The following is a 97,196-nucleotide window of genomic DNA, read 5'->3' on the forward strand; positions in this document are numbered from 1 at the left end:
AACCTTCTTCGCTTTAACGTGTCTCTTCCACTATGAAACGACCTGTTGCACTGTCAAGAAACCCTTGATCGCCTACTTGTCCACCTTGCTGAGCATAAAAAACCGTACGATCAAGGATAACGGCCCCCTTTTCTTCGGATGAAAGTTGGTCAATTGGCCTCCCATCCTCCGCTTTTAGCTCTTTAAGGAAACAGGGGAGCTCAAGGGATTGATATCCCAGAAAGGGTGTTTTCTTTTCCAAGTAGGAAGAGTGAGCCCTGTGGCCTTGATCTGTGTCTTCTCGGGATCTAATTCGTGCCTTTGTCTCTTCCTCCTTGAATTCTTCTAGGTTGAGCGTCAAATCGTGTTCTTTTGCAAATAAGAGTATTTCTTCTAAAGGCACACCATAGGTATCCTTAAGTTTGAAGGCGATGTGCCCAGGTATGGGTTCTTTCGTCTTGTCTCCTGCAGTCAAAAGCTCTTGCATAAGCCCCGTCCCGCGCTTTAGCATTCCAAAAAAGGAGAGAGATTCTTTTTCTAGAATTTCAAGGATACGTAGACGATTCTGAGTCAGCTCTGGGTAGCTTTTTCCCATTTTCTGCTCTAAAACAGGAAAGATCTCGCCTAAAAAGGGTGTATTGAGACCCAGCTTTTTTCCATATTGTAGGGCTCTGCGTATCAGCTTCCTGATAATGTAGCCTCTTTGGTTATTGCTAGGGTTGATCCCATCAGCAATAGCAAAGGAAACAGAACGGATGTGATCAGCAATAACCCGGAAGGGGGCATTATGCTGACCGTTTTCTGCGTCGTATTCTTGTCCAGATATCTTGACGATGTGCTGAATGAGATCAGCTATGAGGTCTGTTTCGAAGACAGAAGGCACGTTTTGTAGAAGGGTGCATAAACGTTCTAAGCCTAGACCTGTATCAATACAAGGCGTTTGGAGAGGAGAGAGCTGTCCAGCAGTGTCACGCTTATTTTGCATGAAGACGATATTCCAAAACTCGACGTAACGCTCTCCTGATTGGTCTGTTGCTCCTTCAAACTCTGGACCTCTATCGTAGTACAGTTCAGAACAAGGGCCACAAGGCCCTTGTTCTCCCATGGCCCAAAAATTATCCTCTGGGCCAAGAAACCAGATCTGTTGCTGGGGAATCCACTTAGACCATAGTTCTGCTGTTTCTTGATCTCCTTCCAAGACGGATACGAAGATCCTCTTCGGATCCATTTGAAATACATCTAAAGAGGCTTTCCAAGCTAATTCAATAGCTTGCTCCTTGTAGTACCCTCCAAAGGAAAAGTTTCCCAACATTTCGAAAAAGGTGAGGTGGCGACTAGTGTGACCCACATTATCAATGTCGTTGTGTTTCCCACCACATCGTAAACATTTTTGACACGAAACAGCTGTAGAACAGCAGGGAGATCTCTTTTGTAAAAAAATTTCCTTAAACTGGTTCATTCCGGCATTTACGAAAAGAAGGGTAGGATCTGTCTGTGGTAGAAGGGGAGAAGAGGGAAAGAGATGGTGGGCACGTTCTTGGAAGAACTGTAGAAAAGCCTCTCTAATTTCATTTCCGAGCATAGCGTTATTTTTTCCTGGGTGTCTGTTTCTTTCCTCCTGAACCATCAAGGAGCACTCAGAGGAAAACTCTTAAGTGAAACCTCAAGGCATTCTAGCGAAAGGGGGGACCTTTGTTCAAACTTCAAATGCTTTGAAAATACATTTGTTTTGACAGAAGTAAAAAAGCACTACTTTACATAAAGGGATACGTGTTTATGTCTTTTCATGCGCAATCTGGCGTTCTTTCGGCCTCTACCCTATCTGATTTAGCTCGAATAGCAACAACAATTCGCTGTCTTTCTGCCGACATAGTTGAAAAAGCTGGATCAGGGCATCCTGGACTTCCCATGGGGTGCGCAGAAATTGGAGCGTATTTATTTGGGTTGTTCCTAAGGTTTAACCCGGAAGATCCTCATTGGGAAGGACGTGACCGTTTTATACTCTCTGCTGGGCATGGCTCTGCTTGGTTGTACTCTTGCTTACACTTATCAGGATTTGATCTTTCCATAGACTCTCTTAAAGAGTTTAGGCAGCTTCACTCTATAACACCTGGCCATCCTGAGAGAGGGATAACACCAGGAGTGGAGAGCACGACTGGGCCTCTTGGGCAGGGGATCGCTCATGCGGTTGGTCAAGCCTTAGGCCTTCAGGTATTTTACGAGTCCACTCAGAATGGGTCGCCTTCCCTCCCCAAGGTTATTGCTCTCTGTGGAGATGGGTGTCTTATGGAGGGGGTCTCTTATGAGGCCGCTTCTTTTGCAGGGCACCTAGGGTTGAATAATTTGATCCTTGTCTTTGACTCCAATGGGGTTTGCCTGGATGGATTTACCAAAGATTGCTGGACAGATGATGTTGCCCTACGTTTCGAAAGTTGTGGATGGAAAGTCTTTCAAATCGATGGGCACTCTTTTGAAGAATTACATCAAGTCTTCTCTTCTCTGAGAAAAGAACAAAGCGTCCCGACCATCATTTTAGCCAGAACAACGATAGGGAGAGGAGCTCCTTCAAAAAGTGGAACCAATCGTGTACACGGTTCCCCTCTCGGAAAGGAAGAAGTCACTCAGCTTAAAAAAGCCAGTCACTTCCCTCCTACTCCTTTTCACGTTCCCGTCGAGGTATATGATTTTTTTGCTATAAGAAAGAAAGAGCTTCAGTCTCTTGCGGGAACTTGGACAAAAGAGTTTGAAAAATGGTTGAATGCCAATAAACGGAGTAAGCAGCTCTATCTTTCACAACGTTCTTTGCCTCGAAAAGATATTGAGGAGGCTATTTGGGGTTTAGAGCTTGATGCAGATCAAGCAGGGAGAAGTCTGTCACAACAGGTGGTTGTTTTTTTGGCAGATCGGTTACTTTTTCTTTTGGGAGGCTCTGCTGACCTGTCTAGCTCAGATAAAACTTTTTTAGAAAAGTACGGTTTTATTGGGAAAGCCAATTTCTCAGGCAGAAACATTAAGTATGGTGTGAGAGAATTTGCCATGTCAGCCATCGCTTCAGGTCTTGCCCAGACAGGTCATCTCGTTCCGTTTGTTGGGACATTTCTTACGTTTTCTGATTATATGCGAAATGGGATTCGTCTTGCTGCGTTGATGCAACTGCAGGTCATCTTTGTTTTTACTCATGATTCTATTCTTCTTGGAGAGGATGGTCCAACACACCAGCCGATTGAGCATGTGATGAGTTTAAGACTTATTCCTGGCTTGCAAGTCATTCGTCCTGGTAGTTCGGAAGAAGTGAAATTGGCCTGGATTTTAGCGTTACGTTACCAAGGACCAACTGCCATTATCCTGCCAAGGAAAAAGTTCGGATGTCTTCCAGTTACCAAAGCAGATCATTTTGATATGTGTCGTGGTGGATACTTGTATCTAGGGGATAAAGGTGTTCCTTGTGATTGTCTTCTTTTAGCAACAGGAACGGAATTAGCACTTGCTTGTGATGTAGCTGAACAACTTAAGAAAAACTATCGAAAAAATGTTCGAGTTGTCTCTTTGCCTTGTTGGTCTGTTTTTGAACAACAGTCTGAAGCTTATCGATTAAACCTTTTAGATCGATCTGCTCAGTTAGTCGTTTCCCTTGAAGCGGGTATTTCTCTGGGATGGGAACGCCATACTGGTTCCCAGGGCCTGCACATTGCCGTAGAGACTTGGGGGGCTTCTGCTCCTTCAGAAGTTTTGCGTGAACATTACGGCTTTACGGCGGAGCAGGTTACAAATAAAATTTTGGACAGGCTTAACCTACATTGAGCACCTCGCTGAACCTAATTAAAGGGTTAGGTTATGGCATGGTTCATGCAAGTAATCTCGATACGTTTTGATTGTAAACTCGTCATTTCCGACTATAATGTGGCGTTACTCGTGAGAGGGTCAACCGAGTTGAGTGTTAGAGGACAGATCTGTTGTGAGATCTCATGGATGTCGCTGGGACTTTATTACAGGATTGCAAGATTATTTGACTTGAGCTTGCTTGATGCTGAAAGGTTGTATATAGAGAGTTTTGAGGATGTTTGATAAATTCACAAATCGCGCAAAGCAAGTGATCAAGCTCGCCAAAAAAGAGGCTCAACGGCTCAATCACAATTATCTTGGGACAGAGCATTTGCTTCTTGGACTGCTCAAGTTAGGACAGGGCGTTGCCGTTAATGTTTTGCGTGAGATGGGTCTCGATTTCGAGTCAACTTGTAGCGAAGTAGAAAGACTTGTTGGATTTGGTCCAGAAATTCAGATTTACGGTGAGCCCGCTTTGACAGGCAAGGTGAAGAAGGTCTTTGAACTTGCTGCAGAAGAAGCTTCGAATCTCAACCACAACTATATTGGCACAGAACATTTACTTCTAGGTCTTGTTAAACAAAGCAACGGTGTTGCTGTCCAGGTTTTGGAAGCACTTGGTGTGCGTGTCAAAGATCTTATTCGAGAGCTCCTGAAGGAGCTTGAAAATTTCAATTTGCAACTTCCTTCGTTGGGCATTTTAAGTTCAACTTCAGGTTCTTCTTTGCCTGGAGCTGGCGTATTGGGGTCTTCTGGAAAGGCAATGACAGGAGCCAATCCTCGATCGGGTCATGTAGGGGAAAAAATACCTGCATTGAAAGCATATGGTTATGATCTGATTGAGGCATACCACGCGGGTAAGATGGATCCCGTCATTGGACGGCAGAAAGAGGTCGAGAGATTGATCCTAATCCTTTCCCGCAGAAGGAAGAATAATCCCGTTCTTGTCGGAGAAGCTGGTGTGGGCAAGACGGCGATTGTTGAAGGCTTAGCTCAGGCTATTGCACGTAACGAGGTCCCAGAAACTTTGGCCAAGAAAAGACTTATCGCTCTTGATCTTGCTCTCATGTTGGCTGGGACGAAGTATCGTGGGCAGTTTGAAGAACGTATTAAAGCGGTTATGGAAGAAATTCGGCGTTGTAAGAACGTTCTCCTGTTTGTTGATGAAATTCATATTATCGTAGGGGCAGGCGCTGCTGAAGGAGCTATTGACGCCTCTAATATTTTGAAGCCCGCTCTGTCTCGTGGTGAGATTCAATGTATTGGTGCCACAACAACGGATGAGTATCGAAAACATATCGAAAAAGATGCGGCTCTGGAAAGGCGTTTTCAGAAAATGATCGTTTTGCCTCCTGGAGTGGAAGAAACTGTCGAGATTATCTCTGGATTAAAGGGCAAATACGAACAGTATCATCAGTGCGAGTACACTTCTGATGCCGTTCGTGCTGCAGTTGAACTATCTGAAAGGTATATCTCTGGTAGATATCTTCCTGATAAGGCCATTGATCTTTTGGATGAGGCAGGTGCTATGCAACGCATTGCAGCAGCAAACGAGCGTCCAGCTTTTTCAGATTACGAATATGAGAAAGAACTCAAAGTCATTCAAACACAAAAAGAATTGGCTATTCAAAACCAAGAATATGAAAAAGCAGCGGCTTTGAGGGATTCTGAAAAACAGCTGAAAGAGCAAGTCAAAAAGGCGCAAGGTGGATGGCCTACAGAAGAAAAGAAAGCAGGCGTTTCTGTTGATGCGGATTCCATCGCTTGTGCTGTTTCCAAATCGACTGGTGTACCACTCTATCGATTACGTGAAGAAGCGTGGATGACTATTTCGAGGATGAAGGAGTCTATTACGGCCGAACTTGTTGGACAGGACGAAATCGTAGAGTCTGTGTGTCGTGCTGTAAAAAGAAGTTATGCAGATATAAAAGATCCTAAAAGGCCTATTGGGTCCTTTCTTTTTCTTGGTCCTACAGGTTTAGGGAAGACCCTTCTTGCTAAGAAGGTGGCAACAAACTTCTTCGGAGGAGAAGACTCTTTAATTCAGGTAGACATGTCTGAGTATATGGAGAAGTTCGCTGTTAGTCGCATGACAGGTTCTCCACCTGGTTATGTAGGTCATGAAGAGGGTGGTCAGTTAACAGAAAGAGTACGTCAGAAACCTTATTCCGTTGTCTTATTTGACGAAATTGAAAAAGCTCATGGGGACGTGATGGATTTGCTTTTGCAAATCTTGGAGGAGGGTCGTTTAACTGATTCATTTGGTCGACAGGTCGATTTCCGAAATACAATCATTGTGATGACTTCAAACGTGGGTGCGGATTTGATCAAGAAATCTGGTTCTGTTGGTTTTGTTTCTAGTGAGAATGATCTAGACTATGACATCATGCAGGATAAAATTAAGACGGCCCTCCGTAAAAAGTTCAAAACTGAATTTCTCAATCGTATTGATGAAACTCTTATATTCCGGCCTTTTTCACATGAAAGCTTATTGAAGATCGTAGATCTTGAAATGGGCAAGTTGTGTCAAAGAGTGGGTGTTCGTGGAGTAAAACTTACTCTCACCGACGAAGCGCGTGAATTCCTTGCTAGAAGAGGCTTTGAACCTGAATTAGGTGCGAGGCCATTACGAAGAACAATACAAGTGCACATTCAGGACCCTCTTTCAGAATTCATTTTGTCACGTGTAGAAGCTCCTGGTTGTCGACACCTCGAAGTTTTTTATTCTCAAGGCGAAGACGATATCCGTTTGCGAGAAATAGAGGCCCAAGTTTCTATTGGAAATGACACGATAGAATCAAAAGAGAACCTAGAAGAGAAGGCTTTGGTGCCTCATGTGGCAGCAACTCAATTGGAAAAGGAAGAAATTTTAGGTGTTTAAGCTCCAGTACTTCCGAAGCCACCCAACCCTCTTTTCGTTAGGCTTAGTTTGTCCGTCGCCGAGCAGTTTAAAATTTGTGTTTCCAAACAGACTGCTTGTGCAATGCGCATTCCTGGTGTAACGAGAAAAGGTTCCTTGCCCAAGTTATAGAGTGGGATTTTCAGTGTTTGTTGTTTCCCAATCAGAATAAGGGGAGAGCCAAGAACAACGATTCCGGATTTAAGTGCTAGTCCACTCCTCGAGCGTACTTGCATATGGAACCCTTCGGAAAGGGAGACTTGAAGGCCTGTGTCAATGATCTTCATATCTCCTGGTCGGATCGTAATATTTTCCTCTGTTGCGGCGTGTAGGTCAAAGCCGGCTGCACCATCTGTCTGATAGGAAGGACGGTGAGCGGAACGACTGAGTTTGAACTGGATGATATTCTCTTCTATTTCCACGGGTGAGTGCATTTGGTGAACCTCCTCTCGAAGCCCTAGGGCAAAGACCTCTCCAGCAAGAAGCTGTATCTTCTTGCCAGATAGGTTAGTCATAATCCCACAAAGTTCCCCTCGGTAATCAGAATCAATTGTACCTGGGGCGTTTGCAATAACAAGTCCTTTTTGCAGAACAACTTCTGGATATGAGAATACAAGGATACTGCACGTCTCAGGTAAGTCAAAAAAAAATCCCGTATGTACCAATTGTGTTTCTCCAGGGTCTAGCCAAATATTTTTGGAAGATTGAACCATCCAGATATGATCTTGAATCAGTGGTGAACGGTTTGTTTCACTTATGTAACCCACTCTCATGAAACGCCTTTCTGTGTTAAAAATCTCTTCTCAATCTCTTCCCAATTGATGACGTTCCAAATCGCCTCGAAGTATTTCATTTTCATATTTTTGTACTGCAAATAGTAGGCATGTTCCCAAAGATCGATCCCTAACAGAGGGATGCCTTGATGCAGAGAAAGGGCTGTTTGATTCGGTGTTGTCGTTATAAAAAAACCATTTTCATTTTGGCCAAGCCAACACCAACCAGATCCTTGCAAGTTGGCCGCTTGCACTTTCATCTTATCTATGAGCTGTTCTAAAGAACCAAATGTGTCAAAGATGGCTTCTTGCAAAGGCCCCCTTCGGAGGAGACCTCCTCCTCGATGAGAAGGAAGAAGGGAGGCCCAAAACAGGGTATGATTGAGATGCCCCCCTCCGTTGAAAGCCAGTGCAGGACTACTGTGGACCCACTCTATAAGGTTTTCTGGAGACTCTTTCAGCTTTTTGACTTCCCGAAGAAGGTTATCCAAGTAGGTTGTATGGTGCTTCTTATGGTGTAGTTCCATGATCTCTTCAGAGATCCACGGCTCTAGTTCATTGTAATCATATTCCAACTTTGGCAGAGCAAAGGGCAGTTTCATTTTATACTCCTTCTTGCAAGGAACCGTGTTTCGCCCATTGAAAGGCGGAACTGATATCTTTGACGACAAGGATTTCTGTTGCAATTCCGTCCTTTGACTTTATTTCTTGGATCTTTTGGTCTGGTATCAAGAATCGTTTGAAACCCATCAATATCCCCTCTTTTATCCTTTGCGTCAGATGAGGAACGGGACGAATTTCCCCACCTAAGCCGACCTCTCCGATCATAAGCGTCTTTTCTGGCAAGGATTTATTGTTCATGGAAGAGAAAAGGCTCATAAGGATGCTCAAATCAGAGGCAGGCTCCTGAAGCTTGATTCCTCCTGTGACCGAAAAGAAAATATCAAATTGATAGAGGCGAATATTTAAACGCCTTTCAGCTACTGCTAGAAGAACAGCAATACGATTAGGATCTAATCCAGAGGACCTTCGAACAGGGTTAGCTCCATAACTTTTGCAAATAAGGGCTTGAACTTCAACCAGAAACGGTCTAACTCCATCCAGAAAACAAGTTATAGAGCTTCCTGCCATACCTTTCAAATTCGAAAGGAAGAGAAGCGAAGGTTGATTCATCTCGACAAGACCAATTTTCTCCATCATGAAGACACCGACTTCGTCCGTTGAGCCAAAGCGATTTTTTGTCGTACGAAGAAAGCGAAAGCGAAGGTCTCGATCTCCTTCGAAAGAGAGAACTGTGTCAACCATGTGTTCTAAGAGCCGTGGACCGGCAAGCCCTCCTTCTTTGGTCACGTGCCCAATAAGGCAAATGATAAGGTGAGATATCTTGGCTAAAGTAAGAAATTGAGAGCAGATTTCCTTCAATTGCTGAGGTGATCCTGGGGCAGAGGGAAGTGATGGCTCATAAGTTGTCTGGATGGAATCGATGACTAGAAAAGAAGGCCGTAATCTCTGAACTGTTTCCAGGATAGAGGAGACATGGCAATGGCTAAGACAAAAAACTTGCTGAGAAAGAAGCCCTAGACGATTGGCCCGCAAAGAAAGTTGTTGAATGGACTCTTCTCCAGAAACATACAAAACGGGTTCATTTTTCTTTTTAGTGAGTCCGGAACAAATTTGGAGAAGCAGAGTCGATTTGCCGATTCCAGGGTCCCCTCCCAACAAAATAAGACTTCCCGGTACTAATCCCCCCCCGAGGACACGGTCGACTTCTTGGATCTCTGTGGACAAGCGCTTTGGTTCCTCTGTTTGCGCCTCAGATAATCTGACGAGTTGTGTTGGCAAATTGCCCCTTTTTTGAGGGATTTCCCTTTCTTGGAGCGTGTTCCAAGATCCACAGGATGGACAGGAACCACTCCAGCGAATGGCATTGTGATGACATGCGCTACACGTCCAGTTCGTTTTCTGTTTGGTCACATCTCTGTTCCTCTGTTAGGAGAAACATGATCGCTTCTCTTGCTGCTTTTTGTTGAGCTTGCTTTTTAGATTTTCCTTCTCCTTTTCCAGTTAGATGACCTTCGATCAAAACGCCACATATGTAGTTTCTATCGTGATCAGGACCTGACGTGGCAAGAATTTCGTAAGAAGGTTTTTTTCTTTTGATCTTTTGGCAAAATTCTTGCAATTGAGCTTTCCAATTATCGCAAGGCCTTTCAAGGGCTTGTTCAATAGCTGGCTGAAGGAATCGAAGCAGGAAGCGCTGGGCTTCTTCAAGACCGCCATCCAGGTAAATAGCACCAACCAAAGCCTCGAATAGGTCAGCTAAGATATTCGCATGTCCCCTCTGCGTCTCGAGCTGTTCTCCTTTCCCCAAGAACATATGACGTCCTATGTCGAGGTGTTGCGTGTAGTGGTAACACGATTTAGAGTCGACGACTCTAGATCGGATCTTTGTGAGAGCCCCTTCTTCCAAGTCAGGATAGTATGTAAACAAGTACTGTGCGGTGACGAGGCTAAGAACAGCATCTCCTAGGAACTCTAGACGCTCGTTCGTTGGGCAATCAGACAATATTTCGTTTGCATAAGAGCAGTGTGTGAAAGCACTTTTTAAAACGATTGAGTTGTGGAACTTATATCCAATTTGCAGCTGAATCTCCTCTGCCTTCTGCTCCCAAGAATGGACCTGCTCCTCTAACATGTTTGACTCACTCTTCTATCAGTCAGCTTGTTTAAGCCGTTGCATTCTGGCATGATACCTGACTTGGGGGTACGGAAGTGCGCATTACTTTGGATCCTAATCAACTCGGGTTCTTTTTTCGGAACGGATATTTAGACGTGGAGCTCCCTGTTAAGGGGGAAGATTGCCGCTCCATCTCTCGTTCTCTCTGTGAGCTTGTCCGACTTCGACTCTCTCATTCTACGCCGAACCTTTCTTCTTTGCAGCTCCTATTTGGTGGCCGTGATCTTTGGAGGGAATCTCAGACTCTTCACCACGTTATTCGCAAAGGGCCTCTTGCACAACTGGTGGCTAGTCTTTGGTGGTCTCACGGTGGAGTGCGTTTGCTGTACGACCAGCTCATTCCCTTCACTTCCCTGACCGACGAAACTTCAGGGAACTCTTTTTTTCGTTCTTTACATGAAGGTTCATTTACCCTATCAGGTTACAGTGCTTTTTCGGACATTCTCGGAGGACTTGCTCTTTGTTTAGAATCTAATGGGCCAGAGGAAATTCCTGTAGAAGTTCCTAAAGCGTCATCACATTTTTTTCCTGTACGAGTTGGCACCGTTCTCTGTTTTTCTGAGACGTGTCGGATTCGGTTTCCTTATGGAGAAAAGGGTGATAGTGCGTTGTGGTACTTAGTCGTTTTTGGTAAGGAGAGAAGTCGTTACGTTTTGAATGAAAAAGATCCACATGGGCATCGCCCCAAAGGACTGGGATACTTTTTGAATGATTTTCTTACTTCAGATAGAAATCCGTTCATTCAACTTCCTTCTCTTTTTTGACTTCGGGTGCGCATTGAGGGAAAGCTAGGCCCTTTGTTACCATCGCCTCGCTGATTGTTTAGGTTGTAAGTATGCAAACGTTCCGCTTCGGTAAAAGCTTAGAGAAGATTGTTCTAGGTTTTGTATTAGTCGTTTTGGTTTTGGGCTTCTTTTTTTCTGGATCTTCCTCTGTCTTTTCCAGCCATGGGGAAACGAGTGAAGTGCAGGTTGGACAGAAGACCTATTTCCCAGGTTTTTTTAAAGCATTCAAGAGGGTGATTTCGCTTGAGGGAACTTTTGGATACGCTTTGAATGATCGCGTCATTGCAAAAGATTTTTTTCGCTCTGGCCTTGCGGATGTTCTTTTTGAGTCAGATCGTTCTATTATTTACGATCAAATGGTCAGCAATATTGAAAAAGAGAAGAAATGGAGGCCGTACCGGAGTCCAGTTCTAGATGAAATTTCGCTGGAGGGAATCTGGAGGCATTCTGCCCCTAATTTAAGTGAGCGTTGGGAAGAGTTCAGGAATATCTGTCTAGTTAGTGAAAGCGAGCAGGTTTCCCCAGATCAGTTTTTCAAGCGCAAAGCAGACCTTTATGTTGCTCAATCCTTCTTTACGGATGAAGACTTTCGCTGTTTCCTAAGTGAAAAGATGAAATACGAAACAGATGCTGAAGTTCTTCAGAAGCATCTCGACGAGAATAATTTACATTTTTTTGGTTATGTCACTTCGGGAGAGTGGTTCGGGGACCATTTTGTCGATCTTGTTGCCCGATGCATTTTGAGAGGGGCAGAGGCCGCTCGTCGAGAGGGCATTGTGGTGACTCTGGAAGAATCGAAGGCAGACCTTTGGGCTCGAGCCACTTTAATGGCGAACCGATTTACAAATGAGGAACAAAAAGTAGAAGCCAAAAGTATCTTTCAGTCTTTCTCAACTTTTTCTGGATTATCGCATGCTCGCCTCATAGAGTTATGGAGTGAGGTGATGTTGTTTAGAAAACTGATTGCCCGACACACATCACCTATTGTTTTGGACAGCACGCTGTTTCAACAAGTGGGACAGTTTGCCACTGAAGGACACCGAGTTGTGCGATACGCAATAGAGCCCGGCATTTTCTTGAGAGTTCCAGAACAACAATTTTTGTTCCATTTGTATTGCAGTAAGATTGATCCGGATTGGTTTGAACATGATTCTTTGCCTAAACGCTTTTTGAGCGTGGAGGAGGTCAAAAAAGATTATCCCGAACTTATTGGATTCCATTGTAAGGCACGTTACAGGATTCTTCGCCAGGATGCTTTGACGCAGGTCTCTCCGTTAAAGGAACTTTGGACATGGCAAATTTCGGATGAGCATTGGGATTTTGTCTTAGAGCAAGCTCCGCAACTACACAAGATGTATGGTCCTCGGTTGGACCGGTTGTTCTCTTTGGATGATCGCGAGCGTGTCGGTTTGGATCTCGCTTGTTTGGCTGAAATGATCAAAGAAGATCCATCTATGGTAGAGCGCTTCTTAGAAGAATGTTCAGAAGATTCTTTGCACAATCTCGAATTAGGTCTTTGTCATCCAGAGTCTCCCTTTAATTTTCTTGGTGAGAAGAAGGAAGAATTTTTTGCTCTTGTAGAGCAGGCTTTAGCGGGTGACCAAGAAGCTCGACAGAAGTTGAAGTCTTTTTCACCGGATGGGAAAAATTTTGTTCGGATTGATCCAGAGGAAAGAGGAGAAGACTACATTTTAACCTTTTCTCAGGCCCGTACCGGAGGAGCCCTCGAAACGATCAAGAAACGTGAGTTGACTGCTTACATGAAGAAGCGTCGTATCAAGTCGATGGAAAAAGCAGAAGCCAGTTATTGGAAAAGGGTTTTTAAAGATGTCCCCTCGGAGGATATCTATAAGAAACATCGTCGCCATTTCAATTACTTGCGCGAAGTGAGAGCTCTGCTGCAGTCCGGTGATCGCCATTTAGTTTTTAACCGAGAGGACAAGGACAAGATCTCTGATTTTGATAAACAGTGGCTCTTGATCACTTTGGAGAAGGACATCTTACGGTCTCAAGAAAAAGTTTATTACGAGCTTCCTACCTTTTTCGAAGAGGGGTCCAAGTGGAGTGAACCGGTAGCCTCGATTGCTGGTTGGCTATTGTTTGATGAACTAGTTGAAGTGCTTCCTGGAGGATTATTAGAGTCAGAAAAGATTCAAAACTCTGTTGTAGATCTCCGAGCAATTATTGTTTCTCACCTCTCCTCGTCTCTATTAAGGGATTGGTTTGAACAAGAGTTAGCTGAAAGAGGGCCTTTAATAGAGGCTAAGAAAGAGGAAACTTCGTAAAGGGCATGAAAGATTCTTCTCGCGGGCTTCTTTTGCATCGTCTCTTCTCTCTTTCAGCTAAGGTTTTTCGTTGTCGTGACCTATCGGAAAGACTGCAAGATCCGGTTTTTCTTTCCCGTGCGTATACTTTACCCAAGATGCATAGTTTCCTTGGATTAGGGGATGAAGATTTTCGCTTGGGTTGGAACGAGTCCGGTTTAGCATTTGAATTGATCAGTGAAAATGATTTCTCCCTCTTTGGTGGTCTCTCTCTTTTTCTTGACTTTCAAGACGATAAAGAGTCGCATGAGTTATCATCCTCCTGCTTTATCTTTTCTTTCGAACCTCAAGACGCTGTGCTCCGAGTTTTGAATGCAAGGCAGGTTTATCCCAAGGAATCCAGTAGTGTTCCTTCTCGTTTTGGTGCTATTCGCTTTTCATTCTCAGAAGAGGGGAAAAAACGGTATGCCGTGAGGGGATGGTTGCATGCGGAGCTCTTCCTTTGTTACGATCCTCATGCACGTCCTGGGTTTGGCTTTTCTTTTTCTTACTCCTGGGATGAAGAGGGGAAGCTTGTCTCTTTTTCTGGAGGAGTTGAATCGTGCGAATGGGATCCTGCTTGTTGGCAATCTCTTCAGGTCGGTTACCTTTTGTAATCGAGAGATAAGACAGTCCAAGATGGGGTATGGTACTAAGCGGGTATGGCGGAATTGGCAGACGCGCTAGATTCAGGTTTTAGTCAGTTTTAACTGGTAAGTGTTCGAGTCACTTTACCCGCAGTCGTTATACGATGAGGTGAGACGTGTCTGGTTATACAGAAGTAACCGATAGTAATTTTGAGGAACATCTCAAAAAAGCCACGCTTGTGGTTGCTTATTTTTCTGCATCTTGGTGCGGTCCTTGCAAGGCCTTTGGGCCCGTTTTTGAGGAAGTTGCAACGGAGCTTGCAGGAAGCTCTCTTCTTTTTTTGAAGATCGATACAGATAATGCGCCCAATGCAGCAGAAAAACACAGAATTTCATCGATTCCAACAATCCTGTTCTTTTCCGAAGGTAAACAGGTGCGTTCTGTTTCCGGTGTTCAGAAGAAAGAGGATTTAATCCAAGCCATTAAGCAATTGCAAGGCTAGGGGATTAATATTCAAATAGCGAATTCCTTCTGACGAAGGACTTCGTACAGAGCGATGGAGACTGCATTGGACAAGTTAAGGGAGTGACATTCGTTTTTCACAGGGATGCGAACAGACCTCTCGGGATGGCGTTCGAGCCACTGTTTAGGAAGGCCTGAACTTTCGCGACCAAAAAGCAGGATTGGGTCTTCTTCATAGCGTACCTGATCGTAACGAAGTTGGCCCTTTGTTGAAAACATCCAGCACGAAGCTCCCATCTGTTCGAGCCAGGCCTCTTCTCCCTTGTCCCAGATCTGAATGTCTTTTGTCGGCATGTATTGAACCGAAGAACGCCGAACTGTTTTTGCATCGAGAAAAAAGCCCAGTGGGGGAATCAAGAGAAGGCTACAACCCGTTGCAGCACAAGTGCGGGCGATGTTGCCTGTGTTTTGAGGAATTTCTGGACGATAAAGAACAACTTTCATTGAAGAGAATCAAAGATAGCTTCTACATCAATTGGGACAGTTTGAGAGAATCGATTTTTGGCATTTTTTAGCTGTAGGACGCCTTTTTCCTGCTCTTGTTTACCGTAAATTAAGATCCACGAAGCTCCTACAACATCACACTCTTTAAGAGCGTGGCCTAAACTTTTCTCTGAAAACCTTGTCTTGAGTCGGATCCCTCTTTTCCTCAATTGTGAGGCCAGCTGAAAGCAAATAGGTTCTGTCTCTTCCAATAAAGAGATGAAGAGAACATCACAAGACGTCGTCGGAGTTCCGAATCCCTTCTTCAAAGCCGCTTGCATGACTCGTTCTAATCCAAAGGCGAATCCGACGCCTGGTAAGTCTGGATATCCCATTGAACTGACTAAATGATTATAACGTCCTCCACCTCCAAGGCTAGGCTGTTCTTCTTCTTCGCAAACGACGTACTCAAAGGCAATGTTGTTGTAATAATCCAATCCTCGAACCAATTTGGGCTCTACTCGAAAAGGAATATCCATAGAACGGAGAGCTGCTTGTACTTTCTCAAAGCGATCTAAACTGCTTTTTCCTAAGGACTCCGTGATAAAGGGCGCCCCTTCAATCAGTTCCTGATCCTTCTTATCCTTAGAATCCAAAATGCGGAGAGGGTTAGAGGCAAGTCGACGACGACTATCCTCAGACAAAGACTCTTCAAATGGCATCAAGTAGTGAATAAGAGCTTTCCGATAGGCACAAATTTCTTCTGGTGTTCCCAGAGAATTGATGACCACACAATATGAGATCTTTAGTTCTTCTAGAAAAGCAGCTCCCATAGCAACTAATTCGGAATCGACTTGCGACTGATCTGGACCAATTGTCTCAACGCCAAACTGAGTGAACTGACGGTAGCGTCCAGATTGAGGTCTCTCATATCGAAACATGGGGCCAAGGTAATAGACATCGTGTCGCTTTCGAAAAGCACTTCCGTGGGAGAAACATGACCCTTCTCCAAGTGCTCTGAGGACAGGAGGTGTTCCTTCGGGTCTTAGCACGATCTCCCGTCCACCTTTGTCAGCAAAAGAGTACATCTGTTTCATACAAACATCAGAAGATTCACCCGATGTCTTTTGAAAAAGCTCTATAGCTTCTAAAATCGGAGTGCGCACCTCCTCGTATCCCCAATGACAGGCAAGGGAATGGATGAGATCTTCGAGGTGCCTCCAATATGAAGCGGCAAACCCTTTATCAGTGGAGAGAGACTCGGGAAGAAGATCAAAAGTTCCTTTTACTCGTCGAACAACCATAAGTAGGGCTACGCTATCCTAAACTGAGAAGCTTGTTTGGAGGTGGAGAGAATCGAACTCTCGTCCTGATCTAGTTCCGGGGAATTGACTACATGCTTATTCCATTTTGAAACCACAACAGCCAGTAAAATGGACAAAGACATAGCTGCCGGGAACGCTTTCAGTAAGTTCTCGAAGGTATTCCCCGAGTCGCGTCATAAGGGAAAACCTTCACACCAAGTAGAAGACGGAAGTGAGCTCCTTCCCTGGTTCAAAGGAGACCTCCGGGTCCTCAAGAGGGGTTAGCTCTCAAGAACATCATCTCTTCAAGCAGCCTTAAGCAGCCATAAGGAACAACCCTTCCTCACTGGAGGAAGAATCATCTCTCTGACGTCGACGACGTGAAGAGCTGCGCAACGATAGTCTGTTGGCATTTATTCTTTTTACCAGATGATTAAAGAGGCCAACTGGCGTCCTCTGCATGCCAATCCACTTTTCCTATTCAGTCGAAACCTTTACACCCCCTTGGATAAGACATTAGGGTATTTCATTCTGAGTAAGGTTGCAATAAGTACGAGCGCTCCTGTAAGGTTTGCTCCCTTATTGGCATACCTTGTCCCATTTAGACCATGACTCCAGACTATTTGTCACCTAGTGATCTAGGACCGCATCGCACCGTCAAAGAAATCGAAATGACTCTTTCCTCTTGGTGGCAACGGCATGATATTTCCAATCGTTTGTTTTCTAAGAAAGAGGGACGTCCTGTCTTTCGTTTTTATGATGGACCACCTTTTGCTACGGGCACACCACACTACGGTCATCTTTTGGCTGGTACAATCAAAGATGCTGTTCTTCGCTATTACGCCATGAATGGCTATTCCGTTCTTCAACCGTTTGGCTGGGATGCTCACGGGTTGCCCGTAGAATATGAGGTTGAAAGACAGTTAGGGCTTTCCTCTCGAGATCTGTCTTCCACTGAATTTATTCGTGCATGTCGAAAGGTTGTCGTGAGTTGTGATGCGCCTTGGAAGAAGATCATGCATCTTCTGGCCAGATGGGTGAACTGGGAGTCCAGTTGGCTAACTATGGATCGTCCTTTCATGGAGTCTGTCTGGTGGGTTTTCAAACGACTCTATGAAAAGGGTCTGATCTACGAAGGCTACAAAGTGCTTCCTTTTAGCTGGAAGCTGGGTACGGCTCTTTCTAATTTTGAGGCAGGTGAAAACTACAAGGAGATTACATCGCATACCTTGGTTGTACAGTTTCCTTGTCTTGCCCGTGAGAACACGTTTTTTTTGGCTTGGACAACAACCCCATGGACTCTTCCTTCAAATCTTGCCCTTCTAGTTCACCCTGAACGGACCTACGTCATTCTCTGGGACGAGCAAAGTAGGAAACATTTTTGTTTGTGTGACACGCGAGTCTCTGATTTTTTCTCTGCCTTTCGAATAGTAGAGACCTTTAAGGGTTCAGAGTTAGAGGGATGGAGCTATTTACCTCCTTTTGATTGTTTCAAAAAGAAAAGGCCAGAAGCTTTCAAAGTCATTCTTGCTTCTTGTGTCTCTGATGAAGAGGGAACGGGTATCGTTCATGCTGCTCCTGGTTTTGGTGAAGATGACTTTTTGGCATGTCAAAGGAATGGGATTAAACCTGTTTGTCCTGTGTCAGAGACAGGTTGTTTCACGGATGAAGTTCCTTTTCTTTCTGGTCAACATGTGCTTGATGTGACATCTGAGATTCGAACATATTTGCAACAAAATGACCTCCTCTTAAAAGAATTTCCTATCGTTCATCGTTACCCATACTGTTGGCGCTCTGATACTCCTTTGATTTATCGTCTATCTGAAAGCTGGTTTCTTTCTGTTGAGCCATTTCGAGACCAACTTTTGCAGAAGAATCAAGAAATTCATTGGTCTCCTGCCCATATCCAAGAGGGTCGTTTTGGTAAATGGCTCGCCCAGGCACGTGACTGGTCTATTAGTCGAAAGAGGGTATGGGGTAATCCTTTGCCTGTATGGCGTTCGGAAGGAGGAGAGCTCCTCATTATGGGAAGCTGTCAAGAGCTGGAAAACTATTCAGGACAACCTCTAAAAGGTTTACATCGTGATCAACTCGATCAGGTTTCCTTCACATATCAAGGGAAAACTTTTAAGAGAGTCGATGCTGTTTTTGACTGCTGGTTTGAGTCTGGTTCTGTACCGTTTGCTCAGAACCATTACCCTTTTGATGGATCTAAACTTGAAGATATTCTTCCGGCTGATTTTATTGCTGAAGGAGTTGATCAAACAAGAGGATGGTTTTACACCCTACACGTGCTTAGCGTTTTACTCGCTGGAAAGCCTGCTTTTCGTCATGTAATTGTAAATGGGATTATTTTGGCAGAAGATGGCACTAAGATGTCCAAGCGCTTAAGAAATTATCCTGATCCGGAGGAGCTTCTCCTGCAACACGGAGCAGATGCTTTGCGGCTTTATCTCCTTAGAAGTGTCGCAGTTAAAGCAGAGAGCATCTGCTTCTCGGAAGAGGGTGTTGTTGCTGTTGCACGTCGAATTCTTTTCCCCTTACGCCATGCAGTCCAGTTTTTTCTTCAGCATTATCAGGAAGAGGCCATTCCTTTCCAGCAAGGAGACCAACCCGATCATATTCTCGACCAATGGCTTTTGTCCCGCCTTTCTACTGTTCTTCTTGCTGTTCGCAAGGGGTTTGAGACTTACGATCTTTTCTCAGCAACAGCCTCTCTTGCGCTCTTAGTCGATGATTTAAACAATTGGTATATCCGCCTGTCACGGTTGCGCTTTAAGATGCCATTACATCGTGCCTCTGTGGGTGTTTTGCGATTTTTTCTATCTCAAATGGCCCGGCTCATTGCCCCTGTGACACCGTTTTTGGCTGAAGAGATTTACGTGAGTGTACATGATCGTGAAGCCATATCTGTTCATTTAACAGCTTTTCCTTCAGGTCTGGAATCAGATAGCGTACTAGAAGACCAGATGGGTCTTTTACGAGAAATCGTGCAGGTAGGACACAGTTTAAGAAAAAAGATAAAGATTAGGGTGAGGCAGCCGCTTGCTAAGGTGTATCTAACCACAGAAATGCATGCAGAATTCCTTTTGGCACATTCTGAACTGATCAAGTCTGAGCTTAATGTCAAGCAAGTTGTTCTGACAAAACCTGGTTGTTTAACAACATACACGGTCAGACCTAATTTTAGGGTTTTAGGACGGCGTTTCGGGGCAAAAGTACAACGTCTTAAGTCTCTTTTGGAAAACCTGTCTCAAGAAGAAACAACTTCTCTTCTTGAAAAGAAGGAGCATACTCTTGTTCTTGATGGAGAAACGATCTCTATTTCCCTGCATGAACTGTTGATCGAGCAAAAACCCCTTGAAGAGCAAAAAGTTCAGTCAGGTCATGGCTTTTCCCTTTCATTTGAAACAACTCTTAATGAAGACCTGCTGGAGGAAGGGGTTGTAAGGGAGTGTATCAGCAAACTGAATATGGCTAGAAAAGGTAGGGGGCTCGTTCAAGGAGAACCTATTAAATTATATCTTTCGGCCGAGCCCTACTCTCGTTTGGTTTTAGAAAAAAATCAGCCCCTTATCCAAACGACTTGTTTTGTTCAAGAGGTCGTTTGGGTGGGGAGAGAAGACCTTTCAAATGCTATTTCGGCTTTAGAGGAAGAATGGGCCTTCTCTTTTCAAATTGGCTAAGAGTGATTCAGTTCCTTTAAAATATCGACCCACTGTTTGCCCGCTAAGGCTCGTTTTCCAGCTCGGACAATAGACAAGAAACGTAAACAGTAGAAAAAGAGAACAACGCTCCAAAGACCGATGCCGTATAGATTAGGTAAGAATTGGGATAAGGTGAGTTTCTGCCCTAAGAGAGAAGAAAGAGGCCAAAAGAAGAAAAGGGCGCGACCTTGAATATTTTTTTCAGGGACAAACCCGAAATCTCTACTATCGCTACTCCCGACATGGTTATCTCCTAAAAGGAGCAGATGCCCTTCGGGGACCTCTAATCCGTATGTTTTCATAAACTCTCGATCTAGCTCGCCAGATCGAAGAAGAGGGGAACGTTGCGGTAAAAAAGGGGAATAGCTTTGCCATTCTGTTTGTTTCTTTTTCTCATTCTCCAAAAAGGCAACCAGATTGGGATCGCTTTTAAAGAGAATCGGTTTTCCCATAACGTATAGGTCTCCATAACGGAAGTAGGCAAAACGTAGGGGGGCTAACTGATCTCTTTCCCAGTGAATGCCTCTTCTGAACATATGTAAAAAAAGTTCTTCTGAATGGTACAAAATATGGTTTTCCGGCAATCGAGAGAGGTTTCCTGTCCACCCCATTTGGTATCCTATCCCTTCAAAGAAATCGAAAGTGCCGTCTGGGGCCCCCTGAAAGGGTGAAGTCTCTTCTGAAAAAGATCCGTATTTGTGCACATGCTCGTCCTTCACAACAAAGCGAGAAGTGTAAAGTGCCTTTCGCAGGCGTAGCCACTGTTGCTCTGTTAGTTCGATCGTGCTTTTGAAAAGGAAAAAAGGACTTAAACTATCCTTAGTACGGAAGGCACCGATTTGTGGTGTCGGGCTGTGGTGAAGTTCAAGCTTCCAGACAGGAAAGGCATTTCCAAACCGGTGTGTCTTTCGCAGATTGACTTGGGCGAATCTGTCAATTCCCCAAGGGAAAAGTTCTCCAGAGCCGATACAGGTTAGTTTACCCCTTGCCGATCGATCGTGTTCCGAAGCCCACCAAGGAAGATTAAAGTAACACAACTCCAAATCATCATTGGATTTAGACCGTTTCTTGATTCGACCTCCCCAGTGAATCATAGGTAAATATTCATGGGAACATTCTTCCGGGTTTAATGTCTGGTTCTTGTCATCCTTGTCCAAAACGTAGGCCCGGCCAGCATCGAAAAAGACACGATCGCCCCCCTTAGCAATGAGGCGCTTTACAAACCTTTTCTTCATCTTGATGAAGCCGAGAAAATACATGTCTGGATCAGGGATATCTAAATCTTCACAAGAAAAGGAAACAATGTCACCTCGACGTAATTTGTCGCTGTCTAGATACCATTGAGTCAGCTTGAAGGGGTGGTTGATTCCGAAAGCTGTCTTGGAGACAACAAGATGATCCCTTTCCTTGATGGTTGGCCTCATGGATCCTGTGGGAACACGATAAGTCTCAAAAAGGAGGGCCCGGAAAAGAAATACGCTTAAAAGCGTGGTAAGAAGAGAGAATGTTTTTGCTGGAAAGGAGCGAAGATAGGAAAGAAAATGAGAGCGCTCAGCTTTCTTCAACTGCTGGTGTAAGTCTTGCCTTTCGGCTAGACACTCGACATCTCCCTTCGAAATTTTATTGGCCAGTTGCACACAAGAAAGTGCTAGTAACTGTGCCGTTTCATCAGGAATTCTTTTCCTTAGTCGCTTGTCCCAAAATTTTAACCAGGCTGAAGCCTGAGCTAAGTAAGCATACGCCTCTCCGAAAGATCGATAGAGTCGATAGGTTTCGAATAAGTGAAACAACATAGGCAAGGTTCGGTCTAGAGAGCTCTTGCAATGTAGAAAGCATCACAAGGTTGCTCTGTGTTCTTTACAAGATATGATTTCTTGAACAAGAAACTAGGCCTTTTTCTCTTTCTTAGAAAGCTTGCAAACGATTTGAGTGAAAAATCCTGTCAAAACGAGATTGAGTGCTAGGGAGAGGATAGCAATAGTTGCAGGAGCCTCTCGTGTCCCGTTGGTGGAAGCAAGAATGAGGACACCTGCTCCTACCTCACCCCGAGGAAGCATCGACACAGCAAGTGCAAGACGTTCTTTAGGGGACGCCTCATCCGAGTAAAAGAGCGCAGAAACGGCTTTGCCTATGTTGGCAACTTGTGTCAAAAGTATTGTTTGAAAAAGGAGCTGCCAAATCTGTCTCTCTTGCAAGAGGAACTGAAGAAGAGGTGGCATAGAGGCCCCAACGAGCAACATGAAAGAGCTCGTGATCAGTTTGTCGATCCAGTCTTGTTGCTCAACACGATCGTCTTTCTCTTTGATCAGTGCTCCAAGAGTGAAAGCAGGAACAAGAACATCGAGGTCGACGCCCTGAGTTTGGAGAATATGACACACTGCCGTAATAAGAACTGCATAAGCAACCTTGAATAGGTTGGAGTGGGGCAGGTTAAAATGATTGCTTCTTTTCCAAACTAAACCAAAGAGGGCTAGGATGATTGAGATGGTAATAAAGAGGTAAGGAGAGAAACCAAAGTTAAGGAGCCGTATCGGAATGAGTAAAATCAAGGTGTATAGATCATCGAGTATTGCCAAAATTTTTGCCTTCTTGAAGACCCAAGTCTTCGATAGCCCTCCTGCTTCTAACATGGAAAAAAGGATACCCGCTGACGTGGGTGCTGCAAAGCAGCCAAGTAATAGACAGCTTTTCCACCAGTTGGCCTCTGGGTAGGGAAACATGAAGAAAAACAGAAGGGAACAGAGTAGCCAAGGACAAACAGATCCTAAGATGGCTACCAGGTGGTCTCTGTGTGTATTTTTTTTGGGCAATTGAAATTCGATTCCTACTCCAAGCATAATGTAAGCAAGGCAGAAAGAGGCTAGCCCGTGGATGGTCGTGCGGATAGACGTCATTTCAGGGCCAACAAGGGTTTGTGCAAATACAAAACCGAACATTAACAAAGAAGAGTAGACCATTATCAGTAACATAGAGGGAAATCCTTGCTCTCGTTTTCACTAGAGGCCAAGAATCGCGATTATCCGGACGTTTTGATCAACTGCTGTAGATGTCGTGTCAATGTCCACTTGTACTTTCGTAGAGAAGCGCTATTCGACCTCCAAATCGTCTCTACTTCCAGGTTACTATGATTGTTATTACTTTGTTGCCTTTACACGTGAAATTTCCATTTTTTCAAGCCTAGCTTGAGAGGTCCAAACCGGCCAACCCGGCAAAAGCCATAGAAAGGAGCCCCATGATGATAAAGGTAATAGGTGCTCCCTCTGCGCAGGGTGGCAAAGCAGAAATGCGAATTCTCTTGCGTAATCCTGCTAAGAGAAGAATAGCCAACCACCATCCAACCCCAGCGCCTACTTGGTACACAAGGTGCTCAGGAAAAGAATAACCTTCTTGTAAGCTCGTGGTACAGGCAGCCAGAATAGCACAGTTGACAGCTAGTAGCTTGAGATAAACACCAATGGAAGCACTTAGTTCTTGCAAAAATGTATCCAGCAAAAGGCTCAATACCTGGACACTGCCACAGGTCAGAGAGAGAAGAACCAGAAAAGTCATGTGGCTCAGATCAACTGTACTACTCCCTTCCAAGGGTAGCCAGGACAGGGCACCTAACTTGATAAAGTAAGTATAAAGAAACCAGTTCAGAGAATTACTGACCGTCATGATCGTGATAACAGAGAGCCCGAGAGCATTTGCTTTCTTAATGGAATCAGAACAGGACAAGCAAGTGCACATCCCTAAAAATTTAGCCCATAGGTAATTGTCGATGAATGCGGCTTGAAAGAACAGGAGAGATAAAGGCATACGAAGGGGTAGTTCTGGCATAACTACAGCCTCACTTTGCTGGTCGTTTGAAAAACATCATAATCACTGCCAGAACAAAGAAAGCTCCGCTAGGCAAAAGGAAGATCCCTACGTTTTGAAGAAGATTAGGGTTAAGGGAGTTTGCATACCATCGTTCTGGAAAAAGGGAGAGTCCTAGGATGGAACCATTACCGAGTAACTCACGAAAAAAAGCTACGGTGATCAGAGTGAAGCCATATTGAAGACCCGCTCTTAAGCCATCACGCATTGCTTTCAAAGGGGGGTGATACATAGCATAAGATTCACATCTACCCAATACGATACAATTGGTTGCAATGAGGTTGATATAGATCGCTAGTGTTTTGTATTTTTTATATAAAAAAGATTTCAAGAGTTGCTCTGTGATAATGCAAAAAGTGCAAATGATAATCATTTGAAGAACAAGTCGGGTTGTATCAGGAATTTGCTTACGTAGCACAGAAACGAAACAAGTGGACATGCAGGTAATGAAACAAACTCCAATTGTCATGATCAAGGCGTTGCTAACTTGGTTAGTCACCCCGAGAGCGGAACAGATGCCAAGATTTGCAACAAAAATCTGATGGTCCTCAAAAAAAAACTTTCTGAGGCGATAGGAAATAAGTCTCCCCCTTCTGGATACCGACTGTTCGGTGTTCATTTTGATTGATCCCTCTGTTTGATCAAAAACATGCGATAAGCAGCTAGGGTAGTCTGATACGCTTGTGTCACGCCAATTCCAGTTAAAGTTGCTCCTGATCTTCCGTCCACGGCAGAAAATCGTTTAGGAGATTTGTTCCATTTACTTTCTACACCTCCCTGAACAACATAGAGTCCTAAAGGAGCCTCCTCGTCACCTTGGACAGGAAAAATTTTTTTTCCAATTAGTTGTTTTTGCCATTTCGGATCAGAAATGAAATCTCCTAACCCTGGTGTTTCTTGGTGTTCATGCCATGTTGCCCCTCGTACTGTATCTGCATCTGCTTCTAAACAGAGGTAACCTCGAATAGGCCCCCAAAGTCCTTTTCCTTGCACAGGGAGAATAAAGGCTTCCACTTGTCCAGTTTTGCTGTTTTCTGAGAGGAGGAGATAGACAAGTTTTCGAGGCAAGGTATGAAAGCCTTTTTTTTGCCCTAGAACCATGTAATCTTGTTCCTGTTCTCCGAGTTCTTGGAAGGTTTTCAAACTATTGTGCTTATCAATTAGCATGGCTCGGATTCTTGCTTGGATCAGTTCAAGGACTTCGCTTTCCGTCGCGTATTGGCCCTTTTTTTTTCCTTGCATGTAACGTCCTTTATCATCCAGTAATCTGGCCGAAATGAGCAGTTCTTTTTTCTTATCAATTAAGATAGAGCGTTCTTGAATCGGTTTTAAGGCACATGTGATAAGGGAAAGGGCAAGGGAGCAGGTCAAACAAATAAATCCGGTAACCAGAAGGGTCCTTCTGTTTTCTGTTTTCTCTTCTAGCTGATGTTCAGGCACTCCTTCCCCTCCGGAAACGTCTGGCCATGAAGTGCAGTTCCAAAGCAAGCTGGTCCAAGAGGGGTGCGACAACATTTCCAATCAGAATGGAAAACATGACACCTTCTTTAAAGGCGCTACTCTTGAGACGGACCAACATCACTAAGGACCCTATCAAAAAACCGTAGAGGATTCTTGCGTATTTGTCAGCAGGTGCTGAGACCGGATCGGTAGCCATAAAGACAGTTCCAAAGGCAAGTCCTCCCATCATGAGATGTACGTGAGCCGGAATGGCATACTTTGCATAAAGCTCGAAGGGATTTTGTTGAAAGGAAGCTAACCACTTCAGCCCTACAAGCGTGATAAGGCTTCCTAAGAATACAGACAGCATGATGAAGCCAGAGGCGACTCTATACCAAAGAAGAATGAGGGCACTCGAAAGAGGACCAATTAACCCTACTTCTCCACAGCAACCTGGTCTTACCCCCATCAGAAGGCCAAAAATCGTGTAAGGCGGCTCTCCCAGGTAGAGTTTGGCCATATGCACAGCAGGAATGAACAACTCTTTTTTGAGTCCAAGTCCATATCTCTCCCTCGAGGAGGTCAGAAAGGCTTCAAGTTGTTTACTGTTCAATGCTCCTAAATGCTTTCTGCTTTGGTTCCGTCTCGTCCATTTTTCGAAGATTTTTTCTAATTCTTTCGAGGGGGCAATGGAATGGGGACTGAGATGGAGGGCCAAGGCATCTAGGTGAATTTGTCGAACTTCTTTTGTGATAGCTAATTGTCCTAAGGGGGATGAAGCTGAAATCATGTCTGCAGCTCGTCTTGTACCCCTTTGCTGCGTCATAGCTTCAACAGACTGTTGAACCGAGTGCATGTCAGGGGCAATCCATACATCTCCACAAAAATTTCCAGGAAAAGAAAGGACCAAGAAGCAACGAGCAATGAGCGCTGGGTTAAAGACATTCATCCCGTGTCCTCCAAAAACCTCCTTTCCAAAGAGTGTCCCCATTGTTATGCCAAAAGCCACCATCCATAGGGGAATAGTCGGTGGCATGGCTAGCGCAAAGATCAACCCGGTTACAATCCACCATCGAGAAGGTTCCTTCCCCCTCATTTTTGAACCAGTCCACTCTGTGAGAAAAGAGAAAAAACAAGCTGTAAAGGTAATTGGAATAAGACAAAGAAGTCCTGAGGCAATAACATGTAGCGGGTTAAGGGCCCTGAAGCAGAATTGGACGTAATCAGAAGGGGTTTTGGTTGCTTTGTAAAATTCCGTTAGAAGAGAGAGATCTTCAGACGAAAAAACGAGAGAGTGGATCCCGACAGACCATGCCCCGGTGCAAAAGCAAGGGATTAGGGCTATTATCAGAATTCCAATCCAGTTATCTAGAGTTATAGCATTGTATATATAGGGTGGATTTTTTCGAGTCGACCCTGTTTGTTGATGGATCATAGCGGAAACCCTTTTCCGTTCAATGGGGTAGGTGGTTCGCCGTTTCACTCGTTCAAGAGAACGAATTCAGGGGCCTCGTTCGGGCGAGATAAAGGATGTGTGCATTAATCTCAATGCGTAAATTTTGTTTGAGTCCTCGAGGAGAAGGGGAATACATTGGATGTCTAAAACTGTTCTATCTGAGTCAAATGCGGTGATAGTGTCTGAGGAAAATCGTGCGTCTTACCATGCTTGGAGGATGCGTGTTTTTTGTGCACTTTATTTTGGATACATTCTCTTTTCTTTTACACGACGTTGCTTCGCCTTTGCTGCTCCCTTAATCCGAGAGGATCTGCAATTTTCGGCATCTGATCTTGGGCTCGTTTCTACTGTATGGGCTATTTGCTACGGTATCGGTAAATTTGTTGGTGGGATCATCAGCGATCGTTCTAATCCTCGTTATTTTATGGCATGCGGATTGTTTTTAACGGGTGCATGCAATCTCTTTTTTGGTTTTTCCTCCAAATTGTTCTGGCATATCCCTTTTTGGGGATTGAATGGTTGGTTTCAAGGAACCGGATGGCCCAGTTGTGCTCGTTGTCTTACAAACTGGTTTTCTTTTAAGGAAAGAGGGCGTTGGTGGGGGTTACTGAGCACATCCCATAACATTGCAGGTGTACTTGTTCCAGTTCTCTACACGGCTATTGGCTCTTCTATGGGCTGGAGGTCTATCTTCTTTCTTCCAAGTGGTATTGCTTGTTTAGCTTCTATTTGGTTAATGGATCGTTTGAGAGAGAGCCCCTCTTCTGCAGGGCTTCCTTCTCTTGAAGAGCTATATCCAGAGGAATGCTCTAAAGGCATCGAAAAAGAGCACGGAGTTTTGCGTTCTCTTTTTCGCTTTGTATTTGCTCGTCCAATCATTTGGTTATTAGGATTTGCATATTTTTTTCTTTATTCTATTCGCACAGGATTGCACGATTGGTTAACTTTTTTCTTTATTGATCAGAAAGGATATGATTATTTCAGTGCAGGTTCTTGTGTTCTTTGGTTTGAATTGGGGGGTGTAGTCGGTAGTGTGTTGAGTGGATGGGTGTCTGACTTCTTTTTTTTGGGAAGAAGGATGCCGGTTAATCTCTTGTTTATGTTTTTATTTCTTCTAAGCTTAGGCCTCTTCTTTTGGGGAGGTGCTACTGGTTATTTTCTAAATAGTTTGCAATTGTTTATTTCCGGAGCTCTTTTGTTTGGTCCTCAAATGTTAATTGGTCTGACTGCAGCAGAGGTATCCCACAAAACAGTTCCAGGATCTACTCACGGTTTTGTGAGTCTTTTTGCCCAATTTGGCTCTGCTTTTGCCGGCTATCCTTTTGGATTAATTTTGTCTAAGGGAGATTGGAGTTCTTTTGCTTGGGCACTCATTGGATGTTCTCTTTTTTGTACAGGCTGTATGGTACCTGTTCTTTGTGTTGAGTTGCGTGGAAAGAAATCAATATGACGTCTTGGGTCCCCTTGAGCCTTCAATCTCAATACTCTATCTTGCGGGCGACCTCTTCCATTTCCCAACTGGTTAAAAAAGCAGTTTCTTACGAGTTGAAGTCCATTGCTCTTGCAGATCAAGGAAATTTATGTGGAAGTTTCGAGTTTTTCCAACATTGCAAAGATGCGGGACTGAAGCCAATCCTTGGATTAGAAGCTTATTTGGCACCCCAGTCTAGGCTCTTGAAGCAGAAAATTTTTGACGAACAACATTCGTATGCTTGTAGCTTTTTTGTACAAAACTTTACAGGTTTTCGGAACCTTTCCTCTTTAGTCTCGCTCAGTCATTTAGAAGGCTTCTACTACGTTCCTCGTATGGATCGGGAGTTAATTGAGGGCAAGGCGGATGGCCTTTTGGCCATGATTGGTGCTCCTGGGAGTCGATTAGCCAAGATGATTTTAGAGGCTTCTTGTGAGGCTCAAATCGAAGAATTAGAATGGTGGCTGCGTGTTTTTGGGCCTGATGCTGTTATTCTTCAAATTCAAAATCTTGTTATGGGGGCACAAGAAAAAAAAGCAGATGGTCTTTTTGAGGAAGGTTGGGTTGAGGCTCTATACGAAAAGAAGATAGAAGAGCAAAAACGGATCAATGCTCGTCTTTACGAATTGTCTAAAGAATATGGGCTTCTTCTTGTTGCCTCTAATCCTTGTTACTATTTAGAGCGAGAGGATTGGAAAGCACATGCCGTGCTTTTAAATATTGGATCAGGAGAAACTCTCTTTTTAGATGGGGGCACAAGAAAGAACCCTAATCGTTCGCTTTGCCACTCTAATGAGTACTATTTTAAGTCACCTGAGCAAATGGAAAGTCTCTTTCTAGACTATCCTGGAGCATTAGACAATACAGCTGAAATCGCTGATAGATGTCATTTTTCTTTCGATACAGAAAAAAAGCATTATCCTGTTTTTTTTCCTCCAGGTTTTGATCCATCTCTTCTTCAGGAAGAACGTGAAAAGGCGTGTCAACAATATCTCATAGATCGTGCACATGCAGCTATTTCTGTTCGTTATACGCCAGATATTCTCAATCGAATTAAACAAAAGTTTGTTCAAAACGACATTGACCATTTGATTCTTTCCCGTTTGGAATACGAATTAGATGTGATCATTTCAAGAGGTTTGACTGAGTACTTGCTTATTGTAGCCGACTTTGTCTCTTGGGCTAAAAAAGAGGGTATTCCAGTTGGTCCGGGTCGTGGTTCTGGTGCAGGGTCGATTGTTTGCTATTTGTTAGGCATTACGAACTTGGATCCTATTGGGTTTCATCTCCTTTTTGAACGTTTTATTAATCCTGAGAGACCTTCTTATCCAGATATTGATGTTGATATTTGCATGCATCGTCGCGGTGAAGTCATTCAATATATGATGAATCGTTACGGTGCAGATCGTGTAGCACATATCATTACATTTGGACATATGAAAGCCAAAATGGCTATTAAAGATGTGGCAAGAGTGTTGGGGATCTCTTTATCTCAAGTTAACTTACTGATGAGACATGTCCCAGATGATCTTCAAGTGACGTTGGAGGAAGTTGTAGCTAATTCAGAAGTTATCCGAGAAAAGATGGAACAAGACTCGTGGATTGAAGAGCTCTTTTCCATAGCTAGGAAGTTAGAGGGTTCAATTCGTAACATGGGCATTCATGCAGCTGGGATTATTGTTTCTGGTGAACCTCTCGTTGAAATAGTTCCTCTTTGTCGTCCTAAAGGGGCTGAACTGCCTGTATCTCAATTATCCATGTATCCTCTTGAAAAATTGGGTATGCTGAAGATGGATTTTTTGGGTCTTAAAACCCTTTCCTGCATTCAAGATGCTGTACACAATATTCAAAAACAGTTGGGGGTTTTCATAGATTGGGAACACCTTCCCCTTGACGATCAAAAGACGTTTGAGCTTCTCAACCAAGGAAGAACATGCGGTATATTCCAGATGGAGTCTGCTGGTATGCAAGACTTGGCCAAAAAATTACGGCTCGACTGTTTTGAAGAGATCATTGCTGTTTTGGCATTGTATCGACCTGGTCCTATGCAAATGATTCCCTCCTTTATTGAAAGGAAACATGGGAGAGAGAAGATTAACTTTGATCATCCAGATCTAGAATCTATTCTCAAGGAGACCTATGGCATTGTCGTTTATCAAGAGCAAGTGATGCAAATTGCCCAGAAATTAGCAGGTTACTCTTTGGCAGAGGGTGACCTTTTGCGACGAGCTATGGGAAAAAAAGATCGACAAGTGATGACAGTACAGGGAGAGAAATTTATTAAGGGTGCTACAGCCTTGGGAATGTCACAAGAACAAGCTTCTGATATTTTCAGTAAGTTAGCGAAGTTTGCGGAGTATGGTTTTAATAAATCTCATGCTGCGGCCTACGGTTATATTACCTACGTTACGGCCTACCTGAAAGCCCATTACCCTGCTTATTGGATGGCTTCTTTGATGACATGTGATCGTAACGATCTTGACCGAATCACTTATTTGATCCAAGAATCCAAAAATATGGGCCTAAAAATTTTTCCTCCGGATATTAATCAGGCAACGGAATCATTTGCTGCTCAAAATCAGGGCATTCGTTTTGCTCTCAACGGCATTAGAGGAGTAGGTGAGGGCATTGTTAGGGCTATTTGTGAAGAACGTCGTTCACAAGGCCCTTTCCAGGATTTATTTGGATTTGTTTGTCGACTACTTTCAGCAAAAATTTCTAAAAAGACAATTGAGTGTTTAGTCGATGCAGGAGCATGTGATAGTTTCGGTCATTCTAGACAACAAATGAGGGCACACTTAAACGATCTTTTTTCTTGTGCTTCTCAGAAAATAGAAGAAGATCAAAGGGGTATTTGTTCTTTCTTTGACCGGCACTTCTCTATCCCTCCTTCTCAAAAAGAGATCACCCTTGCTGAGCAAGAAGAGATGTTGTTAAGAGAAAAGGCTCTCTTAGGTATTGCCCTAACTGGGGACCCCCTTGCTCTTTATAAAGAGTCTTGGGATGCACATGGTGTACAGCGTCTCTCTGACCTTTTTCGCAAAGGAGAAAAGGGGTTGTTTCCGGTTGCCTTTATCCTTGAAACGATCAAAGTGAAATCGAGTAAGTCGTCAGGCAAGAGATTTGGTGTATTAGGTATTTCTGACGGAGTGAAACGGGTAGAAGTGACTTTGTGGGGATCCGTTTATGGTCGTTACGCGGATCTATTGCGAGAGAATACTATTTACCTTGGAGCTCTCCTTTTTGAGGGAAAGCAGGTTACTTGTTTATGGTTGCAACCTTTCAACGTAGCGGAGGAAGATTTAATGTCTAACCTAATGACGTTTATTGAGGGTGAAAAAGAGAACTTGAAGCAACCTACGCGGTCGTATCGAGAGAAAACAAGTCAGGGGGGGCGCTCTAAACAGAAACAGGTGATTCGCATTCTTCTCGATACCGAAAAAATGAAGATGTCGGATTGTATTCGCTTGGGTGAAGCCCTACGACAATGCTCGGGGGAACATTCTATAGAAGTCCTTTGCACAGGACATCCCAAGAAAGTCTATCTTCTGACTTTACCGCGCTCCTATACTGCTCGAAGTTTAGAGGAAGTAAAACAAGCGATAAAAGATTTCACCTTCGGATCCGTTCTTGAAGCAGGTAACGATCAGTTAATTTCCTGAAACTCTCTCAGTTCTCTGATTATTCCAGTTAAACAGTTTTGAATTTGTTGGTTTAAGAGCAACATCGTTAACTGCCCGCTCATTTCTTGGAAAGTTTTGATGGGTGGAGCAGATTTTTCCTCTAAAAACAGGAAAGTGAAGGTGCCTTGGGTTGTCGCAATAGGCCCAGAAAAGGAATGAAGATTAAGTCTCTCTAGTTCTTTTCGGTAATCTGCATTGAGAGACTTAGATTGTGCTGCGTAGGTTGTAGAGAGGGAACACAAAGCCCCAAAACGACTGTCTAAGGATAGAGACTCTGGACTCTTTTCTTGAGCAAGACGAATGATCAGATCAGAGATATCTTTTTCTGTAGCCGATGGTGAAAGAGAGAGAATGCGATACTTCCATAAAGTCTGTTCTTGACATTCTTGAACGTAATTGCGAAAGGCAAGCCGTATTTTCTTTGGAGATAATTCTAAGCGGGAACGGTGTTGAATGTATTCAACGAAGAAACTCTGTAATTTTTCATCTTCTGGTAGATTCGACAGAGCTTCTTCGGAGACTTTGCGTAAAGAACGCTCGATGAAGAACCGTCGAGCCTCTTCACAAAAGAGTTGTGCATCAATCGTATCAATCACACCTCTTTCCCAGTTTTCTCGACAAAACTGCTCTCGAATGCCTATTTTACTTTTTTCTTCTTCTGGAAGGGCTTGAAATTGAGCTTCAATGCGCTTGGCAATATCGTAGGCCGTTATCGGGGTCTTGTATACAGAAGAGACCAGCCCCTGCATGAAGTCAAAATTTTTCATTTGATAAGAGAATCCCTCTCTGGGCAACAGAACGATGAGACTCAAAATCAAAGAGAGCATACCACACCTCGTACGAGTTGTTTCAGTTCTACTGAGACTCCTCCTTTCGAAAGAGGGCAGCGAAGAACCCGTCCGGTCCGGACGTGGTCAGTTTAATCTGGATGGGATCTTTTACTAAAGTAATTGGGTGTCTCTTTAAGAAAAAATCGACCTGTTGGTCATTTTCTTCTTTAAAAAGGCTGCACGTTATGTAGATGATAAAGCCTCCTGGTTTAGAGAAGTAGAAGGCTTTTCTAAAAATTTCTCTTTGTTTTTCAACATAGGAGAGCGATGTCCAGGTCTCGAGGTGTTCTCTAAGTTCTGGACGACGTCGGATAGATCCTGACCCGGAACAGGGTACATCGAGTACAACCCAATCCATCTTGTTATAGTACTTTTTTGGTGGTCCTTCAGGGGGATAGCAAAAGCGAATGTTGTGGATGCCTGCTCGTTTTAGGCGTTGTCTTGCCTTTTCGAGTAGAGAAGCCCTAATGTCATAAAGAAGGATTTCACCCCTGTTACGCATGTTTGGAGCAAAAGCTAAAGTCTTACCTCCAGCGCCTGCACAATAATCTAAGACGCGCTCACCTGGAGCACAGGCAATCAGCTCGGAAACGAGCTGGCTGCCTTCGTCTTGTATTTCAAAGAGGCCACATCGAAAAGAGGGGAGGGACAGCAAGTTTTCTCTTCTAGAAAGAATGATTCCATGTGGTGCCTGGTCAGCAGCCCTTGCTTTCAGGTTTTTAGGAAGAAGGCCCATCAACTCTTCTCTCGAGGTTTTAAGCAGGTTCGTGCGAAGAGCAATCGGAGCTTGCTCATTTATGCAGTGTAACTGTTCCTCAAGAACAGGTTGTTCAAAGCTGTCTACCAGCTTTTGAAAAAAAACTGGACCAATACCATAACGTTCAGGACAACAAGGATCTAACTGTTCCTGTAATACGGATATGGAGTTACTGGTGTCTAAGAGAGTGGCTCTCTCTTCCCAGGAGAGATTTTTTTGAGAAATTGCATCAAAAAGCCTCCAAAATCGTATGAGTGTATAGACTTTTTGTGCGATTTCTCTTCGATCTTGAGCGCCAATAGCTCGACTATTTTTAAAATAGCTGCTCAAGAATCTATCTAAAGCTCCTTTTTTAGGATCGAATGTTTCCAAAATTCTGAAAAGATGGTGATGACGAAAAGGACGAGGCATTGTCTAGAAACCTAAAAAAAGCACAGGGAGACAGGCTAACAGTCTTAGACAGCTGACGTCCACTTCTATTGTAATAGAGTCCTTTGATAGAGATATGAGAACCTAGAAGGTTTTCTATTCTTTCTACTGAGGTTTCAGTTGTTAAAAGGCATTTTTCAAAATAGTTTGGGATAGTCAAATGAGAGGATGGACAAGGGAAAAACCAATAAGTGTCCCGCTTTTGCGTTTTCTACTCTCTTTTTTTTGTATTGCTTTGAGCTTTCCCCCCTATTTCTGCTCTTGGATAGGGCTTCTTGCATTATTGGGTTGGACCTTGTTCTTCTTTGACTGGAATGCCCTTCTTTATTCCAGTAGGAGAGCTGTTTTTTGGGGATGGATCTGGTCACTAGGAATTCATTTTTTTTGGCTAAGAGGAGTACTCCATTGTGATATAGGCAGGGTTTCTAGTCTTCTGCTCTGGTTTGGCGCTTCTTTTTTCTATTCTTTGCAGTTTGGTTGCTTCCTAAAAGTTCTTCTTATCTTGAAAAAGAGGAGGAGTTCTCTTTGTTGTTGGACGGTTGCTTCTTGGTGGACTTTTTTGGAAGGTATCAGGCTCTGGATTTTTGATGGCGTACCTTTGGCCTTTGTAGGCTTATCTATAGCTTCCTGTTCTTCATTCCGTCAGCTGACTTGTTTAGGAGGGCCTCTTTTTCTGTCCCATTGGACTATTTGGTTAAGCTTATCTTGTGCTTTCTCTTTACTAGAGAGACGCTTACGTCCTTCTTTTATCCTTGCCCTGCTCTGTCTTTTTGTATCCCGCTGGGGTGCCTTCTCTCCTTCACGAAGAGAGAGTATCAATTTACTTATTGCCAATACTCATTTTGTTCCTGAAACATGTTCTCATTCTGTAGAAGAAATATGGGTTGATTGGTTGACATCTTTGTTGAAATCTCAAGGAAGGTCACTTCTAATTTTCCCTGAGAATACGTGGAATAGCGACATCGAACTCCCTATTTGTTTAGATCAAACAAATGGGCTCTTTTTGTGCTCCCAAAAGGAACTTTTAAAGGAGATCACAAAACAGTGCCCTTATTCTATTTTGATCGGAGTCGTGGATGGAGAGACTGCTTTCAGTCAGCCCAAGGGATATCTTTTTTCTGACGGGAGACTTCTTGACACTTTTGAAAAACGCTACCTCATTCCAGGATACGAAAAACCTTGTTTTCTAAAGGACAATATAGGTCCTTCACATCGGACTTTTTCTTTTGAATGCTGTCGGGCAGGAGTTCTTTTCTGTTGGGAAGCTCTATTGCCTTGGCCATACGAGGAATGCTTAGCGGAAGATGCTGACTTCTTCCTGGTTTTGTCTAACTACGCAGTCAGTAGAAACAGCAGTTGTTTTTTTGCTTATCCTTTTCAACTTTTGCAGCTTTACGCACAAGGGTTTGGCTTACCCATCGTTTATGTGACAAATTGTGGCGTCTCTGGTCTTTCTGACTCCGACGGGACTATTCTCTTCTGTCAACCCTCTCCTGTGACAAAGGGGTGTCATGCTTGTGACTTTCTAAAGGTCACTTTGCCTGTAAGTTATAAGACAACTGTTTTTTCTTATCTCAAGACGAAGGGGCTATTGCTTAGTTTAGTGGTTGGTATCTTTATTTCTACTTGCTTCTCCCAAACCAATCGTAAAAGGCGAACTTGACGAGGAATAGCATATATATAATACTTATTTGAAGTTGATCCGAATCTACGTCTAGTAGGTGTTTAGCGGAGGGGTCCTGATAAAATTAGGGAAGGTTCCCTTGTCCTATTTTACCATATTTTTTCCAGTTCGATTTTCCTTGCCTTTTGCGACACGTTTATCCCCTGCCAATGGGTGGTTTTTATCAAAGATCGATCGTGTTGCACAATCTGCTTTTTTGCGTGGATTCTCTATTAATCCGACAATATTTGATCTTTTACTAAGAGTTTCTGTTTTGTTGCTTTTTGGCTTTTCTCCAGAAAGACATTTTCTTGATTTTGAGACAGAAAAGATGGGGAATATTACCTTTTGGCAAGTTATTTTTGGAAAAACTATTGTACTTCTTTTGGTTGCCCTTTCCGCATTAAAATTATCTACCCTAACATTAGGCTTCTCTGTCTCTTTCTTATTAGGCTGTTTCGCGTTGGGAAAGTTTGCCTCTTATTTTCTTTACGCTATTCCAGTTAATTGTTTCACAAATAACGTTCAGGTCCATTTTCGTCCTAGAAACTTTCGAAACTTGTTTTCTTCTTGCGTCGATATAACTAGGCATCAAGATGATTTATTATGTTTTGGGGTTGTTGCCTCGTCTTCTTACATTATCTTTCTGTATTTCTACCAAATACTGAGCGTGGAGGCTTCTTTAACTCTTTTGGGATTTTATTTCTTTGTTTGGGACTTGTTCCTTATAGGGTATACTAAGCCTTTTAAAAAAATCATCTATCCTTGGCCAAATTTTGCAGCTCGTTTAGCTATATTAATTCGCTTGGTCTTATCTTTGTTTAATTTACAGAAAAAGACACTACGACTTCCTTTCGCTCTCTGCTTTGTCTTTGTTTCTTTGATGGAATTCGCTGCTGCATGTTTACGAACAGTTTCTGTTTTCTTTTTGGTCAAACGATGGCGAAACTGGTTGTCTTGTCGTTCACGTAGTCAAGAGTGCCAAGTACAGTTAGCCATGTATCAATTAACATCTGATAACCTTCGGATTGTGCAAAGGCAAACTCTAGCCTTAGGTTTAATGCAGGTTTCTTTATTTAGCTTGACATTTTTGTGTTTTCTAACAGCTCATCTTAGGACAATAGGTTCTTTTAAGGTTTTAGGGCTATTTGTTTGGTTATTTCATTGCATTGCAATGAGATTCTTTTATTTACATGCTCCAGAGCTTAGAGTCTTTGAGCAAGTCGCAGGAAATGTGAAGAGGAGTTCAGGAAGTTGCTTTTTAGAGAATGAAGAGGATCTGCTTATTACATTAAGCTATGTTGAGGATTAAAATTTATTCTGGGCAGAGAATTTTTTGTAAGAAAATTATCATCATTTCTTAGAAAGTTTTCTCTTTGATTCCTTTCAGGTGATGTCTGAGGCTGATATTGACTAAATAGGAATTTTTATTATAAAATATTTTTGTTTTACGACTCTTATAAGTCGTGCATAAGAGGTTTCTCCTTGATTTCTTCTGTCCGTTTCTCCAGTTTACGATTTCCTTTATCTTGTCTTTCTCGTATTGAAGCCCTTTTTACAGTTGCTGGATTGCGTGTTGCTCATTTAATTGAAAAGTGGGATGGGTGGGGTATTTCTGCTTTTTTAGGGTCTTTTTCTCTTGTTCCGACTAGATTTCAGATTCTTTGGAGAATTTCCGGTGAGGTTTGCGTTTCTACATTTGGAGAGACTAATCATCCTCTGGAAGGACAGGAGTTGGCGGAAAGGGCCTATGCTTCTTGGGTGAGGTATTGTTCATTAGGCGCTTTACTTCTTCTTTTTGTTATTTCTTGTTTAAACCTATCCCTTTCCTCTCTGAGCGTTCCTGCAGTTGTTTTTCTGACGCTTGTCTCTTTAGCCGAGTTTTTATTTGAGACTCTTCGCACTGCTCTTATGTCCTCATTGATCCGAAATTGGGCCAATCGCCTTTCTGAAGGGTTTCAAAACGACCAAATACCAGTTTTTTTAAAAAGCTGTTTCAGGATAACACCTTGTTCCACTTGGCTAGCTTGGTTACAGAGTCAGGCTATCTTTTTTATTCAGTTATCTTGCTTTGTTTTGGCGTTTTACTGTTCTTTAATGGCTCATTGGAAGGTCGATTTAGCTTTCACAGCTTTAGGTATTTTTTTCTGGGCTTTTTCTTTTTTTATAACAAAAATATGCTTTTTTTATTGTCAATCTTTGAATGCTTTCGAGACGGCCATGGCAGTTTTTAAGAGAGATACAGGGTGCTTTTTGCCTAGTGAGAGCATACTTGTTCCCTTTTTAGAGCAAATCGATACAGAGAGAAGAATATTGGAGGATTACTGGGCATGGAGTAAGAGAAAAACAGATGAGTTGCTTACGCGATCTAAAAAATTGGAGGAACAATATGCTCAGTTGAAGACGAATATGTATCTCGCTTGGAATGAAACGAGTAAAGGGTCAACAGAAACAGAACAAGTCCTCTGGAACCTTTCTGTGCGAAGATTAACCGCTGATATGTCTTCAGCTGTTCAGGAATTATCACAGCTAACTTATAATTTAAACAACATTCAGCTTGCATTGAGATCATCTTTTTATTTTTGTGGTGAAGTTTGCTCTTCCTCCCTTTACATCGCAAAAAAGGCTAAGGCCTTAATAGAGATAGAAGAGAGTATCAAAGCAAGGGAATTCAACTTCGCTGAGCATGTACCGAGATGTGGTGCTCTTTTTAGGAGAGATTCTGGTTTTTCTCCGATTTTAGCCGTTACTGAAGTTTAAATACTAAAATCATGTTATCAAAGTTTCTTTAAAAAGGCCTGGAAATATTCCTAGGCCTTTTTATTTGCTCTATTGACATCGAAATTCGACTAGTCTTTTCTATGTTTCTCATGAGCCCGAAAATTGGTTTATATGCTGTCCCTCTGGATCCTTAGGGCGAAAAGTTAAGGAGCCTTTTGACTATTTTTTCTAAGAACATAACAAACAAATCTTGTTATAAATGGATTTGTTGTCCCTGTCGAGTAGTAACTTGTGCTACACAAGTTCTTTCTAGGCAATTGGTCTCTCTGATTCGTTTATTGAACGGAACGAGAAATGAGATCGAATGCAGGGGATTCTACTCTGATCCCTTGTTGAGCCAGTCGTGCTGTTTTTCCGTTAAAACGGTTGCCCTAGGAACCATTTTAGGGTCTATTGCTTCTTTTTTTGGGTTTCCACAAATTCCTCTTTTTTTGTGTGGTCTGGCTTTGGTCTCCATTCTTACCGATTTATATCGTACATCTTTTTGTTTGGAGTTAAGCGGATCGTGGGAAAGACGTCTTTCCTGTGGTTTTCTTTGCAAAGAGAGCCTAAAAAATTGTTTCAATTTTTCTCAGGAAAGTTTGCAACATTATGTTGAAGGGTTTTCCTTTCTATTAAGTTTGCAAGGTTTGTGTTTTTCACTTGTAGGCAGTTGCTTAGGTTTAGCTATGTTTCATGGCAATGCTTTTTTTCTTTTGTGTGTCTTGTTTGTCTGGTTGTATTGTCTTTTTTTTCAAAAAGCTTTGGAACGTTACTTTGCCTTGTCTAATTTTCAACGTGTCATGGCTATGCTTAGTCGTGACATAGGTACGCCGGACCCTATTGATGAGGTGTGTCAGAAATTTTTGAATAGTTGTTCTGTGGAACTTAAACAGCTTTGCTCGAGTAAAGATTCTTGTTTATCTCTTTTCGAAAAAGTTAAAGAGCAACTCAAATGTTTGAGAACCCATTTAAAAGATCTTAATTTATCTGGGGTACTGGCTTCTGCTTTGATTATTTCCAAATCTCCGGAAGAGTGGCGTTCTTTAATGAGAGAAGGAGTCATGCTAAGAATTATGTTGCAACGAATAGAGGATCTGTTTACTGACTTAGATGCGGACTTAGCCTTGGTTGAAAGTCGAGGTCTTATTCCAAGAAACTTCTGTGGAGATATGCCTAGTTGGAACTTGTTCCTTTTAGATCGTTGCATGCTGGCTATATCTTGTGATCATAAAGCACAAAAGATATCTCATCTTGTTATACATTGCTTTAATGTAGCAAATCTTATTTTTCCGGGCTGTGTTTCTGAGGAAATTTACCGTGACGTACTACTTTATTTATAGGTGTTTCGTTTCATTTTGAAATAAGTATGATGTCTCTAACCAATTAAATTAAATCTTTTCACTGATCAGATCTTTGTTTAGTATTAGGTGTCTGTTTGTTGGCTAGATCTGTTTCATGTATAACCCAGTCTCCTTATTCTGTTAGATCACTTTGCGTTCTTTGTCGAGGAATTTGCTGTTTTCTTTTTAATGTAGCAAGATTAGTTGCTGCATTTTTAGCCCGTGTTAAAGGACGAAGAAATCTAATTTTAGAGAGAGATTTTTCTGCTGATCCCTTAATTGGTCCTCAAGGTGAATGTCCAGCTTCTCTTGTAGCCGTTTTCACGAGTCTTGGTCTGTTATTTTGTACCTTTCGAATTCCTGTGTTTATTCCCTTCTTACTATTCATATTAGTGTTAATTTTTTCTTTAGCCGATTTAATTCGTGCTTTTCTATTAACGGAGTTAAGTCGACTCTGGAATAAAAGACTGAATTGTCAACAGGAAAGTCTGCTATGCCAGTTATTTCATGAACATCTTGCTTTGTCCAAAAATGATGTTATCCTATCTCTAAGAGTTTTTTCTTTGCTATTTGTTATGCAACTTATTAACTGGAGCGTTTTGCTTTTTTTTGGAATTTCATTTTTACTCTCTTATAAAAAAGAATTCCTTGTAAAAGGATTGCTGATTTGGATACTTCAAGTTTTCTTTTTGAAAACCTTTGGACTTGTTTGTGGCTCTATAATGAGGTTTCGGGAAGTCATGGTTGTCTTTAGCCGTGACATTGGGACACCTAATCCATCTTACCAAGCATGTCTTGATTTTTTCAAATTTCACCTTATAGAGCTAGCAAAAGCACGTGAGATTCATCGTTCATACATGGTTCGTTTCAACAGGTTGAGAAGTAAAGTCTCTGAATTAAAACAATATATGGACCAATTAGCTTTCGTGCAAAGCATAGGGATTGTGGATATTGAAGGGTATGAGTGTTTTAGGCTAAGACAAATTCGTTTGCTTCTCTTTCTTTGGCAAAGGTTAAGTGTTTCTGTTGTTCTTTTAGAGAAAGAGATAGTGGCTATCCAAGGAAGCTTAATTTTGGGACCAGTTCAGGAGTTGGAAAGAGACAAATTAAAATTGGCATGTTATTGTTCTGAATTAGCTAAAGTCGTCGTTAGGCTTGAAGCTATAGGAACGCATATCTTTCAAGATGCAGTATTTTGTTTTGGATCTATAAGAATAGTTTTTCCTTCTTTTATATCAGATGTTATTTGGGATCATGTCGTTCAATTATTTATAAACTTAAATTAGATCCTTTATATTTCTGTAAATCCGTAAATAAGTCACGTGCTTATGTCTCTAGTTCGGGCTTACATCGGGTCTTTCTGAAGTTTTCTAGGGTTGTTGTCACTTCATTTATTTTGTTGCTAGCAAAGAGACAGACTATTTTAAGTCGTCATTTTGCAAGCAACCCTCTAATAGGTTGGAAAAGTCTATTTCCTCTGTTTTATGCTGGACTGCTGGCCGCTTTTGGTATTTTATGTATCATATTCAATTTATGGGCTGTTTCTGTTATCTCATGTGGTGCGGCACTGCTTTTTTCTTTTATTGATTTGAACTTAACTGTTTTGCATATCGAATTAAACAAAATATGGCAGTATAGGGTTTCTAAGGGGTCAAATGCAAACCTATTAGGTTCTTTATTAAGAGAGTGTTTTTCTCTGTCTCCGGAAGATCTGAATATTTCTCTAGCAAGTTTCTGCTGTATCATTTCAGTTGAGCTGATCTTCTTTTTATTGGTATATGTTTTCCTTGTTAGGGCTCTCTTGTTTCAGGAGATATTTTTTTGTCTGTTGTGTTTGTGTTCTTGGTTATTTCAGTTTTTGATTAAAGACAAGATGTATGCTTCACGCAAAGAAATTTGGAAATTTTTAAATTTTTTATTAGTTCTTAATCGTGATGTTCAGTCTGCTAATCCTTCAGATGCTGTATGCTCTAAGTTTTTTAGAGTGTGTCGTGAAGAGATGGAGCTCATGCAGGTTAGTTATGAGTTGCATTCAGCCGCACTTGCAACAGTTAAAGGCGAATTAGTTAGTTTAAGAGAGGACATTTCAAGGCTAAATTTGGAGCAAACTTTATCAAAAATAGTTTACTCTAAAAATTTAGAATCTAATTTTATGCCTATTTGCATAGCTCGAGCTAATTTGGATCTGTGGAAGAGATTAGACAATTTTTTGTCTTTTCTTGAAAAAGAAATACACAGTCTTGAACAGCTTCGCAATTCATCAAAAGATATCTATGGGGACAGATTAGCTGCCATGCAGCTATTTTCAGAATACAAGTTGAGAGTGGTCATAACTCGTTTTTTAGCTATTCTCATCTTGGAAGAATCCAGGTCAGGATTTGATTTAATGAGAGTATTTTTAAATGAAATATCAAGGGATGGTGATTGAGTGCACTATCTTTCCTGTCCAATGCTTGAGTCGTTCTGTTTTTGGGACGCTCTTAAGTTTAAATATGGGCTACATCTGAATTTTACACTGTATTCTTTGAAGTGCCTGCAACGACTTCAGACCCTTCCTGATAGATCTGAGAATGTTATTTTCGCGTTGTTTTCAATGTCGTGCTGTTTTTGAAGTATCTTAACATTCACGGAACTTTCGTTTTCCTGCTCCAGGCTGTACACTATTAGGGTCCCAGCTGGGATCTCTTCGATCTAAGATCCAAGTTGCCCCAGCAGATTGCCCCTTTAGCTTTTGAGCAAGGCTCATTGCCCTTTTCGCAAATTGGGAATTACTTCCTCGCTTAGTATGTTATTGGTTTTCTTTGTTTCATTGGTCCGATGGTCAATTCGCAGGTATTTCTTATTTTCGTTCGTCACCTTTGGATGCTTATCCGAGCCTCTGGGTGCAGGAGGGATAAGTAATGACTAGTTTCAAAAAGCCGTGCTCTGCTATAAGGTCCGGCATCGGTTTTTTTGCTGTGTTTTGGTTTTGGATGTTGTGGTCTTCTGGGGGCTGGTTTGCGTCTTCGAACCTATCGACACTTCAGCTGGTGTGGCTAGATTGCGGGTTTGATGACTCTTTGGCTGCGTTTGTTTCTGCTGGTTTTGTGTCAACAATCCAGCTTCTTGCGCCGGTTTTTTTAATTCTGGTCTCGGCCGTTTGGTCGTTTGGGTTTGGCTTGTCTTCATGATGTTGAGAGCTTAGTCTGCCCTTGGTTGCACACATTTTTCTTTATGGAGAGGACTGTCGTATGGGCTTTTCTTTGAGAGGTAAGAAACTGGGAATGTCGCACTTCTTTTTGGAAGACGGCACCTTTGTTCCTTGCACCCTTTTGGAGGTTTTGCCTCACGTTGTTGTGCAAATCAAGGAGCCAGATCGCGACGGATATTCGGCCTTGCAACTTGGCGTAGCTTCCCTTGGAGGGCTGGGTTCTGCGCGCTTAGAGAAGCGCGTTTCTAAGCCCTTGCTTGGTCACTTCAAAAAGGCGGGTGTTGTTCCGCACAAAGATTTATTTGAAGTGCGAGTTGAAGACGTGAATCAGTTCTCTGTGGGACAGGAAATTGGGTTGGAAATTTTTGAGGGCGTAGAAAGTGTTGACGTGATGGCTATCTCTAAGGGGAAGGGATACCAAGGTGTCATGAAGCGTTGTGGGTTCAAGGGCCATGGGGCTTCTCATGGGACGGGTCCCATTCATCGTCATGCAGGGTCTAGGGGACAGAGAAGTACTCCTGGACGTATTTTTCCAATGAACCCAGCAGCTGGACGTATGGGTGGGGCTCTTGTTTCTGTTCAAAATCTTTCGATCGTGTGGAGGTCCAAAGAAGAAGGACTTCTTGCTGTCATGGGAGCTGTTCCTGGAGCTCGTGGAGGGTCCTGGGTTTGTGTTCGTCATGCCATCAAGAAACACGGTGGCTCGCGTATTTCTTGGAAGAGTGGTGGTGTGAAGTGTCTCAAGTCATGAGAAGGGTTTCATTTCCGGATGCCGGTGTTTGTGAAGGTGTTGATCTGTCTAGCTTTCTTGAGGCAGAACCTTCCTCCTCACTTGCAATGATGCATCGGTGTTTGGTTTGTTTGAGAGCAAATAAGCGGCAGAGGTCTGCTTGTTCGCTTACCCGTTCTGAAGTGAGTCATTCCGGGAAGAAACCCCATCCTCAGAAAGGAACTGGTCGTGCTCGTCAGGGCTCTTTGGCATCACCGCAATATAGGGGCGGAGGGGTTGTTTTTGGGCCTCGAGGGGTTAAGTCTCTAGCAAAGGTGAACAAGAAGGAGAGACGCGCCTCCTTGAAGGGAGCTCTTTTGGATAGATTATCTTCTGGAGCGTGCGCTATTGGTGTCGATCTTGGAGCCGGCATGGAGCGCCCTAAGACATCTTTGGTTTGTTCTTTTTTGGAGAAGCTGAGTTTTTCTAAAGGGAAGGTTCTTGTTCTTTTCGATCAGAAGGAAGACGTTCTTCTTCAAGATTCTGGCTGGTCTAGGTATTCTTGCTTTCAAAAAAGCGCAGCCAACCTTTCTTCTGTTCGTGTTCTGTTTTTCTCTCAAATCAATTTGCAAGACGTGTTGTCTGCCAGGGGCATTGTTTTTTCGGAGGCCGCGTTTCTTGCATGTTCTAGGTTTCTTGAAGGGGGAGCGGTTGCATGAAGAAGGACCCGTATTCTATTCTTTTACGCAGGTATCAGACGGAGAAGGCTACGGTATTGGGTTCTTTGAAGGATGCCGTCTCAAATAAGAGTATCAGTCGTTGCCAAAGTCCCAAATATCTCTTTCTAGTGGCTGTGCGCGCGAATAAAACAGAAATTGCCTCTGCAGTTGAGGAAATCTACGCAGATAGATCTGTTCGGGTTAAGTCTGTTCGGACAATTTTCGTAAAACCGAAGCCAGTTCGTTTCCGTGGAAGGTCTGGCAAGAGAGCAAGGTTTAAAAAGGCAATTGTGACTCTAGAAGTCGGTTGTTGTTTGGATTGAGGGGGGTTGCGTGATTAAGAAGTTTCGTCCTTTGACGCCTTGCTCCAGGTTTCTTACTTTAGAGAGTCGTGATGGGCTGGCTACTTCCTCTGAGAAGGATGGGGTAAAGCGCCCGAAGTATCTTAGAAGGATTAAGCATTCTACTGGGGGCCGTAACAATTGCGGTCGAATTACTTGTCGACACAGAGGTGGGGGGCACAAGAGGTTTTATAGGCTCATTGATTTTGTCCGCATGAAGGATGATGTTCCTGCTCGTGTAGTGGCTATTGAGTACGACCCAAACAGGTCGGCCCGTATAGCTCTTCTTTTTTACAAAGATGGCGAAAAGAGGTATATTCTGGCGCCATCCGGCCTTGTGGTAGGTCAAACTGTCCTTTCCGGGAAAGGAGCTCCTTATCGTCCCGGGAGTTGTATGTCTTTTAGAGACATGCCTGTGGGCAGCTTGGTTCATAATATCGAGATGGTTCCTGGTCGGGGTGGGAAGCTGGTTCGCTCTGCTGGTTCTTCTGCGCAGTTTATGGGATGTAGCGATGGGTACGCGAGGGTACGGCTTCCTTCCGGTGAAGTTCGCAGAATTTGTGAGAGCTGCCGTGCTACGATCGGCTCCCTTTCCAACGCAGAGCACAGCTTGCGTGTTGAGGGAAAAGCTGGTCGTCGTAGATGGCTGGGGATTCGTCCAAGTGTGCGTGGGACGGCTATGAACCCTGTTGACCATCCGCACGGTGGTGGTGAGGGTAAGCATAATGGCTATATTCCTATGACGCCTTGGGCGATGCAAACCAAAGGTCTGAGAACTCGGAAAAAGAGGAAGTCATCCAAGTTCATTATTAGGGATCGAAGGGGGTAGTTTGTGGGAAGATCCGTCAAGAAAGGTCCTTTTGTGGACTACCATCTCTTGGAAAAGATTTCTAAGGGCCTGAAGAAGGTCATTACGTATTCTAGAAGAAGTACGGTTGTCCCCGAAATGGTAGGGATGACTGTTGATGTACATTGTGGGAAGGGGTTTGTTTCTCTGTTCATTTCGGAGAGCATGGTGGGTTGCAAACTGGGAGAGTTTGCTCCTACACGAAAGTTTAAGGGACATCCGACCAAGAAGTAGAGAGTGAGAGTGTATGAATGGGCAGCAGTCTGAGCAGAAGAGCGCAAGAGCTCTTTCCAAGTATGTTCGTATCAGTCCCCGAAAGGCTCGTCTTGTGGTGGGCATGATAAGAGGAGTTCGTGTTCCGGAGGCCGTTTTTCGTTTGTCTCAGAGTGGGACAAAAAGTGGGAGGCTGCTCATGTTAACGTTGATGAGTGCTGTTTCGAATGCCGAATCGAAGTTTTTAGTGCCTCGTCAAGATTTGGTTGTGTTACGGGCAACGGTGGACGAGGGGCCGCGTCTTAAACGTGCAAGGGGGCGTAGTCGAGGGGGAAAAACTCCTATTCTCAAGCGCATGAGTCATTTAACGGTGGTTGTTGGTTGTGCGTCATCACTGCAGGAGGGCATCTAAGTGGGGCAAAAGGGAAAACCAAAAGGTTTCAGGCTGGCTATTCGAAAGAATTGGGATTCTGTTTGGTTCTCTGACAAGAGCAATTTCGGGGCCCTCTTGTTGCAGGATATTCAGTTGCGCAAGCTCCTTCGATCTAAGTCGTGTTGTCAAGGTTCTTCTAGAATTGTCATTCGACGCATGGGGGAGCGTATTGAAATTATCATCCATACGGCAAGGCCTGGGCTTGTTATTGGAAAAAAGGGCTCGGAGATTGACGCTACTCGGGAGGAGCTATCTCGTTTGACAGGCAAGGAGGTGAGCCTCAGCTTAGAAGAGATCAAGCAACCAGACTTAGACGCTACCCTTGTTGCTGAGGGAATTGCAAGAATGATCGAAAGAAGGATCAGTCACAAGAGAGCGATGAAAAGGCATATTCAAGTTGCGATGGATGCGGGTGCTGTGGGAATCAAAGTTCAGGTGGCTGGTCGTTTGGGAGGGGCCGAGATTGCTCGTGTGGAGTGGTATTTGGAGGGTTCTTTGCCTTTGCACACGTTAAGATGTGATATCGATTATGCTTGTGTTCGGGCTATGACTGTTTACGGTGCCATTGGCGTGCAGGTTTGGATTAATCGGGGGGAAGATGTTCCTTCTGGAGTTCTTCCTGCATTTGATGTGGAAAAGGGAAGAGGAGCTTGATGCGATATGGTGCTGATGCCCAAGAGATCGAAATATCGGAAAAAGCAAAAGGGGTCCTTGCGCGGGAAAACAAAACGTGGTGCGTTTGTTGCCATTGGTGACTTTGGTATTCAGGCTCTTGAGAGGGGTCGAATCACTGCGCAGCAGATCGAAGCTTGTCGTGTAGCTGTGAGCCGCTCTTTCCAAAGGCATGGGAAAATTATTTTGAGAATTTTCCCTGATGTTCCTGTAACTAAAAAACCGGCGGAGACTCGTCAGGGCTCTGGGAAGGGAGCCGTTGACCATTGGGTTGCTCCTGTCAAGCCGGGCCGTATCTTATTCGAAGTTGGAAACGTTCCGAAGGCGAGGGCACAGGAAGCTCTTAGGCTGGCTTCTTTCAAGCTAGGAATAAGGACACGTTTCGTTGAACGTGTGGAGATGGTCTGAATGGGCTCGCGGGAAGATCTGTCTGAGTTGTCTGAGATAGAATTGAAAAATCGTCTCAGGGCTGTCCGAAGGGATTTGTTTTTTTTGTCAGGAGAATATAGCCTTGCCAGGAGGGTTCCAAAGCCTCATCAGTTAAAGCTTTTAAGGAAGACGATCGCTCGTCTTTTGACAGAGCAGAGAGCGAGGTTTCTAAGGGGGGGTGACCGTCATGTCGGATAGGAAGAGAAGAAAGGAACTACTGGGCGTTGTCATCTCGAACAAGATGCAGAACACGGTTGTTGTTGAAGTGGAGAGGCAGGTGCGTCATCCGGTCCTTGGCAAGGTGATTAAGCGAAGGAGAAAGGTCTATGCTGATCATCGGGAGACTGTTGAAATTGGGGATCGTGTTCTCCTTGCTGAGACGAGGCCTCTTTCAAAGTTGAAGCGTTGGCGGGTTCTTCAGAGACTGGTTTAAGGTGTAAGACGGTGTTGCAACAAGAAAGTAATTTGGATGTCGCGGATAATACAGGAGCTCTTTCCGTAAGGTGTATTAAGGTCTTGAAGGGCTCGAGACGTCGTTATGCGGGTGTGGGGGACTTGATCGTTTGTTCCGTTAAGTCTGCTAGACCTCGTTCTAGTGTTCCCAAGAAGAGCGTTGTGAAGGCCGTTATTGTACGGCAAAAAAGGAAAATCCGTAGGAACGATGGGACTGTTTTGAATTTCGAATCAAATGCGTGCGTCATTGTGGATGAGGAGGGCAATCCGAAAGGATCTCGCGTGATGGGCCCCGTCGCAAGGGAGTTGCGTGATTCGGGATATTTGAAAATTTGTTCTCTTGCTCGTGAGGTTGTATAGCTTATGTCTGCCAAGTGGATTAGGGTCGGAGACTTGGTTCGAATCTTGTCTGGAAAGGACAAAGGGAAGACTGGGAAGGTTTTGGCTCGAAAGGGTCTCCGAGTTGTTGTGGAGGGCATGAACAAAAAGACGAAGCATGTGAAGAAATCTGGTCCAGAAGGAAAGGGATCCATTCTCTCCATTGAGTCACCTGTGCATATTTCCAATGTCTCTTTGTGTTTTGAGGATGGCTCGCTATTGAAGCTGAGGGTTCGAGAGCATGTTTCTGGGACAAAGGAGCTCATCTGGACTAATGTCTCAGGGGAAGTTCAAGTGTTTCGAACGATTAGAAAGGCAAGGGTAGTTACGGTCTAGTTATGTCTGAACCGAAGAAGGAGCCAGAAAACGAGTTGGAGAAGCGATATCGGGAGCAGGTACGTCCGGCCCTTTTGGAGCGGTTCCAGTATTCCAATGTGATGCAGGTCCCGCGTTTGGTTAAGGTTGTTATCAATATGGGCGTAGCGAAAGTTGGAAAGGACAGGGGTGCCCTGCAGGATAGCGAGAACGAATTAAAGGCCCTTTCTGGTCAGAAGCCTATTCTCATTCGGTCTAAGCGTTCTGTTGCCAGTTTCAAAATGCGTCAAGGTCAACCTGTCAGTGTATTGGTGACGTTGCGAAAAAGGAAGATGTGGGATTTTTTGTATCGTTTCGTCAATATTTGCTGTCCTAGGATCAGGGACTTTAGAGGTTTTCGAAAGTCTGGTGACAAAATGGGTAATTATACCCTCGGGGTTCAAGATCAACAAATTTTTGTTGAGGTTGATCTTGATGCTGTTAGGAGGCAGCAAGGAATGCATATTACTTTCGTGACTTCGGCCAAATCAGATGCGGAGTGTCTCGAGCTGCTTTCTGCTCTTGGGATGCCCTTTCAGATGCGCGATTAAGGGAGGTTGCAAGTTATGTTAACGGATCCTTTTGCCGATTTTTTGACGCGTATGCGTAATGGTGGAATGGCGCGGCTGCGTTACGTTGATGTCTTTGTTAACTCTTTAATTCTGGCTGTGTTGCAGCTTTTGCTCGAAGAGGGTTGGATCTCTGGGTTTACAGTAGAAGGAGAGAAGGCGAAGAGGCGTGCTCGAGTTATGCTGAAATACAACAGACAAAAAGAGCCACTTATGATGTCGATTGTTTGCATTTCTAAGCCAGGATGTAGGAAGTATGTTGGGCATCGAGATATCCATTCTCATATGTCTGGGATGGGTCTTTTCGTTCTTTCCACTTCTAAGGGCGTCTTGTCCGGTCATCAGGCTAAAAAAAGGGGAGTAGGCGGGGAGCTGCTCTGTTCTATTGCCCATTAATCGGATTGTTAAGGAGTGATTGGGGTTGTGTCTCGAAAAGCGAAAATGCCGTTGAAGCTTCCCAAAGGTGTGGACTTAGTTCGTAGTGGATCTGAGGTTTGTGTCAAAGGGCCAAAAGGTTCTCTTTCTCTCGAGTTGGCTCAAGGCCTTGACGTGCGTAGGGAGGGTTCTTCTGTTGTTGTAGGCGTTGCTAGTGGCTATTCCTTTCGCAGAACAGCTCTTTTAGGCCTTTCTTGGGCGCTTCTTCGTAATATGATTCATGGAGTGTCTGAAGGTTTCGAAAAAAAGTTGGAGCTGGTCGGAGTGGGATACCGTGCCTCTATTAAAGGCGGTATGCTTGATCTGCAGCTCGGTTATTCTCATCCAACGCAGTTGGAGATCCCCAAGGGCATTTCTGTTCAGGCTGAGCTGAAAAGTCCTGTTATTGTTGTGAGCGGTATTGATAAGCAACAAGTTGGGCAGTTTGCGGCTGAAATTCGTGCCATGAGAAAACCCGAACCGTACCAGGGCAAAGGTGTGCGTTACCTGGGTGAAATCTTGAGAAGGAAGGCCGGTAAGGCCGGTGGAAAATCTGGCAAGAAGAAGTAGATTGGTGGGGTTATCTGGCCTTGGAAAGAACAGGCCTTGAGGAGGGTGCGTGGAAAGTCAACAAAAGCAGAAAGTTCGTCGCCGTTACACCAGGTCTTTACGTGTGCGAAGGAAGGTTAGAACAGTTGGTGAGGCTTATCCTAGGTTGTGTGTCTTTAAAAGCAATCGTCATTTGTCAGTGCAGTTAATTGATGATGACTCTGGTAAAACTCTTTGTTCTTCTTCAACGATGTCGCCTAGTATGAGAAAGAGGTTTCCGACTGGGAAAGGGCGCGCTGCAGCAGAGTGTGTTGGGAGGTCAATAGCTGAGTCTGCTCTGGCTTTGGGCTGTTCCAGGGTTGTGTTTGATCGGGGGCATAGGGCTTACCATGGGTTAGTGCAGTTGATTGCCGAATCTGCTCGTTCTGCAGGTCTGCAGTTTTAGATTTGAGGGGTTCTATGTCTAAAGACAAGGAAAAGGGTGGAGTTCAGGAGCGTGTTCTCTTTGTTGGGCGCTGTTCGAAAGTTGTGAAGGGTGGTCGTCGCTTTAGTTTTTTTGCTGTGGTTGTTGCAGGAAATGGAGATGGGAAAGTGGGTTTTGCCATGTCCAAAGCTAATGAACTTTCTGATTGTATTCGTAGAGGCGGTGAATTAGCCAAAAGGAATCTTATCGAATTTGAAAGAGAAGGCGGGACAGTTCCTCATACTGTGCGTGTGCGTTGGGACGGCACCGTTGTTATGATCAAGCCCGCTCGGCCTGGTACCGGATTGATTGCTGGTTCATGTGTGAGGAATATCCTTGAGTTGGCGGGTATTCGAGATGCCGTGGCGAAGCTGTATGGATCGAATAACAAGTCCAATCAGGTTCATGCGACTTTTCGGGCTTTGAAGCGGTTTCGTAATCGTCGTGAACTGATGCAACTGAGGAAAACGGGGTGACCTCTGTATGATAGAGTTATATGATTTGGGCTCTTTTGTCCCTCGCAAAAAGAAGGTGAGGGTGGGCCGTGGGAATGGTAGCCGCTTCGGGACGACGTGTGGTCGAGGAATGAAGGGGGCTGGTAGCCGATCTGGTTATAAGAAGCGTTTGGGGAATGAGGGAGGAAATTTGCCTTTTTTTAGAAGATTTCCCAAGCGCGGTTTCGGGAGGGGAAACTTGGCAAAGCCGCTTGATGTCATCAATCTGGACCAGATCGATGCTTTGTTTTCAGATGGTGAGGAGGTGACCCTTGCTTCTTTGAAGGAGAAAGGTTTTTTTTCGGGGCCGAGTTATGGACTTAAGGTTTTAGGTCGAGGCGAGTTGAAGAAAAAGGTCTCTGTCTCTGCATGCAAAGTGTCTCGTTCTGCTCGTTTGAAGCTAGATGAGAACGGGATCGAATGCGTGACAGCACGTTGAATATGGTTTCAGTCTATCCCTTGGGATTGGTTTTACATGTTTTCTTTCATTCGTGCCCTCATTCAGAATAACGAGTTAAGGCGCAGGTTGCTTTTTACGGTGGGATTGCTTTTCGTCTGCCGCTTGACATCGTTTGTTCCAGTTCCTGGTGTTAACGGTGAGATTGCCTTGGCTTATTTTCGCCAAGCTACGCGTGCAGGGCAGAGCCTGTTTCAGCTTATGGATATTTTTTCTGGTGGAGCCTTCGCCCAAATGACTTTAGGGGCTTTAGGGGTGTTACCTTACGTATCCGCTTCGATCATGTTACAGCTGGCTGTTACTCTTTTCCCTGGTTTGCAAAGAGATTTTAAGGAAAATGCCGACTATGTCAGGCCGAAGCTTGCCAGATGGACGCGTTACTTGACCCTCCTTTTGGCTCTTTTTCAGTCGGGTGTTTTTGCTCGTTACGCCCTAAAAATTAACCAATCTTATCCCGGCATTCTTTCGACAAAGGTGCTCTCTATTCGTTTTTTTGGTTGTCATGCTCTTTTTTATATGTTGTTTGTGGCTACGATGACGTGTGGCACATTGACTATTATGTGGTTAGGCGAGCAAATCTCAGAGAGCGGGGTTGGTGTGGGAACAAGTCTGATTATTTCTGCTGGAATTGTGTCCTCCTTCCCTAAGATGGTTTCGACTATTTTAACCTACCTTAATCTCGATTCTTCGGATCCAGGGGATCTCGGTCTATTGTCCCTTAGTTTATTGATTTGTATCTTTGTTCTCGTAATCATAGGGTGTATCTTTTTAACGCAAGGAGAAAGAAGGCTCGATTTGCAGTACGCCAGGAAGGAACATGATCGGACTCCTGGTAGACCAAGAGGATCTTTTCTTCCGTTAAAAGTAAATCACTCCGGTGTCATGCCCGTTATTTTTTCCTCATCTATCTTGATGCTTCCTATCACGTTAACTCAGATTTTGGGCCAGGATGGATGGGGGTCCGTGCTTATGGGATACCTGTCTCCGGGCTCTTTAGGCTATACTGCTGTTTACGCAGTTTTAATTTTCTTCTTTAATTATTTTTGGACGTTGACTCAGTTTCATGCGGACCAACTGGCTTCCGATATGAAGAAGAGCGGGGCCTTTATTCCTGCCATTCGCCAGGGGTTACAGACTCAACGATTTTTAGAAAAGACGATGTGTAGCTTAACGGTTATTGGTGGGGTTTCCCTAATCGTTTTGGCGACATTTCCCCAGTTGGTGGGGGCCTTGTTTAGCGTAGATCATTCGGTCAGCTATTTTTTCGGGGGCACTTCCATGTTGATCTTGGTCGGTGTGGTTTTAGACACTTCTCGTCAAGTGAGTGGATATTTGACGATGCAAAGATACGAGGAAGTTCTGAAAACACCACGTTCTCGTTTGAGATAAATTTATTGGAAGAGGAGTTTGCTTGTGGTTAGAATTATAGGTGTTGATATCCCTAGCGAAAAAAGGTTGGAAATTAGCCTGCTTTACATCTATGGTATCGGGCCTACTCTTGCTAAACAAATTGTGGCGCGTTTGGGTCTGGTTCCTAGTACAAGGACGAGGGATTTATCTGAAGTAGATATTGCTAAGCTCAACTCTTTGCTCCAAAGTGGTGAGTATTTAGTAGAGGGTGATCTCAGGAGAAATATCCAGAACGATATCAAGCGGTTGATGAGCATTCGTTGCTATCGTGGCCTCAGGCATCGTCTGGGCTTGCCTGTTCGAGGGCAAAGGACTAAGACAAATGCGCGGACACGTAAAGGAAAGAGAAAGACCGTTGCGAATAAGAAGAAGGCTGTGAAGTAGTTTGTTTCGTATTTATATGTTGGTTTTGCGGCAAGAGTCTCTGGAGGACATGAAATTTGAGTAAACAAGATTCGGGGTCATCAAATAAGCCCGGAAATAAAAAAGGCGTGTTGAGGACGAAGAGGAGGCAGCAGAGAAATGTGCCTTCAGGTGTGGCTTACGTTCTTGCGACTTTTAACAACACTTTGGTAACGATTACCGATCCGGCCGGCAACGTCTTGTCTTGGGCTTCTGCAGGAAGAGTGAATTTCAAGGGTTCGAGGAAGTCTTCGGCATGTGCTGCTAGTGTAGCGGCTCAGAGCGCTGGTAAATCGGCTATGTCAATGGGAATGAAGGAAATTGAGGTTAACCTAAGGGGAGCAGGAGGTGGAAGGGAAGCTGCTGTTCGAGGACTGCAGTCCGTTGGCCTTGTTTTGACCCTGATCAAGGATAGAACTCGGGTTCCTCACAACGGTTGCCGTCCGAGAAAACGTCGTCGGGTTTAGCATACGATAGTTGTTTATAGCGATTGGAGAGAAGATCTTATGGCGGTGTTATATGGCAAGTTCAAGATGCCGGAAAAAATTCAGGTTGAGGAATCTTCTTCTACATTTGCGAGATTCGTCGTTGCGCCTCTGGAGAGGGGGTTTGGGCATACTTTAGGGAATGCCCTTAGGCGCATTTTGCTTTCCTCTATCGAATCACCTGGGATTCTGTCTATTCGAATCGATGGAATCCTCCATGAGTTTATGGCAAGTGAGGGAATTGTACAGGATGCAACGGACATTGTCCTCAACTGTAAAGAGGCTCTATTGCGTCGTCTTCCTACTGGTGATGGTCCAGCTAGGATGACGCGTTCTACAACCCAGATTGAGGTGACACAAGAGGATTTGGATGCTAATGGAGGTGTTTTTCATGTCTGCCTTAAGCATTTAGATCTCAGCGGTTATGTTTGCATCAATCCTGGTCTGTGTCTTTTTTCAGTGACAAGACCTCAGAAGAGAGAAATTTCTGTTTGCATTGGGATCGGAAGGGGATATGTCCTTGCAGAGAGACACGCAATAGAGGACAGACAGAGGGGTGAGATCGTTTTAGACACTTGTTTTTCTCCAGTTCGTTTGGTCAACTATTACGTAGAAAATACGCGTGTCGGTCAGGACACGGAGTTCGATTCATTGGTTATAGAGCTAACAACAGACGGGAGAATTACTCCTGTTGAGGCTCTGCTTTTTTCCGCCCAAGTTGCCGGTAGGCATTTCGACTTTTTTGTCTCTCAGCTTGAGGGACCGGATCTTTTATTCGACGAAGAGCATCTTTCTTTTGGTAGGCCTGATGTAGACGAGTTGATGTCTTGTCTGTCCACTTGTATTGAAGATATTGAGTTTTCTGTGCGTGCGTCCAATTGTTTGAAGAGTGCTCGTATCGATTATGTTGTCGAATTAGTTACGAAGCAAGAAAGCGAGTTATTGGAGTATAGAAATTTTGGTCGAAAATCTTTGAGTGAGATTAAAGTGAAACTTCATGAATTGGGTCTCTCTTTAGGGATGGATTTGTCTCCTTATGGGATTACGCGTGACAATTGTCGTGATATTGCGCAGGCTTACTTAGAAGAAAAGATGAAAGAGAAAGAGCGCAGGAGGAGGCAGGTGGAGGTATGAGACATCGTAAGCAAAGGTACAAGCTAGGAAGAAACAGCAGTCATAGGCGTTGTTTGTTTGCTAACATGTTGAAGGCTCTTGTTGTTTGTGGGAGTATAGAGACTACTCTTTCGAAAGCGAAGGCTTTGCAGCCACTTGCTGATCGATTGATCAGTTTAGCTAAGTCGGGATCTCTTGCATCTCGGCGTCGGGTGGCCTCCCAATTGATGTTGCGCTACAACAAGCTTTCTCCTAAGGAGGCTCGGCTCGCCCGAGCCGGGGACCTTTCTGTTTACAACAACGATAGACGTGTTTTAAACGCTCTCTTTAGTGGCTTGGGTGCTCGTTTCTTGTCCAGGGATGGTGGTTACACGCGTATCCTTAAAAAGGGAACACGGATCGGGGATTGTGCTGATGTATGTGTTCTAGAGTATCTGCCTGAATAGTTTTTGTTTTTATGGCATGGCGATGAGGTTCTGTTAGAAAAGATGACCTGTAAGGTTGCAATTAACGGTTTTGGAAGGATTGGTCGTGCTGTCTTTCGGCGTTTTGTGGAGTTAGGGCGCCTTACTGATATCGTTGCCCTAAATGATTTGGCTTCGTCTGATCAACTCGCTTACCTCTTGTCGCGCGATTCCACTCATGGTTCGGCTCCTTTTGTGGTGTCTAGTAAGAGTGGATATTTGGTTGTGGATGGTCACCATATCGCAGTTCTTCAAGAGAGTGATCCCTCTCGAATTGACTGGTGCCGCTACGACGTGAGGCTGGTCATTGAGTCAAGTGGTCGCTTTCGTTCCTTAGAGCAAGCCGGTTCTCACTTGAGTGGTGGGGTGGGTGTTGTTTTGGTTTCTTCTCCGGCTAAGGGGGTTCCTTCTTTTGTTTGGGGCGTCAATCATGAGGGGCTCGTCTCTTCTTCAAGCCGTGTTTTTTCTGCTGCTTCTTGTACCACAAACTGTGCTACGCCGCTTCTGGCTGTTTTGGATCGTGCTTTTGGTATAGAGGCGTGTTCTTTATCAACTATTCATGCTGTAACTGTTTCGCAGTCTCTTTTGGATGGGCCTTCCGCTAAGAATTTTCGTTTGGGCAGAGGTGCTTTACAAAACATCATTCCAACTTCAACTGGAGCCTCTAAAGCTGTTGAGGAGATCTTACCTCAACTGAAGGGCCGGTTGACTGGTTCTGCTTTTCGGGTGCCCTTACCCGATATTTCTCTTCTAGATCTTGTCCTTTCTTTTCGACATTCTGTCTCTCTTGAAGAAGTTTTTCAGGCCTTACGAGAGGCCTCTACTCGCGAGTATGAGGGTATATTGACACTCTCAACAGAGGACCTTGTCTCAACGGACATTTTGGGGAACACGCACTCTTCCGTCGTAGATTGTAAAGCTTCTTCTTCCGTAGAAGGAAGTTTGATCAAACTCGTTGCTTGGTATGACAATGAGAGAGGTTACAGTGCAAGGGTCGTCGATCTGGCGCAATTTATTTGTGATCGGTGTTTAATGTGATTATTTTTTCTTTTGAAGAGAGCCCTTTTGCAGGGCATCTTTTCACTCTTATTTGCAGATCTTGAGGTAGTGACCGTGCATTTTACAAGAGAACCTATTGTTGAAACTGTGATTACTGCGAGAGAAGGGGCCAAGTTGCTTGTGCGGAGTGCTCGGAGATCTGATGGAGTGGACACCTACTTGGTTGAGGCCGTGGAAGTCGTTATGTTTGGTGGTGCGGTTTTTTATCGCTCGGCCAGTCGTCCTAGCCCATTTCTTGTTCCTGTAGGTGAGTATGAAGTTGTTGAGTGTTCTTCGGGTCGAGTTCATCTTAAGAAACCTATTGAGAAATCAGCTAGACAAGGTCATCGAGACTCTGTTCTAACTCAGGACTCTGTTTCTGCCGGTGTACAACAAGCTTCTCTTGTTGAAAAGGGACAGCTTCCCCAGCCATTTCCTTCTGTTGGAACTGGGAGAGCGGTGGCTAGTGAGCAATCTTCTTCACACCCCTCCCCAGTTCCTTCTAAAGCAAAAAGGGGTAAAACATCTGGTTCAGCCCGAGGAGACAGTCGTCTTCGTCGTCTTGCCGCCCCCCCTCCTTTCCCAGAGGAGCTCCCTGTATCTGGAGATAAGAGGGACAATGCTTCTCAAGGTAATGAAGATGTGGTAGATCGAGCCTCGAAGATTTTAGCTTCTCTCATTCCACCACCACCTGTTTTGGTCTCAGACTCCTTGGGATCGGGTCAAAACAAAGGGGCTTCCACGACGAGTTCAGAGTCAGTTGGGGGAGGACGGCGCTCTTCCTTTGGCAAGCGTGGGGGAGGTCGATTCGACAGGGAAAGAAGAGGAGGAAGAGAAGCTGATTAGCCTTGGAGGCTGTTTGACGCGCTTTCTTTGTTTTGTTTGTTTTTTCGGCGTGCTCTTCGGTGGCGCTCCTATCGTTGATATAAAGACGTTCGGAGAGTTACCCACTCTTCTTTCCAGTCAAAATCCGAGTCGTACGGTTGTTTTTTTGGATTTGGATGATCTTGTTTTGCTTCCTACAAGTAGTGTCGGGAGGCTCAAGTGGCTCCATATCATGAAGGCCCTCTTGTTAGAGCACGGCGTTGTATCTCAAGTGGTGGATCAAGTGAGATTTGCCGTTTGGGAATACGCTCTTTTACACACATCCTTCTCTCTTGCGAGGCAAGAATCAAAAGATGTCCTGAAACAACTTCAAATGAGGGGTTTGCCAATTTTGGGGGTTTCAAGAAGGTCTTTTGCTTCCTCTTGCTACTTACCCCTTCAATTAAGAAAACTAGGTATTGATCTTTTTTCATCTCTTCCCCCTTTTTTACGTCTGTCCCTATTTCTCTCAAGTCGAGAGCCTTGTGCTTTGTTAACCCAAGGCATTCTGTTTATGGGCTCACTACCTTTAGAAATGGCCTTTAATAAGCTCATCGAGAACGTGTCTTTGCCTCTTCTTTCGGTCGTTTGTATTTCTTCAGATAAGTCTTTTTTAGAGGAGTCGTTCTCTTTTTTTAATGCGAAAAAGGCGAAGGGCATCTACGCTTTTCTGTCCTTGGAGGAGGAGTTCTTTGAAGCAGAAGACGCCAAATTTCAACTTCTTTCTATTCGATCAGTTCTAGAGGACCATTTGGTTCACCAATTCCGAGATCCGTCTTCTACTTTTTCTGATAGGGAAGTTGTGCGGAAAATACGCGATATTTGGGAGATGTGCTCGGGGTGAGACTCGAACTCACACGGACAAACGTCCAAAGGATTTTAAGTCCTCCGTGTCTACCATTCCACCACCCGAACGGGAAAGAAAGTGGAAGTGTAAAGTTGTCATTCGTTTGAGGTCAATGTTGAGCTTGAATCAGGACCATTTTTTTATGCAGAAGGCTCTGGATCAGGCTCGAATAGCGTTTGAGAAAGGGGAGGTCCCTGTTGGGGCTGTGCTTGTTTTAAAGGAAGATATTCTTGCTTTCGCTCATAATCAAGTTGAAAGCTTATTCGATACAACAGCGCATGCTGAAATTCTTGCGCTGAGGAGCGCTGGAAGAAAAAGAAAGAACTGGAGACTGAAAGGCGCCTCTCTTTATGTTACGCTTGAGCCTTGTCCTATGTGCATGGGGGCCATTTTATTGGCACGTCTCTCCAGGTTGGTATGGGCTGTCACTGATCCTAGGATGGGTGGAACCCACTACAGTTGGGCAGAAGCTTGTTCTTGGGCTACACCACCTGAGGTAAGAGGAGGTGTCTTGCGCGAGGAGTCCTTACGTCTATTGCAGTCATTTTTTGCTTTGCAACGTTTAAGAAAGCCCCATTCCTTTTCTTGAAATTTTGGCTCAATCGCATTACACTCTATAAAGTTTTTTTCTAGAGTTGGTTTTAATCATGAGTAAGAAGAGAGAGAGAAAAGCACGTTTGCATCCCGAGTATCGTACTGTTGCTTTCGTAGATACTTCTACTGGTGTTCAGTACCTCTGTGGTACAACCTGGAAGGGAAAGCATGATAAGACATGCGTTGTTAATGGGATAGAATACCCTCTATGCGAGATTCCTATTTCTTCTTCTTCACATCCCTTGTTTACAGGTCAGAAGTACGTAGATACTGAGGGAAGAATTTCTAAGTTTAACAAGAAGTATCGCAAGCAATCTGAATCTTAGACAGCTTATAGGTCGAGTGGCTGCATGTCAGGAGAAGAAATCACTTTTGATCCTTCCTTTAAGGCTCAGTTTTTCGAGCGTTTGGGTCAAGTTCAGGCCCAATTGGCTGATTTAGAGATCTTTCGGGATCAAAAAGCGTTTATTGAATTGTCAAAAGAACATGCTCGTCTTGTCGATTTAACAACAGCCTTTAGGGAGTTTGACCAACACGAACGAGATATTCAGGAAGTGCAACAGCTGCTTGTTTCTCAAGGTGCTCACTCCGAAATGTATGTTTTTCTGTCCCAGGAGCTTCTTGCTTTAGAAAAAAAACGAGAAGATATGCGGCATCAGTTGGAACTTCTCCTTATTCCACCCGATCCGTTAGATGACCTCAGTGCGATTGTCGAAATACGAGCTGGGACAGGTGGAGATGAGGCAGCTTTGTTTGTTGCCGACTGCGCACGTATGTACCAGCTTTATGCAGATGGGAAGAAATGGACGATTGAAGTTCTATCTGTGATGCCTTCCTCTTTGGGAGGTTTCAAAGAATATATCTTTGAGGTTTCTGGGAAATCTGCTTACAGAACCTTAAGGCATGAGGCCGGAACGCATCGCGTTCAACGCGTCCCAGTCACAGAAGCACAGGGTCGGTTGCATACTTCTGCTGTTACAATTGCTGTTTTAGTTCCAGATGATCCTTCAAGTCATTTTCAAGTGAATGAAAAGGATCTCAAGATTCAGACTTGCCGTGCCTCCGGAGCCGGTGGGCAACATGTAAATAAAACGGATTCGGCTGTTCGTATTACTCATATTCCTTCCGGTATTGTTTGCTATTGTCAAGAAGAGAGAAGTCAACATCGTAATCGGGATAAAGCAATGCGCCTCCTTAAAGCGAAGCTTCTCGAAAAGGAACGTACAGAAAAACATGCTGCTGTTGCCGCTTTGAGAGCATCGCAGGTGGGGAGTGGAGATCGATCAGAACGTATTCGGACATATAATTTTCCTCAAAATAGGGTGACAGATCATCGAATTCAGCTGACGTTATATTCACTAGATCAAGTGATGAATGGGGCTTTGGAGCCGATTTGTTCTGCTCTTGTTCGCTGGCATGGAAAGAACAGATGTTCACATCAAATATCACCTTAAGGGATCTGGTCAAGAAATGGCGAGCTTTTGCCCTCCAAGCAGGACAGTTAGAGAAAGAAGTGGACTGGCTATGTGCCAGAAGGTGTGGCTACGTTTCTCTTTCTCAGCTCTATCTTGATTTAGAAAGAGAGGTCAGTAAGGAGTGGCTCGAAAGGACAGAGATTGCCATGCAACGTCTGGTAGGCGGGTGCCCTTTGGAGTACGTTTTAGGTGAGGCTTTTTTTGACGGGGAATGGATTTGTGTTGACTCTTCCACTTTGATTCCTCGTCCGGAAACGGAGGAAATGTTTTGCTATATCCCTTGGAGTGAGTTGCCACCGGTTAGTCGAATGCTTGACTTATGCTGTGGTACGGGTTGTTTAGCTCTGGGATTGAAGAAAAGGCGTCCAGACAGCAACAATTTGGTCTTTGCTTCTGATCTTTGTGCTTCTGCTTTGAAGATTGCTAGGAAAAATGCAGCGCTCTTATCCAGGGAAATTTATTTTAGAGAGGGTTCTTGGTTGGAACCTTGGGCAGGAGAGTTTTTTGATTTAATCATTTCGAATCCTCCCTATTTGAGCGAAGACGAGTGGAAGGCATTAGACTCTTCCGTAGCCGAATTCGAACCTAAGTCTGCTCTTGTTGCTGGAGGAAGTGGATTGGAAGGCATTGTGTCTATTTTGAAACGAGCAGGAACGCACCTTAAAGAAAAAGGCTTTCTTCTACTTGAAGTAGGCTCGACACAAGTTCAAGAGGTCAAGAGACTCGCGACCCATTTTGGTTGGGGGTTAGGGGTAAGTTATTACGATTCTTTCGGGAAGGAGCGTTTTCTTCTTTTTCAAGGCTGGCAGCCTTCATGTGGTTGAGGTAGATGTATGTTTTCTGTTTTGAAACAGGGATGGAGCAGGCTGCTCCAAGGAATTAAACAAAAGTCTTTTCTTAGTGATTGTGACTCTGAAGATATCTGTGCACAGATGCGTTCTTTACTCCTGGAAGCTGACGTACACCCCTCAGTCATTGACCATCTTCTTTCGAAAATAAAAGAAGGGGCCGCAGAGGCTGTCCAAAGGGGGAAATGGACACCTACTCGTTTCACGGAACTCATTTACGAAGAGGTTGGCCTTTTATTAGGAAAAACAGAAGAGTCTTCTCGGGAGTATTATGCGGAAGAAGCGGAAAACACGCCCTATTTCTCCCCTGTAGAAAATAAGACCTGTGTTTGGTTGTTTTGTGGGTTGCCTGGTCAAGGAAAAACAACGCAAATAGCTAAACTAGCTGCTTTTCTTAGGCAACAAGATGTTTCCTTATCGATTGGTCTAGTTTGTGCGGATTTTAGTCGCCCCATGGCAGGAAAGCAGCTAGAACTTTTAACAAAGGAACTGCATCTTACTCTTTTCTTGGTAGAACCACAGGAGGATCTCGACTCCTTTTTACAACGTGTTCTCAAGCAATCTCGTTTGCAAGGTATACATCTTCTTCTTGTAGATAGTGCCGGTTGTCTCGATACAGACATCACAGCCATGCAGGAGCTAAATCAAATTTGTTCTTTGTTAAATCCGGAAAAAGTTTTTTTTGTTGTGCATGGCGGAAAAGGCCAGTCCGTTTTAGAATCTGGTCTCCGTTTCCACGAAAAGGTCAGATTAACGGGTTTTATCGTGACGATGTTAGATGGGGAGGTCAAAGGGGGCAGTATCCTGTCGATGGTACATCGGGTTGGTGTCCCGATCGTTTTTGAAGGCTTTGGGGAACGCTTAGAGGATTTACGCCTTTTTAACCCTTTGTCAATGGCGGATCGGATTTTGGGCATGGGGGATACGTTTAATTTAAAAAAGAAGCTTAGGGGGCCTTTGCAAGGAGACCAAATTGATGATTTGAAGAAAAGAGCTCTTGAGGGGGAGATTACTTTTCAAGACTATTTGGATCAGTGTCGTGCTTTGAGGAAATGTGGTCCGCTTTCTGCTCTTTTGGCTATGGTCCCTGGCTTTTCTGAGTTGCATTTTGAGGAAAATGATTTTGTTCGCTCAGAGGCAATTATTTGCTCAATGAAGGCTAAAGAGAGGCTCTGTCTGGTTCCGTTCTCAGAGAAGAGTTTGCATCGCATCGCTTCAGGTAGTGGTTGCTCCGTTCAGGAGGTGATGCGTCTTATTCAAAATTTTGAGGCGTTCCGGTCTACTGTTCGCCAAATGGGTTCGTCCTTTGATCTGGACAAGTTAAAAAAAATGATGGGAGGGTTGAAATGGCACTAAAGATTCGGTTGCGACAGCAGGGGCAGAGAAATCGCAAGGTGTATCGATTTGTTGTGGCCGATGCTCGTTGTCCACGTGAGGGTCGTTACATTGAGTGTTTGGGTTGGTACAACCCTTTTGCGGTAGGAAGCCAGCTAGAGTTCGTTTTGTCCGAAGAGAAGACGTTGTATTGGCTGGAGAAAGGGGCACAGCCAACGGAGAGTTTTCTAAACTTTTTAAACAAATCTGCCCCTGCTGCCGTGCAGTTACTCGAGGCAAGACGTTCCTTACGTGCTAGAAAACGTAAAGAGGAGAGGAGGAGATCGGCTACTCGGAGAAAGGCGGGCGCTTAAGAAGTGCTCATTTCCGTCCTTTCGCTTTTTCCAGCTTATTTCGATAGCCCTCTTTCTTGTTCTTTGATTGGTCGTGCGCTTCGAGATGGTCTCTTGTCTGTGAACTTGATCAACTTACGTGATTTTGCTTCACGACGGGGGGGCCGTGTGGATGATCGGCCTTTTGGAGGAGGTCCAGGGATGGTCTTGGACGCACCGACGGTTGTAAGATCCGTGACAGCTTGTTCTTCGCCTTGTACGCGTACGGTCATGCTTTCTCCGGCTGGTAGGCCGTTGAATTCCCGTCTTGTTAAAGAGCTGGCGAAGGAGGAACATCTCCTCTTGCTCTCTGGTCACTACGAGGGGGTGGATGCGCGTGCATTGGACCTCTGCATCGACGAATCCATCTCTGTTGGAGATTTTGTTCTTACGAATGGTTGTCTAGCAGCTCTTGTTGTGATCGATGCAGTGAGTAGATTTTTATTAGGAGTCATTGGGAATGACCTGTCTGCTTGTGAGGACTCTTTTGAGAATTCGATTTTGGATTTTCCACATTATACTCGTCCAAGATCGTACTTAGGATATACGGTTCCTGAAGTGCTTGTTTCTGGTCATCACTATCAGGTTTCTGCCTTCAGAAAGGAAAGAGCGGTGGAAGAAACAAGGAGGATACGTCCGGATCTTTTTCTTTCTGCCTTGGGGAGTAGCTTTAGGGGAAAGCCTTTACTGATTCGCTATGTGGATGTGTCTCTTTCTCTTTTGGTTAATTGGTACAGGGCTTTGGGTTTTGTCCTCTTGGAAACGGAGTATGGCTTACTTGCTTCTGTTGAGCAAATTTCGGTACACTTTGTCAATTCGGGTTTAGCCTGTTTCGAAGAAGAGGCACCATCTCAACTTGTGCGCTATGTGAGTGAACAAGAAAGAACGAGCAGTGAGACTGCTTTGGCAGCTTTGTCTTGGCCTTACGTCGTTTCTCATATTGATAGTGGAAAGGAGACTTTGACCTGTTTGAGGGTCATCGACCCTTCTGGTTTAAACTGGCTAATTGTTTCTGGGTGTTATGGCGGGTGAAGTATGGTAAACAAGTTGCCAAAAGTTTTGGCTTTTGAAGAGCAGTTCAAGCGAAAAGAACCTCTGTGTTCCTTACGTGTCGGTGATTCCGTCACTGTACATATGAAGATCAAAGAGGGTGATAAATCTAGGATTCAGCTCTTCTCTGGCACGTTGATTGGGAAAAGTGGGAGTGGTTTATCTTCTGCTTTCGTGGTCAGGCGTGTCACAATGGGAGAAGGTGTTGAATATAAGTTTTTTGAGCACAGTCCCTTATTAATCAAGGTTGAGGTGACAGGACATGGAGTCAGTCGTCGAGCAAAGTTGAATTTTCTACGTGGGCGAGTTGGGAAGAAAGCACGTCTCAAGCAGATGGTGGGAAGGATCAAGTCTTCTACGGATGAACAAGAGTGAGCTTTCTGTCTTTTCTGAGCATCCAGGTGTCTCTTTCGATTTGTCCTGCCTTGATGGTCGTTCCGAATGGGTTATCGGACTCGACGAAGTCGGAAGAGGGTGTTTAGCTGGGCCGGTGTTAGCTGTAGCGTGCCGCATTCGAATTGCAAATGCACGGCTTTCTGGAGTTAAGGATAGCAAGTTATTAACTGCCCTGCAACGGGAGTTTCTTGTGGAGCAGCTTGCTGCACTTCCTTCTTTGGAATACTCTTACGGAGTCGCTTCTGTCGAGGAGATTGATCAAGTTAACATTGGGAAAGCTTCTCTTCTTGCAATGGAGAGGGCCTTACATGGTCTGGATGTCCGTGATGCTTGTATTTTAGTCGACGGGAAGAGTCTGCCCTATCTTTCCGAGCAGTCTGGACATCTCTCTTTGCGTTCTTATGTCAAGGGAGACTCCCTGTCTTGGACGATTGGGGCTGCCTCGATTTTCGCGAAAGTGAAGAGGGATGCTATAATGTGCGACCTTGAAGGAAGGTGGCCGGGCTATTCTTTTTCGAAAAATAAAGGGTATGGAACCGCAGAACATTTGCTTGCGTTGAAAACGATTGGGGTCAGCCCTGTGCACCGTCGCTCCTTCAAGCCTGTACGGGAAACAATAGCTTTCTTTTCAGGGGCAAAGCTGTGACGCGTTTCCCTTTCTCTTCTGTTGTGTCTTCGAAATGTGTGTAACGGATTTGTTATGTGTGGAGAGATTGGAAATGAAGCGGCAAAAGTTATTCGTTCTTAGTGGGCCTTCTGGGGTAGGTAAGACGACCCTTGTTCAGAATCTGTTGGTGGCAGACACGAGTGTCAAACGATTGGTTACGTGTACAACAAGGGCCCCTCGGTCTAATGAACAGGAGGGCATTGACTATTTTTTCATGTCGCGAGGGAAGTTCCAAGGTCTCATCGACCAGGGGCTTTTGGCTGAGTGGGAAGAAATACATGGGAATTATTATGGGGTCTTGAAGTCACAGATCGACTCCCTGTTTGCGGAAGGGTTGGCACCCATTGCAAATGTTGGTGTTCAAGGGGCTTTTTCTCTATCTGCTCTGTATCCTTGTGTACTTATCTTTCTTGAACCACCCTCTCCTGAGGCCTTAGAGACAAGGCTATTAAAGCGGGGAGAAGAGGATAGGAAAATCATTGAACTTCGTCTTGAAAAAGGGAAGGAGGTCATGACTTTTCGTGATAGGTATGATTATACGATAGTTTGTGATGACCTCACTTCTGCATTTGATCTTCTGCAACAAATTGTTAGAAAGGAACGAGAATAACCGGTTTAACGCAAGGTCATTAGGAGGGCTTTTATGGGCGGATTGATCAAATACACGGAAGATGATTACGAATCATCCTTAACCAATGAGCAGTTGAGTCGTCGGTTTCGTAGCCGTTTCGACTTGGTGCTTTATGCCATTGAGGAGACCCGTAAGGCTATTGTTTCAGGTCGGGGGAAGACAGTTGTGGGCAATCTGCCTTTTGAGGTGTTGAAAGAGCTTGCAGAGAAACCTGAGGAAGAGGTGACGAGTGTTGCACACAGACCACGCCTGAAGGTTCGAAAGATGACAACAACAGAAAAAAGAATTGCTTCCTCTTCTTCCCGTCGACGCAACTGGATGGAAGAGTCTCTTCCCAATCACTCGTAAGAAGCCAATTTTGGAGCTGAGTAAACATGACAGAAAAAAAGGTTTTAGTAACTGCTGCTTTGCCTTATGCAAATGGCACGTTACATTTTGGGCATATGGCTGGTGTCTATCTTCCTGCTGATGTCTTTTCAAGATTCTGTCGTTTTCGTGGAGATGATGTGCTTTTTATCTCCGGTTCGGATGAGTATGGTTTAGCTGTATCTATTTCTGCCGAATTAGCAGGGAGAACGCCCAAAGAGCATGCGCAGATTTATCACGTTTTTAACAAGCGCCTCCTTGATCGTTTTCTGATTTCAATGGATCATTTCTCTAGGACGACGAACCCTTATCATGCTGAATTGGTCTCCTCTTTTTTTTTGAAGCTTGTTGAGAATGGGTTCATTGAGGCCACAACGGGAGACCACCTCTATTCGCCTAAAGAAGAGCGTTTTTTAGCTGATCGTTATGTACAAGGTCGTTGCCCTCTTTGTGGTTTTCAGGAAGCTCGGGGCGATGAATGCACTAAATGTGGTTCATCGTATGAGGCGACTTCTTTGCTTAATCCTGTTTCAAAAATCAATGGAGAACGTCTTGAAAAAAGAGCTTCGACACATTATTTCCTAAGACTAGATGCCTTACAGGAGCAAATTAAGAAGTGGCTCCAAAAAAAGGAGGAGTGGAAACCTTCTGTGATGAATTTTCTTCTTTCTTCTGTGGATGAGCTTAGGCCACGCGCTATTACGCGGGATACGAGCTGGGGGGTTCCTGTCCCCAATTGTCCTCAGTTTTCTGATCACAACTTTTCTCAAAAAGTTTTCTATGTTTGGTTTGATGCTCCTTTAGGCTATATTTCTGCATCTATTGAGTGGGCCGTACAGCAAGGAGACGAAAGCCTATGGAGGACCTTCTGGGAAGACCAGAATGTGCGTTACATTCAATTTCTTGGGAAGGACAACGTGACTTTTCACGGCCTTATGTTTCCAGGCATGTTGTTGGGCGAGGGCGGTAGCTATAAGATGGTCGATAGTTTGCAGGTGAATCAGTTTTATACAATGGAGGGACAGAAGATTAGCAAAACAGATGGGGTTCATGTCGATTTGGAGGCTGTCTTAGACCGTTACGATGTAGAGCAACTTAGGTACATGTTTGCTTCTACTGCTCCAGAGTTGTCTGACTCTGATTTTCGCTGGAAAGACTTTCAAAACAAGTGCAATACTGATCTTGTTGGAAAGCTAGGAAATTTTGTAAACCGTACTTTGACGATTGTCCATAGAGAATGTGGGGGACTTGTTCCAGAAGTATACGGTTTTGCAGAAGAGGATGAGTTGGCCTTAGGAAAAGCAAAAGTTCTTTTAGAAGAGATGAGCGAGTGCTATGACACGTGTCGTCTCAGGAGAGCGACTCAAGTTCTTATGGAGTGTGCCCATGTTGCCAATGCCTACTTCGATACAGCACAACCTTGGAAGTTGATTGAGGACTCTCATCAGACCACTCGATTGCACACCGTCTTATTTTGTTGTTTAGAATTTATTCGCCTTTTGGCTATTGGCTCCTATCCTCTTCTTCCTGAAGCAGCAGAGAAGATGTGGGCTATGGTCGGAGGAAGTGGAAGTCTCGGAGAAAAGACTTGGAAAGAGAGAGCCGAACAATCTGTTTTCACTGGTTCGAAGTGTGCTGCTTCTCAGATTCTGTTCAAAAAGGTAGCCGATGAACAAATTGAGGCCGAATTGGATCAGATGACTTCAGATACGGATCCTATAGAGAAGCGTGAAATGGTGACTCTAGAAGAATTCCAGCGTTTGGATTTACGGGTAGGGAAGATTCTAGAAGCAAACTTAGTTCCACGTTCTTCAAAGTTAATTCTTTTGCGTGTGGATCTTGGTACGGAGATCGTGCCAATTCTCTCCGGAATTGCTCAGCACTGTTCACCAGAAAGCCTACTTCAGAAGAAGGTTGTTGTTTTGACTAATCTTAAGCCCATTCGTCTAATGGGAATCGAGAGCAAGGGCATGATCCTTGCTATGGATCTAGAGGGCAGTGGGATTGAGCTTCTTACTGTTTGCGAAGCTGCCGTTGGTTCTAAAGTGCAATAGGACATCTACCTTCACGACTTTCTCTCTCTGGGAGCCGATTCGTGGGCTGCAAAAGTCCCTGTACTGATCTGGTTTTTTTCTGTAAATAATCTAGAGAAGCACTTCTTTCCACAAAAACTGCGGCTAAAAGATAGGGCAACCAGGACTTGAACCTGGGACCGGCGGTTTATAAGTCCGCTGCTCTAACCGACTGAGCTATTGCCCCGCATGTCAGGGGCATTGTAATGCATTGGATGACCAGGATGCAATGTGTCGATTATAAGTCGTTTTTCTTACACACTCGATTCCAGGAGAATTGTCGTTCATGGTCCGATGTTTGATCTATCCTCTTATCGTGTCACTTTCTAGGGAGCCTCTCACGATCTTTTTAAGTCTTGTTCCTTTGATTTTAGTTCGAGACTTTGGCGCCTCTCCCCAAGACCTTGCTTGGTTGACCTTTCTCAAGACGATGACCCCCTTTATTGGTTTTATTGGGTCTTCTTTCTGTTCTGCTTATACTTCGCACCCTGCTTTGCTTATGGCCGCTATTGGGCTGATTGCGCGTTTACCCTTTTTGTTTCTCTTACTTCTTCAGCCTACACCTCCGATTGTTCTGCTCGCGATGACCGTCTATTTTTCTTGTATGAAAATGACACTCCCCTTTTGGGTTGAGACTCTTCATGTCTTGTACCAAGAGAGAAGATTTGAATGCTGGTCTCTTTTACAATCTTATGGCTATCTCATGGGCATCCTTTTAGGACCTTTTCTTGGCTGGATTTTGGATCAAGGTTTTTTGTCTTTCACTTCTCTGCTTGCCTTTCTCACTATTTTTTCTTTACTAAGCCTCTTTTTACAGGTCTGTGTGATTCGAGAAGACCTGCTTGCCAAACATTTTGTCAAGGCCAAGCCAGCTCCGTTTTGTCTTAGAAAGCTTTTTCAACTGTTTTTCGTTACGCCTTCCCTGATACGATTTCATATTGTCTTCTTTACTGTAGGGTGTGGCGTGCTCCTTTTACACATGGCTGTACCTCTTTTTTTGGCTCCTTTCAAAGAGACTTTGCCCTACACAAAGCTGTGGACAATTTCTCTATGGAGTAAGGCAGTAGGAGGTTTTTGTATCTCTTTTTGGGGGTGTAAATTTATTGGAAAGAATCTTTTCCCTTCTCTCTGCTTTATTATTATTTTGGCTCTGTTGCAGCTAGCTTTTTTGCACTGTTTAGTTCGCTCTCAAGGTCGTTCCTTGGTTTGTCTTATCTTGTCTTTTTTATGTGATGGCATGACTGTTTCGGGCAGCAATTTGATTTGGGATCTCTCTCCTACCGTTTTCAGTCGGGATGCAACGAGTCGTCGCTATACCCAGTTGAATTTACTCATGGTTGGACTGCGTAGTTTAGTTATCCCTTTACTGACCAAGTTTTTACTATCTCATAATGAGTACGCCTTCTGGATAGGAGTTATTTTTTCTTTATACTGTGTTGGTCTCATATTAAGTATGATCCCTTCCTGTCGGCATTCCTCTTCCTAAAGAGGTTTTTTAGCTTGGGAAGGATAAGCGTTGGAGAATGCAGATGGAGCAGGATGTAATCCTTCGCAGCGTGGGCACGCACGACGGGACGTTTCATGCTGATGAGGTGACGGCGTGTGCCCTTTTGTTGTTTTGTGATTGTGTTGATCGACAAAATCTTTTCAGAACAAGAGATCCACGCGTTTTAGAAAGATGTGAGTATGTGTGTGACGTAGGAGGCATCTTCGACCCAGATAAAAAAAGGTTCGATCACCATCAGATCGATTATACGGGGGATTTCAGTAGTTGTGGTATGGTTTTGGAGTTTCTTGAAAGGAAAGGTTATTTTTCTTCCTATCAAGCGAAGTCTCTGAGAGACAAATTCGTCAAAGGCATCGATGATGATGACTGCGGACGATACAAGAACGAGGTCGGTGTTTCAACTTTTTCAATGGTTGTTTCAAGTTATAATGATTTAGAGCCCTTTGACCAGGAAAAGCAGACGGTTGCTTTTAATGAAGCTTTGGAATTCTGCTTGGGTTACTTACACAGGTTTTTTCGTAGGCAAGATTATGTGCTTTCTTGTTTTGATCTAGTAAAAGAAAAGTTAGAGTCGAGCTCTTTAGCTCTTGTTTTTGATAAACATGTCCCTTGGATGGAAAATTTTTTTCTTGCAGGTGGAGAGCGCCATCCTGCTTTGTTCTTGGTCATGCCTTCTCATGATGGATGGCACCTACGAGCTATTCCCCAATCGAAGGAAAATACTATGATTTCCAGGAGGCTACTGCCACAGGCATGGGCAGGGTTATTAGAAAAAGACTTTGAAAGAGAGTCGGGGCTTACTGGAGGGGTGTTCTGTCATAAGGGGCGTTTCCTTTCTGTCTGGAAATGCAAAGAGGATGCTTTGCGTGCTTTAGAGTTTGTTTTAAAATTAGAGAACGATGACACCGTTCGTGATCGAACGGGTGATCATAAAGGAAAGAATGAAAACTGTTTTTCAGAAAATTATTGAGGGTGAATTACCTGCTGAAAAAATTCTAGAGACAGAACAGTTACTTGTCATTAAGGATATTGCCCCTGTTTCTTCGCACCACTTCCTCATCATTCCTAAAAAGTTTTATGTGACTTTAGATGACCTTCCAGATGAAGAATTAGCTATTTCGGTAGAGATTTTTCGCGTGGCAAAGAAACTAGCTAAAATATTCTCCTTGGAAGGACATTATCGTTTGATACTCAATGTTGGTGCTCAAGGGGGACAATCCGTGTTTCACCTTCATGTTCATTTTATTGGAGGGGATCTTTTAGAGGGGCAATCTATCTTACAAACCCATTAGATAGCTATGGAAAATTATGTTTTCTAAGAGATGTTTTTTTCATTTGAGAGAATGCTTTAAAGAGTGTCTTTTTAACCGTGAATTTTGGAATGCCTCCCTACTCGTCATTGGGACATGTGTGGGAGGTGGTATTACGATACTGCCTTCTGTGATGGCAGAACAGGGTTGCTTGATTGGTCTGGCAACTTTGACTTTGTCTGCTCTTTTTGCAATGGTATCCTCCCTTCTTCTCTTAGAGATTTTTTCCTTTGTAAAGGAACCAACACATTTCTTTTCTCTTTTTGAAAAAAATCTACCTAGAGGATTACATACGGTAGCCATCTTGATCTATACGTTTATTTGTCTAGCCTCCATTGTCGCTTATATTTCTGGTATCGCAAGTCAGCTTATATTTTTGTATTTCCCTAGCCACGTCTGGAGTTGTCTCTTTGTCACTTTCTTAGGCCTTTTTTTGCTCAATCTTCCCAGAAAGATTTTAATGCAAATTAATGCTCATTTGGTCCGGCTCTTATTTATCTGTTTTTTCTTCCTATTGCTTTACATGGTAGGATTATTTAATTGGAGGTCTATCTCTTGGATCAGGAGAGAGGGAGCTCTTCTTACTTCTCTACCCATTTGTTTGACCTCCTTTAGTCATCAGATGATTATTCCCTCTTTGCAAATGTCTTGTCATAAATCCCTTTTAAAGCCAGCTATCTGTTTTGGGATCTTTATGACTTGGTTCATCTATGTTTGTTGGATTCTTTTTTCTTTTGGGACCCTCCCTCTTGAAGGACCGAACAGCTTAACTGAGAGTTACCAGGGCAGCATACCCATTACAATTTCCCTAACACATTTACTAAATTCTGATCTTTTATCACTCTTGTCGACTGTATTCAGTATACTGGTTTTGTTTACCTCCTTTATTGGGGTCTCGCTTGCTTTTCTTGATTTCTTCACGGAGTCTTTGTCTCAAAGCTCTCCCTTTCAGAAGAGAGTTAGAGAGCTTTCGTCTATTGTTTTGTTACCTTCTTGCCTTTTCGCGTGCTTTATTCCCAAAATATTCCTTTATGCTTTAGATCTATCTGGGGGTATCGGGGATGCAAGTTTGTATGGCCTTTTACCAGCTTATTTGGTTTTTTCTGGGGCAAAAAGAGGTCTTTTTACTATGAACCTTTTGCATTGGACTAAAGCTTTCTTTCTTTTTCTCGTAGGTTCCATTTCTCTAGGATTAGAGTTCAAGTATTTGTTTTTTGGATAACTTGAAATGAGGTGCTTGTGTCAGATATTTCTCCTTTCGAGGGTAAAATATTGCAAGCGCAATTACTCTTACGAGAGGCCTTTTTAGATGGTTGGTTGCTTTGTTCTTACAAGGACCAGAACGCCTTTTTGGCACAATTGCTCAGTCCAGAATTTAGGCTTCAGACTGAGTTTCCTGTCTTTTTGTGGATTCCTAGCCATGGGCCTGGGGTCTTTTGTTTGCATGAACGGGATCAAGCCTGCCATTCTCTTCCCGGAGAAGTGAGAACGTATCACTCTTGGAAAGAGAGAGCCAAGCTTCTAGCAAAGCTTTTAGAACAAGCTGTGCGTATCGCTTCGGAGTTCTCCTTTAAATCCTTTGTTCCAGAAATCTCTTTCCTGGATGCGGGTACATATACACTTATCAAAAGTTTCGGTGTGGATCTCGTTTCCAGTGAAGATCTTGTATCTGAACTCTTCCTCACTTGGGATCAAGAAGAGTTAAATCGACATCTTTTTGCAGCTTCTGTGCTCGAACAGCTCTGTTCCCATCTTCCCAGAAAAATTAGGGAAAGTCTCTGTTCTGAACAACTCTTGGATGAGCTCTCTCTTAAAAACTATATTCTTGCTGTTTTGGAATCTTCAGATTGTTTCACTGAGATTCCTCCTAAAGTTTTGGTAAACGAACGCTCAGCTCGTCCTTGGGCCCTGACTATTGAATCAAATGCAATTTCCTGGGGAGATTATGTCCTAGTCGATTTGGCCTGCCGAAAAAACGAAGAGGGGGCTCCTTATGCTACTCTGTCGAGATGCTTTTTCCTGGGTGACTCCCCAGATGCTTTTTTATACGATACTTTCTTCTTAGCCAGGAGAGCACAACAGGCTGCTCTCCATTTTATGGAAGAAAGAAGACGGGATGCCCACTCCTTTTTAGGGTGGGAAGTCGATCGTATCGCTAGAGATTTTATTCATTTAGCTGGTTTGGAATCTTCTTTCCGTTGCCCTTTAGGTCATAGTCTGGGAAAGCACTCCTATAGAGTTGGTCCTTCTTTAGATGATCTTTATGTCCATGATACGAGGATGATTGTGCCGCGGACCTGTTTCTGTTTGGGGCCTTTCCTTTCTGTAGAAGGTCGATTTGGTATCGATGTCAAAACAAGTGTCTACTTTTCAAGTGATGGTACTTTCTTCTTAACGACAGGGGAACAAGCAGAGCTGTATACTTTTACTGAGTCTCGGGAAGCTCGGATTCCAATGCAATCATCGAAAATAGTCTCCTATTAGAGCTTTTTAAATGAGAGACGAACTCTTATCTTTGGCCTATAAACGATGGAAGCTGCGACAGATCGCTTTTGATCTTCCTACTTTGCGTATCGAGAAGCTGACCAAATTGGCTTGTCGATCTGAATATTGTTCCTGGTTACCGGACGAGGTTGTTTTACATATTCAAAATTCAGAAGAGGCCTTCAGCTTAGCTGAATCACTCGCTTACTTAGGTAAGTGTTCTAAAGTTCTTGTTCGAACTTTACAGCCTGCTTTTTGCCTTCGTATTTTAGAATTGTCTGAAGAGGAGTTTCTTTATTATCATCAGCTTTCTGATCTTCTAAGAGAACGCTTGGCAGTATCTTATGCTCTGAAAACTCTCTCCTTGGGCTACAATGCTCTTCTTCTCCGGTCGAAAGCGAAGTTTTTTCAAGGCTACCTTTTATCTTGTTTGAGGGAAATCTCTTCTAAAGCACGATTGTCTTGCGTCCAATTTGGTCTTGATATAACTGATTTTACTCAAGAAGATCGGCACGACTTAGTAGCTATACTTTCTGAGCCTTCTGTCGATTTCTTTTTCCATGCCCATGTTGAGAGCCTTTTTGGCGATAACGAATCTTTGCTTCCCCAAGAAGCCTTGTTAGAAGGGGTAATCTGGTTACGTACTATTGTTCAAGTACATGTCATCATCATTGTACAAACATCATCCGAAATGGTGTGGTCTGAGTCATCTTTGGTTCATCTTCTTTCCGTTTTTCCAGAGAGGTCTTTATTAGCTTTCGAAGCGTATTTACCAGTTTTTTCTACACAAGAGCACCCCATTTGGTCCTTGTTACAACAAGATTTGATCGGGGGCAAACTGCCTATTTTACCTATTTTTCAAGGCGGTTCTCTCCCTTATGGACAGGGAATATGGCCTATTTTTCCAGGATTGCATTGGGATCCCCTACTACGTTTGGCCAAGCAGTTACAGTTTCCGGCTATATGTGTTTTCTCCGATCATTTCCCATCAGGAAATGGCTTTCTAGCTTGTTCTCTTTGGTGTTTAGGTCAAGCTTGTTGGACAGATTGGCCTCTATTTTCTCTCTACTCTTATTGGCTGCATTTCCATTTTCCAGAGTGGAATTTGCCTGTGGAGTGGGCACAACTCGTCCACGCCCTCGCTAGAACAGCTATGACAATTCTGGAAAAACCGGCAGAAAAGGAATGGGTCGTGGCTACTCTTGAAAGGATTCGAGAGCATGAGGTCGAAGACCTTAAACTGAAAACGTACCTCAGCTCATTCATTGAAGACATTCATTTTCTGCTTCAAACAGATGGCTCCTTCGAGGGAAAAAAATGGAAGCTTTTGCATCGGCAGAAAAAGACTTTTCAAAGCATCTCTCCCTTCTCGATTTATGCTCTCATCTTATCTGAAAACGGCATGCACTATTAGTTAAATCTTTTTTTAAGAATCTGTTTTTGATCTTCCAAACGCGAGAGAGTGTCTAATTGCTTGTTCAGGACAGAACGGGGAGCCTTTTCGATAAAATGGGGATCATTTGTCAAAAGACGTAAACGCCCCACTTCTCTCTCTATGATGCGTAGCTCTTTTTCAAGTCGTTTTTTTTCTTCAGGATTGATCTCTGAAAGAACTAAGTGGAGAAGACTTCTCCCTAAAAGGGCTGTCGTGGTCTTTTGATCAGGGGAAGGAGCTCCATAGATGAGAGAGGCTGTCTTGATCATAGAACAGATGATCCGACTTGTTTCTTCTTTGTTTTCCTCCCAACAGTCTAGGAAAAGAGGCACCTCTTCAGAAGGATGTAGCTTAGCTTCTGCTCTTAGTTTCCGAATCGACCGAACAACTTCGCGTATTCTTTCGAAAGAACTTTCGGTGTCAGGTTCGACAAAATCAGCCTCAAAGCTAGGATATTCGGTTAGAAGGCAACTGGCTTGACATAGAGCTTTTTCGTTCTGCTCAAAGAGAAGACACTTCTCTCCTAAAGGGTATAAGGTCTCTTTTGTTAACAACATCGCCTCCCGAATCTCCTTTAAGAGTTCTTCTGTGATGAAGGGAGTAAACGGATGTTGAAGTCGAAGAACAGCTATAAAAAGATGAATGATGAGCCCGCGCTTAAGCTGTCTTTCTTGAGTAGTGCCTTGTTTTTGATACAGGAAAGGCTTAGCCAATTCGATGTAATAGTCACAGAAGTCGTCCCAAAAGAATGTGGAAAGAGCATGTAAGGCACTCAAGAACTCATAACGGGTGAGAGAGTCGTAGACCTTTTGAACCGTGCGAGACCATCTTGATAAAATCCAACGGTCTTCTAAAAGAAAGGCTTCGGGATTACACCTTGGAAGAGCAGGGGAAGCAGGAACATCTGAAATGATCTTCAAAACGAAACGAGCAGCGTGCCACAATTTGTTCGTGAAGTGGCGATATTCTTCAAATTTACGATAGTCCAAGTCAAGTTGTTTCGACTCACTGATAAGAGAAATCAAGGCAATACGCATGGCATCCGTACCATATTCTTCAGCAAGCTCAAGGGGATCCATGATGTTGCCTTTTGATTTGCTCATTTTCTCCCATTTGACCTGGATGTCTTGAGGTATGGGTTCTATCCCCGTCTCATAAGCCTTTCTTTCCTTCCCAACGATATAGCTTATGTGTCCTTCAGATTCCTTCCAGTAGCTTTTTGCGTAGATAAGACCATGAAGGTAGATGTCCTGAAATGGCCATTGCTTTGTTAAAAATTTGCAGACGACCAACATGCGGGTAACCCAAAAGAAAAGAATATCAAATCCTGTTTCACACAATTGGTTAGGGTAGAATTTAGCAAACTCGTCTTGCTCTTGTGGCCAGCCTAACGTTGTCATGGGCCAAAGAGCAGAAGAGAACCATGTATCTAATACATCCTCATCCTGTTCCCAAGACTCAGGGTTGAGAACAACTTCTTCTGGTTGTGAATCTGAACAGATCCATTCATCTGTACCTTTCTTATACCAAACAGGAATACGATGCCCCCACCATAATTGCCGACTGATGCACCAATCACGTAGGTTGCGTACCCAGTGTTTATAAGTCGACTCCCATTGACCTTCTGGCAGGAGCTTGATCTCTCCTTTCTCTAAGGCTTCTTCTAACTCATCAGTAAAAGCACTTAAGCGAAAAAACCATTGCTTGGATAGAATGGGTTCTATAGGCATTCCAGACCGGTAGGATACCCCGATACGGTGGGTATGTTTCTGCTTGTCAAGGAGAAAGCTCTCTTCGTCAAGACGCTGGATCATTCTCTCTCTCGCTTCTGCGATCGTGAGGCCCGTCATGTCTCCCGAATCTTGTAATCTTCCAGATGCGTCGAGAATTAAGAGCATGGGGAGCTTGTGATCCAGTCCTATCTGGTAGTCTAGTGGATCATGCCCAGGAGTAATCTTAACGGCACCCGTTCCGAATTCCATTAATACTCTGCTATCGGCAAGAATAGGAATCTCTCGTCCTACGATGGGTATTTTCGCGGTCTTTCCGATCAAATGAGAATAGCGTGGGTCTTCTGGATGAACAGCAATTGCGACATCTCCCCACATTGTCTCTGGACGAGTTGTTGCGATGGGTATCGTTGTTTCATCGACGGGGTAAGCAATCGAGACAAGGACAGTTGTTCGTTCTTCATAGGTAACTTCATCGTCTGATAAAGCAGTTCCCGTGCCGAAGTCCCAATTAACCAAATAATTTCCTTTATAAATGAACCCTTTGTCCACAGCCCTCTTAAAGGCCGTTCGGACAGCTTGATTGGCTGAAGAGTCCATGGAAAACGTAAATTTTTTCCAAGTTAAAAAGCAGCCCAATCTTTTGAGCTGCTCCACGATGCGCTGTTGATTCCGTTCTGACCAAGACTGCAATTTGCTTAGAGCTTCCAAGCGTCCTAAACTCTGTAGAGAGCGCCCTTCTTCGCTTCGGATTGTTCGGTCTACAACACTTTGTGTTGCAATTCCAGCATGATCTGCCCCAGGGATCCAAACCACTTCGTATCCAAGCATTTTTTTAAATCGAGCAATAAGATCTTGGATCGTCGTGGTCAAGGCATGTCCCATGTGAAGGGATCCTGTAACATTGGGAGGAGGGAGAAGGAGACAGAAGGGGCCTTTTTTTGAAGGAGTGTGAGTATGTTCTGAAGAGCTGGCGATTTCTGACCAAAGAGTTAACCATTCCTTCTCAAGCTTTGTATGGTCATAATGTTTTGAGCATACCTTTTCTAGTTGACTTGATGTTTCACTCTGCATTTTGGCCACCTAAATTGATTGGCGTCTTCTCAGGGCGAGGATAGCATATGCTCAATTTCGCATCTTGATGCGAGTGTTTCCCTCTCTATTATAAACTCTGCGGTCCTGTTTATATCGGGACTTAATTTCTTGTCTGGACGGAGCGCGATCGAATGGGTGAAAGCTGTAATGATCAACAGACATATTTCAATCGATATCAATTAATTAGACTCTTAGCTAAAGGCGGAATGGGAGAAGTTTATGAGGCATTTGATCCTGTTTTAGGAAGAAAAGTAGCCCTAAAACGTATTCGATCTGATTTATCGGACCGATCGCATATGCGAAGTAGGTTCTTACGGGAGAGGACAATCTTGGCAGGGTTTTCTCATGCTTCGATCATTCCTATTTTTGAAGTCGGAGAAGAGTCTGGAATGCCCTACTACACGATGCCCCTGGTTACTGGGTCTAACTTTAAGGAGCATATTCGGACCCATCGTCACTGTCGTAACCTAGCAAGTATTAGTGACCTATTACGTCTTTTTTTGGATGTCTGTCATGGTATCGCTTATGTTCATCAAACGGGCATTTTGCACAGAGATATTAAAGCAGAGAACATCATGCTCTCCTCTTCTGGACAGGTTGTCATCATCGATTGGGGATTAGCCTGTCCTATCCAGAAAGGAGACAAAACCTCTGGAGCCTATGCAGATGCACTTCTAGAAAACAGTGTGACTTGTTTAGGAAAATGTCCAGGAACTTTGAACTATATCGCTCCTGAGAGGCTCTTTCAACAAGCTACGGAAAGAAGCGATATTTATAGCCTAGGTGTTCTTTTCTACTTTATCTTAACCGGTTCTTTGCCTTTTTCTAGGAAACGGGTCCGGGAGTTCAAGAAGAAATGGAAGAATGAGTTTTGGGAGGATCCAAGAAAGATTGTATCAGAATTTGATATCCCTGATGTCTTGATGCGCATTGTTCAAAAAACTCTATCTAAGGATGTCGAGTCGAGGTACCATTCTGTTATGGACTTGATTGAAGATTTACACCTCTTTTTTGAAGGGATTACGGGAAGCCTTCTCATTCAAGAACTTTCTCCTAAGCGCAAAGTGGACTGGGAGCTTTTTAAAGAAAACTTGTCTCTCCATGAGTTTGACCAACGTCTTCCGGATAAACTTGTAAAGGGTTTTTTAGCGAAGAAATCTCTTAAAACGACTTTTCGTATAGAGATGGATTGGGATCAGACAAGCAATGCGTACGGTTTTGGAATTGCTTTCGATTTACTTGAGCCGGAGAAAGGCAAATGTTCTTTTTCAAGTGGCTGTTTCTTATGGCTCTCTTTCAAAAGTGTTATGCCAAGCTTTTTGTATCATCGTGGCATGATCTTGTTTGAAATTCCAGGGGCCGATTTTTCCGAAAGCAACAAAGGAAAACTAGTCATTGAGGTAGACGATTCTCATATTCACTTTTCTTTAGGAAAAGGAGATAGAAGTTCTTACCCTAAAATTTTTCCTTCTATGGGTTCCCGATTTGGTTTTGTTTGTGATAGTCGGGAAATTGCAATGCGCTCTTTTCGGGTTTATTCCAATGACCTTATGTTGAGGCAAAGTTGCCTAAAGGTTCCTGATTCTTTGTTACGTAGTGGTGCACATGATGAAGCCTTAGAAGAGTATCGGAGAATTCGTGGGGTGTTGGTTGGGTATGATGAAGCGCAGGAGGCTCACTTCAAATCTGGTTTGGTTTTACTGAATCGTTATATGCAGAGCAAGTTTGAATATCCAGAGGAGTCGGGCTCTCTTTATCAACAGATTTGGGACACATTCGACTCTCTACGTGGTAATGATTTTTTGCTCAAGCATTGGATTGGTAAAGCCTTCCTTTATCGGCTTTCTGGAGATCCCTTTGAAGAAGCTAATTGCTTGGAGTTTGCCTATCATCTTTTAAAGAAGCCAAATGATCAATTTGTTTTTGAATGTCTTTGTTTAGCTCGAGCTGCACAAGTTCTAATTGAGGAAGAGCCAATTCGTGCTCGCTTTTTGCTCATGATTTCCAGAAATTTTCCAGAACGTCTTCTAAGAGAAGACTTTCAGAAGAGTATGATGGAACTAAGACAAAAGTCACTTTGCTTGCCTTTTTTTGATCCATTTCCTTGGGAAGCCATCAACAGAAGGGAACTCAGTTTTCGGCAAACGGTGGAGCTTTCTTCTATTCTTCGTGACTCTGTTTCTATTTCTGTACTCTTAGAAAAATATCGGTTTGACTCCTTTTTGACAGCTGACGGAATCTTTTGTGCTTTGTACGGGTTATTAATTTTAGGAGAGGCAGAACCGACTCTTCAATTTATTCAGGGCCTTGATGAAGAATTCTTAGAACAAAAGTTTTGTTCTGTCTCTTTGAAGAAGGTTCTTGCTCTCTATACACATTTCAGTTCATGTAACTGGGATCAGTTTTTCGGGATCTTCTCCAATGATCCTTCTTTACTGCATTGCCCAAGATTTTTTTTCCATTTCACAAGTCTCCTTGCCCTTTCCTTGATGGGACATGACCGATCTTCTTTTAGATGCCATTGGACTCGTTCTATTTGGATACAAAAAAACTTCTACTATTATTTTTTGATTTATAAACCTGTTTTTATTCAATGTCCTAATTTGTTTATACGGGTGTGTGATCTGTTGAGAAGAACCAACATTGATCTTCCAGAAAATGGCTTTTTCTCTCTCTTCTCCTTCCTTTTGACAAGGGAAAAGGGCGCCTCCTTGTCCCGTGTTCTTCCGGTTCATTCTGCTCAGGACTGGAAGGTAAAAGTCGTGGATCGCTATATACAGTTTTTTGAAAATTCTCAGGATCAATCTACTGTTTTAGCACAGCAGCTTGAGTACAGCGGCTCATCACGTACTAATAGAGTCAGCGCTTTGTTTAGTTTGTTTTCACGGAAAGAGAGCTAACTTCTCCATCAGCAGACGCTTCTACATGAATCGTCCAATGTGCTTGATTGATAAGTTCTTCGTGACATGTTGCGCAAATCAGAGTATGTCCTTTTTCCAAAAGTGCAGCAAAGAAGCGAAGAACAGCTGTTCTATTAGATGGATGTAAGCTCTGGAGAGGATCATCCAAAAGAAGAATAGAAGGCTCGGACAAGTCACTTAAATAAAGGAATAATTTCAACCTTTGTAGTTCTCCTTTTGAAAGATTCCGAATTTCTTGTCCAAGCAGAAGATGACTCAAACCCAAGCTATCAAGCTGTTGACAAAGAGACAGGAGCTGGGAATCTTCTTGAAAAAAAAAGAGAACCTCTCGAAGCGAAAGAGAGAACAGGTCTTTGTATTTTTTTTCCTTATATTCGATTTCGAGGCTTAAGGGATTCAAGCCCATTCCTTGACAGGTCGAACAACTAATAGAGGCATTAGGAAGAAATTTAAAAGATAAGTCGAGTTGACCAACACCTGAACAAGAGGGACACATGCCCAAGCGGGAATTGGGGTTAAAATGTGCTGGTGTTAGGCCGAATGCTTTAGCTTGACTGGTATGAGAGAAAATGTGACGCAAATGCTCTCCTAATTTTATGGTGGAAAGGAGATTCGATCTAGGCCCAAAAGAGAGGGGATTTTCACTGACCAAAATGGGTGGCAAGATTGCTGCTTCATCACGAGACTTAAAGTGAGAGAGAAGTTCATTAAGTAGAAGAGATTTGCCTGCACCGGATTTTCCAACGACAACCGTGAGATGCCGTATAGGTATTTTAACATTTGACTTTCTAAAACGTTTTTCTTCTTGTAGCTCTACTTCTGTCCACTGCTCAAATAGGGGAGAGGAGAGGATAAACTGCTCTTTGTCTTTCTTTGATAAGATTTTAGATGGATGATCTACTGCAAGGATTGTGTTGCCTTTTTTCGTTTGATCAAATTGGAGGATAGTGTCCACCTTTTCTAAAATTTCTGGATGTTGCTCAATCATTAACAAAGTGTTTTCTGTACTTTTTAGCTCAAGAAGAAGTGGGAGAAGCAGCCGACAATCGTCTTGATGTAGTCCTAAAGATGGCTCTTCCAGCACATAAAGAATATTAGTGAGATCATTTCCAATTTGCTCGGCTAAGCAGATGCGTTGTCTTTCCCCTAAACTCATCGCGTGAAAGCATCTATGAAGAGGTAAATACCCCACACCGATACGTGTGAGCAAATTGATCAGGAAAATTATTTTCTTAATGAGTTTGGGCAGCTTTGAGTCCGAAATACTATCCAAATTGAGCTTGGAAAGGAAGTGTCCAATCTCAACAATAGGGCGAGAGCAGAGCTCATGAATAGGGATACCTTCAAGGAGAACATGGCTCCCAAGAGGGGCTAATCGACTACCATGACAGGCAAGGCATGTTGTTTGTTTTCCTTGTTTTCGCTTCGTACTCTTTTTTCTTTTTTCTAGCTTTTCAAGAAAAAGGGCCCGGACCCCGTTCCATCTAATATGAATGTCTTTTTCTTTATCCAGGGAATAGCTTTGACCTCCCTGCCATAACCATTGTTTTTGCTTATCGTTTAAAGAACAAATAAGCTGCTCCCATTCGATATTTCCCTCTTTACACATCTGCTCAAGAAGTGGATTCAGTGCACTGTGAATCCCAATGTGAGATTGTAGCCATAGTCTAACGGAAAGGTGAGGTTTGGAGAAGGGGTTGTCCAAAACGAGCTCTTCTTTAACTCCTAATCCTTTACAATGCGGGCATTGGCCATCAGGATGGTTAAAGGAAAATGTTTTAGGAGAAATCTTTGGATACATTTTACCCGTTTCTGGGACACAAAAACCGAGGTAAAATGTAAGGATTTTTTGTTCTTCTACACGAATAACAAGAATATTTTTTGTTATTTCTGTTGCTCGTTCTATGGCGTTAAGCCATCGCTTCTTAGATGTATCTCCGATTTTTAATCGATCAATAACAAGCTGTATGTCGTGGTTTTTATTTTCTAATTTATCCAAAAGAGGATAGGACATTTCGGTCCTCTCTCCATCTAAGATAATTTGGCTAAATCCCTCTTGAAAGAGTTGTTTCAAGCGTGTCATAACACGATTTGTGCAAGAGCTCTTCAGAGGAGCTAAGATTTCAATTCTAGTCCCTTGAGGAAGAGTATCCATTTCTAGGATGATATTTTCGGGGATAACAAAGGAAATTTGCTTCCTCGTAAGAGGACAATAAGGAGTCCCTATGCGGGCATAGAGTACTCTCAGAAAATCGTAAATTTGTGTATTTGTACCTATTGTCGAACGAGGATTAACTATTTTGTTTCTTCTTGAGACGTGAACAGCAGGTAAAAGACCGCAAGACCCTTTAAGAGAGGGTTTTGTGTACTTCTCAATAGACTGACGCAAATAGGGGGCAAGAGACTCAACATAATGTCTTTGTCCTTCTGCGTAAACAGTTTGAACAGCAAAAGAGTGTTTTCCCGATCCTGAAGGGCCGTAACAGGCTATCATAGTTTGATGGTTTAAGCTGATCCAAGGGATCTGGAGGCCATTTTGAGAGACTCCAGTTAAAATGATTTTTTGTTCTTCTTCAGAGACAGCTTTAGGAGATGGTTGCACTTTTTGTCGAAGAGCTTCTCCTGTAGGTGAACCTGATGCCTGAATCTGTTCAGGAGTCCCTTGAACGATAATTTTTCCACCTTTTTTCCCTCCCCCTTCACCGAGCTCAATAATCCAATCTGTTTGTTTGAGAACATGTGTGTTATGTTCGATCACTAGTACGGTGTGTCCTTGGTCCACAAGTTGATTTAACACCTTCAGTAAAGCCGTGATGTCTTTTGGATGTAATCCTGTGGTTGGTTCGTCTAAGATGTAGAGTTTTTTCTTATAGGTGCGTTTTGTTAGTTCTCTGGCTAATTTAATGCGCTGTGCCTCTCCTCCAGATAATTTGGGAGCAGGTTGTCCTAACTTAAGATAGCCTAGACAGATTTGTTGTAAAATTTCTAAGGGTTTATAAATTTTTGGAAAGGCAGAGAAAAAATGAGCCGCTTCGTCCACAGTCATGTTCAGAACATCTGCGATATTCTTTCGTTTAAATGTGATGGAGAGAGTCTGCTCGTCGAAGCCTAAACCTTTGCAATAAGTGCAGGTAATAGCTTCGAAAGCTCCTTGATCAAGAGGTAGTTCCGTGTAACCGAGACCATGACAGACAGAGCAGCTTCCCTCTTTTACATTGAAACTAAAACGTCCAGGTTCAAAGCCAAGAGAGAGACTTTCAGGTAGAGAACTAAAAAAGTTTCTAATTTCATCGAACACCTTGATATAGGTCGCAGGATTTGAACGCGCTATTCTTCCAATAGGTTCTTGGTCGATGACAACAACCTGTTCAACAGCAGATAGATCCGTTTGTTTAAGCTTACAAGGAACTCCTTTAAAAAAGAGCTTCATTTCAGGGATCAAGATGTCATGTACTAATGTCGATTTTCCAGACCCTGAGACTCCTGCGAAAGCCACAAGGACACCTAGGGGCAGCCGCAGGTCAAGAGAAAAAATATTACGCTTAGATACTTTTTCAAGTACGATCCACTCCTTAGGAGTACGGCGGGTGGTACGAAGAGAGTCTGTTTGTAGAAATTTTCCAGTTGCAGATTGTTTATTTAATAGTTCTAGGGGACTACCTTGAAAGACGATGGTTCCTCCCTTTTCTCCTCCCTCTGGACCAAATTCTACGACGTGGTCTGCTGAGAGAATGGTCGTTTCATCATGTTCGACAACAATGACTGTATTTTTGTGATCTCTTAATCTGTGAAATCCGTAGATTAATTTGTGAATGTCTTGTGGATGAAGCCCAATAGATGGTTCGTCAAAAATATAGGTCATGCCAGATAAGCCTGAGCCAACTTGTCCTGCTAGTCGACAACGTTGTAATTCACCACCTGAAAGAGAGCGAGCAGATTGCCCAAGGGTCAAATAGTCGAGTCCAATTCCAGACAAGAAGTGTAAACGCTGTTGAACTTGTTCCGAGATATCTTGTAAGAAAATTTGAAGTGGACCCTTCCAGATTTCTTTAGAAAAAAATTCAATTAGTTCGGAAACACTCATCTGATTGATTTCAAGAAACGTCTTATTGTTCAATCGTGCGGCTCTTGGATATTCTTTCAAACGTGATCCGAGACAAGAAGGGCATGTTTGTTCTGTTAGAAAAGACGCCCACTTGCTTTTACTTTTTTTTGTAGGTTGGTAGCGATTCCAGGCCTGTGTGAAAACACCTTCCCACACGATAGTTTCTTCCCATCTTTTTTTATGGATAGGGTGCTCAAAAACGACTTTTAAAGAAGGGTGTCCATAAAGGAAGGCCTCTTTTGCTTCTTGAGACAAAGAAAACCATGGTTGATCTAAATGCAAGCCAACCTCGCGTTCTAAGGCGCGATAAATGGCTTCAGAAGGAAAGGAGGAGCATGAATGGGCTAATAAGCAGCAATGGTTTTTAATCGATTGGCTAGGGTCAAGGACTGCATCGAGATTCCAGTCTTGAACAAAACCTAAGCCTTGGCATCGCTCGCACATGCCATGAATGGAGTTGAAAGAGAAGTGTTGTGCATGCAGTTTAGGAAAGGACTCGTGTGTCGTTTTGGAATAAAAAGCTAGTGAGAAAATATGTTCCTTTTTTGAATCTTCTGAGCAAAGAATACAAACTCCTTGTCCAATTTCTAAAGCTTTCATTGTGCTTTCTACTAGCCTTTCTTTACTGAAAAAATGTCCAGGACGGAAGCGATCGACACATAAGTCTAACTGGTTAAAATGATTCGCTTTAAGGGGTGGAGGATAAAATACAGAAGTTACTTTTCCGTTTAATCGAATGTAATGAAATCCCTTTTTTGCGCTGAGAGTGAGTTCTTCTTTTAGGTTACTTCTTTTTTTTGTATAGGGAGCACAGAGAACGTAGTTTTGATCCCCTGAAGAAAGGATCGTTTGTATTTGATCAATGATTTGCGCAGGGTCTTGTTGCTCCAAAGGTTTCCCTGAAAGAGGACAGTGGGGTACAGCAGCATGCATAAAGAGCACTTGTAGGTAATGAGAGAGTTCTGTCAAAGTACCGACGGTAGAACGTTGATGTTGCCAGTGGGTGCGTTGACTGGTAGCTATGGCCGGAGTAAGGCCTTCAATCGAATCGCATACGGCCGTATCCGGCATCTGGATGAGCTGTTTTGCTTGAGGGGATATAGCGTGAATGTAAGAGATCTGTCCCTTGGGAAACAAGGTTTCGTAGGCCATGGAAGATTTTCCAGAGCCAGATGGACCACAAAAGACTATAAAATGGTTTTTGGGAAGTTCGAGATCAATACCTTTGAGCGTGTTCGTGCGTGCATTCTTAATTCGGATGAAGGAAGGCATGGGTAGAGGCATTCTATTTTTCTTTTTGATGAACCGGCAATCCTCGCACAAAATCTAAAAAATAACATCTACCCGTGTGTCTTTTAGGCGATGTCTGATTTGAAAATTATTTGTACGTTGGGGCCAAAATCATCTTGCTTCGATGTTCTTCAGGATATGATTCAAGCTACCATGGATATGGTGCGTATCAACACGGCCCATGGTGAGGTGTATGAGCATCTCTCCCGTTTGGCTCTTTTAGGGCGAGTGGAAAAAAAGTTAGGCAAGGTCATTAAGAGATTGCTTGACTTGAAGGGTATAGATTTAAGACTCGGAGCCTTTGAAGGTGCCTTTCCTCTAGAAAGAGGTGACTTGATTTGGCTTGTTCCCGAAGGAGAGGCGTGTCCGGAGAAAAATCTTTTTGCTTTTTCTCATCCTCATCTCTTGAAAGAAGTCTCCGTAGGAGAGTGTCTTCGCTTAGACAGTGGTTGTCTCACGACAGAAGTCAAGAGTGTTGATACAGACCGTGTGCAGATCGAGGTAAAAAATCGTTGGGTTCTAAAAGAAAAAAAGGGTGTTACTCTTCCTTCTTTTTCTGGCACAGAAGGCTTAGAATTGACAGTAGCCGATCTAAGAGCACTGACTGTTTGTTCCAAGGAAAGAATAGATTGGATTGCTCTTTCTTTTGTGAATCATCCTAATCAAGTAAGGGAGTTGAAGAGTTTTCTCAGAAGAGAAGGGCAGAGTCACATTAAGATTATGTCTAAAATCGAAACAGAGACTGGCTTAAATCGTCTTCAGGCTATTTTATCCGAGTCAGATGCGGTCATGTTTGCTCGAGGAGATCTGGGCGCACAGCTCGAAATAGAACGGCTTCCTCGTTTACAAAAAGAATTTTTTGCTCTTGCCTGTCAGAATCGTCTTCCCGCTGTTCTAGCGACGCAACTCTTACCTTCTATGTGTGCGCGGCCTATTCCCAATCGTTCTGAAGTGACAGATGTTTTTAATGGTGTATTGGATGGTGCAAGTGGTCTGATGCTTTCAGAAGAAAGCGCTGTAGGAGATTTTCCCGTTGAAACGGTGACTTTGATGCGTAAGCTAATAAAAGAAAGTACAAGCTTCGCCCTTCATCATTCCCTCTCTCTTGCTAAAACAGTTTTAGATTAATTCGGATTGAACCTTCCTTAGCAGGACTTTGTCTATTTGGCTGATAGATAAGAGAACGAGTTGCCAAACTTGCTTTTCTTCAGACCTACACGATTTGAGCTGAATAGCAAGGTGATCAAAAACAAATGGCTAGATTGCGTGAAGCTGTTATCAAGAAAAGAGGAGACTGGTGAAAAGTGGCTTGCTTTGGGCTTTGTGATAAACAGCGTTATAGACACTGCTTGCAGATGTTGCGTGCCGGCAGAAGGTAAATAGGGAACATCAAGAGAGGCACCCTTGTATCTGAAGGGAAACAATCGCGTCTATAATAAAAACACAAAAGATACAGACATGCTGTTGTGCTTCGGAAGAGGAGGGATTCGAACCCCCGGTGGGTTTCCCCACTTCTGTTTTCAAGACAGATGCAATCGGCCACTCTGCCACTCTTCCAGGCGAAGGATTGTAGGACGTTTCGCTGCTCTGGTCAACATAAGGTCGTGTATCGTGGAGAACATGATTCTGGTGAGGTACCAGAAACTGTCAGAATACCTAGGCGAGTCCTCTAGAAGGAGAAAATATGCAGGAAAACATGTGTTCACAACCCAAGAGACGGATGCCATTACGCTTGGAGCAAGATAACATCAGGCCCTCGCTTCAGCAAAAAGAAGAGGACTGGTTTGTTTTTGTCACCTGCTCCGATGGTCCTGATGGTAACCTTTGTATCAATATGTCTTCTTATGGAGACCCGAAAGTATTGGCTTTTATGCTTGAAGGTGCCCAAGAGCGTCTATGGGAAGAAGAGGGGGAGTCTCAAGGGTAAGGGGTCAAGATTTCGCATCCTTTGTCTGTGACAAGTAGAGTATGTTCCCACTGAGCACTTGGCAAACCATCCGCTGTCCGGACTGTCCACCCATTACTTGGGTCTGTGATGCCTTCTTTCTCTCCTAAGTTAAGCATGGGTTCAATCGTGAAAGTCATGCCAGGGTAGAAAGGGATATCGACCTTATTTACCGAATGAAACACATTAGGAGGTTCATGGAACTGTATTCCTGTTCCATGGCCTACAAAGTCATCTACAACGGAAAACCCCCTTTCTTCAGCAAAAGGAGCGATCGCAGCGCCTATGTCAGAAACTTTTTTTCCTGGTTGTATTTGTGCAATACCTAGCTCTAAAGCTTCTTTACACGTCTCAACCAGAGTTCGGACAGGTTGAGAAATAGGTTCAATACAAACCATCCTGCTGGAATCGCCATAGTGCCCTTTCCAGATGACTGTTACATCAATATTTAAAATATCCCCTTTTTTCAAGACGTAGGCATCTGGAATGCCATGACAGATCACTTCATTGAGAGATGTGCAAATAGAGGCAGGAAAAGGAGGGGAACCATACCCAAGAGGTGCTGGTCGTACTCCTTCTTTATGATGTAGCTGTCTTGAAAGAATCTCTAGCTCCTTCAAAGAGACACCCTCTTTCGCGAAGGAGCAAAGCTCATCCAAAATCCGAGCGGCAATCGCACCTGCTTTTCGCATGCCCTCAATTTGACGGGGACTTTTGACCAGAATACGCCACGTCTTGCGGTAGATTTGAGCAACAGATTGCCTATCCGCTTCGGGATCGCAATGAGGATAATGACAACGCGTCCACTTTTTGCCGCTCCCACACCAACAGCCGAATCCCCAAACCATTGTCTTCCCTTAGGCCATATCAGAAAAATGCCATAACCCTTTCAGGATCATTTCACACCCTAGACCCATGATAAAGAGCCCAGAAAGACGTTCAAGCAAAAGAAGAAATGTCGCATGAAACATCTTAGCATTCCATTGGAAAGCAAGAAGAAGAAGGATCGCAGAGCAGATCACGATAACACAGGAAACATCTGTAATAAGCACCTCATTTGCAGGTAAAGCCGCAATCGAAAAAAGAGTTCCAGGGCCAGCAAGCATTGGACAACCAACAGGAACGAGGAACATTTTTTCTGGATCAGCTCTTTCTGAACTGAGATTACCTTTACGGAGCCCCAAGAATTCAAGACCAGAAAGACTGAGCAAAATTCCTCCAGCTAGACGCAAGGCATGAATGGAAATACCTACATTAGCCAATGTAGGAGCTCCACCATGGTTGAATAGGAAGCATAACAGTCCAGCAAAAAGGCACTCCCTAATCACCAACATGGCACCAGCTCGTTTGGACATCTTTGTTGTGATGGAGACGACCATTGGTGCGGAAGACAAAGGTCCTAGTAAGAAAAATAATTGCACGCTCCTTGCTGCAATGATGGAGAAATCCATATGCTACCTCACTTGTTATGCTTACTTCTTTCAATGACACAAAAGATCTGAGGGGAGCCATCATGCGAATAGGAACACAAGAAGCTAGGTCAAGGCTGACTTCCGGGGAGGTAGTTGCCCTACCGACAGATACAGTTTGTGGTCTAGCTTCCCTAGCAAACAACAGCAAAGCATTGCAAAATTTGCTTTCTTTAAAGGGCCGTTCAAGAAAGAAGCCTATAACGATTATGCTTTCCGCTACACCAGAGTTGGGGAAGCTTCTCTTAAAATCGATATATCTGCCAAGGTGTTTTCCGAGGTGCCTGGAGGCTTGGTGGCCTGGTCCTTGTACTGTTGTCTTGCCCGTAATAGAAGATTTACCTGAGAAGCTTTGCTTCTCAGACAATTTTTGCGGATTTCGTGTTCCTCGTCATCCTGAGTTACAATCCTTTTTAAGAGAAACAGGCCCTCTGGCCGTGACTTCCGCTAACTTTTCAGGGGAGATTCCTGCTGTTTATCTTGAGGAAGTCGAAGACCTTTTCGGACAAGACTTTCCTTGTCTTGAACTAGATGCTTCTCGAACTATTGGTCTCGAATCGACTGTGGTTAAAGTTCTTTCAGATAAACTGGAAGTTTTAAGAGAAGGTCTTGTATCCGTCCAGGAGCTAGCTTTAACTTGGGATAAAAAAATTCAGTGGAATCAGAAGAATCCGATTATGGAAAAGCATGATAAACTATTCTCTTGGGGCTTTCCCACTTATCCTTCAAAGGATAACCTCATATTGGGGTTTTCTAATCGGAAGTATGAAGCTGAACACAAGATTTTTTGGGGAGATGATTCCAATCTCCAAGAGGTGCTTTTGCACTTTTATCCCGTTCTTCGAAGGGCTTTTGACAGTTCCTGCAGGAGGATTTATTTAGATGACGCGTGGCCTGAGGGAGATCTTCTTTGGAAGACGTTGCACCGTCGTCTCAACAGCTTAACGAATAGCGAAAGCATTTGAAGCACAGTTTGTCCAAAGTTTTCTTATTTTCTGAATGAGGTGTGGTTCTTGTGTGATTAGTTTAAAAAGAAGCTCTCTGTTTTTCGAAAAGCCATTTTTACTCCAGTTGCATGAACCTGATAAGACAATTTCTTCATCAATCCAGGCAAACTTATGATGCAGATCTTGATTTCCCTTAAATAAGGCAGGTTGAATACCTGCGCGATAGAGACGCAGAATAGCTTTTTGGGGAGAGCCTTGGCTTTGTCCTTGATCCAAGATTAGTTCGACAGATACACCTCGTTGATGGGCAGCAATAAGGTCTTCGATAATTTGAGGATGAGAACAAACAAAGAGAGCAGCTCGAATCGAAAACTTTGCTTTTTGAATTGAGCTTCTTAAGCAGTTCAAAGCTTCTCTTGCAGGGGGTATTTTCCAGATTTGGAGTGTTGAGAGGCCAATCTGAAAAGATTTTGTTTTTTCTTTTGCTTGTTGCAGAAAACAAGCGACTTCTTCGTTTTCAATGCGAAGAAATGCGTTTTTTTGAAGATAGAACCCTGTTCGTGTAATGTTAAAAGAGCCAATCCAAGATTGACGGTTGTCAATAACGATGACTTTTCTGTGCATGAGGCCAGATGCCCTATCATATTGTATCGCCGCTCCTATGAGATCGAGTTTCTTGACTTGGGGAAGTATTTTACATTGTGCATCCAAGAAGAGCTTAATAGATAGACCAGAAGCTTTCTTCTGTTGCAGCGTACGAACAATCAGAGGATCAGTCAATCGGAATAGTTCTGCATAAACACAATTAGACGCGCGCAGAAGGTCCGTTCGAAGAGCAAAGTTAATTGAATCTGAGTCTAGGAAAAGGGAGAGATCTCGGGCTTCCTCTTTCCTCTTGCAAGGCAGAAGAAAGAGGAGAGCCTGTGACAGAAAGAAAAATCTCGAAAAAAGGGGGTAAAGCTTAAGAAACCATCTCCTCATCAATGCATGGCAGCATGCTGGGGCGCGGATTTCCTCTTTTTAGGTGGAAGCTCAACAACTAAAGCTTCGGACAGAACAACCATAGCAGCTGCAGAGCCAGCATGAGTTAAAGATTCAATTACGATCTCGGTAGGTTCAACAATTTGTAATGCCTTGAAGTCATCTACACGCCGTGTCAAGACATTGAAACCAGCCGTCTTGAGTCCAGATCCCAAAATTTCAGAAATAATGACATCCCCGTTCATGCCACTGTTCTCTGCTAATTGACGCACCAAAGCCTCAGATGCTTCCTCTACAATGCGTCCACCTAAGAACTCATCTCCTTCAAGGCTTAATGTTTCTGCAACGCCTCGGCTAGCATGGAAAAGTGCGGCACCTCCTCCAATGACGACACCCTTTGCCATTCCAGACTGAGTTGCATTCAAACTGTCTTCAAAAAGTTGTTTCTTATAATCAAGCTCTGTTTCGGAAGAGGCACCAACTTTAATAACAGCAACTCCACCCTGCATTTTTGCTGAACGCTGTAACAACTTCTTCTTGTCATAGTCATTTTCTGCCTCTCCAGCTTCTCTCCTCAATAAAGCCGCTCTTGCAGCAAGATCTGCAGGGTTCCCCTTTCCTTCTACAAGGGTTGTATGTTCTTTTGTTACCGTGATATGAGCGGCTTTCCCTAGCATGTCAGTCGTTGTATTTTTTAAATTATAAGATAAGGCTTCTGTGATGAACTGTGCACCAGTGAGTGTACAGATATCCTCAAGCAAGCCCCTTTTTTGATCACCAAAGCCAGGTGCCTTGATCGCAGCCACTTTCAATGTGCCGTTTAGTTTATTAATTACAAGCGTTGAAAGAGCCTCGCTAGAGAGATCATCAGCAATAATCAGAAGTTCTTGTCTTGACAAAGCAACAGACTGCAGAAGCGGGAGAATCTCTTGGATAGAGTTAACTTTTTGATCCGTAACAAGCACGAGAGGGTTCTTTAACTCAACACGATGGCTCTCCGGATCCGTGACGAAGTAGCTGCTCAAGTAGCCACGATCTATGCGCATACCATCCACAACTTCGACAGTTGTTTCCATAGACCTCCCGCTCTCAATGACAACAACGCCTTCCTTACCAACCTTTTTGATGGTGTCGCAGATGATCTGCCCCACCTCTTCTGAGAAAGCTCCGTGGGCAGAAACCTTTGCTAAAGCCAATATCTCCTCATCAGAAATGACGGGAATACTTGACTCTTCAATCACCCGAGTCAAATGTCCAATTGTTCGCTCCATACCTTTTTTGAGCAGTACAGGACTAGCACCCGATGCGATATACTTAACAGCTTGCAAAACCATCTGATAAAGAAGCAGAACAGCCGTTGTAGAACCGTCCCCGCATTTCGTCTTTAGCTTACTCGCAATTTCCTTGCACAGCTGAGCTCCCAAGTTTTCGAAGGGATCTTCTAGAGATACTGTTCGTAGAATCGCATTTCCATTGTTCGTGACAGCATGTGACCCCCAGCCCTTGTCTAGAGCGACATTTCTGCCCTTAGGACCGAGAGTGTAGCAAACAGTTTCAGCAAGTTTTGCAATGCCTTCTGCCAGCCTTTGGCGAGCAGTTTCTGCAAAAAGAATCTCCTTGGAATTTTTTGACATAGAACTCACGACTCCTCACTTCATCCCCGACCTGTATCGTCCGCAAATATTAGGGGAAGACAGATGAGAGATCTTAGCAAAGTGTTCTTTCCAGAGTCAAGCAACGGACAGGAAGTTTATAGGCATTTTCAACGAGGACAAAACTAAGGCGGCACTCAGATTCGAACTGAGGAATCAAGGCTTTGCAGGCCCTTGCCTTACCACTTGGCTATGCCGCCGTGGAAAGGAAGGGGCCATGTTAGCAAATCAGTCTAAAAAGTCAAAATTCGTCCGTATTTCTAGGATCTATAGAGTGGAAATTAGCTTCGCCAACCAAAATTTTGCGCTGCTTGGAACTATCTTGTGCGCTGATGAGCCCCTGTCGTTCCATCTCGTCAATCAAACTAGCCGCTCTAGGATATCCAATTTTGAGACGACGTTGGAGAGAGGTTGTAGAGGCAACACCCGTTTCTAGAATAATCTTGACAGCTTGTTCGTAGAGAGCGTCTTCTATTCTTTCTCCGCAAAATCTGTTGCCACTTTGGTTTATAAGATCTTCATCGAAAGAAGCAACGAGGTAATTAGGGCTATTTCTTTGACAAATAAAGTCGATGACAGCGCGAATCTCTTCTTCTTGAACATAGGCCCCTTGTGCTCGGACTGGATGAGGATGTGTAGAAGAGAGGAACAACATGTCTCCGTTTCCGAGTAATTCTTCGGCTCCTACCATATCCAGAATGATCTGGCTGTTCACCCGATTAGAGACTTTGAAGGCGACTCGAGCTGGAAAGTTAGCTTTGATCAAGCCTGTAATAACTTCTCTAGAAGGTCTTTGCGTGGCGAGGACCAAGTGAATACCAACAGCTCGGGCTTTCTGAGCAATTCTTGTGATCGCGTTTTCTATGTCTGGTGTAGAACTTGTCATCATGAGATCTGCCAGTTCATCTACAATCACGACGATAAAGTACATCTTTTCTGGAACTTCGAAGCCTAGTAATTCGCTTTCGCTTTCGTTAGGTACTCTTTCATTGAAGTGACGAATATGACGCAATCCAAGTCTGCGTAGAACTTCATACCTCCATTCCATTTCTCGAGTTAACCAGTTGAAAGCTTCTTTAGCGCCTTGAGTCTCTGTGATGACGGGCGCAATCAGATGAGGAAGGGGAGTGTAACAGGAAAGTTCAACTTTTTTGGGATCGATCATCAGAAGCCGAACTTGTCCAGGAGTACAAGTCATCAAAATAGACATGATGATGGAGTTGATGCAGACGGATTTTCCAGAACCCGTTGCGCCGGCTACGATGAGGTGTGGCATTTTGGTTAAATCGACAATGACTTGCTCTCCAGAAATCATCTCTCCCAAAAGAAGTGGAATGTCCATTGGGATTTCCTTTTCTAAGTAGCCCTCTAATAAAGAGCGAAAACCCACTTGTCGCATCTTGAGAGAAGGCATTTCAATGCCTACAGCTGCCTTCCCAGGAATTGGGGCCAAAATCCGAATCGACTTTGCTTCCATATTCAACGCAATATCGCTTTCGATGGCCTTAATGCGTTGGACCTTGACTCCCGTTGCTGGATGCACCTCGAATGAAGTGATACGTGCTCCCTGATTGATTTCACCTACTGTGGCATCTATACCAAAGTTGCGTAGTACGTTTTCTAAACGAGAGGCTTCCTCCCTTAATGCAGTTGTTTGTTCTTCCTGAGTTTCGGAGGAAAATGCTTCTTTCATTAAAAAAGGAGGGGGAAGTTGATAGGATTGTTGTGTAAACAACGGAATAGGGACGGTAGAAAAATTGTTTTCAAATGAAGGAAGAAAGGCGTTGGAGTCGAATAAAGCGGTCGGCTCTGTCCGTGACGCGTCTTCTAGAGGTTGTTCGAAAACAGGTTGTTTAAGCTCTGTTTCTATCGTCGTGCGCGAGGGTTCTTCATCTGCTTCTTGAATAGATCTAGGTGGGATGTAGTCGGACAGATCTTGTGATGCTACGACTTTATTGAGTAACGAGATGTGTTGAACTTGCAGAATTGGAGTGAAAGTTTTTCCCTCCTTACTCAGGAGAGCTGGATACGGTTTAGTTGAAAATTGATGTGTTCTCCACTCCAGTTTGATTTTAGAAATACCTTGTTGTGTCAATCTGAGAAGAAGCTGAAGCAAAGAGGAAGAGGTGCCTTTGATGACATGGTAGGTTTTTCTGAGGGGAATCTTAGAAAGGCTCTCTAACATGATCCAACTTGTACGGTGACAAGTTTTGCCAACGAGGAGGGCTCCTTTTCCAACTAAGAAAACAGTGCGTTCATTCCCTTTCTTTATAGCGGCTACAAAACGTTTCATGCCAATTTGATAGATTAAAAATCCTGTGCAAAAAGAGATCCCCAAGGAGCCCAGTAGAATGTTGCCTATTGGGCCAAAGAGAACAGCTAAGTTGAGGACGGGCATGAGTTTATAAATAAAGAAAACAGGAAGGCCACCGAGAGGGGTATAGTCAAGTCCAGAGGCGTAGGAACTCAAGTGTCCAGCAGATGAGGCAAAAGAAGGCCACAACTCAGAAAGAACGTTAAGAACCAGAGAAGAAGAGAAAAGGGCTAGGCTGATAATACACCTCTGGCCCCTGGAAGGACAAGTTACGTCCACGTGATGCCGGCCCACCTGCCATCCAAGGTAGCAGAGCACGAAAGGAATAGGGTAGGCGAGAAGTCCTAAGAGGAGTCGAGAGACAAAGGCAGTACAAAAACCAACAAGACCGAGCCAATTCGCAGATTCAGGAAAAGGCTTGAAACTAACAAGAGCAAGGAAAAAGAGGGCCCCCAGAGAAGTAAGAAGAAAGCCTTTGATTTCCTTTGTGCCTCGCGAAGACTTGCCTTGGAGTTTTTCTGACATAACCCACCACACGTAGAACGCATTTCTCCCGAAAACGGGATTTATCCGAGTTTGCGACTTTATATGAAGCGTTGTTTTATCAAGAAGAAACGGTTGGGCGACAGACGGGACTCGAACCCGCGACTTCCGGATCCACAATCCGACACTCTAACCAACTGAGTTACAGTCGCCATATCAGCGCCTAAAGACCTGGGAGATAACTCCTAGCGAAGCAGATGCATTATACCTGGGAATAAATTCTGATCAAGACTCTCATTCCTGTTTCGTGGAAGAAAATCAGACAAATCCGGGTTTTCTCTTTTTAAATTAGACCGAAAAAAGAGGGCATATCCCCAACTCGTTCCAGGCTTTTGCCAAGACTTAAGAAAGCTATGCACCGGCACTACACGCATGCCCCAAGAGGGATCACCTAACATAAGGTACTTCCCTTGAGAATCAATCAAGTAGCAAACGGAGAAATGCCCCTCTGCCGTATCCTGGAGTGCAACAATGCACGGCTTCTTGGAAGCTGAACATAGCTGAGGCCAGGTCATACGATAGCCCTCTCCGATTATTCCGTAACGAGCCGCACAATCGGCTAGTGTAGCGAAAGAGATCGGTTTGTTCGTATCGACCTGGGCAAGGATATCCTCCTCTGGTACGGGCTTTCCGTACGCGTAACGCAAGAGAGTTGCGAGGGCAGCCGTTCCGCAAGAAAACTTATGTTTTTGTCGGACTACACCGTACCATCTTTTTTCCAACCAGCTGCTCGATGGAGGCTTGATTTCGTGAGAGAGAAAGGCAGGATGTCCTGGGGAGGCACTCAAACAAGGAAGCCCGAATGCCATCCATAAAAACATATTGAAAAGTAGACAGGCACCCTCTTGGAAGCTAGTTAGCACCCTTAATCCTTCGCTGATTTTCAGTTTGCTGTTCAAGGGCTTTGACTTCTCTCGCAAGTTCGTCCCTTTGGCTTTTTAAGACATCTTTCCGTTCTCGTATTTCTTTTTTGCGTGTCGCGTTGGTAATGCTCTTGTAGATTCCAAATCCAATTACGGAAAGAGCTTCGACCACTACCGTGAGTGGACCTGCAGAATCAAAAGGCCAAGAGAGCTTACTCCCCGTTACACGTGTCATTTCCTCTCGATTCAAAATCTGAGGACAAAGATCCCCCTCTCTTAAAGAAAAGGCTTCTGTTAACACAGCGCATGTCTGATGGTCTTGAATCGGAAGGCCATGTAGTGGGGTCATTCCAAGTGAGAAGATGAGAAACAAAATGTTCAATCTAGATGTAGGTTTCACGAAGTATCCTCGACAAAGTTTGGTGGAGTTTTGCATTGAGTTTGAAATCGACTTTATTTACGTACTGCACACTTAAAGCCAAGGGTACCGAAACCACGTGTTTGTGTTGATCTCGCATAGCAAAAGCGCAAGGACAAACTTGAACTTGGTGTCCAGGTGTAGAAGATTTCTCCCCTTCCCAAGATTTGCTTCGAATTAACTTGGACTTTGTTTACAAAGTCTGGAGCCTTCCAATAGGCACCTAGATTGCCGCCAATGCTCCTGTCTGGTCCAACAGTACAAGTAAATTCCTGTGAGCAAAAAAGCATATGACCGGGCTCTAAGGTTTTGAAACTCAGATAATCCTCTGTTCTTGCATCTTTCGCAGAGCGGTAACATCCGCCTAAAGAGAGATCCAATGTGAGAGACTTCCATGTTTGCACGAAAGAGAGACCAGCTGTTGTCAAAAGTCTTACAGGTTCAAAGTACCGATACCTACTGTTGAAGCCCCAGGTCCCCTCTGCAAATCCAGTAACCTTCTGTCCGTGTTTCGTTTCGAGCAAATGTGCAACAGCTCCTAGG

88 protein-coding genes, 6 tRNA genes, 1 other RNA gene and 1 pseudogene are annotated in these 97,196 nt (G+C 43.7%); 65 read left to right on the top strand and 31 right to left on the bottom strand.

Annotated elements, in window-relative coordinates; genetic code table 11:
* Positions 1-13: 13 nt before the first annotated feature.
* A complete protein-coding gene (gene alaS, locus HAT2_RS02230; protein ID WP_181860317.1) occupies positions 14-1,561 on the bottom strand; it encodes an alanine--tRNA ligase in 1,548 nt (515 codons plus the stop codon).
* Positions 1,562-1,755: 194 nt separating this feature from the next.
* On the opposite strand from alaS, the gene HAT2_RS02235 reads away from it, so the two are divergent.
* A complete protein-coding gene (locus tag HAT2_RS02235) occupies positions 1,756-3,780 on the top strand; it encodes a transketolase family protein (RefSeq protein WP_114544401.1) in 2,025 nt (674 codons plus the stop codon).
* A 256-nt stretch (positions 3,781-4,036) separates the two neighbouring features.
* Entirely contained in the window at positions 4,037-6,682 is a 2,646-nt protein-coding gene (locus HAT2_RS02245; RefSeq protein WP_114544403.1) for an ATP-dependent Clp protease ATP-binding subunit, read from the top strand.
* Here HAT2_RS02245 and dut read toward each other — a convergent pair.
* The 4 genes from dut to rnc are packed head-to-tail and all read right to left on the bottom strand — an operon-like array spanning position 6,679 to position 10,168.
* Positions 6,679-7,413, bottom strand: coding sequence for a dUTP diphosphatase (dut, locus tag HAT2_RS02250; protein WP_220253874.1), 735 nt, complete (start codon positions 7,411-7,413; stop codon positions 6,679-6,681). The two genes, HAT2_RS02245 and dut, sit on opposite strands and share 4 nt — an antisense overlap.
* A 56-nt stretch (positions 7,414-7,469) precedes the next feature.
* Positions 7,470-8,075, bottom strand: a complete 606-nt coding sequence (locus HAT2_RS02255) for a superoxide dismutase (RefSeq protein ID WP_114544405.1) — start codon at positions 8,073-8,075, stop codon at positions 7,470-7,472.
* 1 nt (position 8,076) lies between these two features.
* On the bottom strand, positions 8,077-9,447 hold the full coding sequence (radA, locus tag HAT2_RS02260; RefSeq protein ID WP_114544406.1) for a DNA repair protein RadA: 1,371 nt from the start codon (positions 9,445-9,447) through the stop codon (positions 8,077-8,079).
* The gene (gene rnc, locus HAT2_RS02265) at positions 9,416-10,168 is read right to left on the bottom strand and encodes a ribonuclease III (protein ID WP_114544407.1); all 753 of its coding nucleotides are present in this window, start codon (positions 10,166-10,168) and stop codon (positions 9,416-9,418) included. The genes radA and rnc overlap by 32 nt, the downstream gene beginning before the upstream one ends.
* A gap of 77 nt (positions 10,169-10,245) precedes the next feature.
* On the opposite strand from rnc, the gene HAT2_RS02270 reads away from it, so the two are divergent.
* From HAT2_RS02270 to trxA, 5 genes are all read left to right on the top strand, one after another.
* Complete coding sequence (locus HAT2_RS02270) at positions 10,246-10,974, top strand: hypothetical protein (RefSeq protein ID WP_114544408.1); 729 nt, start codon at positions 10,246-10,248, stop codon at positions 10,972-10,974.
* Between the two features lie 71 nt (positions 10,975-11,045).
* Positions 11,046-13,280: a hypothetical protein gene (locus tag HAT2_RS02275; protein ID WP_114544409.1), complete on the top strand. Its 2,235-nt coding sequence runs from the start codon at positions 11,046-11,048 to the stop codon at positions 13,278-13,280.
* Between the two features lie 5 nt (positions 13,281-13,285).
* On the top strand, positions 13,286-13,915 hold the full coding sequence (locus tag HAT2_RS02280; protein WP_114544410.1) for a hypothetical protein: 630 nt from the start codon (positions 13,286-13,288) through the stop codon (positions 13,913-13,915).
* Positions 13,916-13,954: 39 nt separating this feature from the next.
* Positions 13,955-14,038 (top strand) — tRNA-Leu (locus HAT2_RS02285).
* Positions 14,039-14,061: 23 nt separating this feature from the next.
* A complete protein-coding gene (gene trxA, locus HAT2_RS02290) occupies positions 14,062-14,388 on the top strand; it encodes a thioredoxin (RefSeq protein WP_114544411.1) in 327 nt (108 codons plus the stop codon).
* Positions 14,389-14,399: 11 nt separating this feature from the next.
* Here the strand turns inward: trxA and HAT2_RS02295 are convergent, their stop codons facing one another.
* The 3 genes from HAT2_RS02295 to ssrA all read right to left on the bottom strand — a co-directional run bounded on the left by HAT2_RS02295 (position 14,400) and on the right by ssrA (position 16,639).
* Entirely contained in the window at positions 14,400-14,852 is a 453-nt protein-coding gene (locus tag HAT2_RS02295; protein WP_114544412.1) for a tRNA (cytidine(34)-2'-O)-methyltransferase, read from the bottom strand.
* Positions 14,849-16,135, bottom strand: coding sequence for a histidine--tRNA ligase (gene hisS, locus HAT2_RS02300; RefSeq protein ID WP_114544413.1), 1,287 nt, complete (start codon positions 16,133-16,135; stop codon positions 14,849-14,851). Before hisS ends, HAT2_RS02295 begins: the two co-directional genes overlap by 4 nt.
* 36 nt (positions 16,136-16,171) lie before the next feature.
* Positions 16,172-16,639, bottom strand: a transfer-messenger RNA (tmRNA) gene (ssrA, locus tag HAT2_RS02305).
* 104 nt (positions 16,640-16,743) lie between these two features.
* On the opposite strand from ssrA, the gene ileS reads away from it, so the two are divergent.
* Positions 16,744-19,821, top strand: a complete 3,078-nt coding sequence (gene ileS, locus HAT2_RS02310) for an isoleucine--tRNA ligase (protein WP_114544414.1) — start codon at positions 16,744-16,746, stop codon at positions 19,819-19,821.
* Here the strand turns inward: ileS and lepB are convergent.
* From lepB to HAT2_RS02340, 6 genes are all read right to left on the bottom strand, one after another.
* Positions 19,818-21,635, bottom strand: coding sequence for a signal peptidase I (gene lepB / locus HAT2_RS02315; RefSeq protein WP_114544415.1), 1,818 nt, complete (start codon positions 21,633-21,635; stop codon positions 19,818-19,820). The genes ileS and lepB overlap by 4 nt on opposite strands.
* Positions 21,636-21,728: 93 nt before the next feature.
* Positions 21,729-22,778, bottom strand: a complete 1,050-nt coding sequence (locus HAT2_RS02320; RefSeq protein WP_147267492.1) for a cation:proton antiporter domain-containing protein — start codon at positions 22,776-22,778, stop codon at positions 21,729-21,731.
* 241 nt (positions 22,779-23,019) lie between these two features.
* A complete protein-coding gene (locus tag HAT2_RS02325) occupies positions 23,020-23,661 on the bottom strand; it encodes an Rnf-Nqr domain containing protein (protein WP_114544417.1) in 642 nt (213 codons plus the stop codon).
* Positions 23,662-23,671: 10 nt separating this feature from the next.
* Positions 23,672-24,319, bottom strand: coding sequence for an Rnf-Nqr domain containing protein (locus tag HAT2_RS02330; RefSeq protein WP_114544418.1), 648 nt, complete (start codon positions 24,317-24,319; stop codon positions 23,672-23,674).
* Entirely contained in the window at positions 24,316-25,140 is an 825-nt protein-coding gene (gene nqrC, locus HAT2_RS02335) for an NADH:ubiquinone reductase (Na(+)-transporting) subunit C (RefSeq protein ID WP_181860318.1), read from the bottom strand. Before nqrC ends, HAT2_RS02330 begins: the two co-directional genes overlap by 4 nt.
* The gene (locus HAT2_RS02340) at positions 25,133-26,623 is read right to left on the bottom strand and encodes an RnfABCDGE type electron transport complex subunit D (protein ID WP_181860319.1); all 1,491 of its coding nucleotides are present in this window, start codon (positions 26,621-26,623) and stop codon (positions 25,133-25,135) included. Before HAT2_RS02340 ends, nqrC begins: the two co-directional genes overlap by 8 nt.
* 112 nt (positions 26,624-26,735) lie before the next feature.
* On the opposite strand from HAT2_RS02340, the gene HAT2_RS02345 reads away from it, so the two are divergent.
* Together HAT2_RS02345 and dnaE are read left to right on the top strand one after the other, a co-directional pair.
* Positions 26,736-28,046, top strand: coding sequence for an MFS transporter (locus HAT2_RS02345; RefSeq protein ID WP_114544421.1), 1,311 nt, complete (start codon positions 26,736-26,738; stop codon positions 28,044-28,046).
* On the top strand, positions 28,043-31,729 hold the full coding sequence (gene dnaE, locus HAT2_RS02350; RefSeq protein ID WP_114544422.1) for a DNA polymerase III subunit alpha: 3,687 nt from the start codon (positions 28,043-28,045) through the stop codon (positions 31,727-31,729). The genes HAT2_RS02345 and dnaE overlap by 4 nt, the downstream gene beginning before the upstream one ends.
* Here dnaE and HAT2_RS02355 read toward each other — a convergent pair.
* Entirely contained in the window at positions 31,714-32,577 is an 864-nt protein-coding gene (locus tag HAT2_RS02355; protein ID WP_114544423.1) for a hypothetical protein, read from the bottom strand. The two genes, dnaE and HAT2_RS02355, sit on opposite strands and share 16 nt — an antisense overlap.
* Positions 32,578-32,605: 28 nt before the next feature.
* Positions 32,606-33,748: an RsmB/NOP family class I SAM-dependent RNA methyltransferase gene (locus tag HAT2_RS02360; protein ID WP_114544424.1), complete on the bottom strand. Its 1,143-nt coding sequence runs from the start codon at positions 33,746-33,748 to the stop codon at positions 32,606-32,608.
* A 178-nt stretch (positions 33,749-33,926) separates the two neighbouring features.
* Between HAT2_RS02360 and HAT2_RS02365 the strand changes: the two genes are divergently transcribed.
* The 33 genes and pseudogenes from HAT2_RS02365 to HAT2_RS02520 all read left to right on the top strand — a co-directional run bounded on the left by HAT2_RS02365 (position 33,927) and on the right by HAT2_RS02520 (position 57,836).
* Positions 33,927-35,429, top strand: coding sequence for a hypothetical protein (locus tag HAT2_RS02365; protein ID WP_114544425.1), 1,503 nt, complete (start codon positions 33,927-33,929; stop codon positions 35,427-35,429).
* A 100-nt stretch (positions 35,430-35,529) separates the two neighbouring features.
* Entirely contained in the window at positions 35,530-36,741 is a 1,212-nt protein-coding gene (locus HAT2_RS02370; RefSeq protein ID WP_147267493.1) for a hypothetical protein, read from the top strand.
* Positions 36,742-36,914: 173 nt separating this feature from the next.
* Entirely contained in the window at positions 36,915-38,189 is a 1,275-nt protein-coding gene (locus HAT2_RS02375) for a hypothetical protein (protein WP_114544427.1), read from the top strand.
* 176 nt (positions 38,190-38,365) lie between these two features.
* Positions 38,366-39,532, top strand: coding sequence for a hypothetical protein (locus tag HAT2_RS02380; RefSeq protein WP_114544428.1), 1,167 nt, complete (start codon positions 38,366-38,368; stop codon positions 39,530-39,532).
* Positions 39,533-39,630: 98 nt separating this feature from the next.
* Entirely contained in the window at positions 39,631-40,818 is a 1,188-nt protein-coding gene (locus HAT2_RS02385) for a hypothetical protein (protein ID WP_147267494.1), read from the top strand.
* 110 nt (positions 40,819-40,928) lie between these two features.
* Entirely contained in the window at positions 40,929-41,960 is a 1,032-nt protein-coding gene (locus HAT2_RS02390) for a hypothetical protein (RefSeq protein WP_147267495.1), read from the top strand.
* A gap of 472 nt (positions 41,961-42,432) precedes the next feature.
* Complete coding sequence (locus HAT2_RS02395; protein WP_114544431.1) at positions 42,433-42,702, top strand: hypothetical protein; 270 nt, start codon at positions 42,433-42,435, stop codon at positions 42,700-42,702.
* A 60-nt stretch (positions 42,703-42,762) separates the two neighbouring features.
* Positions 42,763-43,473 (top strand): 50S ribosomal protein L3, encoded by a 711-nt coding sequence (gene rplC, locus HAT2_RS02400; RefSeq protein WP_114544486.1) that lies wholly within the window; start codon positions 42,763-42,765, stop codon positions 43,471-43,473.
* Positions 43,458-44,150 carry a 50S ribosomal protein L4 gene (gene rplD, locus HAT2_RS02405; RefSeq protein WP_147267496.1) on the top strand — a complete coding sequence of 231 codons (693 nt, stop codon included), beginning with the start codon at positions 43,458-43,460 and terminating at the stop codon, positions 44,148-44,150. The genes rplC and rplD overlap by 16 nt, the downstream gene beginning before the upstream one ends.
* Positions 44,147-44,473: an uL23 family ribosomal protein gene (locus HAT2_RS02410; protein WP_114544433.1), complete on the top strand. Its 327-nt coding sequence runs from the start codon at positions 44,147-44,149 to the stop codon at positions 44,471-44,473. Before rplD ends, HAT2_RS02410 begins: the two co-directional genes overlap by 4 nt.
* Positions 44,474-44,483: 10 nt before the next feature.
* Complete coding sequence (rplB, locus tag HAT2_RS02415) at positions 44,484-45,320, top strand: 50S ribosomal protein L2 (protein WP_114544434.1); 837 nt, start codon at positions 44,484-44,486, stop codon at positions 45,318-45,320.
* A 3-nt stretch (positions 45,321-45,323) separates the two neighbouring features.
* Entirely contained in the window at positions 45,324-45,572 is a 249-nt protein-coding gene (rpsS, locus tag HAT2_RS02420; RefSeq protein WP_114544435.1) for a 30S ribosomal protein S19, read from the top strand.
* 13 nt (positions 45,573-45,585) lie between these two features.
* Positions 45,586-45,963 carry a 50S ribosomal protein L22 gene (gene rplV, locus HAT2_RS02425; RefSeq protein ID WP_114544436.1) on the top strand — a complete coding sequence of 126 codons (378 nt, stop codon included), beginning with the start codon at positions 45,586-45,588 and terminating at the stop codon, positions 45,961-45,963.
* Positions 45,964-46,638, top strand: a complete 675-nt coding sequence (gene rpsC / locus HAT2_RS02430; protein WP_114544437.1) for a 30S ribosomal protein S3 — start codon at positions 45,964-45,966, stop codon at positions 46,636-46,638.
* A 9-nt stretch (positions 46,639-46,647) separates the two neighbouring features.
* Positions 46,648-47,064 (top strand): 50S ribosomal protein L16, encoded by a 417-nt coding sequence (gene rplP, locus HAT2_RS02435; RefSeq protein WP_181860328.1) that lies wholly within the window; start codon positions 46,648-46,650, stop codon positions 47,062-47,064.
* Positions 47,065-47,283, top strand: a complete 219-nt coding sequence (gene rpmC / locus HAT2_RS04000) for a 50S ribosomal protein L29 (protein ID WP_114544439.1) — start codon at positions 47,065-47,067, stop codon at positions 47,281-47,283. It begins immediately after the preceding gene.
* A complete protein-coding gene (gene rpsQ / locus HAT2_RS02445) occupies positions 47,273-47,518 on the top strand; it encodes a 30S ribosomal protein S17 (protein WP_114544440.1) in 246 nt (81 codons plus the stop codon). Before rpmC ends, rpsQ begins: the two co-directional genes overlap by 11 nt.
* An 11-nt stretch (positions 47,519-47,529) precedes the next feature.
* Entirely contained in the window at positions 47,530-47,898 is a 369-nt protein-coding gene (rplN, locus tag HAT2_RS02450; protein ID WP_114544441.1) for a 50S ribosomal protein L14, read from the top strand.
* Between the two features lie 3 nt (positions 47,899-47,901).
* Complete coding sequence (gene rplX, locus HAT2_RS02455) at positions 47,902-48,252, top strand: 50S ribosomal protein L24 (RefSeq protein WP_114544442.1); 351 nt, start codon at positions 47,902-47,904, stop codon at positions 48,250-48,252.
* Between the two features lie 2 nt (positions 48,253-48,254).
* Positions 48,255-48,821, top strand: coding sequence for a 50S ribosomal protein L5 (rplE, locus tag HAT2_RS02460; RefSeq protein WP_114544443.1), 567 nt, complete (start codon positions 48,255-48,257; stop codon positions 48,819-48,821).
* Positions 48,822-48,836: 15 nt separating this feature from the next.
* Entirely contained in the window at positions 48,837-49,235 is a 399-nt protein-coding gene (gene rpsH, locus HAT2_RS02465; RefSeq protein ID WP_114544444.1) for a 30S ribosomal protein S8, read from the top strand.
* A 27-nt stretch (positions 49,236-49,262) separates the two neighbouring features.
* Positions 49,263-49,823, top strand: coding sequence for a 50S ribosomal protein L6 (gene rplF / locus HAT2_RS02470; RefSeq protein ID WP_114544487.1), 561 nt, complete (start codon positions 49,263-49,265; stop codon positions 49,821-49,823).
* 49 nt (positions 49,824-49,872) lie between these two features.
* Positions 49,873-50,247, top strand: a complete 375-nt coding sequence (gene rplR, locus HAT2_RS02475; RefSeq protein WP_114544445.1) for a 50S ribosomal protein L18 — start codon at positions 49,873-49,875, stop codon at positions 50,245-50,247.
* Between the two features lie 14 nt (positions 50,248-50,261).
* Positions 50,262-50,741: a 30S ribosomal protein S5 gene (rpsE, locus tag HAT2_RS02480; protein WP_114544446.1), complete on the top strand. Its 480-nt coding sequence runs from the start codon at positions 50,262-50,264 to the stop codon at positions 50,739-50,741.
* Between the two features lie 7 nt (positions 50,742-50,748).
* Positions 50,749-51,123 (top strand): annotated as a pseudogene (rplO, locus tag HAT2_RS02485) (50S ribosomal protein L15); the annotation flags it as partial.
* A 111-nt stretch (positions 51,124-51,234) separates the two neighbouring features.
* A complete protein-coding gene (secY, locus tag HAT2_RS02490; protein WP_114544448.1) occupies positions 51,235-52,605 on the top strand; it encodes a preprotein translocase subunit SecY in 1,371 nt (456 codons plus the stop codon).
* Between the two features lie 24 nt (positions 52,606-52,629).
* Positions 52,630-53,010 (top strand): 30S ribosomal protein S13, encoded by a 381-nt coding sequence (gene rpsM / locus HAT2_RS02495; RefSeq protein ID WP_114544449.1) that lies wholly within the window; start codon positions 52,630-52,632, stop codon positions 53,008-53,010.
* Between the two features lie 56 nt (positions 53,011-53,066).
* The gene (gene rpsK, locus HAT2_RS02500) at positions 53,067-53,495 is read left to right on the top strand and encodes a 30S ribosomal protein S11 (protein WP_114544450.1); all 429 of its coding nucleotides are present in this window, start codon (positions 53,067-53,069) and stop codon (positions 53,493-53,495) included.
* Between the two features lie 39 nt (positions 53,496-53,534).
* Positions 53,535-54,647: a DNA-directed RNA polymerase subunit alpha gene (gene rpoA, locus HAT2_RS02505; RefSeq protein ID WP_114544451.1), complete on the top strand. Its 1,113-nt coding sequence runs from the start codon at positions 53,535-53,537 to the stop codon at positions 54,645-54,647.
* Positions 54,644-55,072 (top strand): 50S ribosomal protein L17, encoded by a 429-nt coding sequence (gene rplQ / locus HAT2_RS02510; RefSeq protein ID WP_114544452.1) that lies wholly within the window; start codon positions 54,644-54,646, stop codon positions 55,070-55,072. The genes rpoA and rplQ overlap by 4 nt, the downstream gene beginning before the upstream one ends.
* Positions 55,073-55,075: 3 nt before the next feature.
* Positions 55,076-56,128 carry a type I glyceraldehyde-3-phosphate dehydrogenase gene (locus HAT2_RS02515; protein ID WP_147267497.1) on the top strand — a complete coding sequence of 351 codons (1,053 nt, stop codon included), beginning with the start codon at positions 55,076-55,078 and terminating at the stop codon, positions 56,126-56,128.
* Between the two features lie 12 nt (positions 56,129-56,140).
* Entirely contained in the window at positions 56,141-56,974 is an 834-nt protein-coding gene (locus HAT2_RS03855) for a hypothetical protein (RefSeq protein WP_181860320.1), read from the top strand.
* Positions 56,922-57,836, top strand: a complete 915-nt coding sequence (locus tag HAT2_RS02520; protein ID WP_220253875.1) for a DUF2608 domain-containing protein — start codon at positions 56,922-56,924, stop codon at positions 57,834-57,836. Before HAT2_RS03855 ends, HAT2_RS02520 begins: the two co-directional genes overlap by 53 nt.
* On the opposite strand, the gene HAT2_RS02525 is transcribed toward HAT2_RS02520, so the two are convergent.
* A tRNA-Leu gene (locus HAT2_RS02525) sits at positions 57,825-57,907 on the bottom strand. The genes HAT2_RS02520 and HAT2_RS02525 overlap by 12 nt on opposite strands.
* On the opposite strand from HAT2_RS02525, the gene HAT2_RS02530 reads away from it, so the two are divergent.
* The 12 genes from HAT2_RS02530 (at position 57,883) to metG (ending at position 67,626) form a co-directional block, all read left to right on the top strand.
* Positions 57,883-58,428 (top strand): nucleoside deaminase, encoded by a 546-nt coding sequence (locus tag HAT2_RS02530; protein WP_220253876.1) that lies wholly within the window; start codon positions 57,883-57,885, stop codon positions 58,426-58,428. The genes HAT2_RS02525 and HAT2_RS02530 overlap by 25 nt on opposite strands.
* A 58-nt stretch (positions 58,429-58,486) precedes the next feature.
* The gene (locus HAT2_RS02535) at positions 58,487-58,759 is read left to right on the top strand and encodes a type B 50S ribosomal protein L31 (RefSeq protein ID WP_114544456.1); all 273 of its coding nucleotides are present in this window, start codon (positions 58,487-58,489) and stop codon (positions 58,757-58,759) included.
* 24 nt (positions 58,760-58,783) lie between these two features.
* Positions 58,784-59,887 (top strand): peptide chain release factor 1, encoded by a 1,104-nt coding sequence (prfA, locus tag HAT2_RS02540; protein ID WP_114544457.1) that lies wholly within the window; start codon positions 58,784-58,786, stop codon positions 59,885-59,887.
* Positions 59,863-60,732 carry a HemK/PrmC family methyltransferase gene (locus HAT2_RS02545; protein ID WP_114544458.1) on the top strand — a complete coding sequence of 290 codons (870 nt, stop codon included), beginning with the start codon at positions 59,863-59,865 and terminating at the stop codon, positions 60,730-60,732. Before prfA ends, HAT2_RS02545 begins: the two co-directional genes overlap by 25 nt.
* Before the next feature lie 9 nt (positions 60,733-60,741).
* Positions 60,742-62,112, top strand: a complete 1,371-nt coding sequence (locus HAT2_RS02550) for a signal recognition particle receptor subunit alpha (protein WP_114544459.1) — start codon at positions 60,742-60,744, stop codon at positions 62,110-62,112.
* The gene (gene rpsP, locus HAT2_RS02555; RefSeq protein WP_114544460.1) at positions 62,103-62,444 is read left to right on the top strand and encodes a 30S ribosomal protein S16; all 342 of its coding nucleotides are present in this window, start codon (positions 62,103-62,105) and stop codon (positions 62,442-62,444) included. The genes HAT2_RS02550 and rpsP overlap by 10 nt, the downstream gene beginning before the upstream one ends.
* Before the next feature lie 3 nt (positions 62,445-62,447).
* Positions 62,448-63,494 carry a tRNA (guanosine(37)-N1)-methyltransferase TrmD gene (trmD, locus tag HAT2_RS02560; protein ID WP_114544461.1) on the top strand — a complete coding sequence of 349 codons (1,047 nt, stop codon included), beginning with the start codon at positions 62,448-62,450 and terminating at the stop codon, positions 63,492-63,494.
* Between the two features lie 3 nt (positions 63,495-63,497).
* On the top strand, positions 63,498-63,887 hold the full coding sequence (rplS, locus tag HAT2_RS02565) for a 50S ribosomal protein L19 (RefSeq protein WP_114544462.1): 390 nt from the start codon (positions 63,498-63,500) through the stop codon (positions 63,885-63,887).
* Positions 63,874-64,554, top strand: a complete 681-nt coding sequence (locus HAT2_RS02570; protein WP_114544463.1) for a ribonuclease HII — start codon at positions 63,874-63,876, stop codon at positions 64,552-64,554. Before rplS ends, HAT2_RS02570 begins: the two co-directional genes overlap by 14 nt.
* Before the next feature lie 73 nt (positions 64,555-64,627).
* Positions 64,628-65,185 carry a guanylate kinase gene (gene gmk / locus HAT2_RS02575; protein WP_181860322.1) on the top strand — a complete coding sequence of 186 codons (558 nt, stop codon included), beginning with the start codon at positions 64,628-64,630 and terminating at the stop codon, positions 65,183-65,185.
* 33 nt (positions 65,186-65,218) lie between these two features.
* The gene (locus HAT2_RS02580; RefSeq protein ID WP_114544465.1) at positions 65,219-65,554 is read left to right on the top strand and encodes a hypothetical protein; all 336 of its coding nucleotides are present in this window, start codon (positions 65,219-65,221) and stop codon (positions 65,552-65,554) included.
* Between the two features lie 26 nt (positions 65,555-65,580).
* Positions 65,581-67,626, top strand: coding sequence for a methionine--tRNA ligase (metG, locus tag HAT2_RS02585; RefSeq protein WP_114544466.1), 2,046 nt, complete (start codon positions 65,581-65,583; stop codon positions 67,624-67,626).
* A 131-nt stretch (positions 67,627-67,757) separates the two neighbouring features.
* On the opposite strand, the gene HAT2_RS02590 is transcribed toward metG, so the two are convergent.
* A tRNA-Ile gene (locus HAT2_RS02590) sits at positions 67,758-67,831 on the bottom strand.
* A gap of 99 nt (positions 67,832-67,930) precedes the next feature.
* On the opposite strand from HAT2_RS02590, the gene HAT2_RS02595 reads away from it, so the two are divergent.
* From HAT2_RS02595 to HAT2_RS02620, 6 genes are read left to right on the top strand one after another with little or no spacing between them, the layout of a single operon-like run.
* Positions 67,931-69,130, top strand: coding sequence for a hypothetical protein (locus HAT2_RS02595; RefSeq protein WP_114544467.1), 1,200 nt, complete (start codon positions 67,931-67,933; stop codon positions 69,128-69,130).
* A gap of 43 nt (positions 69,131-69,173) precedes the next feature.
* The gene (locus HAT2_RS02600) at positions 69,174-70,121 is read left to right on the top strand and encodes an MYG1 family protein (protein WP_181860323.1); all 948 of its coding nucleotides are present in this window, start codon (positions 69,174-69,176) and stop codon (positions 70,119-70,121) included.
* A complete protein-coding gene (locus tag HAT2_RS02605) occupies positions 70,093-70,443 on the top strand; it encodes an HIT domain-containing protein (protein WP_114544469.1) in 351 nt (116 codons plus the stop codon). Before HAT2_RS02600 ends, HAT2_RS02605 begins: the two co-directional genes overlap by 29 nt.
* A gap of 16 nt (positions 70,444-70,459) precedes the next feature.
* Positions 70,460-71,683: an aromatic amino acid transport family protein gene (locus HAT2_RS02610; protein WP_114544470.1), complete on the top strand. Its 1,224-nt coding sequence runs from the start codon at positions 70,460-70,462 to the stop codon at positions 71,681-71,683.
* Between the two features lie 17 nt (positions 71,684-71,700).
* Entirely contained in the window at positions 71,701-72,945 is a 1,245-nt protein-coding gene (locus HAT2_RS02615) for a M24 family metallopeptidase (protein ID WP_181860324.1), read from the top strand.
* A gap of 10 nt (positions 72,946-72,955) precedes the next feature.
* Entirely contained in the window at positions 72,956-74,359 is a 1,404-nt protein-coding gene (locus HAT2_RS02620) for a hypothetical protein (RefSeq protein WP_114544472.1), read from the top strand.
* Here HAT2_RS02620 and HAT2_RS02625 read toward each other — a convergent pair.
* Positions 74,356-77,184: a valine--tRNA ligase gene (locus tag HAT2_RS02625; RefSeq protein ID WP_114544473.1), complete on the bottom strand. Its 2,829-nt coding sequence runs from the start codon at positions 77,182-77,184 to the stop codon at positions 74,356-74,358. The genes HAT2_RS02620 and HAT2_RS02625 overlap by 4 nt on opposite strands.
* A gap of 152 nt (positions 77,185-77,336) precedes the next feature.
* On the opposite strand from HAT2_RS02625, the gene HAT2_RS02630 reads away from it, so the two are divergent.
* Positions 77,337-80,105, top strand: coding sequence for a protein kinase domain-containing protein (locus HAT2_RS02630; protein WP_114544474.1), 2,769 nt, complete (start codon positions 77,337-77,339; stop codon positions 80,103-80,105).
* Here the strand turns inward: HAT2_RS02630 and uvrA are convergent.
* Positions 80,077-85,503: an excinuclease ABC subunit UvrA gene (gene uvrA / locus HAT2_RS02635; protein ID WP_220253877.1), complete on the bottom strand. Its 5,427-nt coding sequence runs from the start codon at positions 85,501-85,503 to the stop codon at positions 80,077-80,079. The two genes, HAT2_RS02630 and uvrA, sit on opposite strands and share 29 nt — an antisense overlap.
* Positions 85,504-85,593: 90 nt before the next feature.
* Here uvrA and pyk point away from each other — a divergent pair, with 90 nt between their 5' ends.
* A complete protein-coding gene (gene pyk, locus HAT2_RS02640; RefSeq protein ID WP_114544476.1) occupies positions 85,594-86,649 on the top strand; it encodes a pyruvate kinase in 1,056 nt (351 codons plus the stop codon).
* Positions 86,650-86,993: 344 nt separating this feature from the next.
* Here pyk and HAT2_RS02645 read toward each other — a convergent pair.
* A tRNA-Ser gene (locus HAT2_RS02645) sits at positions 86,994-87,078 on the bottom strand.
* 127 nt (positions 87,079-87,205) lie between these two features.
* On the opposite strand from HAT2_RS02645, the gene HAT2_RS02650 reads away from it, so the two are divergent.
* On the top strand, positions 87,206-87,448 hold the full coding sequence (locus tag HAT2_RS02650) for a hypothetical protein (RefSeq protein ID WP_114544477.1): 243 nt from the start codon (positions 87,206-87,208) through the stop codon (positions 87,446-87,448).
* Here the strand turns inward: HAT2_RS02650 and HAT2_RS02655 are convergent.
* Both HAT2_RS02655 and HAT2_RS02660 read right to left on the bottom strand, forming a co-directional pair.
* Positions 87,439-88,314 carry a methionyl aminopeptidase gene (locus HAT2_RS02655; protein WP_114544478.1) on the bottom strand — a complete coding sequence of 292 codons (876 nt, stop codon included), beginning with the start codon at positions 88,312-88,314 and terminating at the stop codon, positions 87,439-87,441. The two genes, HAT2_RS02650 and HAT2_RS02655, sit on opposite strands and share 10 nt — an antisense overlap.
* 9 nt (positions 88,315-88,323) lie before the next feature.
* Entirely contained in the window at positions 88,324-88,917 is a 594-nt protein-coding gene (locus HAT2_RS02660) for a MarC family protein (RefSeq protein ID WP_114544479.1), read from the bottom strand.
* A gap of 17 nt (positions 88,918-88,934) precedes the next feature.
* Between HAT2_RS02660 and HAT2_RS02665 the strand changes: the two genes are divergently transcribed.
* The gene (locus HAT2_RS02665; protein ID WP_114544480.1) at positions 88,935-89,900 is read left to right on the top strand and encodes an L-threonylcarbamoyladenylate synthase; all 966 of its coding nucleotides are present in this window, start codon (positions 88,935-88,937) and stop codon (positions 89,898-89,900) included.
* On the opposite strand, the gene HAT2_RS02670 is transcribed toward HAT2_RS02665, so the two are convergent.
* From HAT2_RS02670 to HAT2_RS03860, 8 genes are all read right to left on the bottom strand, one after another.
* The gene (locus tag HAT2_RS02670; protein WP_114544481.1) at positions 89,877-90,863 is read right to left on the bottom strand and encodes a phospholipase D-like domain-containing protein; all 987 of its coding nucleotides are present in this window, start codon (positions 90,861-90,863) and stop codon (positions 89,877-89,879) included. The genes HAT2_RS02665 and HAT2_RS02670 overlap by 24 nt on opposite strands.
* Positions 90,863-92,497, bottom strand: coding sequence for an Hsp60 family chaperonin (locus HAT2_RS02675; RefSeq protein WP_114544482.1), 1,635 nt, complete (start codon positions 92,495-92,497; stop codon positions 90,863-90,865). Before HAT2_RS02675 ends, HAT2_RS02670 begins: the two co-directional genes overlap by 1 nt.
* Positions 92,498-92,643: 146 nt before the next feature.
* Positions 92,644-92,715: transfer RNA gene (locus HAT2_RS02680), tRNA-Cys, on the bottom strand.
* Between the two features lie 41 nt (positions 92,716-92,756).
* Positions 92,757-95,354 (bottom strand): FtsK/SpoIIIE family DNA translocase, encoded by a 2,598-nt coding sequence (locus tag HAT2_RS02685; protein WP_114544483.1) that lies wholly within the window; start codon positions 95,352-95,354, stop codon positions 92,757-92,759.
* Between the two features lie 96 nt (positions 95,355-95,450).
* Positions 95,451-95,524 (bottom strand) — tRNA-His (locus HAT2_RS02690).
* Between the two features lie 33 nt (positions 95,525-95,557).
* Positions 95,558-96,235 carry a C39 family peptidase gene (locus HAT2_RS02695; RefSeq protein ID WP_114544484.1) on the bottom strand — a complete coding sequence of 226 codons (678 nt, stop codon included), beginning with the start codon at positions 96,233-96,235 and terminating at the stop codon, positions 95,558-95,560.
* Positions 96,225-96,635: a hypothetical protein gene (locus HAT2_RS02700; RefSeq protein WP_114544485.1), complete on the bottom strand. Its 411-nt coding sequence runs from the start codon at positions 96,633-96,635 to the stop codon at positions 96,225-96,227. Before HAT2_RS02700 ends, HAT2_RS02695 begins: the two co-directional genes overlap by 11 nt.
* Positions 96,636-96,688: 53 nt before the next feature.
* A partial coding sequence (locus HAT2_RS03860) for a hypothetical protein (RefSeq protein WP_220253878.1) occupies positions 96,689-97,196 on the bottom strand: 508 nt, incomplete at its 5' end.

The sequence above is a fragment of the Candidatus Similichlamydia laticola genome (assembly GCF_003339615.1).
GTDB classification, from domain to species: Bacteria; Chlamydiota; Chlamydiia; order Chlamydiales; family Parilichlamydiaceae; genus Similichlamydia; species Similichlamydia laticola.

Coding starts and splice junctions, on each gene's coding strand:
- HAT2_RS02275 (WP_114544409.1), top strand. CDS start 11,046: ATGCAAACGTTCCGCTTCGGTAAAAGCTTAGAGAAGATTGTTCTAGGT.
- HAT2_RS02595 (WP_114544467.1), top strand. CDS start 67,931: ATGGTCCGATGTTTGATCTATCCTCTTATCGTGTCACTTTCTAGGGAG.
- dnaE (WP_114544422.1), top strand. CDS start 28,043: ATGACGTCTTGGGTCCCCTTGAGCCTTCAATCTCAATACTCTATCTTG.
- gmk (WP_181860322.1), top strand. CDS start 64,628: ATGAAGCGGCAAAAGTTATTCGTTCTTAGTGGGCCTTCTGGGGTAGGT.
- rpmC (WP_114544439.1), top strand. CDS start 47,065: ATGGGCTCGCGGGAAGATCTGTCTGAGTTGTCTGAGATAGAATTGAAA.
- ileS (WP_114544414.1), top strand. CDS start 16,744: ATGACTCCAGACTATTTGTCACCTAGTGATCTAGGACCGCATCGCACC.
- HAT2_RS02580 (WP_114544465.1), top strand. CDS start 65,219: ATGGGCGGATTGATCAAATACACGGAAGATGATTACGAATCATCCTTA.
- alaS (WP_181860317.1), bottom strand. CDS start 1,561: ATGCTCGGAAATGAAATTAGAGAGGCTTTTCTACAGTTCTTCCAAGAA.
- rpsH (WP_114544444.1), top strand. CDS start 48,837: ATGTTAACGGATCCTTTTGCCGATTTTTTGACGCGTATGCGTAATGGT.
- HAT2_RS02320 (WP_147267492.1), bottom strand. CDS start 22,778: ATGTTCGGTTTTGTATTTGCACAAACCCTTGTTGGCCCTGAAATGACG.
- HAT2_RS02665 (WP_114544480.1), top strand. CDS start 88,935: ATGCTTACTTCTTTCAATGACACAAAAGATCTGAGGGGAGCCATCATG.
- metG (WP_114544466.1), top strand. CDS start 65,581: ATGACAGAAAAAAAGGTTTTAGTAACTGCTGCTTTGCCTTATGCAAAT.
- uvrA (WP_220253877.1), bottom strand. CDS start 85,503: ATGCCTTCCTTCATCCGAATTAAGAATGCACGCACGAACACGCTCAAA.
- HAT2_RS02605 (WP_114544469.1), top strand. CDS start 70,093: ATGAAAACTGTTTTTCAGAAAATTATTGAGGGTGAATTACCTGCTGAA.
- HAT2_RS02610 (WP_114544470.1), top strand. CDS start 70,460: ATGTTTTCTAAGAGATGTTTTTTTCATTTGAGAGAATGCTTTAAAGAG.
- HAT2_RS02620 (WP_114544472.1), top strand. CDS start 72,956: ATGAGAGACGAACTCTTATCTTTGGCCTATAAACGATGGAAGCTGCGA.
- HAT2_RS02355 (WP_114544423.1), bottom strand. CDS start 32,577: ATGCTCTCTTTGATTTTGAGTCTCATCGTTCTGTTGCCCAGAGAGGGA.
- HAT2_RS02545 (WP_114544458.1), top strand. CDS start 59,863: ATGTTCACATCAAATATCACCTTAAGGGATCTGGTCAAGAAATGGCGA.
- HAT2_RS02330 (WP_114544418.1), bottom strand. CDS start 24,319: ATGAACACCGAACAGTCGGTATCCAGAAGGGGGAGACTTATTTCCTAT.
- rplS (WP_114544462.1), top strand. CDS start 63,498: ATGGTAAACAAGTTGCCAAAAGTTTTGGCTTTTGAAGAGCAGTTCAAG.
- HAT2_RS02670 (WP_114544481.1), bottom strand. CDS start 90,863: ATGAGGAGATGGTTTCTTAAGCTTTACCCCCTTTTTTCGAGATTTTTC.
- rplV (WP_114544436.1), top strand. CDS start 45,586: ATGAATGGGCAGCAGTCTGAGCAGAAGAGCGCAAGAGCTCTTTCCAAG.
- HAT2_RS02600 (WP_181860323.1), top strand. CDS start 69,174: ATGGAGCAGGATGTAATCCTTCGCAGCGTGGGCACGCACGACGGGACG.
- HAT2_RS02235 (WP_114544401.1), top strand. CDS start 1,756: ATGTCTTTTCATGCGCAATCTGGCGTTCTTTCGGCCTCTACCCTATCT.
- hisS (WP_114544413.1), bottom strand. CDS start 16,135: ATGGTTGTTCGACGAGTAAAAGGAACTTTTGATCTTCTTCCCGAGTCT.
- rpsQ (WP_114544440.1), top strand. CDS start 47,273: ATGTCGGATAGGAAGAGAAGAAAGGAACTACTGGGCGTTGTCATCTCG.
- rpoA (WP_114544451.1), top strand. CDS start 53,535: ATGGCGGTGTTATATGGCAAGTTCAAGATGCCGGAAAAAATTCAGGTT.
- HAT2_RS02295 (WP_114544412.1), bottom strand. CDS start 14,852: ATGAAAGTTGTTCTTTATCGTCCAGAAATTCCTCAAAACACAGGCAAC.
- HAT2_RS02280 (WP_114544410.1), top strand. CDS start 13,286: ATGAAAGATTCTTCTCGCGGGCTTCTTTTGCATCGTCTCTTCTCTCTT.
- HAT2_RS02365 (WP_114544425.1), top strand. CDS start 33,927: ATGAGAGGATGGACAAGGGAAAAACCAATAAGTGTCCCGCTTTTGCGT.
- rplQ (WP_114544452.1), top strand. CDS start 54,644: ATGAGACATCGTAAGCAAAGGTACAAGCTAGGAAGAAACAGCAGTCAT.
- HAT2_RS02395 (WP_114544431.1), top strand. CDS start 42,433: ATGACTAGTTTCAAAAAGCCGTGCTCTGCTATAAGGTCCGGCATCGGT.
- dut (WP_220253874.1), bottom strand. CDS start 7,413: ATGGTTCAATCTTCCAAAAATATTTGGCTAGACCCTGGAGAAACACAA.
- rpsP (WP_114544460.1), top strand. CDS start 62,103: ATGGCACTAAAGATTCGGTTGCGACAGCAGGGGCAGAGAAATCGCAAG.
- rplE (WP_114544443.1), top strand. CDS start 48,255: ATGTCTGAACCGAAGAAGGAGCCAGAAAACGAGTTGGAGAAGCGATAT.
- HAT2_RS02535 (WP_114544456.1), top strand. CDS start 58,487: ATGAGTAAGAAGAGAGAGAGAAAAGCACGTTTGCATCCCGAGTATCGT.
- secY (WP_114544448.1), top strand. CDS start 51,235: ATGTTTTCTTTCATTCGTGCCCTCATTCAGAATAACGAGTTAAGGCGC.
- HAT2_RS02660 (WP_114544479.1), bottom strand. CDS start 88,917: ATGGATTTCTCCATCATTGCAGCAAGGAGCGTGCAATTATTTTTCTTA.
- HAT2_RS02685 (WP_114544483.1), bottom strand. CDS start 95,354: ATGTCAGAAAAACTCCAAGGCAAGTCTTCGCGAGGCACAAAGGAAATC.
- HAT2_RS02345 (WP_114544421.1), top strand. CDS start 26,736: ATGTCTAAAACTGTTCTATCTGAGTCAAATGCGGTGATAGTGTCTGAG.
- HAT2_RS02550 (WP_114544459.1), top strand. CDS start 60,742: ATGTTTTCTGTTTTGAAACAGGGATGGAGCAGGCTGCTCCAAGGAATT.
- lepB (WP_114544415.1), bottom strand. CDS start 21,635: ATGTTGTTTCACTTATTCGAAACCTATCGACTCTATCGATCTTTCGGA.
- rnc (WP_114544407.1), bottom strand. CDS start 10,168: ATGTTAGAGGAGCAGGTCCATTCTTGGGAGCAGAAGGCAGAGGAGATT.
- HAT2_RS02675 (WP_114544482.1), bottom strand. CDS start 92,497: ATGTCAAAAAATTCCAAGGAGATTCTTTTTGCAGAAACTGCTCGCCAA.
- HAT2_RS02650 (WP_114544477.1), top strand. CDS start 87,206: ATGCAGGAAAACATGTGTTCACAACCCAAGAGACGGATGCCATTACGC.
- pyk (WP_114544476.1), top strand. CDS start 85,594: ATGTCTGATTTGAAAATTATTTGTACGTTGGGGCCAAAATCATCTTGC.
- HAT2_RS02630 (WP_114544474.1), top strand. CDS start 77,337: ATGGGTGAAAGCTGTAATGATCAACAGACATATTTCAATCGATATCAA.
- HAT2_RS02655 (WP_114544478.1), bottom strand. CDS start 88,314: ATGGTTTGGGGATTCGGCTGTTGGTGTGGGAGCGGCAAAAAGTGGACG.
- HAT2_RS02325 (WP_114544417.1), bottom strand. CDS start 23,661: ATGCCAGAACTACCCCTTCGTATGCCTTTATCTCTCCTGTTCTTTCAA.
- rplC (WP_114544486.1), top strand. CDS start 42,763: ATGGGCTTTTCTTTGAGAGGTAAGAAACTGGGAATGTCGCACTTCTTT.
- HAT2_RS02245 (WP_114544403.1), top strand. CDS start 4,037: ATGTTTGATAAATTCACAAATCGCGCAAAGCAAGTGATCAAGCTCGCC.
- HAT2_RS02625 (WP_114544473.1), bottom strand. CDS start 77,184: ATGCAGAGTGAAACATCAAGTCAACTAGAAAAGGTATGCTCAAAACAT.
- prfA (WP_114544457.1), top strand. CDS start 58,784: ATGTCAGGAGAAGAAATCACTTTTGATCCTTCCTTTAAGGCTCAGTTT.
- HAT2_RS02410 (WP_114544433.1), top strand. CDS start 44,147: ATGAAGAAGGACCCGTATTCTATTCTTTTACGCAGGTATCAGACGGAG.
- rplX (WP_114544442.1), top strand. CDS start 47,902: ATGTCTGCCAAGTGGATTAGGGTCGGAGACTTGGTTCGAATCTTGTCT.
- HAT2_RS02255 (WP_114544405.1), bottom strand. CDS start 8,075: ATGAAACTGCCCTTTGCTCTGCCAAAGTTGGAATATGATTACAATGAA.
- rpsE (WP_114544446.1), top strand. CDS start 50,262: ATGTCTAAAGACAAGGAAAAGGGTGGAGTTCAGGAGCGTGTTCTCTTT.
- HAT2_RS02570 (WP_114544463.1), top strand. CDS start 63,874: ATGAACAAGAGTGAGCTTTCTGTCTTTTCTGAGCATCCAGGTGTCTCT.
- HAT2_RS02360 (WP_114544424.1), bottom strand. CDS start 33,748: ATGCCTCGTCCTTTTCGTCATCACCATCTTTTCAGAATTTTGGAAACA.